Consider the following 115,343-nt stretch of genomic DNA (forward strand, 5'->3'; position numbering starts at 1 on the left):
CAGCGTGTCCGACTGCGCCAGAAGTTCGATATCGAAGATCAACGGGCTCTTCGGCGGAATCGGGCCGCTTCCGGCCGCGCCATAGCCTAGCTGCCAGGGCACCAGGATGCGGCGCTTGCCGCCGACGTGCATTCCTTCAAAACCCGTGTCCCAGCCGGCAATGACGCGCCGTGCGCCGTAGGGGAAGGTGAAGGGCTGGTTGCGGTCTACCGAGGAGTCAAACTTGGTGCCGTCCGGCAGCCAGCCGGTGTAGTGCACGGTGTAGAACTTACGGGGTTCGGCCAGCGGACCATCGCCAATCTTGATGTCAATATAGGTCAACGCATACAGCGTCTGCGGAGCGCCGGAAATCGGAGGGGCTCCTGCCGGATTGAAGTCCGGTGCAACCGCGGGTGCGGCTGCGGGCTTGCGGGTTGCTACCGTCCCGGTCCGGTGCGTGGCCGCGGGCGTCGTCTTTCTGGGGGCAGGTTTCGGGGTGGTGGCGGCGGTGCCTTGCGCCAGGACGGCGGTGGCGGAAAGAGCAAGGCTCAGGGCAACAATCTTCACGTTGGTTAGAACTCCTTCAGGCATTTGCTCTTCCACTGTATCGAATTGCCTAGGTGGGTGTGCGCAGCAGCAGATAAGCCCCGGCAAAAGCGAACAGAATATCCGGCGACCAGGCGGCCAGCATCGGCGGCAGGGTATTCACGTTGCCCATTGCCTCAAACAGGCCGGCAATCACCCAGTAGGCAATCGCCAGTCCAATGGCCGCGGCAATGCCAGTCAGAGACCCCTTGCGTCCCATCGACAGCGCAAACGGAATGGCCAGCACGGCCATCACCAGCGTGACCAGCGGATACGCCAGCTTGTGATTCAACTGGACTCGCAGGCGCATGGTGTCAAAGCCGGACTGTTTCAGGTCGTTGATGTAACTGGCCAGGTCGCCAAAGGACATCTCCTGCGCGGCGACGACTTCTTTTTTGAAGTAGCCTGGCTGCTCGTGGATCTCCGGAAAGAGCGAGACGGTGAAGGGCTGGTAGGTTGCAACCGCTTCCTTGTCGAAGGTACGCTGCCATCCGTTCTCAAGAATCCACTGGCGCGCGCTCTGGTCCCAATGGGCGCTTGTGGCGAACACGCGGCGTTGCAGGGTGAACGATCCCGGCTGGAACTCGAAGACCGTCAGGTTGGCAAACGCATTCTGATCCGGATTGAAGAACTGGTAGTAGAAGATGCGTGTCGGTTCACCAGCTTTGCTGGCCTGCCCGCTGATCCACTTCCGGTCCGGACGTAGAAAGGTCTGCGCGGGGCGTCCCTTGATGACGGAACGCAGTGCCTCCTGCCGTTTATTGGCCGCCGGCAGGTAGAACTCGTCGAAGGCAAACAGGGAGACGGCCAGCACGCCCGCCAGCGCAATCACCGGCGCCGCAATGCGGTAGAGCGAGATGCCCGTCGCTTTCATCGCCGTAATCTCACTGGTGCGGTTCAGAGCGCCAAATGTCACCAGCACAGCGATCAAGGCGCATAGCGGCGCCAGGTTGTACAGCATGTAGGGAATCAGGTTGATCAGGTAGTCGCCCACGGTGACCAGCGGCGTCCGGTTGCGGATAATATCGCCGATCAGTTCAAAGAAGCTGAAGATGAGGGACAGTGAGATAAATGAGGCCAGCACCATGGCAAAGCTGGCCACAAACTGCCGCATCACATAATCGTCCAGCAGCAGCGGGAAGCCCCACAGTGTCTTGCGGGAGACGCGATCATTGATGCGGGTGGCGGACGAATCCTCCGGCTGCGCACAGCCTGTCTTGCCACGCTTCAACCTGGAGCTTATCCAGTGGCCAACGGTCGCCAGCTTGCCGAGGGAGATCGTCTCCACCGAAAGCCGCCATAGCAGCGTGATGCCGGCCAGAGCGAAGATGACGTTTGCGGCCCACACGCCAACCACCACCGGCAGCTTGCCCTGGCGGGCCACCGACTCGCCGATGGACGAGAACAGGTAATAAATGAAGACCAGCAGGATGGTAAGGACGAACCCGGTCGACTTGCCCCCGCGTCGAGATGACAGCCCCAGCGGAACACCCACCAGAACCAGTACAAAGCAGGCAAAGGGGTAGGAGAAGCGCTTCTGCAGTTCAATGCGGCGCAGTGTGATATCAGGCGCGTCTTTCCGCATCAGCTCGGGAATCCCCATGGCCAGCAGAGGCGTGTTGCGGCGCGTGATGTGCGTGTCATCCGGGCCGCCCGCGCTGATGGGCAGATCTGTCTCGCTGAAAGTGGAGATGTTGTACTGGTTCGGATCGTTTGCCGCGATCTGGTGCTGGCCGCCGTCATGCAGGCTCATGCGAAGCGTCTGGTTGCCGCCGTTGACCACAATCGCTTCATTGGCCGTGGTGATCAGAGGGGAAGCCGGATGCGCCAGGTCGGCCAGGAAGACATGCTTCCACTGTGCCGCACCCACACCGGGCACGACATCCTGCACGTAGAGAACGTAGTCCTTGAAGTCCTCGTAAAAGACACGCGGCTGCACCTCAAAGCTGACCTGCGACTGCTTGAGCTGGTTCTCCAACTGGATCAGCGCGGTTGCCGCCTTCGGCGCCAGGTACAGGGAGTTGCCAAGACCCAGCAGAAACGCTCCCACGGCGATGATGGAGACAATCCGCGTAAAGCTCAGCACGCCCATACCGCTGGCGCGCATCGCCGTCACCTCGGAGTCCGCCGCCAGCCGCGACAGCCCCAGGAGTACGCCCACAAGTACGGACATCGGCAATGTCAGCGTCAGCGTGTTGGGTACGGTGTAGAGGAAGATGCGGAAGACGTCCGTCAGCGGAGCAGAGCCACGCACGACCAGCTCCAGAATCTTGCCCAGGTCGCGCATGAACAGCACAAAGGTAAACAGTGCGCCGCCCAGCAGGGCGTGGGAGAGAAGCTCTCGCAGAATATAGCGGGTCAGAATGCGCACGGCATTAGTAGTGTACGAGGGAAGCGAGTGAGGAGCGAACGTCTGGATATGGAAAGTGAAAAGGCCCGCCGAAGCGGGCCTTTTCCGGATGCAAAAACAGCCGTTTAGCTGCCAGCAGGCTTCGGATCCGACGGATCCCACTGCGCGACCAGAACCTTCTTGGCCAGACCCAGCTTTTCCATCACCCAGATGCCGTAATAGTTGATGTCGAACTCGTACCAGGTCAGGCCGTGGCGGGCGCTTACCGGGTGAGCGTGGTGGTTGTTGTGCCAGCCTTCGCCGCCGGTCAGCAGGGCAACCCACCAGTTGTTGCGGGAATCATCGCGAGTCTCAAAGCGGCGCGCGCCCCACAGGTGGTTGGCGGAGTTGACCAGCCAGGTGGCGTGCAGGCCAACAACCGTGCGCAGCCCAATGCCCCAGGCAACCATGGACCAGCCGCCGATGGCGTAGCAGATGGCAGCGGCAACCGCGATGGTCAGGATGTGATACTTCGACATAAAGACCTGGAAGCGGTCCTTGGTCAGGTCAGGAGCGTAGCGGGCCAGCATCGCGGTGTGGGTGTGCAGCGTGCGACCGGAGATGATCCATCCGGCATGCGCCCACCAGGTGCCGTCGTGCGGCGTATGCGGGTCGCCTTCCTGGTCCGAAAGCTGGTGGTGAACGCGGTGCGTGGCCACCCAGAAGATTGGCCCGCCCTCAAGCGCCAGCGTGCCGCAGATGGTCAGTACATACTCCAGCCACTTGGGAACCTTGTAGCCACGGTGCGTCAGCAGCCGGTGGTAGCACATGCCGATGCCCACGTTGATGGCCAGGAAGTACAGAACCACAAACGCAGCGAGGTTCTTCCACGAGAAGCAGAACAGGGCTGCGATCGCTCCCAGGTGGAAGACTCCCATGAAGATTGAGGTGGTCCAATTGATCTTTCCACCCTGGGCTGTGCGACCCATCAGAACATCGCTGTTAGGCCGGTTCTTCAACGGGGTCGGTCGGACGACGAAGGTCTGCGTCGCGTTGGGAGCGTCGTGGGCCGTCGTTTCAGTTTCCGTGGTGCGTGGTGTCAGGGTCTTGGACAAATCTGTACCTCAGTTCCGGGTGCAACGTTGACTTAAAGACTAACAGCGTTATTAAGGCAAGTCCCGTGATTTCGGTCACTTCTTTACGCTGTCAAATGTGATTCGGGAAACCCCTCATTCTATTGACTTGCCCTGCGGGAAGGGGTAGCTTGCAATCTCCACGATCAGTTCCGTTGGACGGAGGATACACGATTTGGGCACCGTCTTTGCCCCGCATGCTGAGATTCTGGCCCGCTTTGCCGACCTGAAGCCCGCACTTACGCCCCAGGCCGCCACGGTGGAGGCCAACCGCTGCCTGAACTGTTTTGACGCGCCCTGCACGGCCGCCTGCCCTACCCATATTGATGTGCCCCGTTTCATCAAAAAGATCGCCTCCGGCAACGTGACCGGCTCCGCGAAAAGCATTCTGGAAGCCAATGTCCTCGCCGGAAGCTGCGCCCGCGTCTGCCCGGTGGAGGTGCTCTGTGAAGGCTCCTGCGTCATGCACCACCGCGATGAAAAACCCATCATGATCGGCCAGCTGCAGCGCTTCGCCATGGACAACTTCTACGATCGCGGCCTGAAGATTCCCCTGAGAAGCCGCCCGGAGCTGCCATTGAAGGTTGCCTGCGTCGGCGGCGGCCCAGCCAGCCTGGCCTGTGCGGCGGAGCTTCGCCAGCACGGCGTGCAGGTCACCATCTTCGACAAACGAGACCTGGCCGGCGGCCTGAACACCTATGGGGTTGCCGAGTACAAGCTGCGTGTCACCGACTCCCTTCGAGAGGTCGAAGCGATCCGCGATCTGGGCGTGCAGATCGAACAGCGGGAGGTCTGCGCCGACGATTTCGCAGCACTCGAGGCCGAGTTCGACGCCGTCTTCCTCGGAGTAGGACTTGGCGAGATGCATCGCCTTCGTATCCCCGGGGGGGAAACCGGTGTGATGGACGCCCTCGACCTGATTGCCCGCTACAAGACCGGCGAATTGCTCGCGGTCGGCAACTCGGTTGCGGTCATCGGCTGCGGGAATACCGCTATCGATGCCGCCGTCGCCGCCAAGCGCCTTGGAGCGGAGGAGGTCCACATCGTTTACCGCCGTGGGCAGGAGGAGATGTCCGCCTTTGGCTTTGAGTATGAGCACGCGCTGAAGGAAGGCGTGAAGTTCCTCTGGTGGCGTCAGCCCATCGAGCTCCAGGCTGGGATGCTGCTGTGTGCGACCACCTCGATCAACGAGGCTGGCGAACTGGTGCTGAGCGAGACCCGGGTCGAGCTTCCCGCAGAGGTTGTTGTTCCCGCCATCGGCCAGTCTCCGTTGAGCGAGTGGCTTTCTTTGGTGAAGGGACTTGAGTTCGCCAAAGGCCGGGTTTTAATTGACCGTGCGACCGGAGCCACGAGCCACAGCAAATACTTTGCCGGTGGCGACTGTGCCAACGGCGGCCGCGAGGTGGTGGATGCCGTCGCCGACGGCAAACGCGCCGCGCGCGGCATCGTCGCCACGCTGGGCATCACGGAGGTGGCTCATGGCTAGCCTGAAGACGAACTTCGCCGGCATCGAGTGTCTGAACCCCTTCTGGCTGGCTTCTGCTCCGCCCACCAACTGCGGCGAACAGATTATGCGCGCCTTTGACGCCGGCTGGGGCGGCGCCGTGTGGAAGACCATCGGCGACCCCATCACGAACGTCAGCTCGCGCTACAGCTCGATCGACTGGGCAGGGCAGCGCATGATGGGGCTCAACAACATCGAGCTCATCAGCGACCGCCCTATCGAGGTCAACCTGGCTGAGATCTCCGAGGTCAAACGCCGTTATCCGAAGCACGCTGTGATTGCCTCGCTCATGGTCGAGTCCAGGCGGGATGTCTGGCACGAAATGGTGAAGCGCGCCGAAGATGCCGGAGCCGATGGTCTGGAGCTGAACTTCGGCTGTCCGCACGGCATGAGTGAGCGCGGCATGGGCTCCGCCGTAGGCCAGGTGCCCGAATACGCGCAGATGATCACCGAATGGGTCAAAGAGGTGGCCCGCACCCCGGTACTGGTCAAGCTCACGCCGAATATCACGGACATCCGTACCGTCGCCCGTGCCGCCAAGGCTGGCGGAGCCGATGCTCTCTCGGCCATCAATACCATCAACTCCATCACGGGCATTGATCTCGACACCCTCACTCCTCGTCCGAACGTGGACGGCAAAAGCTCGCACGGCGGCTACTGCGGACCGGCGGTCAAACCCATCGCGCTGAACATGGTGCAGTCGGTGATGGCCGATTCCTCGGCCGCTCTGCCCATGAGCGCCATCGGTGGTATCGGCACCTGGCGCGATGCAGCGGAGTTCATCCTGGTTGGCGCGGGCACCGTGCAGGTCTGCACCGCGGTGATGCACTACGGCTACCGCATCGTCGAAGACATGGCGGACGGCCTCTCCCACTGGATGGACGAGAAAGGCTTTGCCTCGCTGGATGACTTCCGCGGGCTCTCTCTGCCGAAGGTCACCGAGTGGAAGCACCTGAACCTGAACTACAAGATCGTCGCCAATATTGATGAGTCTCTCTGCATCGGCTGCGACCTGTGCCATATTGCCTGCTGGGACGGAGCGCACCAGTGCATCCACACCGACCGCGTCTCTGGCCCCGTCGATGGACATGTCGAGGTTCACAGCAAGCCGATGGAGGCAGTACGGTCTTCGATCAACTCCATCGCCGTGACCCGCATCCCAAAGATGGACCCGCCGCCTGTGTCGCATGGGCCCTACAAAGCTCCGCTGGCCCGCATCCCGCGGGTTGACGAGACCGAGTGTGTCGGCTGTAACCTGTGCTCGCTGGTCTGCCCGGTGGACAACTGCATCACCATGAAACAGATTCCAACGGGGCAGACCGCTGAGACGTGGGAAGAGCGCACGGCGCGGCTGGGCGTTGTGGAGCAGTGCTGATTGGAGAAATGAAGTATTCCGCAAGGGTGGGTATGGAGCCGAAACATGTCGCAGCAGGCCAACAGCCTCTATAACGAAGACCTCGCTCCGATTCCGTTCGCGGAACGCTCCTGGGGCATCTATAACTACGCCTCCCTGTGGGTGGCCATGTCCGTCTGTATCCCCACCTATATGCTGGCTTCGGGACTCATCGCCAACGGCATGAGCTGGAAGCAGGCTCTGGGCACCATCTTTCTGGGCAACCTGATCGTTCTGGTTCCCATGATCCTGAACGCCCACGCGGGCGCAAAGTACGGCATCCCCTTCCCGGTCTATGTGCGCGCCAGTTTCGGCGTTCGCGGCGCCAATATTCCCGCGGTGCTGCGTGCCCTGGTGGCCTGCGGATGGTTCGGCATCCAGTGCTGGATCGGGGGGCAGGCTATCTACTCCATGCTGCGTGTGCTGGCTCCAGGGCTCGCCGCGTCGCAGTCCGCGGTCTGGGTCTGCTTCTTCGCCTTCTGGCTGGTCAACATGGCCGTGGTCTGGAAGGGCATTGAGATCATCCGCTGGCTGCAGGTGGTTTCCGCACCGTTCATGCTGATCGTCGGCCTGCTGCTTTTATTCTGGATGACCGGCAAGGCAGGCGGGCTTTCGGCTACGCTGGCCAACGCTTCCAGTTTCCACGAAGGTGCAACAAAGACCAGCTTCTGGAAGATCTTCGTCCCCTCGCTCACCGCCATCGTCGGCTTCTGGGCAACGGTGGCGCTCAATATTCCGGACTTCACCCGCTATGCCAAATCGCAGCAGGCGCAGATGATCGGGCAGGCCATCGGTCTTCCTCCGGCGATGACGCTCTATTCCTTTATCGGCATCGCGGTGACCTCGGCTTCGAGCATTGTTTTTGGTGTGGCCATCTGGGATCCTGTCGTCCTGCTCGGCCGCTTTCATCAGCCGGTGGTTGCGTGCATCGGGCTCGTCGCCCTGCTGCTGGCCACACTCAATACCAACGTGGCCGCCAACGTCGTTTCGCCGTCGAATGACTTCGCCAATCTGAATCCGCGACTCATCAGCTTCCGCACCGGAGGCCTGATCACCGGGGTGCTTGGCATCCTGTGCATGCCCTGGAAGCTGGCGGCAGACCCTGCCCGTTACATCAACGGCTGGCTGGTGGGCTACTCCGGTCTGCTCGGTCCCATTGCCGGCATCATGATCGCCGACTACTTCGTGGTCCGCGACCGCGAACTCGACCCCGACGGCCTGTACCTGCGCGGCGGCCCCTATGAGTACTCTGATGGCTTCAACATTCGTGCAGTCGTCGCTCTGGCGGCGGGTATCATCGTGGCTCTGATCGGTGTTGGTGTTCCGCGTCTGCGCTGGCTGTATGACTATGCCTGGTTCGTTGGCTTCTTCGTCTCCGGCGGGCTGTACTGCCTGCTGATGACCAGCATCACCACGGCGAAGGGAAGCACACCGCTCGTGGTGGAAACCTCTCTGCCGGGGGCTGGAGTGCTGGAAGGCGAAGGGGCTTAGACGGCAGGGAACAGGGAGTAGCGGGTCTCCGGAAGGGGCGGCTATTCCTTACCTTTACAAGATATTGTCTCCTGATCCCTGTTCCCTGCTTTTGAACAGCTATTTGACAGCACAATGTCTCTCTCCGTACCGTTCTCGCGGAGAAAATCCATGACGCGAACGAAATCCTTCCTCTGCGCCACGCTTCTGGCGGCGATGGTGCCTGCCTACGCTCAGGAGTACAAACCGAAGGTCCCTACCAATACGGACGAGTCGCAGGTAAAGCCCTACACGCTGCCCGACGTGCTGAAGACCTCGGACGGCAAACTGGTGAAAGATGCAAAGACCTGGTGGGCGAAGCGGCGGCCTGAAATTGTGTTTTTATTTGAGACGTATCAGTACGGCAAAGCCCCCGGCCGCCCCAGGGAGGAGAGCTTCGAGGTCTTCGACAAAGGCACGCCCGCGTTCGCTGGCAAGGCCATCCGCAGGCAGGTGATGATCCACCTTTCGAAGGATCCCGCCGCCCCGCAGATTCAACTGGTCGAGTACATCCCCGCAAAGGCGAAGGGCCCCTCGCCCATGCTGCTCAGCATCAGCTTTACTGCCGCCTCCAACATGATCGATGACCCCGGGATCAAGGCTGGCATGGTCTGGGACGCGAAGTCGAAGACCAGGGTACCTGCCTCGCAGGGTCGCAAGTTCGGCAAAATCGATGTTGAGGCTTTTCTCGATGCGGGAATTGGCATTTCCACCTTCTACTACGGCGATCTTGAGCCGGATTACCTTGGCGGCCTGCCGCAGGGCAACCGTGCCCGCTATCTGAAGCCCGGCCAGGCCGCTCCCGCAGTCGACGAGTGGGGCGCCATTGCCGACTGGGCCTGGGGCATGAGCCGCGTGATGGATTACTTTGAGACCGACAAGTCCATCGATACGAAGCAGGTTGCTGTCCACGGCGTCTCGCGCCTGGGCAAAACCACCATGTGGGCCGGAGCGCACGACCAGCGCTTTGCCGCCGTGATTGCAAGCTGCAGCGGAGAAGGCGGAGCAGCCCTGAGCCGCCGTAATTATGGCGAAACAGTGGCCGACCTCACCGATCCCACGCGCTATCCCTACCAGTTCGCCGCCAACTACGCGAAGTTCGGCGAAGATGTGACCAAGCTTCCGATGGATGCGCATATGCTCGTTGCGCTGGTCGCTCCCCGCCCGCTGCTGCTGCAAACCGGCTCTACCGATACCTGGTCTGACCCCAAGGGAGAGTTTGAGGCCGAGGTTGCCGCGGGCCCGGTCTACACCCTGCTCGGCAAGCAGCCGCTCGGCACCGGCGTATGGCCCGCCCCTGGAACGCCCATCTTCCATGACCTTGCCTACTACATGCACGACGGCGGCCATGGCATGGTTCCGGGCGACTGGAAGGTCTACGTAGACTTCCTGAAGCTGCACTTTAAGCCGGCGATGTAGCAGAGCGAACGGAACAGGCCCATCATCGCACCCACAAAGCAAAGGGCACGGCGATCGCCGTGCCCTTTGCTTCTGTTTCAAATCTCACTACCGCAGGAACATGCTCAACTCGTTCGACGCTGCCCGCAGGTGCGGCAGGTAGCGCTGCTGCAGATCTGGCAGCGGCATGCGCGGCGCATGGCTGGACAGGTTCAGCGTGGCCACCACCTTGCCCGAAGGCGCAAAGACCGGCACGGCGATCGAGCGCAGGCCGATCTCGTACTCCTGGTCGCAGATGGCAAAGCCGTTGCGCCGCACATTGCGGATGGCCAGACGCAGACGGTCCGGCGTGGTGATGGTGCGGTTGGTGTAAGGGTAGTAGGTGGTTCGCGCCAGGAACTGCTCCAGCTGTTCAGTAGGCAGCCAGGCCAGCAGAACGCGGCCCATTGAGGTGCAGAAGGCCGGCAGTCGCGAACCAATATGCAGGTCAACCGCCATCACGCGAGAAACCTGCGAGCGGGCGACGTAGACAATCTCGTCACCATCCAGCGTCGCCACGGAGAACGATTCGCGGAACTGCTGCGTCATGCGCTCCAGGATGGGCTGTGCCGACGACGACAGGGAACTGGACGAGGTGTAGGTGTGCGACAGGGTCAGCAGTCGCGGACGCAGCGAGTAACGCTGGCCGTCTTCTGCTCCGGCAAAGCCCAGCTTGGTCAGTGTGTACAGGCAGCGGCGCACCGCCGCACGCGACAGGCCGGTCTTGGCGGAAAGCTGCGAAATGGTCATCTGCGGGGTTTGCTGGGTGAATGCCTGGATGACGACCAGCCCGCGGGCCAGAGACGTCATAAAATTAGGGTCGCCGGCAAACACATCCAGAGCGGACGCCGGGGTCTGTTTGGCTGCAGGTAGAGATGCAGGCGCTTCAGCGGGAACGGCTGGGTCAGTCTGGTTCGTCATTGCAACATCCTTGTGCGATAGACGCACTACTGTGACGATAAACGAACGGCGTAGCGGAATCAAGGAGACGAGCCCCATGCTGGCTGATCTTTCGATAGGTGAATCGATCTATTACGAGGATGCCGGTCCGCGGAATGCGCCCGCAATCCTCTTCAGCCATTCGCTTGGACAGGGCACCTATCTCTGGAGCGGGCAGGTGGAATCCTTTGCCCGCGACTTCCGCGTGATCGTGTACGAGCAGCGCGGCTTTGGCCGTTCCGCCTCGCAGCAGCCGCCAAACACCCTGGAGGGTATGGGCAAAGATGTCCTCACGCTGATGGACTCCCTCGGCCTGGCGAAGGCCAGCTTCTGCGGCATCTCCATTGGTGGCATGGTCGGGCAGTGGCTGGGCACGCACGCCGCCCATCGCCTTGAAACGCTCGTGCTTTCCAATACCGCAGCGAAGATTGGTACGACAGAATTCTGGACCGAACGCGCACGGCAGGTGCGCGCCGCGGGGGTGGAGCAGTTTCTGCCCGGCAGCGCCGAGCGCTGGCTGACGGCAGATTTCCGCGCCGCCCATCCTGAGGTGGTACAGGGGCTTGAAAGCGCCGTTCGACGCAGCAGCATCGCCGGCTACGCTGCGGGCTGCGAGGTTCTGGCCAATACGGATCTGCGCGATACCGCTCTACAGATCAAGGTCCCCACCCTCTGCATCGCAGGAACGGAAGATCCCACCACAACTCCGGCCGACCTCCAATACCTCGCCCAGCAAATCCCCGGAGCGAAGTATGCCGAGCTGCCTTCCGGCCATCTGGCATGCATCAATACGCCGGAGAAGTGGAATGCGACAGCGGCTGGTTTTTTAGCTTCGGTCTAACGCAAGGTGGAGAAACTGGCTGAAGCCGTTATCGGTGTAATCTCCGAATGCTCCTCCGTCCACAAACCCATGGCTGCGATAGAGCGTGAGTGCCGCGTCAAAGCTTGGGCCTCTGCCAGTCTCAAGGCTCAGTCGGGTTACACCACGTGATCTTGCTTCCCCGACGATATGCCGCAGCATCGCACGACCAACGCCTTGCCCTAAAAAGTCTGGATGCACCCGCATGGATTTGATCTCCGCCAGCGTTGCATCCATCATGCGCAAGGCGCCCACGCCCGCAATACGTTCGCCCCGCCACGCCGTCCAAACCGTAATCTCCGGTTTCTGCAAACCGGAGAGATCCAGGGCGAAGACTGCTTCTGCTGGAGAGGACTCGCGCATGCCGGCCAGGTGAAGCGCCAGCAACGCCTGTGTCTGGACGTCTTCGAAATCGGCAAGCCGAAAGAGAACTGTTTCCGTCATCTCTAGAGAATAGCGAGGGAAGGGGCCGGGGAATGACCCGGCCCTTGTTCCTTAACGGACGATAGTGGCTTCCGATGCCGGTGTCCCGCAGATTGCATGCAGGTCCTGCGCCAGTTCACGGATGCGTTCCGGCTGGGCATCCCACGCGAACATAAATCGTGCGCCCCCGCCGATGAAGGTGTAGAACTTCCATCCGCGCTTGCGCAGCTCGTCAGCAATGGAATCCGGGATCTTCAAAAATACGGCGTTTGCCTGCACCGGGAACATCAGTTCAATCTCCGGCAGCCCGGCAATGTGCTCTGCGAAGCTTGTAGCTGCGGCATTGGCATGGGCTCCGTAGCGCAGCCAGGCTCCACTCTCCAGCATCTTTACCCACGGCGCGGCGAGGAAGCGCATCTTGGATGCCAGCTGGCCTGCCTGCTTGCAGCGGTAGTCAAAGTCCTCTGCCGCTTTGTGGTCGAAGAACAGGACAGCTTCTCCCACCGCCATGCCGTTCTTTGTGCCACCGAAGCACAGCACGTCCACGCCGGACTTCCAGGTCATCTCTGCCGGGGTACAGCCCAGGGAGGCACAGGCGTTGGCAAAGCGAGCGCCATCCATGTGCAGCTTCAGGCCCAGCTCGCGGCAGGTCTCCGCAATCGCTCGAATCTCGTCCAGTTGATAGATCAGGCCGGTTTCTGTCGGCTGCGTGATGGTCACCACGCGCGGCTTGGGATAGTGAATGTCCGTACGCTTCAGCGCAATGGCGCGAATCGCCGCCGGTGTCAGCTTGCCATCCAGTGTCGGGGCCACCAGCAGCTTGGAGCCATTGGAGAAGAACTCCGGAGCGCCGCATTCATCGGTCTCCACGTGCGCCGCGTCCGAGCAGATTACGCTGTGGAAGCTCTGGCACAGGGAAGAGAGCGCCAGGGAGTTGGCCGCGGTTCCGTTGAACGCGAAAAAGACCTCGCAGCCGGTTTCAAACAAGGCGCGAAAGGCATCGGCGGCACGGGTGGTCCAGGAATCACCACCATACGCGGGCTCATGTCCGTGATTGGCCTCTTCCATGGCGGCCCAGGCCTCTGGGCAAATTCCGGCATAGTTGTCACTGGCGAACTGCTGTGGCGATGTACTCATGAATCCGTTCAAACCTTCCTTACGGTATGCATCCAGAGCGTACGCCAATTTGCAGCTTGAATCCCGATGATTGCCGGACTGGCCGCATCTCCCTCGAAACGGGACGCCACCTTGCTCGGGGAGCAGGTTGGCGTTGAGCGTTCGCTCAACTCTTGATGTCTTTTACAGGATAGTGGATGCAGGCAGGCGGGGCAACCACCCGGGAAACGGCTCAGCTCTTCCGGGATAGCCGTTTGCGTGACGCATCGGCATGCAGGTCCGACAACGTGCCCGCAGGCACCGAGGTCGACTGCCGCACAATCAGGCGCGTCTCCACCTCTTTGGGTGGCGCGGAAGGATCCAGCAGCGCCGCTACCGCGCTGGCGGCAATGTCCCCGCCTGACATACGCACCGTGGTCAGCGGCGGCAGCATGTACTCGGTGATGCGAATGTCATCAAAGCCAATCAGAGAGATATCGCGTGGTATCGAAAGCCCCGCGTGCGCCAGGGCATGCATGGCACCGATGGCGGTCATATCGTTGGAACACATGATGGCTGTCGGCCGTTCCTTCAGCGCCAGCAGATGCGCCACGCCGCGCTCACCGCCTTCGGCCGTGTGATCGCCGTGGAAGATCGAGCCTGCAGGAATCTTCAGGCCAATCTCACGGGTGGCCGCGCGGAAAGCCTCGAGCCGCGTCACGGCAGAGTGCAGGCGCTGTGGCCCCGCGATGAATGCGATCCTGCGATGCCCCAGCACCGCCAGATGCTGCACCGCCTCCCGGATGCCTTTCTGGTAGTCCACGCGAATCGTGGAGATATCTTTTTTCTTCGGCGCCAGATCAATAAACACCATGGGGATGCCCTGCGACGAAAGCCGCTCCAGCAGAGGCTCTTCAATGCCGAAGGTCATGACGGCGACGCCTTCCACCTTGCGCTCCAGCATGCGCTGCACACATAGCTCCATGCGCTGCAGATCGTAGTTGGTGGAGCCGATCAGCGTCTCGTAGCCCACCTCCACCGCCTTGTCCTCGAAGCCCTGGATCAGCTCCGGGAAGAAAGGATTGGTGATGTCCGAGATGATGACGCCCAGCAGCTTGCTATGTCCTGAGACCAGCGCACGCGCCTGCGTGTTGGGCACGTATCCCAGCTTCTGGATCGCCTCCCACACTTTTTTCGCAAGCCCCGGATCGACCGAAGGGACCTTGTTGATGACGCGCGAAACGGTCGCCACCGAGACGCCTGCCGCCTGGGCGACCGTGCGGATGTCCAGGCGTTTCGAGGCTGTTCGCGATGTCGACCGTGCGCGTTTTTTCAACCTGTGTTGCCCTCTATCTCCTGCGATTTAGCCACGTGTCAGTGCCTGGCGTATGTCGCGAATCCGTGTCTCTGCATCAATGCGGACCAGCTCGATGTTCGCCATGGCCGCAAAATCTTCCATATGCTCCATGGTAAGCGCCTGGCTGAAGCCGGTATGGTGCGCTCCGCCAGCATAAATCCATGCGGTGGCGGAGACCTTCAGGCTTGGCCGCGGAACCCACAGGGCGCGCGCCACCGGCAGTTTCGGCAGATCGTGCTCGGCGGGAATGACATCCACATCGTTCACAATCATGCGGAAGCGGTCGCCCATGTCCACCACGCTGGCTACAATCGCCGGGCCGGCCGGTGTATTGAAGACCAGTCTCACCGGGTCTGCCTTGCCGCCAATGCCCAGCGGATGCACCTCGAGCGACGGCTTGCCGTCGGCAATCGACGGGCAGATCTCCAGCATGTGCGAGCCCAGCACCTTCGGAGTCCCGGAGAAATCGTAGGTGTAGTCCTCCATGAACGATGTGCCGCGCGGCATACCCTGTGCCATGACCTTCATGATGCGTACCAGGGCGGCTGTCTTCCAGTCGCCTTCGCCGCCAAAGCCGAAGCCGTCGGCCATCAGTCGCTGTGTCGCAATGCCGGGAAGCTGGCCCATGCCGTGCAGATCTTCAAAGGTGTCCGTGAAGGCTCCAAAGCCGCCTTCGGTCAGAAAGGCACGCAGGCCAAGTTCGATGCGCGCGGCCACCGTCAGGGAATCGGGGCGGTCGTGCTGACTGGCAATCGAATAGCTTTCCCGGTATTCGCTGACGAGGGTCGCTACTTCCTGATCGCTGAACTGCGCCATGCGGTCAGTCAGGTCGCCAATGCCATAGCCTGAGACGGTATAGCCGAAGACGCGCTGCGCCTCCACCTTGTCGCCTTCCGTCACTGCGACCTGGCGCATGTTGTCTCCAAAGCGCGCCACCTTCAGGTTCTGCGACTCGTGCCACCCCAGCGCGGCGCGGGTCCATGTGGCAATCTCGGAAACCGTCTCCGCATCTTCAAAGAAGCCGACAACGACCTTGCGCGGTAGCTTCAGGCGGGCAGTAATGTGACCGAACTCGCGGTCGCCATGCGCGGCCTGGTTCAGGTTCATGAAGTCCATGTCGATGGTCGACCACGGCAGCGCACGGTTGAACTGCGTGTGCAGTTGCAGAATTGGCTTGCGCAGCAGGCTCAGCCCGGCAATCCACATCTTGGCCGGGGAGAAGGTGTGCATCCACAGCACCAGGCCGACGCAGCTCTTGCTGGCATTGGCCTCCTGGCACAGGTCACGGATGGCCTCGGGAGAGGTGAGCGTCGGCTTCCACACCACCTTGGCTGGAATGGCGGAGTTGCCGTCCAGTGAGGCAGCAATCTTGCCGGAGTTCTCCGCCACCTGGGCCAGGGTTTCCGGGCCGTAAAGGTGTTGGCTGCCAGTGACGAACCAGATTTCCAAAGAAGCTGCTGATGCCATCGATGTATCCCTTTCGTTGCAATTTCACGGTAATCGTTTACCCAGGAGCTTGCAAGCCGCTCGAACAAAGCCATTTGCTTGTTTGCGATACTTGAGAAAACGTATACTCAAGCCCGATTCAGGAAAGGCGTCTCATGCTGCAGGAACTCAAAGAGAAAACCCTCGAAGCCAACCTTGACCTGGTAAAGCGCGGCCTCGTGCTCTATACCTTCGGCAACGCCAGCGGCATCGACCGCGCCAGCGGTCTGGTCGTTATCAAGCCCAGTGGCGTTGACTATGACGCTCTCAAGCCCGAGCACATGGTCGTAACGGACCTTGACGGCAAGATTGTCGAAGGCGGCCTGCGTCCCTCCAGCGACCTGAAGACGCATCTCGTGCTCTATAAAGCCTTCGCAGAGATCGGTGGTGTTGTCCACACGCACTCCGAGCACGCCACCGCCTGGGCGCAGGCTGGCCGTGAAATTCCCGCCTTCGGAACCACGCACGCCGACTACTTCCACGGCCCCGTTCCTTGCACCCGCCCGCTGACCGATGACGAGATCAACGGCGACTATGTACTGAACACCGGCCTTGCCATCACCGAGCACTTCCAGCACATCGAGCCTCTCGCCGTACCGGCTGTTCTGGTCGCGGGACACGCTCCCTTTGCCTGGGGACGCGATCCGCTTGATGCCGCGCACAATGCGGTGGTTCTGGAAGCGGTGGCCAAAATGGCGTTGATGACCGTACAGTTGAATCCGTCGGCCGGTGTCTCCCAGGCACTGCTGGACCGTCACTACTTCCGCAAACACGGCGCAAACGCGACCTACGGACAGAGGTAAGAAGAAACATGGCCATCGTTGCAGGTGCAGACTTCGGGACGCTGAGCGTCCGCGTCACCTTGTTGGATTCAGAGAAGGGAAGGCTCGGCACCGCGGTGGCTGAGTACCCATTGCACCGGCGCCGCGAGGACCCTGACTACGCGACCCAGTCGCACACGGACCAGATGGACGCTCTGGTCAAGGCCACGCGGCAGGTGCTGGAGCAGACCGGCATCGGCGGCGACGAGGTCGTTGCCTTCGCGCTCGATACCACCGGCTCCAGCGTTCTGATGGTCGACAACGCCCTGCAGCCCATCGGGCCCTACTACCTGTGGTGCGACCACCGCGCACATAAAGAAGCCCGTGAGATCACCGAACTGGCGCACGCTACCCATCTCGAAGCGATCGAGTGGTGCGGCGGCGTCTATTCGCACGAGTGGGGATGGGCCAAGCTGCTGCACTGGCTGCGCCACGCAACCGAAGAGGAGCGCCAGCGCTTCGGCACCGCTATTGAGAACTGTGACATGGTCGCGGCCACATTAACGGGAGTCACCGACATCGCGCATATCAAGCGCTCCGTCTGCGCCATGGGCCACAAGTGGATGTGGAACCCGAAGTGGGATGGCCTGCCGCCCGAGGAGTTCCTGGTCAAAGTCGATCCGTTGTTTACCGGCATTCGCGAGAAGATTGGCGGCGAGTACCTGACCTCCGACCACATCTACGGCAAGCTAAGCACGGAGTCGGCGGGCCGCATGGGCCTTGCCGCCGGTATCCCGATTCCCGTCGGCGCTTTCGACGCGCACTGGGATGCGCTGGGCGCGGGCTGCAAGCCAGGAGACGTGGTCAACGTCGTTGGCACCTCCACCTGCATCATCGCCATGGCGGAGAAGACGCAGTTGATTCCAGGTGTCTGCGGCGTGGTGCCCGGCAGCGTGCATCCGCAGCTCACCGGCATTGAAGCCGGACTTTCCGCCGTGGGAGACATCTTCGAAGCGATCGCCCGTCGTGCGGGTACCAGGGTGAAAGACCTCGCCGCCGGTCTCGAAAGCTATCACCCCGGCCAGACCGGGCTTCTGCGCTTCAGTTGGGACAACGGCGACCGTACTGTGCTCGTTAACCCGGAGCTGGGCGGCATGACACTCGGTTGGAACCTGATCCACACCGCGCAGGACGAGCTGCACGCCGCCATCGAAGGCACGGCCTTTCATACGCGCATCATTCTGGAGCGTATGGAGGAGTACGGTGCTCCGGTCGAACGCGTGATCAACGGCGGCGGCATTCCGCAGAACAACGCAACGCTGAACCAGATCTATGCCGACGTCCTCAACAAGCCGGTGCTGGTTCCGGACGGAGTGCCGACCAGCCTTGGCTCGGGCATCATCGCCCTGGTGGCTGCCGGAGTGTATCCGTCGGTTGAAGCAGCGCAGGCGGCGCTTTGCCTGCCGTTCAAGACGTACCTTCCGCAGCCAAAGGCCGTAGCCATCTATCAGCGTCTCTTTGCCCTCTATCGCAAGGTCTACTTCGCTTTTGGAACTCTCGATGCCGCTCCGGTTTCACTCGGCGAAGTGCTTCCGGAATTGCGTGCGATTGCACGCGAGAGCCTGGCTATGGATAGAATGGGCAACGCCTGAAGAGTGCACGGATTCCAACACTGCACAGAAGCAGGGCATGAGGTGACCGATGTTCAAGCAGTTTGCAGCGCTGATGATGAGTGGAATGACCGTGGCAGCTATGGGCCAGGTGATGAAGGCTGACTTCGGCAAGATGCCCGACGGCAAAGCCGTTGAGATCTACACCCTGAAAAGCCCACAGGTTGAGGCCAAGATCGTGACCTACGGCGCCAGGCTCATCAGCGTAAAGACTGCCGACAAGGCCGGCAAGGTTGCCGATGTGATGCTGGGCTTTGATACGCTGCCGGAATGGCTTGCAGGCGGCGATAAGACCTACGACGGCGCCATTGTCGGCCGCTACGGTAACCGCATCGGGCTTGGTAAGTTCCCCATTGACGGCCACACCTACCAGGTTCCAACGAACGATGGCCCAAACTCGTTGCACGGCGGCACCGTGGGCTTCGATAAAAAGATCTGGACTGCGAAGCAGGTTCCGAACGGTGTCGAAATGACTGTCGTCTCGCCCGATGGCGACATGGGTTTTCCCGGCACGCTCACGGCCCACGTTACGTACACGCTGAAGGCCAACGCGCTTCGCATTGACTACGCGATGACGACCGACAAGGCCACCGTCGTCAACCTGACCAACCACGCCTACTTCAATCTGACGGGTGGCACGGACAATATCCTCGGTCACCAGGTCCGCATCAACGCCGATCACTACACGCCAACCAACAAAACGCTGATCCCTACCGGCAACATGGATGCGGTGGAAGGGACACCGATGGACTTCCGTACCGCGCATACCGTCGGCGAACGCATTGACACGCCCTTTGAACCCTTGACCATCGCCGGTGGCTATGACCACAACTGGATTTTGAACGGTCCGAACGGCGTGATGAAGCTGGCCGCGGAGGTCGTTGAACCAAAGAGCGGCCGTACGCTGACCGTGACCACCACGGAACCCGGTGTGCAGTTCTACGCAGGCAACTTCCTGGATGGCTCACTCACCGGACGCGGCGGCGTGAAGTACAGCAAGCGCACGGGCTTCTGCCTGGAGACGCAGCATTATCCTGATTCGCCCAACAAGCCCGGCTTTCCGACGACGCTGTTGAAGCCGGGTGAGGTGCGCACCTCGACGACGATCTTTACCTTCGGCGTTTCTCACTGAGGGAAGAGTCCGAAGTCGGGCGGATGCTACACTCGCAGCAAACGCTTGCATTCGGGAGCAGACCTTTTATGGAGAGCCAGGTGCCGGCTCGCATTGCCGGTGCACCCACTCGCGCCCCCAGTGCCGGGGGTAGCCGCAACTTTCATCTGGATACCGTAAGAGCCATTGCCGCAGCGGTGGTCGTTTTCGACCACACTCGCGGTGCATTCTTCCGTCCGTACTCCGCATACAAGTCAGCCCCGCACGGCCTGCTGATCAACCTGGTCTATACCGACCACTACTTCGCACGTGCGGCGGTGATGCTGTTCTTCCTGCTCAGTGGCTACCTGGTGGGTATGTCGGCTCTGCGCGCTGAAAAGAAGGGTCGCTTTACCTGGCCCAACTACCTGCTCAGCCGCCTGTCGCGTCTCTGGGTAGTGCTCATCCCCGCGCTTCTGCTGACGGTCGTTCTGGATACGATCGGTATTCGCTATGGCATTCCCAATTCCATCGCCATGGGAGAGGCGGTAGCGCAGCGCTCTTTGCCAAACTTCCTCGGAACCCTTGTCTTCCTGCAGAAGATCTTCGTCGAGCCCTTCGGAAGCAATGGAGCCACCTGGAGCCTTGCCTTTGAGTTCTGGTACTACATCCTGTTCCCGCTGGCGGCCCTGGCCGTGCTGCAGGCAAGAAGGCGCTGGCTGCACGCAATCCTGTTCGTGTTGATCTGCGCTCTGTGCTGGGGAGAGATCCTCACCCGCTTCCCCATCTGGTGCGCGGGTGTGGTGGTCGGTGTGGTTGCGGATCGCTGGCCCATCGTCTCCAGGCCGCTTCGTCGCATCACCGTGGCCGCCTCGCTGCTTATGCTGGCCGCAGCGGTGCTGGCCTCCGCGGCGCATCGTATGGGAGCCCTCGCCAGCGACTACGCCATGATGGTGCCGTCCTTCACACTGATCTGGGCGCTTATCTCCATGCCGCCCGCACATGCGGGCGTCTATGCGAAGACATCCATCTTCTTCTCGGAGATGTCATACACGCTCTACCTGACGCACCAGCCGCTGGTCGCTGTACTCTCGGCCCTTCTGTTGCGGGACAAGTTGTGGCCAGCGGATGTTCCGCATCTGATCATGTTGCTTTGCGGACCCATCGCGCTGGCCTTTGTTTTTGCCTATCTGATGTACCTTCTGTTCGAATCCCGAACCGATACCGTCCGCAACTGGGCACGGCAGAAGCTCCATATCGGAAGCGCCGCAGGCGCCTGAATTACGGCTGGATGCCGGTCACTGTCCGGCATCCAGTGCAAGGTTCAGCCGTAATACATTCACACGTGGCTCGCCCAGCAGGCCGAATTGACGATCGGTAATATGATCCTCCACCAGCTTGCGGACGATCCACTCAGGCCTGCCGCGCTCCTTGGCAACTCGACCGACCTGCGCAAGTGCAGCCGCCGGAGAGAGATCGGGATCAAGCCCCGATCCTGATGCCGTCACCAGGTCTACCGGCACATTCGATACCTTCTCCGCCGCTACGCTGGCTCCCACCCGATCCACCAGGGCTTTACTGGTTGTCGCCAGGTTCGATCCGCTGGACGCCGAGGCATCATAGCCAGTTCCAGCCGCTGAAGGACGGCTGTGAAAGTAACGCGGCCCGGTGAAAGGCTGTCCAATCAGTTGCGATCCAACCGTGCTGCCATCCTTGGTGATGATCTGTCCATTCGCCTTGTCGCGGAACAGTAACTGCGCCACAGCCGTTATTCCCAGGGGATACACAATGCCCAGCAGAACGGCGGTCACCAGCGTGTAGAGCGATGCGGTAATCAAGTGCTTTTTCATGGTCAGTAACTCCTCTATGCCAGGTGCATAGCGACGATCAATACATCGATCAGCTTGATGCCGACGAACGGCACGATAATGCCGCCCAGTCCGTAGAGCAGCAGGTTGCGCTGCAGCAGGGCAGCGGCGGACATGGGCTTATAGCTCACACCGCGCAGCGCCAGGGGAATCAGCCCGATAATAATCAGCGCGTTGAAGATGATGGCCGACAGCACCGCTGACTCCGCGTTATGCAGATGCATGATGTTCAATGCATTCAGCACAGGGAAGAAGCCGGCAAACATCGCAGGAATAATCGCAAAGTACTTGGCCACATCGTTGGCGATGGAGAAGGTGGTCAGAGCTCCGCGCGTCATCAGCAACTGCTTGCCGATGGCCACAATCTCGATCAGCTTGGTCGGGTTGCTGTCCAGATCGACCATGTTGCCGGCTTCTTTTGCAGCCTGCGTGCCGCTGTTCATCGCAACGCCTACATCGGCCTGCGCCAGCGCCGGAGCGTCGTTGGTGCCGTCGCCCGTCATGGCCACCAGTTTGCCATCGGCCTGCTCGCGCTTGATCAGGTCCATTTTGTCCTTCGGCTTGGCTTCGGCCAGAAAGTCATCGACGCCAGCTTCCCGTGCAATGGCGGCTGCTGTCAGCGGGTTATCGCCGGTAATCATTACCGTGCGAATGCCCATGGCGCGCAACTGTTCGAAGCGCTCCTTCATGCCCCCCTTCACCACGTCCTTCAGGTGAATCACGCCCAGGGCGACACCGTTTTCGGCAACTACCAGGGGAGTGCCGCCACTGCGTGCAACCGTCTCTACTGCGCTGCGGACCTCCGTGGGCATCGGCGCGCCATGTTCTTCAAGGTAGCGGGCAATGGCGTCCACAGCACCCTTGCGAATGCTGCGGCCCTCCACCTCAATGCCGCTCATGCGCGTGGTTGCGGAGAAGGGAACGAACTCGGCATGCATCTGCCCAAGCTCGCGCCCGCGCAGGCCGTACTTCTCCTTCGCCAGTACGACGATCGAGCGGCCCTCCGGCGTCTCGTCGGCCAGCGAAGAAAGCTGCGCCGCATCGGCCAGTGTCTCGGCGGTCACACCAGGCGCGGCTACAAACTCCGCTGCCTGACGATTGCCAATGGTGATGGTGCCCGTCTTGTCCAGCAGCAGCGTGTTCACATCGCCCGCTGCTTCCACCGCGCGTCCGCTGGTGGCGAGCACATTGTGCTGAACCAGCCGGTCCATACCCGCAATGCCAATGGCCGAGAGCAAGCCGCCGATTGTTGTCGGAATCAGGCACACCAGCAGCGATACCAGCACGAACACAGTCTGTGGCGCGCCGGAGTACACCGCAAACGGTTGCAGTGTCACCACCGCAAGCAGGAAAGTAATCGTCAACCCCGCCAGCAGAATGTTCAGTGCAATTTCGTTTGGAGTCTTCTGGCGTTCCGCGCCTTCGACGAGTGCGATCATACGATCAAGGAAGGTCTCGCCAGGGTTCGAGGTAATCTGCACAGTGATCACGTCGCTGAGTACGCGCGTTCCGCCAGTAACAGCAGAGCGATCGCCACCTGCTTCGCGAATCACAGGAGCGGACTCGCCGGTGATGGCCGACTCATCCACTGATGCGATGCCATGCGTTACCTCGCCATCGCCGGGAATCATCTGTCCGGCGCTGACCTGCACCACATCACCGGCGCGAAGCTGCGAGCTGGGAACCTCTTCCAGTCCGTTCTTGCCCACGCGATAAGCGGTGGTCTCCGACTTGGCCTGGCGCAGCGCATCGGCCTGGGCTTTGCCCCGGCCCTCTGCCATGGCTTCTGCAAAGTTGGCGAACAGCACGGTGAACCACAGCCACAGCGTGATCTGCAGATCAAACTCAAAATGTCCATGCCGGGTGATGACATTGGAGATCAGCAGCACGGTCGTAACAACACTGCCTACCTCCACCACAAACATCACCGGGTTCTTCATCATTGTCTTCGGATCGAGCTTCACCAGCGCGTCTACCGCGGCGCGGCGAACAATCTTACGATCAAACAGGGAGCGGCGCTTCATAGAGTGCGACATAGACCGGTCTCCTTAGAAGGTCTGTCCAATACCGAGCAGCAGGTGCTCAAGAATCGGACCAAGAGAAAGTACGGGAAAGAAGGTCAGCGCGCCGACAATCACAATCACTGCCGTCAATAGCACGGTGAACAGCGGTGTCGTGACCGGGAAGGTGCCTGCCGAGGCTGGAACAATCTTTTTGCCCGCAAGGTTGCCGGCAATCGCCAGCATGGGGATGATCATCATGAACCGCCCGAAGAACATCGCAATGCCAAGTGTGTAGTTGTACCAGTGCGTGTTGGCGTTCAGCCCTGCAAACGCTGAGCCGTTATTGCCGGTCGCAGAGGTATAGGCATACAGAATCTCCGACAACCCATGCGGCCCGTGGTTGGCCAGGCTGCTCAGCCCTAGATGAGGCATCAGTACAGAGATCGCGGCAAAGCCAAGAATCACCAGCGGGAAGATGAGGATGTACAGCATGGAGAGCTGCACGTCGTAGGCCTCAATCTTCTTGCCCAGGTACTCCGGCGTGCGGCCTACCATCAGGCCTGCGATGAATACCGCGACGATGACGAAGACCAGCATGCCGTACATGCCCGCTCCCACACCGCCAAAGACCACCTCGCCCAGCAGGATATTGACCATCGGGACCATGCCGCCCAACGGGGTAAAGCTGTCATGCATACCGTTCACCGCGCCGCAGCTTGCGTCGGTGGTCACCGTGGCAAACAACGCGGTATTTGCAATGCCAAAGCGAACCTCTTTGCCTTCCATGTTGCCGCCGCTCTGCAGGGTTGAGACATGCTGGTCCACGCCATGCAGCATCGGGTTGCCATGTGCCTCTGCCCAGTAGCAGGTCAACACACCGGCAAAGCAAAGCAGCGCCATCGCGGCAAACACAGCCCATCCATGCTTCGGCGATCCAACCATCTGCCCTAGCGTTGCCGTCAGCGCGGCCGGAATCAGGAAGATCGCAAGCATCTCGAGGAAGTTTGTCAGCGGTGTGGGGTTCTCAAACGGGTGCGCGCTGTTGGCATTGAAGAAGCCGCCGCCGTTGGTGCCCAGCATCTTGATGGCTTCCTGCGATGCGACAGGGCCCTGCGCAATCGTCTGCGTGGTCACCGTCGTCTGTTTGCCATCGACACCGGTCGAGGTTTGCGGTTCCACCAGCTTCGCAGTGTCATACGGCTTCAGGTTCTGCACTACACCCTGAGACACCAGCACGAGAGCGAAGATAACCGACAGCGGCAGCAGTACCCACAGTGTGCCGCGCGTCAGGTCGACCCAGAAGTTGCCCAACGTCTTCATTTCGCGGCGCGCAATGCCGCGAATAAAGGCAATCGCCAGCGCCAGGCCAACCGCTGCCGACCAGAAGTTGTGCGTCGCCAGACCGAGCATCTGCGTCAGATAGCTCATCGTGGTCTCCGGCACATACGACTGCCAGTTGGTGTTGGTCGTGAAGGAGATTGCGGTGTTCAGTGCAAGGTCAGAAGCAACGCCCGGCAGATGCTGCGGGTTGAAGGGAAGCAGATGCTGCAGCCGCTGGACCAGGTACGTCAGCACCAGCGTCGCCGCACTGAAGATCAGCATGGCCGTGGCATACATGCCCCAGCTCATCTCCTGCTCGGCATCCACGCCGGTCAGCCGGTAGAACAGGCGTTCGCACGGGCCAAGCACGACATCCAGGGGAGTCCGCTGCCGTTGAAACACACGTGTGATATACGCGCCAAGCGGCTTGGTCAGCAGCAGGACAGCGGCAAAGAAAAGAACAATTTGAAGCCAGCCATTAAGAGACATCAGAACTTCTCCGGGCGAAGCAGTGCGTAAACGAGATACACCATCAGCAGCAGCGAGATGATGAGAAGAATGCCGTTGGCGATCATTGGTTTTTCCCTTTCAGACGCGCACAGCCATGCACATACAACAGGCTGAGCGGGAACAGAAGGATGAGCGTGATGCCTGCGATCAGGTCCGCCATTGTGTCCCTCCTTGCAGGGCCCTTTACCACTGGCCCTGTTTGTTGCCCCACCAGAACACAAGCCCCAGCGTCGCCGTCGGCTGCTGTTTGACCAGCACACCCGCGGTATCCGTGGTGAAGAAGTTCTGGTTGGAGTAATCTCTGCGATATTCAGCGCGGGCCAGCATGCCCGGCGCCAGCTTCTTGTCGGCGACGAAGGTAAACTCCTTCAGCGCCTGCGTCTTACCGCTGAACATTGCACCGCGGTCGTCAAAGTATTCAAACCGGCTGCCAATGCTCCAGTCCTTCGGCAAGGTGTAGTGGACGTAAGCCGCACCAATGGCGATGTGCTTCATGGTGCTCTGTTGCTGCTCTCGGCTGATTACGTAATCGGCCTCACCCACCAATGTCAGCCGCGGCGTCACGTTCCACGTCGCATAGGTGTCGAAGATGTGGTTGCGTCCATTCGGCGCGGGTGTAATGTTGGCCCTCGGAAGCCCCGGTTGCGTCGGAGAGGTCGGAGCTCCTGGGTTGTCGGTTGGCAGCACATCCCGCTGCTCCTGGCCGAAGTAATAGTTCACATTCCAGGAGACAGTCGATGCAGGCTTGAAGTTGAAGAGGAAGGCCTGCGATTTGAAGCCGTTGAAGTCCTCTGTCTGCTGTACCCCATTCACCAGCCAGTAGGTGAAGTTCACCTTCGGCGTCAGGTTGTAATTCGCCCGTACGCCCATGTGATAGTAGGGCAGGAAATTGAAGGTATAGGAGCGCGAATACGCGATCTGGTCCTTGGTGTAGTTACCTTCCACCCCAAGCGCGCTGGAGAACTTGCCGAAGTCAATCTGCAACCCGCTGCCGATCGGCGCCAGATAGCTGCCGTACGCCTGGAACAGGTTGCGCCATACCTGGGCACGCTGCTCATTCGCATACGAACCCTGCAGGGTCTCGGTCGCCTGGCCAAACTGCAGGTCGACGCGGCCACCAAAGCGGCTCTGGATGGAGGGCAGACGTTCTACGACCAGTGACGCCTGGTTGATGCTGAAGCTGTTGCTGGTGACGTCATACACGCGCAACAGGTTGGCGCGGCCAATCGGCTGGTTGAAGTTGTAGCCATAGTAGCCGTCGAACCCAATGCCGACGGTCGTTCCCTGCAGCAGGTCTTCCTGCTTCGACGGAATAGGGGCCACGGCCGCATCAACCGGGGAAGCTTTTTCAGCCGCAAGTGTGATGGCCGCCGCGGGGAGGGCAGTGGCATCCGCCTTTTCCAGTACGTCCAGGCGCGCAGAAATCCGCGCCAGTTCCTGCCGCAATGCGGATATCTCAGCCTTACGCTGCTCGGCGTCGGGAACAGCCTGGGCCGCCATTGGGACGGCTGTGAGAAGTGCGAGGACGGCGGTGCTGATGGCGGCTTTCATACTGCTCCATGGATGATTGAATTCCCGGAGCCCGTAGGAAAGTCATAGAAAAAGCGTTAAAAAGTCGTAAGATCCTCGTGACCATCGGGACTAAAACGATAGCCGACCCAAGGCTCGCTCTGAATATATTTCGACGTGTCTGTTTCGATTTTTTTCCTAAGTTGGGCAACTAGCACCCGCAGATACTCCGGCTGATTGGCGCCAGCCACCCCCCAGATCGATCGCAGGAGGGTTTTATGGGTCAACACCTTCAGCGGGCTCTTCGCAAACAGCAGAAGAAGGTCAAACTCCTTGGGCGACAGGTGCAGATGTTCTCCCCGCACCGTCACAATTCGGCTGTCCTGATCAATATGAAAGTGGCCTACTTCCAGCACCGCGTGCGAAGCCGTCTCCGCGCGTTGCGTCCGGCGCAGGTGTGCCCGCACGCGCGCCAACAGCTCCGGCGTGCGGAAGGGCTTGGTCACGTAATCGTCCGCGCCTTCATCCAGCGCCTGGACCTTGGCTTCGTCGTTGTCGCGCACGCTCAGCACAATGATCGGGAGCTCATGCGAAGCACGCACCTTGCGCGTGAGTTCAATGCCGTCCATCCCGGGCATCGACAGGTCGGTAATCAGCAGGTCCGGCACCGACTGGGCAATTGCCTCCAGCGCAGACCTTCCGCCTCCGGCTGTATTCACGGCATATCCGCTGGCCTGCAGCGTGGTGCGCAACATGCGAAGAATCTGCGGATCGTCATCCACAACCAGGATATTGGCGCTCATCGAGACTCCTGCGTGATGATGTGAAGGTCCACATGCGGAGCCTCCGACATGAACTTCTGGATGGCAAGGTAGTAGAGGTACTTCTTCAGCCCATGCAGGGCCGATCGTCCAAAAAGCGCCTGCGTGATGCGTTGTTCCTTCACAAACGCCGCCGTGGCTGAGGCAACACTGCTGCCCGACAGATGAACCACGGTAGCTCCCAGGTTATTGGCAAATTGGATGTGCGACTCCAGAATCTTCGCACGTTCCGGTGTTTTATCACGCTCATTGTCCACATGCAGAACGTACAGCTCGCCATCCAGGGCCTGCGCCAGGCGCGCACCGCGCCCAATCAGGTCGCGCGCTTCAGGGTTCGCGCTGATGCAGACGGCGATGCGCTCAGCCACGGTCCAGTGCGGCCCCAGTTGTTTGCGTTTCACATAGTCATCCAGCGTGCGGTCCACCGCGCGGGTCACGCGTTGCAGCGCCATCTCTCGCAGGGCAATCAGGTTGCCCTTGCGGAAGAAGTTCGAAAGCGCCCGCTCCACCCGCTCCTGCGGATAGATATCGCCGCGTCTCATGCGTGTCACCAGCGCCTCCGGCGTCAGATCGCTGATGACAATCTCATCGGCCTGGTCCAGCACCCAGTCCGGCACCTGTTCCTGCACCTTGATGCCGGTCAGCGCCTGCACACGCATGCTCAGGCTTTCGACATGCTGGATGTTGATCGTCGATAGCACGTCGATCTTGTTCTCCAGCAGCAGCAGAACATCTTCATACCGCTTGCCGGTCCGGCTGCCTTCAATGTTGGTATGCGCCAGTTCGTCCACCAGCACCACCTGCGGCATCCGGGACAGAATGGCATCCACATCCATTTCCGTGAAGAGTGTGCCCTTGTACTCGATCTCTTTGCGGGGAATCTGCTCAAGTTTGGCGGCCATCTCGGCGGTGCCGGCGCGGCCATGGGTTTCCACAATGCCGATGACCACATCTTCTCCGCGGCTGCGGCGGCGTACGCCCTCGCTCAGCATGGCGAAGGTCTTGCCGACACCGGGCGCATAGCCAAGGAAAACCTTGAAGCGGCCACGTGCTTTTTCCGTCTCGCTGCTGCTCAACCAATCTTCCGGAGACTTGCGATAGTCAGGCACGGCTTAGAATGCTCCTCATGAACTCGCGCAGGATTGTCGCCGTCACGCGTTGGACGTTTTCCATTGTCGCACTGACGGCCATCATCGCCGTCTACCGGGAATGGCTCCACGTCAACCCAACAACGGTAGCGCTCACGCTGCTGTTATACATCCTCGCGCTTGCTTCGGTGTGGAGCCTGCGGCTGGCCATCGTCACCTCGGTGCTTGCCACCGTTGGCTACAACTTCTATTTCCTGCCGCCGGTGGACACGCTCACCATCGCCGATCCACAGAATTGGCTGGCACTGTTTTCCTTCCTGGCAACCGCGCTGATCGGCAGCCGTCTCTCCCGCAAGGCGCGGGATGAAGCCGAAGAGGCCCGTTCACGGCAACGCGAACTGGAAACCCTTTTCTCGCTTAGCCGCGAACTGCTGGCCAGTGAAAACGTAGCCGCTCTCATGGATGGCGCTCCCGTCGCTGTTGTCGCCGCCACCCGGGCGCGTTCAGCCGTGCTCTATTTGCTTGAGGAAGACCTCCTGTTTCAGGCCGGGACCGAGTCGCTCTCCGACCATCAACGCATCGACCTTCGCCAGCAGGCAAAGGACGGCAACGGCGTCAGCCGCATCGGCGACGAGGCGCGCGTCGTGCTGAAGGTCGGCGTCAAACCACGCGGCGTCCTTATGCTGCGCGGAGCAACTCTCTCGGACGGAGCCCTGGAGGCCATCGGCAGCATGATCTCCGTCTCGCTCGACCGCGCCCGGGCTCTCGAAAACGTCGCGCACAGTGAAGCCATCAAGGAAAGCGAACGGCTTCGCAGCCTGATGATCGATTCCATCACGCACGAGCTTCGCACGCCGCTCACCTCCATCAAGGGCGCGGCCAGCGCCCTCTTGGACGGTGATGTCCAGAGGGAGGAAGACCGCCGCGAGCTGCTGACCATCATCGACCAGGAAAGCGACCGCATCAACCGCCTGGTCTCCCAGGCCGTTGAAATGGCGCAGCTGGATGCCCGCCAGGTCCACATGACCTTCAGTGTGGTCGATATTGAGGAGGTCATCGCCGGCGCAAGAAAAGACTGCAGCTGGGTGGAGGAACGTCATCCGGTCGATGTTCGCATTCAGCAGAAGGCCCCTTTGTATGCAGATTTCGAGTTTCTGAAGAAGGTGCTCAGCAACCTGCTTGAAAACGCCGCCAAATACTCCGGCGAAGGTTCGCCCATTGTGCTGACCACCGAGCTTCAGGGGAACCGTCTGGCGGTCAGTGTCGCGGATAAAGGCATCGGTATTGATCCCCACGAGCAGAGCCTGATCTTCGACCGCTTTTATCGCGCGCCTGTTCACAATCAGCGCATATCCGGAACGGGTATGGGACTTTCTATCAGCCGCTCGATCCTTGAAGCGCACGGGGGAACCCTCTCCGTTGTCAGCCGTCCTGGCGAAGGTTCGGTTTTCACCTTTACGTTGCCCCTGGCTGCTCAGGAAAGGATTGCTTGAAATACACCCGAAAGAGGGGCATGAAATTCCGTGGGATTGCACTAGACTGGCGAAAGCAACTGCTCGCCAATCCAGAACATCCATCAGATATCTTGACTTTTCCTATGAACGGAATTCGCCGGTTACTGCTCACTGCATCATTTTGCGGACTTTTGCCCATGGCATCGTTCGCGCAATCCCTCACGAGCGTAACGCCTCTATTGCTTGCGGATCGCTTTGAACCAGCTCTGCCAGACAGTCCGGGCTACCTGCGTTCCACCGCACCGGAGCTTGTCCATGAAAGCTCCTCGCTTGCCACGGGGGACGCACCCTTTGACGCCGGTGAGCAGGGTCCAAACCTGGCCCCGGGCGAAGCGAGAAAGTATGCTCGCACGATTCAGCCCAATCAGCAGGCGCAGACCCTCACGGCGAAAGACAAGATGGTCTTCTCCGTGGCCAACCTGGTGCGGCCTACGGCTCCGGCAGGCTGGCTGTTCTCCGCCGGCTGGACCCACCTCACCGATGGCACTCCGCACTACGGTACTGATAGCGCAGGCTTTGGAGAACGTCTGGGAGCCGCGGCTCTCAAACAGTCCTCACAGTCTGTCCTGATCTTCGGGGTTTTCGCCAGCGTTTTCCATGAGGATCCGCGCTACTACGTCATGGGGAATAATCAGCCTTTCAAGAAACGCTTGATCTACGCGGCCTCGCGCGTTCTTCTTACCAAGACTGACACCGGTAGCGAGAGTGTCAACTGGGCGCAGATCTCCGGTATAGCCGGCTCCACGGCCCTGACCCAGCTCTACTACCCTGACAGGGATACAGGCTGGGAACGGACGGTGAGGAGCTTTGGCACCTCGTTTCTGACAGGCGCTGCGTCCAATGAAGCGCGGGAATTTTTCGCGGACGCCATCCGCATGATCCGTCGCAAAAAGTAACCGTATTTCCGAGGCAGGTTGACCTGCCTACGCATCGAAACTCTGTATGCCGAACGACGCATCCGAGCCTCGCCGCGAGCTCACCATTCTCGGGCTGCTTTCACCGTATAAAAAGCAGCTCTGGTTTGGCCTGCTCGCGATTACCGGCGAAAGCATCGCAGGATTGCTGGAACCGTGGCCGCTGAAGATCGTTCTCGACAATATCTTCAGGGGCAAGGACATGAGCGGCTGGCTCAACCGCTTCGTCCAACTCACCACGGACGGCTCAACGCATGGCATGATCGTCTTTGCCTGCATTGCCGTCCTGGTCATCGCCGTCATGGATGCGGTCTGCAGTTACGCGGAAAAATACCTGACCACCAGTGTGGGGCAGTGGGTTACACACGACCTGCGCCGCATGCTCTACACGCAGGTGCAGCGGCTCTCGCTCTCATATCACGACCACCAGCCTACCGGCGATCTCATCAGCCGCGTCACCAGCGACATTGACGCCATTCAGAACTTCATCGTCTCCGGCCTGCTCGGCGTCCTCGTCAACCTGGTCACGCTTCTCGGCATGATCGGTGTGATGTTCTACATCAACTGGAAGTTCACGCTCATCGCCCTGGCCGTTGTACCGGTGCTGTTTACCATCGTCTATACCTACACGCGTAAGGTGAAGCAGGCCTCCCGCGAGGTCCGCAAGAAAGAGGGCCGCCTCATCTCCATCGTGGCGGAGGTGGTCAACTCCGTCCGCGTCGTCAAAGCTTTTGCGCGCGAGGACTACGAGGTCAAGCGCTTCGAAGGCGAAAGTCTTGAGACCGTGCAGGCCGCCCTTACTGCCCGCACGCTCAAGGCGCGGCTTGTTCCTATGGTCAACATCATCACCGCCATTGGAACCTGTGCCGTGCTGTGGTTTGGCGCGCAGATGGTGCTCACCGGCCAACTCAGCGCCGGCTCCATGGTCGTCTTCATCTTCTACCTGGGCAAGATGTACAAGCCCATGCAGGAGATCTCCAAGACCATGGACGCCTACTCCAAGGCTGAGGTCGGTTACGACCGCATCCAGGAGATTCTGACCAGTCACGAGGAGATTCTCGACATCCCCGGCGCCCGCAAAGCTCCGCCCTTCCGCGGAGAAATCGATATCGAAGGCGTCGACTTCTCCTACAACGACGAGAAGAAGATCCTCTGTGGTGTGAACATGCACGTCGATGCCGGAACCATGGTCGCGCTCGTCGGCCCCACCGGCTCAGGCAAAACCACCATCGTCAACCTCATCGCGCGTTTTTATGAGCCCGTACATGGCGTGGTAAAGATTGACGGCACCGACATCCGCGAGTTTACTCAGAAATCCCTGCGCAGCCAGATCAGCTTCGTTCTGCAGGACACCGTTCTCTTCAGCGGCACGCTCTGGGACAACATCGCTTACGGCCGCCCCGATGCCACCGAGCACGAGATTGCAGAGGCAGCCGAAGCAGCCAACGCCATGGAGTTTATCCAGAAGCTGCCGAACAAGTTCAACACCATCGTCGGCGAACGAGGCATGACCCTCAGCGGGGGCCAGCGCCAGCGCATCGCCATCGCGCGTGCCATTATCCGTCGCTCGCCCATCCTTATCCTCGACGAGCCAACCTCCGGTCTTGACTCCGCTTCGGAGCAACTGGTCTTTGACGCGCTCGATCGCCTGATGGAGGGCAAGACCTCCATCGTCATCGCGCACCGGCTCGCTACAATTCGCAAGGCAAGTTGCATCTATGTCGTCGATGACGGCAGCATCGTCGAATCCGGCTCGCAGGAAGACCTGATGTCGCGCGAACACGGCGTCTTCCGCAGGCTGCACGACATCCAGTTCACGGAAGAACCTTTGATTCAGGAAAGCGCAGACCTTATCTGAGCCGTTTACAGCGCCTGCAGCTCCTTGATGCGGCTCTCGACAATCTCCACGTAGGCATCCACCTGGTCGGCAGGGAAGTGTCCTGCCCGGAAGGCATCCACCAGTTGCTTATGGCTCAACCGGCCCAGCAGGCGTCCCATCCAGCGGGCATCTTCACGCGGAATATTGTTGCCAATCCAGTCCAGGTTGATCCGCATGGCGTACTTCTTCGGATTCACCGCACCTATCGCGAAGTTCGGTTGCTGGGGTGTGCCGAAGTCGACATCCGTTGTCCCCACGCGCGTGATGAACTTCGATCCGCGGAAGCTGTCAAGGTTGCCCTTCGATCGTGCCTTGCTCCAACTGATGCCGTTGGTGCCAAAGGTCGCGCCCACATCGTTTACCAGGAAGATCTGGCGTCCAGTTTTCTTGTCGCTGTACACCGAGTTGTTTTCGTCTTTCAGGTCCCAGTTATTCATTACGGCCATCATCACGCGCAGCCCGTTGAACTCCCGCGTGTCTTTGAATGGATTCTCGCCCCATTGCCAGATGGCGATTTTTTCCTGGCCGCCCGGCTTGCGGGAGAAGCGTGCCTCGCGGAAATGGCCTTTCTTCGCGTCATCGTCGCCGCGGTCCAGCTTTACCCCGGGAATACTGGTGTACTGCACCACGTAATCATTGTTGGCGTAGTAGCCCACCGCCCACAGCAGGCGAGAGGCCACCACCTCCGGACGCACCTCCTCGCCCAGCTTCACCCGCCACTTTTTTCCTTTGGCATCCCGCACGTTGAACTTAGGGTTCGTGCCGTCTCGCTCCTCGTCCAGAAAGGTAAACGGCTCGGCCGGCGCACCTGTCTTGCCGCCTTGCCCGGCGTACAGATCCAACGCTTCCACGGCTCCGGGATCGTGCCACAGCACCGGGTTGTGAACCGCGGAGGCAGCCAGCGGCGCGTTCTTCGACGCCTTGGAAGCCGACGCAGGAACGGCGGCAGAACTCTGCGATCTGGCCGCTACAGGATAGGCTTCCGCCGGCGTCGGGGCAGCCTTCTGCTGTGCGGCCACAGCCACGCTTAAAACAGACACACTCAGGCCATAGGCAAGATAAGAAAGGCGAGGCATCCGCGATCTCCATACACCAGTTTGATTTCTAAAGATTAGAAGCAGAATCCAGAGCTCCCGTTGGTATCGTATGCATAGAAAACATCCAACGCATTCGCAAAAGCATCTGTTTTCTGTGAGTTCATCCGTGAAGCTTCTTGTCCAGCCCGACGACGGTATCAAACCCTTGCTTGCCGCCATCAGCAAGGCGAAGCAGAACATCCGCATTCTTATCTTCCGTTTTGACCGCTTTGAGATCTACAAGGCCCTGGTGGCCGCCGTCGAGCGCGGCGTCACCGTGCAGGCGCTCATCGCCTACACCAACCGCGGAGAAGAGAAGAACCTGCGCAAGCTGGAAATGCAGCTTCTCGAACGCGGCATCACCGTCAGCCGCACCGCCAATGACCTTGTCCGCTACCACGGCAAGATGATGATCATCGACGAGAAGGAACTCTACGTCCTGGCCTACAACTACACCCACATGGACATCGACCTCAGTCGGTCGTTCGGGGTTGCCGTCAAGACACCTTCCGTGGTCAAGGATGCCGTTGCGTTGTTTGACGCCGACTCCCACCGCGTCCCTTTCAAACCCAGGCCCAAGACCGGCCTGGTCATCAGCCCCCTCAATGCCCGCGAGCAACTCATCGACTTCATCCGCAAGGCCAAAAAACGGCTTTACATGTACGAGATGAAAATTAGCGACGTCGAGTTCATTCGCCTGCTGCAGAAAAAAATCTCCGAAGGTGTCGAGGTTCGCGTGCTCTCCCGCGCCTCTTCCAAAAGCGATATCCTGCCGGTGCGCAAGGTCGCCACCCGTCTGCATGCGCGCGTCATCCTGCGTGACTCCGAATCTGCCTTCCTGGGCAGCCAAAGCCTGCGCAAGCTGGAACTGGAAGCCCGCCGCGAGGTTGGCATCATCTTCAAGGACGCAAAGACCATCCATCACATGGAAGAGGTCTTCGAGCGCGACTGGAAGAAGTCTGAACCCATCATCCCCACCAATGCCGTGGAAGCTGCCTTCGATGTCCCGGCGAAGAAGGTCGCCAAGGAGCTGGCCAGGAAGATAGCCATGCGACCCATGCTGGAAAAGGTGCTCGACCGCGTCATCGACATCCGGGACGACGCTCCCTTTGAGCCGGATGAGGTCGTCCAGACCGTTCGTGATGCCGTCCGGCAGGAGGTGCAGGAGGCCGTCGCGGAGGCCCTCCGTAACCTCGCGCTCGACTGCATCGGCGGCCCGCCGTCTCTTCCAGCGCCCGAAAAAGACTAACCCCCCTCGCTTCCCAGCCCGGCGCCGGAACCAGCTATCCTTGAAGCAGCATGCAGGCGTCCCTCTTCGGCCAGGATCTCGACGAGCTCACCTCCGCACTTCGCGGAGAAAGCCGCCGTGCGCGACAGCTCTGGCGAGCGCTCTATCGCGACCGCGTCGCCAATCTGGACATCCTCTCGAACCGCCTCCGCGCCTTCGTTCCCCAGGACGCCTCCATCGGCCACCCCATCCTCGCCCAGACCGCCACCTCCGTTGACGGCACGGAGCGCTACCTTGTGCGCCTTGCCGACGGAGAAACGATCGAAACAGTCTGGATGCCCGAAGGAGAGGCGGAAGACTTCAACGGTCGCGACCTGCGCAACCGCGGACGCCTGGCCGACACCGGCTACAAGCGGGCTACCATCTGCATCTCCAGCCAGGTAGGCTGCGCCGTGAACTGCCAGTTCTGCCTCACCGCAAAGCTGGGCGTAAAGCGCAACCTCACCGCGGGCGAGATCGCCGGGCAGGTCGCTGTCGTGCTCAACCGCCATCACATCCGCGTCGGCGTCGACCGCATCAACCTTGTCCTGATGGGCATGGGCGAGCCTTTCCTGAACTACGACCACGTCATGAAAGCGATCCGCCTCATCGTGGAAGGCATCGGCATACCCGCCTCGCGCATTACCATCTCCACCAGCGGCATCGAGCCCTCCATTCGCCGCTTTGCAGCGGAGACGATCCGTCCGAATCTCGCCCTCAGCCTCAACGCTCCGAACGACGAGATCCGCGAGCAGGTGATGCCCATCAACCGCAAGTGGAAGATCGCCGATCTGCTGGAAGCGGTCAAAACCATCCCACTCAACAAGCGAGGTTGGATCAACGTGGAGTATGTTCTTCTCGGCGGCATCAACGACCAGCCCGAACACGCCCAGCAGGTATTGGAGCTGCTCAAAGACATCCAGGCCAAGGTCAATCTCATCGTCTGGAACCCCGGGCCCGGGATCGCCTACACGCAGCCAGACCCCGCAGATGTCGCCCGCTTCCACCGCATCCTCATCGACAACGGTATGCCCACCTTTACCCGCCGCCCTCGCGGTCGCGACATCTATGCCGCCTGCGGGCAGCTCAAGCGCACCCTTGAGCAGCCTGAACTGGTGCAGGTCGCAGTGTAAAGAATTGTCGGTCTCCGCAACTTCTCTCCAATAGATAGCTCTGACTCCTGTGTGCGGTGAAAGATGTGCCGCAATTTTTGCCAGGAGAGTAGTCCCCATGAAGATGTCTGAGATTCGCTGGATCGCACTTGCCGCTGTGATGGCTGTTTCCACGGTGGGTATGGCAGCCGCCGCACCTGACCAGCAGTAGGACCAGCAACAGGCCGCCGAACAGGAGCCCGGTACTCCCGCTTCGGTTGACCGTATGATGTCCATGTACACCGACAAGCTGAGCCTCTCCGCCGACCAGCAGGCTCAGTTGAAGCCCATCATCGCGGACCGCCAGCAGAAGTTGCGCGACCTGCGGAACGACAGCGGTCGTGGCTTCCAGAAGATGCGCAAAATGCGGCAGATCCGCGATGACAGCGATAAGAAGATTAATGCCATCCTCAACGACAGCCAGAAGAAGCAGTACGCCCAACTGGAAGAAGAGCAAATGGAAAAGATGAAGCAGCGCCGGCAGAACCAGGGCAATAACCAGTAAGCTCACCCGCAACTTGCCCTGTCGTGCGTCTTGTTTAGAGCGCACGGCAGGGCTTTTGCTCTTAACCCATCCGGTTCCTCCCCGCCTGTGGAAGCCCGTTTCAGCGTCCAAAGAAACGTAGGCTTAAACCAGCATTTAAAAGCGAGGACTCCCCCGTCATGAAACTCCGTCTGCTCGCCGCCGCTCTCTTTGTGGCTACTGTCGTCTCTAGCGCTTCCGCTCATGCCCAGGCTGTGTATGCGCAATACACCGGCACCCGCCTGGGAGCCAGTGGCAGCGATACCTGGGTTACCGGACCCACCTTCGGCGCCTACACAGAAAACGGTTCCGCTCTGCCCATTCACTGGGGGCTGGATGGCCGCGTCGGCCTGCTCTCCAAGGACAGAACCACCTTCAACCAGTTTCTGGTCGGCCCGCGCGTTGCCCTGGTCACGCATGTGCTGCCGGTCAAGATCTACGGGGAAGCGCTCGTCGGTGTGAATCACTATTCGCTCAATAACTACAGCAACAACGACTTCAGCTATGAGTTCCTCGGCGGCGCGGAGTTCACATTCTTCCCGCACCTGGACTGGCGCATGATCGAAGTGAGCACGACCAAGATGGAAGTGCAGAACGGTCAGACGCTACACCCGTTCGGCATCTCCACCGGCCTGGTACTCCGCTTCTAATCATCGGGTTCCCATTCATCCGCAGCTTCATCGCGGATGAGTGGGCTCTCCCTTTCCCAGGAAATACCGCCTTTTTCGCTCTCCATCGATATAAGACCGCCCAAGTCCGATAAAATAATCAACGGACCCATGAGCACAGAGAGCAAATACACCCGCAATAACCCGTATTCTTCGCGCGTCCTTGTCAATCAGCGCATGACGCTCGCCGACTCTGAAAAAGAGACCCGGCATTACGAGCTGGAGCTTGAGCCCGGCATGACCTACCTTCCCGGGGATGCCATCGGCATCCTGCCGGAGAACCGCCCGCATGCCGTCCACGAGGTCATTGAAGCCCTCGGCTTTACCGGCGAAGAGCGCGTTCTGGATCACTACAAGGTTGAGATCTCCCTGCATGAAGCCATCCGCACCCGCCTCGGCATCGGCAAGCTGTCCCGCGGTTCCGTCACCGCTCTGGCCAAGATGTCAGACGGCCACCCGAAGTCGGAAGAACTGAAGAAGTACACCCTTCCCGAAAACCGTTCGCTGGCCGAGGAGTACGTCTGGGGCCGCGAGTTTATCGACCTGATCACGGAGTTCCCCGGCATCATCAAGAACCCGCAGGATTTGTTCACCGTGCTGCAGCGCCTTACGCCGCGCATGTACTCCATCGCCTCCAGCCAGGAAGCGCATCCGAACGGCGTGCACACCATCGTCCGGGTCATCCGCTATGACACGCACGGCCGTGAGCGTCAGGGTCTGTGCAGCGGCCACCTTGCCGAGCGCGCTCCGGAAGGTCAGAAGATGCCGGTCTTCCTGCACGAGAACAAGAACTTTCGCCTGCCGGAAGACACCAACGCACCGGTCATCATGGTCGGCCCGGGAACCGGCATCGCTCCGTTCCGTGCCTTCCTGCAGCACCGCCAGGCACGTGGCGAAAAGGGCAAGAACTGGCTCTTCTTCGGCGAGCAGCGCAAGTCCTCGGACTTCCTCTACCAGTCCGAGCTTGAAGCGTGGCACAAGGATGGCCTGCTCACCGAGTTTGACACCGCCTTCTCGCGTGACCAGAAGGCCAAGGTCTACGTGCAGGACCGCATGAAGGAGAAAGCCGCCGAGCTCTACAAGTGGTTGGAAGAAGGTGCTTACTTCTACGTATGCGGCGACGCCAGCCGCATGGCCAAGGACGTTGAGACGGCTCTTCTGGACGCGATCGCCATGGGCAAGAACGGCACACTCGAAGACGCCAACGCCTACCTGGCCGAGATGAAAAAGGCCAAGCGTTACCAGCGCGACGTCTACTAAACCTCAGTACAGATGTGTTAGAAAAGCCCGCCATTGGCGGGCTTTTCTAATGGGTGGGTGAAGGCGTCTTATGCTTACCGCGCCGCATACTCCGTGAAAACGTAGTCACGATTCTTTGCCACCGTATGGCAGGCCGCTCCACACTTCGCGTCGTTCCCCTGCGGTGGCTTGTCCTCAAGGGTTCCGGGTCGGAAGGCATTGGTGGAGGGGTCGTACTCAAACTGGGCATATCCCCATCCATTGCTGTCAGTGAACCGTTTGCTGTCCTTCACCATGAAGTCGACATCATGCAATGCCCCTGTCACTGTCGGCTGGCCTGGGGCCGCATCATTCTTCCTGGTGCTCCAATGAATCTTCGCCATTTTGGCTCCATCGGGGAAAGGCTTGCCATTCTCGGGAATGCCCATTTGATACGCCTGGATGATCTCAGGATTTCCGAGAATCGCTGCCATCACATCTCCGTGTTGGCTGAGTCCAATCACCTGCCAGCCTTCATATCCTTTGAAGTCAGCAAAGGCGAGGCCGTTTGTCACTTTCACGGTGTACTTATCCTGCGTAGCGGAAATCGCAATTCCCGATACGACCGCGAACGATATCGCAGTGCTCACACTGATTAAAATGCGTCTTGATTTCATGTCACACCTCTCATCTGGGTTGGATGAATCGCAGGTGCTGAGAACGTCGATCCAGCACACTGCTGAACGAAGGGATTCGTTCAGGGTTCTTAAGATTGGCCCGGTGCAAGGTTCGAGAGTTTCCGTGTCAACTCTATGAGGATTCGATCGAGAGCCGCCCGTTCCCAGGCTTCTCGCGATGGCTGGCTTTGTATCACCTGGATCGATGCAAGCGCAAGAAGTGAGACACGAAACAGGAAGGGCTCAATCCTGGATAGCCCTGACATCCGGCCGTTTCATATCTGTGTGCCAGATGCAGGCTTTCATTATCAAAGCCTTAGCGGCTATCGCATAAGAAGCAAGAGGAAACAGCAGAAATAATGACTCTTTTCGCATGTTTCGGTCATCTGTAACACAAGTCTTATGTTCAGTGTTCGATGGCTCGTGGCCGTGTTTTTCTGTAACTTGTATGGCGTTGCATATGCTCAAACGAGCGTATCCGCTCCTCTACCCCAGCCCGGGATTGTGGCAGGTGTAATTACTGATGCCGATGGAGCGGCTATTTCCGATGCAAAGGTAACAATCGTCGGCAATGATCGCGCCGTGGTTCTCGTTTCAGGTGTCTCCAATGGCACGGGCGGCTTTTCGTTAAGCGATGTTCCATCCGCTGTCCCTGTCACCGTCAGCGTTACACGCGAAGGATTTGCCCCGTGGAGCTCAAGCTCTCTTTCCCTCACGCCAGGACAATATCTGCAGCTTCCTTCCATTACGCTTGCAGTGGAAACATTTGCCCAGACCGTAGATGCAGTTTTTCCGGAACAGCTCGCCGCCCAGCAGGTAAAGGAAGAAGAGAAGCAGCGTGTGTTCGGAGTCATTCCTAACTTTTATGTTGCGTATGACCACAACGCAGTTCCTCTAACTACCGCTCTGAAGTTCCACCTTGCGATGAAGGCCTCGACCGATGTCGTCACCATTGCAGGCGCAGGTTTCGTTGCAGGCATTTACCAGGCTTCCGACAGGCTTGATTTTCCCCAGGGCGCCAAGGGATATGGGCAGCGGCTTGGTGTGGTCTATGCCGATGGAATAACGGATATCTTCATCGGCGGCGCGATTCTTCCGTCGCTGCTGCATCAGGACCCGCGCTATTTCTATCAAGGCACGGGAACAACAAAATCCCGCCTTCTGCATGCGCTCTCCGCCCCGTTTATCTGCAAGGGCGATAACGGAAAGTGGCAGTTCAATTACTCGACCATCGGAGGAGATCTCGCCTCCGGAGCCATCTCGAACGCCTATTATCCCTCCTCGAATCGCGGTCCTTCGCTTGTCATCAACACAGCTTTGACCGCGGCAGCAGGACGTGCTCTCAACGCTGTGGCGCAGGAGTTCATTCTGAAGAAGATCACCTCGGGGACGCCTAAGAACTAAGCAACATGCGTTGCGATTCAAAAAAGAGCCTGTCTTGGACAGGCTCTTTTTTTGCAAAACATGACCCTTTGGGTCTGTGGTTGTCATCGTCCCGCCCCGCTCAGTCACGCAGGTACGGCTCAACGGGATCCCGCTTCCGCCGGAAAGGTGGAGCGCCGAGGATGGACTGTTGCTGCTCCATCTCCCGGCGCGCGCCGCAGAACAATCGGTTGTGGTGGAGTTCCCGGCCAGCTAAATACGATCGTCGTCCGCGCGCCAGCTCTTCACTGCTTCCTTGATCTGCTTGGAGGTCAGGTTTTCGCGGACGGCACGGACCGCCAGCTCCGGCAGCTCTGTGTTCGAAGCGAAGCGCAGCCCAATGTACTGCCGCATCGTCAGCGATTCCAGCTCGGTCAGCTGCGTCGGTGAACACAGTGCGGCAAGCCGTACCTTCTCCTCCAGCCGGATCACACGGTCCTGCACCTTCAGCGAATAGACCCGCATCTTGGAGATGGTCAGCAGTAGGATGACAGACAGAATCGCCAGGTGGATATTGGCATCCGTCCGATGTCCAAAAGCATGAACAATCAAGGCAATCGAAAAAATCAGGGTGATAGGACAAAGCACGAGGTGAAACATAGGGTCCCACTTCGTGTGGTTTTTGAAGCTTTGTGGCGCAGCCATGAGAGGCCATCCTTTTGCAGGCAGAATTTTTCGGAAGCGTCCCCAGTCTACTGACACGGTCCCAATTACTGACAACGGCTCACCCGCGACTTTATTCTGAAGATCATGGAAAAATCTGCGAAGAAGCGTATCGGCATCCACCTCTCCACCACCGGCGGCGTCTACACCGCCGTCACCCGCGCCGTGGAGTGCGGTGCAAACGCCTTCCAGATCTTCTCCGCCAGTCCGCGCACCTGGAAGGCCAGCCCGGTCAAACCGGCCGATGCTGCAAAGCTCAACGAACTCCGCGCGAAGCATGATGTCGGCCCCGTCGCTATCCACGCCAGTTATCTGATCAACATGTGTTCGCAGACTGACACGGTTCGCGCCAACTCCATTGCTGCCTTTCGTGGCGAAGTCGAACGCGCCCTCGCCCTCTCCGCCGAGTACCTCGTCCTCCATCCCGGCAGCTGGAAAGGCCTCACCCGTGACCAGGGTCTGAAGCTCGCAGCCGAGTCCATTGAGCAGGCGATCGAAGGTCTGCCCTGGCAGGGTGCGAACTTCCGCATCCTGATTGAAAACACCGCCGGTGCCGAGTTCTCTCTCGGTGGCTCTCTGGAACAGGTCGCCGAACTGGTGGAGACTCTCAAGCCCTGCGCCCCCGTCGGCGTCTGTCTCGATACCTGCCACACGCACGTCGCCGGCTACGACATCGTCTCGGAAGAGGGCTATGCCGAGACGATGCAGCAGGTGGAATCCACCATCGGCTTTGACGCCGTAAAGGTGTGGCACTGCAACGACGCCAAGGCCGCTCGCGGTTCAAAACTCGACCGCCACGAGCATATCGGCGAGGGAACCATCGGCGCTCCGGCCTTCCGCCGCCTCCTGCACGACTCCCGCTTTGCCCGCTGCGCCTTCCTGGCCGAAACCCCGGTGGACGAGCCCGAAGACATCCTTCGCAATGTCTCCGCCCTGTGGTCGCTGGCCGCCGGATAAAAATAATCGGCGAAACCGCCTCCGCGGCGCGACTTCGCTCGTCTAGATCGGGTAGAAGCAACAGGGGGAAAAGCAATGAAGCTTCGCACAATCACACTTACCGGCGCGCTCACACTGGCGGGCGTCGCCATGGCACAGCAGCCTGGTATGCAACCAGGTCCTCAGGGAGCCGGAATGCGCGCACCGCACGGTCCCATGGGCCCTGGTGGCCGCGGAGCTGGCATTCGTCCTGCCGAAATCGTTACCAACGCACCTTACAGCGCCACCTTTACAGATACCCGTATCGAAAAGCTGCAGGATGGCTCCGTGCTGAAGCACACCACGGTTCGCACCGTAGCCCGCGACACCCAGGGCCGCCTGCGCGAGGAGATCACCTTCGAACCGCGCCGCGGAGCGAAGAAAGATGCCGCAACGCGCACCGAGACCGTGGTTTTTGACCCCGTTGCACAGACCGTCACCCGCTGGAACAACGAAACCAAGGTCGCTCACGTCATGCAGATCTCCCAGGGCGGCCATCGCGGCCCCGGGTTTGGTCAGGGCTTCGGCCCGAAAGAAGGCAACGGAGGCCCAGAAGCCGGTCCGCGTCCTGCCCGCTTTGAGCGCCCCGGCCGCGAGCACGAGGGCGTCAGCTTCGCCTCCACCGACCTCGGCTTCAAAACCATGGATGGCCTCTCCCTCAGCGGTCGCAAGGTCACCCGCACCTTCGCTCCCGGCGTCATGGGCAATGACAAGGAAATCGTCGTCTCCCGCGAGAGCTGGTACTCCTCTGATCTGAAGGTCATGATTTCCGAGACCGACTCGAACCCCTTTGCCGGCAGCCACACACTGGTCACCAGCAACCTTACCCGCAACGAGCCCGCCGCCACCCTGTTCAAGGCGCCGGAAGGCTATACCGTCGAACAGGCGCAGCGTCCACGCTTCGCTCCTGGTCAGGGCGGCCGTAACTTCGGCCCCGGCCCCGGCGGTCCCAACGGCCAGCAGGGTCCGCAAGGCCAGCCTGCTCCGGGCCCTCAAGGCGACAACGAAATGGCTCCTCCGGCTCCTCCCACCGCTCCGGTCGGCGAGTAAATCGGACGTAGGCTGCAATACCCGGGCGCGGATGCCATCAGCATCCGCGCTCTTTTCTTTTCTAATTTTGTCCCGGGTGCCCCACCCTCACAGCGCTAGGGTGGGTTAGAAACCACAACCTGCAAGGGGAGTTCCCGCTCTTTCTTTACAATCGAAAGAGTATGTCTACGGAAGAAAAGCAGCAGCAGCGTTATAACCCCGCCGAGATCGAACCCCGCTGGCAGCAGCGCTGGGACGCGGACGCCACCCTCTATGCAGCCGAGCCCGCAAGCAGCGGCAAACCCAAGTACTACCTGGTCGAGATGCTGCCGTACCCCTCCGGCAAGCTGCACATGGGCCACGTCCGCAACTACTCCATCGGAGACGCCCTCGCGCGCTTCATGTGGATGCGCGGCTACAACGTGCTGCATCCCATGGGGTGGGACAGCTTCGGTCTGCCCGCCGAGAACGCCGCGCTCAAAAACAACCGTGAGCCCCGCGAGTGGACACTCTCCAACATCGCCGAAATGCGCAAGCAGATGCAGCGCATGGGCCTCTCCTACGACTGGAAGCGGGAAGTCACCACCTGCCTGCCCGACTACTACAAATGGAACCAGTGGTTCTTCCTCCGCATGCTGGAGAAAGATCTCGCCTATAAGAAGTCCAGCAAGCTGAACTGGTGCCCGCAATGCGCCACGGTTCTTGCCAATGAGCAGGTGATCGATGGCCGCTGCTGGCGTCACGACGACCAGATCGTCGAGCTGCGCGAGATGGACCAGTGGTTCTTCCGCATCACGCGCTACGCAGATCAGCTTCTCGAAGGACTGGACTCCATGCCCGGCTGGCCCGAAAAGGTGCGCACCATGCAGCGCAATTGGATCGGCAAGAGCGAAGGCACGCTGGTGGACTTCAGCGTGGAAGGTCACGACTGCCCGATCACTGTCTTCACCACCCGTGTGGATACCATCTTCGGCGCGACCAGCGTCCAGGTAGCTCCCGAGCACGCCGCCGCCAAGGCCTTCGCCGCCGAAGACGCTGAGCTTGCAAAGAAGATCGAGGAACTCGTCGCCCAGCAGACCGCCGCGCGCGAGACCGGCGACATCGGCAACATTGAAAAGCACGGCTACGACACCGGACGCTTCGCCATCAACCCATTCAACGGCGAGCGCGTCCCCATTTGGATCGCCAACTATATCCTGGCCGACTACGGCACTGGCGCCATCATGAGCGTCCCGGCCCACGACGAGCGCGACTTCGAGTTCGCCTCGAAGTACGGCCTGCCCATCAAGCGGGTATTGGCTCCGAATGTCGACATGGCCGAGCAGTCCGAACTCCCATATACCGCCGAAGACGACGCCGTGCTCATCGACTCCGGTGAGTTCACCGGAGAAGCCGCGCTGGAAGCCCAGGGCAAAATGGCGAAGCACGCTGAGGCTAACAGCTTCGGCAAGGCCACTGTCACCTGGCGTCTGAAGGACTGGGGCGTCAGCCGTCAGCGTTACTGGGGCACGCCCATCCCGGTTGTCTACTGCGAAAAGGACGGCATCGTCGCCGTGCCCGACGACCAGCTCCCGGTCATGTTGCCCGCCAACATTGAGATCACCCAGCAGGGCGGCTCGCCGCTCGGCAAGGTGGCTGACTTCGTCAACACCACCTGCCCCAAATGCGGAGGCCCTGCGCGCCGCGAGACGGACACCATGGACACCTTCGTCGACTCGTCCTGGTACTTCTATCGCTACACCGACGCACAGAACGCTGAGAAGCCCTTCGACCCCGCTACTGCCAACCACTGGTTCCCCATCGACCAGTACATCGGCGGCGTCGAGCACGCCATTCTGCACCTCATCTATTCGCGTTACTGGACCAAGGTTATGCGTGACCTCGGCCTGATCGACAACGACGAGCCCGCCACGCGCCTCTTCACGCAGGGCATGGTCATCAAGAACGGCGCGAAGATGTCGAAGTCGAAGGGCAACGTCGTCTCGCCTGACGAGATGATCGAAAAGTACGGTGCGGACGCCACCCGCATGTACGCCCTCTTCGCCGCACCGCCCGAGCGTGATCTGGAATGGCAGGAGGAAGGTGTCGCCGGTATCAGCCGCTTCCTCTCGCGCGTCTATCGCCTCACCACCAAGTACGCGCCCGGCATCGCGTCCATCAAGGACACGGCGGCCAACCAGTCGCTCACGCCCGCCGGCATGAAGCTGCTGCGCAAGCTGCACCAGACGATTGCGAAGATCACGGAGAACTTCTCCGGTCGCTGGACCTTCAACACCTGCATCGCCGCCATCATGGAGCTGGTCAACGTGATCGTCGACTCCGAAGCGGCCATGGACGACGGCGAGGTCTCCTCGGCCACGCAGAAGGAGATCTTCACCTCGCTCGTTCTTCTGCTCGCTCCCTTCGCTCCGTTCCTCTCGGCGGAGCTGTGGGAGACCCTCGGTCACTCCGGCATCGTCTTCCGGCACAACTGGCCGGTTGCCGACGCGGAGCTCGCAAAGGAAGACGAGCTTGAGATTCCTGTGCAGGTCAACGGCAAGCTCGGCAACGTCATCAAGGTGCCCGCAGGTTCCAGCGAGGAAGACATCAAGGAAGTCGCCCTCGCCGATGAGAAGGTCATCGCCCGCATCGCAGGGAAGACGGTCGCCAAGATCATCTACGTGCCCAACAAGCTCGTAAACATCGTGGTGAAGTAGAAGCCATCCTTAGAAACAGAAAAGGGGGGAGCCATCGGCTTCCCCCTTTCGCATCGCTTTGTCATCCCGACCGAAGGCGCGCAGCGCCGTAGTGGAGGGACCTGTATTTGTTTTTCCTGCTTTAAACCAGCGTGCCCCCAAGCCACTGCGGCACATTCCCCGCCTGCACACGCACCGACAGAAAGAACTGGCCGAACGACGCATACACGGCGCTCACCTTGTCGAACCGCATCTCGTAGATCAGCTTCTTGAAGATGACCGGGTCTTCCGCAAACAGGTCCACGCCCCACTCCCAGTCATCCAGGCCGATGGAGCCGGTGATGATCTGCCGGACGTGGTCGGCATAGCGGCGGCCAATCATGCCGTGTTCATGCATCATCGCGCGGCGGTCACCCATGGTCTCGGTGTACCAGTTCACCTGCTCGCCACGCTTGCGGTCCATGGGGTAAAAGCACAGGTACTTCGCCGGAGGAATCGCCGGGAACAGCCGCGACGCCAGGGAAGCAAAGGTACGCGCCGTGGCCTCGGTCACGCCGGCGTTCCACTCGGGGGTGCCGGGCTCCAGGCCCTTCTCCACCAGCTGCACATAGATCTTCTCGGACGATTCATACAGCCCAAGCTCAACCACGGACAGGTATGAAGTCGTCTGCTGCAGATACGGAAAAATGCCTGTCTGCGCCAGCTCAAGCTCCACGCGATTCAGGTCTTCCAGCGAGTCACGGAAGTGAATCAGCGTTAAATCACCTTTATGCCCAATCTGCGAGAACAGCGCCGACTGGTTCGGATGCACCTTCGGATCGCCATTGCTGTTCCCAGCCTCCCAGCGTGCAAGCAGGGCGCTGAACTCTGATGCGATGGCTGTGCGCTCTTCCGCGCTCAGCTTCTTCCAGGCGGTCCAGTCAAAGCGGAAAATCTGGTGAAGAACGCTGGAACCTTCCAGCGTCAGGGGAACCTGTGGCAGTTCGGGCAAAGGACATACCTCCGTACACTCCTGATTATCGCAGCAGCCGCGGCCGTTAGCCGATATCCGGCCTCGTGCTTGCGGAAGGCCTACACTGGTACAAGAAAGGCGGAGCATTGTCGACATACCAGAGCCAGTCCACGCAGACGATTCGCGGCACGCAGAGCTTTGTAAGCACCACAAACTGGGTCTGGAAGCACCCGGGAGTCGTGGCGCTTGAAGTCCTCTGGCGATGGCTCTGGGGCATTCCCGCCCTCTGGATCACGGCCCGCACCGCAAAGCGCATCCTCAACGTACATCCCGTTGACTGGACGGCGTTGCAGCATATCTCGCTGCTGGAACCCATGCATGCGGCTGAGATTCTTGCGGCCATCATCAATGTTTTTGCCACGCCGGTCACACAGGCGCTCACCTGGCTGGCCCCTCTGCTCATGCTCACCTGGGTGGCCGCGCACACCATCGGTCGCACCATCGTTCTGCATCGCATTGACCGCAGCCTGCAGCCCCGCCCCGCCACCTTCCTTCTTCTTACCCTGTTGCGGCTTCTGGCACTCGCGCTGGCCTTTGCGCTGTGGTGGTACCTGCTTCTCTGGGCGTCGACGACTACCATCGCCGACCACGTAGCTCAGGGCAGGGAACCCAATGTCGTTGGCTACTGCGCCTGGGTCATCATCTTCACCATGGGCGTCTTCATGCTGTGGGGCATTGTCAGCTGGGTCTTCTCCATGGCTCCGCTCATGGCCGTCGCCCGGCAGCTTACAGCCATTCAGGCCATCCGTGCCTCCCTCAGGCTTGGCGCATTGAAGCAAAAGCTGGTCGAAATCAACCTGGTCATGGGCATCGTCAAGCTCGCGCTCATTGTCCTCACCATGGTCTTCTCCGCTTCGCCGCTGCCATTCCAGTCGGTCGCCACGCCGGAGTTCCTGCGTGCCTGGTGGGCCGCCGCAGGTATCTTCTATCTGCTGTCGTCAGACTTCTTCCACGTCGCTCGCGCGGTGGCGTATCTGCAGCTTTACCGTCGTTCCGCTGGCGAGTAGCCACAACGCTCTCCGCCCCGTTTGCATCCAACTGCGGCAGGCAAGGAGGGGAAGTATGTCATTTGCGCTTTACATGGTTGGATACGCCATTCTCATCGCAGGAGTCGGGTATGCCGCGCACCTGGCGCACGTCTCACAGCACTGGATCTTCGCCATTGTTCTGGTGATGGTCGGAGCCGGTCTGCTTGGCGCCGTGAAAAACACCCGGCACAAAGACCCTGCTTAGCCGGAACCGGTTTCCCGCGCCCTGCATTGCCAAACCGGCTAAACGTACAGTCCGTCCGGGTAAAATAGACCCGTGGACTCCCTAATCGCCGCCGACGCCGCATCTACCTCGACCATCGCGATTCTCGACTTCGGGTCGCAATACACCCAGCTCATCGCGCGCCGCATCCGCGAATTCAACGTCTTCTCCGTGGTGCTGCCCTGCACCACGCCGCTGGCGGACGTGCTCGCCCTGAATCCCAGGGGAATCATCCTGTCCGGCGGTCCCTGCTCGGTCTACGACGCTGACGCCCCGGCTGCCGATCCCAGGGTGCTCGCCACCGGCCTGCCCATCCTCGGCATCTGCTACGGCCTGCAGTTCATCACCCACCATCTCGGTGGCCAGGTCCACCCGGCAGACAAGCGCGAGTACGGTCATGCCAAGGTGCAGATCGCTACGCACAATCGTCTCTTCTCCGGTCTGCCGGCGGAAATCAACGTCTGGATGTCGCACGGTGACTCCGCCGTCCGCCTGCCCGAGGGCTTTACCCAGACCGCGCAAACCTCCAGCGCGCTGGCCGGCATCGCCAACGAAGAGAAGCAGATCTGGGCCGTGCAGTTCCATCCCGAGGTGCATCACTCCGAAAAGGGAAGCGAGCTGCTGCGCAACTTTGCCATCAACATCTGCGGAGCCAAGCCCGACTGGACCCCGGAACACTTCATCCAGACGACCATTGAGCGCGTCCGCCAGCAGGTTGGCCCCACCGGCCACGCCATCTGCGGTCTCTCCGGCGGAGTCGACTCCTCCGTCGCCGCCGTACTCGTGCACAAAGCCATCGGCGACCGCCTGACCTGCATCTTCGTCAACAACGGCGTTCTGCGGAAGGACGAGTTCGAGAAGGTACAGGCCACCATGCGCGAAAAGCTTGGCCTGAATGTCGTCGCTGTGGATGCAGGCAAGCGTTTCCTCTCGCGCCTCTCCGGCATCACCGACCCCGAAGCCAAGCGCAAGATCATCGGCAATGAGTTCATCGCGGTCTTCGACGATGAGGCCGAAAAGATCCTCAGCGGACTGGAATCGAAGGGCAAGGCTGAGCACGACGCCGAGGGCAACGAGGTCGCCTGGCTCGTCCAGGGAACGCTCTATCCGGACGTGATCGAGTCCTCCTCTGTGAAGGGCCCCTCGCAGACCATCAAGAGCCACCACAACGTCGGCGGTCTGCCGGAGAACATGAAGCTCAAGCTGATTGAGCCGCTGCGCGACCTTTTCAAGGACGAGGTTCGCCGCATCGGCCGCGATCTGCAGATGCCGGAAGAGATCCTCGAGCGCCAGCCTTTCCCCGGCCCCGGCCTCGCCGTCCGCATTGTCGGCGAAATTACCCCGGACCGCGTAGCTATCCTGCAGGAGGCCGACGCCATTGTCGTCGAAGAGATCAAGACCGCCGGTCTCTACCGCCAGCTCTGGCAGAGCTTCGCCGTCCTTCTGCCGGTCAAGAGCGTCGGCGTGATGGGCGATCAGCGCACCTACGCCTACACCTGCGCCATCCGCGCCGTAACCAGTGAAGACGGCATGACCGCCGACTGGGCTCCGCTGCCGTACGAGGTGCTGAAGACCATCTCAAGCCGCATCGTCAACGAGGTCCGCGGCATCAATCGCGTCGTCTACGACATCACCTCGAAGCCACCGGGCACCATCGAGTGGGAGTAGGGACATCGATCGAAGCGAGACCCGCTTTTCTTGCCCTTGTCATCCTGGAAGGGTGAGCTTCTCGCCTTTGTCTTGCCATCAGGGCATGGCTTCAGCCATACCCGAAAATTAAGAGAAATCAGAACGCCGGTCATTGAGGCCGGCGTTCTGATTTCTACGCTTTGCTATCCCCGCATCTTCGTAAAGCTCACCTCAAGTACGACCGTCTTCGCCGTTGGATCAACCGTCTGCTTGAAGGCGCTGCTGTATCCCTCAAACGGCGGAGACGCGATATGCGTTTTCAGGAATGCAGTCACTGCACCCGCATCGAAGACGTCCCCGGGCTTCATGCTCCAGTCCTTGTCCCACACGCTCTGCTGTCCCGCGTTCAGGCCGGTCACCTTCGCGACCTCCAGGTGGTAGACCTCGCCCGGCACAACCTCCACCTTCATGTTGGCCGTATGCGTTGCCTCATCCAGCGCGGGAACTGCATTCACCGTCACGTCGAGATAGCCATGTTGGCGGTAGACATTCTGGATCGCATTCATCGCGGTGTTCAGGGATTTCTGCGAGACCGGCGCCCCGGTCTGCAGCTTCGCTCCGGCTAGAAACTGTTCCTGCGTCATCCAGGGCGACCCCGCCCAGCTCACCGAGCCCAGCTTGTAGACCTCGCCTTCCATCACCGTCGTCGTCAAAGCCACCTGCACTGGCCCCGTTCCGGTGAAGCTCCGCTCGACCGGCGACATCTTCGCCGCCATATAGCCCGCATCGCGATAGACCGTCAGCAGCGTGTCCGCGATATCGCGTCCGCCCACCGTCGTACTGTACGGCCGTCCAGCAAGCGCGGAGGTCAGCTTCTGTACGGACGGTTGCATCGCGGCCGACGCGCCCTGTACTGTTACCGCTCCAAAAAAGATCGCAGGCTGCGCAACCCGGTATGCAGCCACGCGGTAGGGAACACCTGGGCTTGGCTCAAGTACCTGCTCGTCCACCTTCGCCCCGGCCATGCCTTTCTCCTGCAGCATGGCTTCAAGTGCGGCCTGAACGGAGCTCTGCAGTGTCCCAGCCTCGGGAACCGTCTCTCCGGTCAGCGGAACCCGGCGGCTGATCTCGGCCTTTAGTTCTTCCGGGGTCCACCAGACGAAGTTCGCGTACGAAATGTGCAGCAGCTTGCCAGGATCGACCGGCTTCACCTTGAAAATGACGTTGACCGCCTTCATGGGGCCGTCCAGCGTAGCCTGCAAATCCTCAAAGGCGCCGGAGTCCACCAGCTTCTGTGCGGCTGCCTGCAGGCTCTCGTTGCCAACTGCCTGCCCCGGCTTCAGGCCGGAAGCGGCTTCCAGTTCGGCTTGTGTGTAGGGAGTCTGGCCGTCGAAAACGATCTGCTTGACGGTGTACTGCGCATTGGCTGAGACAGTAAAGGCGAACAGAAGGGCAGGGATGCAAAGGAGAGAGCGCATGGAATACGGCGATGCTACCGTGATCCCCATGCCCCGGCAAGGGGATTTCCCGGCATGCAACAAAGACTGAAATCCCTGCTAAAGAGCATCCACTTCCTGCCGATAGGTGTAGCAGGTACGACACAGATCCCGGCCAGTTCGAACAGGTTACGAAAGATCCTGCTCACCTTCCGGTATCAAACACGTACATTCTGTGGGAGAATACTGCAAAGCTCATGCGCACATCCCAACACTTCGTACGGACGCTTCTGCTGACGGCGCTTGCCCTCGGCATGAATCTGCTTTCGTACGCGGATGTTGCTCATGGCCGAGCGGCGCACCATCGTTCGCGCATCAGCTACTCCCACGTACCTCCGCATGGATCGCACCGGCCCACCGGCCGCGGCGGACGTACGCTGCGTGTCGCCGCCACGGACAATCAATCCTCTGATTCCGCAGAGGTTGCGCTCGCTCCCAAGCTGAAGCCGATTCATCCGGCGGTTCCATCGCCGACAGTTGCACTTCTGCAGCAAAGCCTGCTGCCGCAGCCGGAGAACCTTTCCGCGCCGCTGGCCCAGGCGCATGTACTTGCCCAGGGTTCCGCTCCGCGTGCACCCGGCGGCTCCCGCGCTCCTCCCATCGCTTAAATCTCCACCGCAAAGCCCCTCGTTTGCGCTGCGTCGTCGTGTCTACGTACGTCTGCCGCCGCAAGCGCGCCACGTTTCCCTTTGCCTTTTGTCAGGAGATTCAAACGATGCAGCGCCTTTTAGATGGCTACGCCCGTTTTCGCACCGAAGTTTTCCCGCACCATTCTTCGCTCTTCGCCCAGTTGGCCCGCGGACAGAAGCCTGAAGTCTGCTTTATCACCTGCTCGGACTCCCGCGTTATGCCGGAGATGATCTTTCAGTGCGAGCCCGGTCAGATCTTCCCCATTCGCACCGCTGGCAACCTGGTTCCGCCTCCGGGTGAGTCACACAGCGGCGTCACCGCCACCGTCGAGTACGCCGTCAAAGGCCTCAAGGTCACCGACATCGTCGTCTGCGGTCATTCCGGCTGCGGCGCCATGAAGGAGTTCCTGGAGCGCAAGCACGTCGACGAGCTGCCTGCCGTTCACGCCTGGCTGCGTCACGCCGGCCCTTCGTCGAAGTGGCTGCGCGGTCTCTTCGAACAGGCTGGCGACATCTCCCCGGAAAAGCAGCTTGAGCTGCTGACCCAGGCCAACATCCTTGCACAGCTCAACCACCTGGCCCAGCACTCGGCCGTTGCCGAAGGCCTCGCCTCCGGCACGCTCCGTCTGCACGGCTGGATCTATGACATCGCCACCGGAGAGATCCTCTCGCTCGATACCGACTCTGGAGCCTTTCTTCCCCTGTCGGTAGAACCCGAACCCGCACTTCATATCGCATAGCCGTTAGACAAGGAAACTCACTATGAAAAATACAGTTAAGCAGCCGGCAAACGGCGCACTGGTGAAGGACCTTTCGGCCTCGTTAGTTGTCTTCCTGGTTGCCCTGCCTTTGTGCATGGGCATCGCTCTGGCATCTGGCGTTCCACCGGCCCGGGGTATTGTCACCGGCATCGTAGGCGGAGTCATCGTTGGTCTGTTGTCCGGATCGCCGCTGCAGGTCAGCGGCCCAGCGGCAGGCCTGGCAGTTATCGTCTTCGAACTTATCCAGGAGCACGGCCTCTCCGCGCTCGGTCCTATCCTTATCCTCGCCGGCGCCATGCAGCTCATCGCCGGCCTGCTGAAGATGGGCCGCTGGTTCCGCGCCATCTCGCCGGAGGTTATCCACGGCATGCTGGCCGGCATCGGTATCCTCATCGTCATCCAGCAGTTCCACGTCGTGCTCGATCGTGCGCCCAAGTCCAACGGAGTGGCCAATATCCTTGCCATGGGAGAAGCCGTCTTCGGTGGCCTGTTCCCGCTCAACGGCAGCAAGGAAGAAGCCGCGGCCCTCGTCGGCCTGGTCACCCTTGCCGTCATGATGTTGTGGGAGCGCTTCCGTCCTGCAAAGCTGCGCCTGCTTCCTGGCGCCCTGCTCGGCATCTCCGCCGGCACCGCCGTCGCGCAGATCTGGCATCTCGGTGTGAACCGCGTCAATGTCCCCGCGAACCTCAGCGACATGGTCAGCCTCACCGGTCCCGCCTCCATGGGGGCTATCAACTGGTTCGGCTTTCTGGGCACCGCCGCCGCACTGGCCTTTATCGCATCAGCGGAAACTCTTCTCTCCGCCGCCGCGGTGGACCAGATGCAGACCCGTGTTCAGGCCAACTACGACAAGGAACTGGCAGCGCAGGGCGTCGGCAACATCCTCTGCGGTTTCCTCGGAGCGTTGCCCATGACCGGCGTCATCGTTCGCAGTTCGGCCAATGTGCAGGCTGGCGCGGAGACACGCAAGTCCACCATCCTTCATGGCATGTGGCTCCTGCTCTTCGTCCTGGCTCTGCCGTTCGTCCTGCGCATGATTCCCACCGCCAGCCTTGCCGCTGTGCTGGTGCTCACCGGCATCAAACTGGTCAAGCCCAGGGACATCCTGCACCTGCGCCGTTTTGGCTGGGCGCCGGTTGCCATCTATCTTGTATCGATGGGTACGATTGTGGCGACCAATCTTCTCACCGGCGTTCTGGTCGGCATCGGTCTCTCCCTGCTGCGTGTCCTGTGGAAGGTCGCGCACCTTGAGACCAGTGTCGAGGAGAAGGATGGCCGCACGGAGGTACACTTCTCTGGAGTCGGTACCTTCCTCGCCATTCCCAAGATCGCCGCTGCTCTTGACGCCGTGCCCACTGACAAACCCGTCATGGTGCACACCCACTCCCTGCGCTACGTCGACCATGCCTGCATCGAAATCATTGAGAGCTGGGTCGAGCGCCGCAAGGGGCAGGGAGGCATCGTCCACATCGAGGTCGACCTGCTGCTCCGCCGTTACAACACGCCGGTCAGTCGCAGCATCGCCTAGGTTTGCTCTTTTGCTGTGCGCGGGTTCTGCCAGAGGACCGGCGCCATCCAAAGCAAAGAGCAGGGCCCGCCAGTTGGCGGGCCCTTTTTATTGTTTCTTGAAGCGTGGGGTTTAGCCCAGCTCCTCCATGCTGTTGACGCCGAACTTCTTGTACCACGGAGTCGCCGCGGCCAGCGCCTTGTTGACGTTCTCAATGTTCTCCACGCCGGTCGTGTTCAGCCAGTCCTCAAAAGCCTTGGGGCCCTGTTTGGCGTAGATGGCGATGCCGTCATACCAGGTCGCACGGCCGCACAGAACACCGTTGAACTTGGTGCCCGACTCGCCCGAAAGCTCCAGCGTCTCAATGAACACCGGGTTGGTGACGCCTGCCGACAGGTAGATGAACGGCTTGTGAGACATCGACTCCGCATCGCGGAAGTGCTGCAGAGCCTCGGCACGTGTGTAGGCCTTCTCGCCCTTGAAGGCGCGCGTGCCTTCCACAAACGCCATCTCGATCGGCACCTCGACCTTCAGCACGTCCACGCCATAGCGCTCCTTGCCGAATTCAGCCATCGAGCCGGAGACAACCTCGGGCTTCTTGCGAGCGTACGCCAACGTCTTTTCGCCGGTGCCGTCTTCGTTGTAGCCCACCGTCTCCAGGAAGAAGGGAATGTCGTGGTAACGGCATTCGTCGCCAATACGCTCCACCCAGGCATGCTTCAGGTCGTTGACCGGGGTGGCTTCAAAGGGGCTGTAATACAGCAGGATCTTGATGCAGTCGGCGCCGGCCTCTTTCAGGCGGCGGACGCTCCATACATCCAGCAGGTCGGGCAGGCGGCCCGGCGTGTTGGCGTCGTAGCCAGTCTTTTCATAGGCCAGCAGAAGACCGGCGTTATTGCGCGCCTTGGCGGCGGGAAGTCCGAACTCAGGGTCCAGCAGAATGGCCGAGGCATGCTTGGTCAGCACCGAGCTGACCAGGAGCTTGAACTCTTCCAGATCATGCGCCGTAGCCGTGCCACCGCGCTCCTTGGCAATGGACTTCTGCAGCGATCCACGCTGGTCCATGGCTGCGGCGGCAATCACGCCACGCTTGTCCGATACTGCCTTCAGTCCTGCAAGTTTGCCGGGTGTGGGCTTGGTCATAAGGTCTCCTGCTTGTCTGTTCCTCGTGATCAATTGGTTTGATTCCAACGGGATGCTTCAAGGTTCGCGGCGACGACGTTAAATCAACCACGACCCGCCTGTCGAATCGGTGCTTACCACTGTACAACACGCGTTCGATAATCGCGGAAAAATTCGATTATCGAACAGATTGCTTTTGCAGTATAAATAAATCCCGGATTCCAGCCTCCGCATAGTCCAGCATCGTTCCCAATTGCTGCCGCGTATACGGATGTCGTTCCGCCGTCGCCTGTGTCTCCACCAGGCCGCCGCTCTCCGTCATCACCACGTTCATATCCACTTCCGCCTGTGAGTCTTCCTCGTAGCAAAGATCCAGAAGCACATTTCCCTCTACGATGCCGACACTGGTTGCGGCGACCATCTCGCGCATCGGATTCTTCGGTAATGTACCTGCTTCCACCAGCTTGTTCAGGGCCAGAGACAGCGCGGCGCAGGCGCCGGTAATCGCCGCCGTACGCGTTCCGCCATCGGCCTGCAGCACATCGCAATCCAGAATCACCGTGCGCTCGCCCAGTGCCTGCATATCCACTACCGAACGCAAAGAGCGGCCGATCAGTCGCTGAATCTCGTGCGTGCGGCCGCCAATCTTGCCGCGCTCCGCTTCACGCGGCGTACGCGTCAGCGTCGCCCGCGGCAGCATGCCATACTCGGCGGTCACCCATCCGCGGCCAGAGTTCCGCAGCCACCCGGGAACGCCGTTCTCAATCGTCGCATTGCACAGCACGCGGGTATGGCCGGCTTCAATCAGCACGGATCCTTCCGCTGTTGCAACAAAACCCGGGGTCAGAGTGGTAAGACGAAGCTGATCGGCCATGCGATCGCCAGGACGAAGAAACGGAGTTGCCATGGAGCGATTGTAATAAGGTCACAATCCATCCCATTTCGGAACACCTGTTCAAACGACCGTTCCGAAACGGGAAATAGCAGAAAAGCCGCGTCTTTACCGCGAAAGCCCTACCGCCAGCCCTTTTATGTTCCCGTTTCGGGAAACCCCGTTGTCCCAGTTTGGAAGACGTTCGAGCGGATTTGCATTTTGTTTCAAAGACTTACCAGTTTGGCACTCGACGTGATATCCAGACTGGCATACAAACGTTACTATCCCTTGTTTGATGGGTTCTAAAAATGCTGGCGTCTTTGCTGAGTTGTTCCGCCTTCTGTCTCTCTGCTAACGGAGGTATGGCGTGGTAAAAGCCAATCCCTCCCGCTCTCCGGCCGATTTTGGTTGGAATTCTTCCTCGCGGCCCGGGGCGCTTTCTTCGTCGTCTGCCATGCGCGTGCTCATCGTCGATGACGATGTCTCCGTGCGGCAGGCCTGCGCCGAAATCAGCGAACGTGTCGGCTTCCAGACGGCAAGCGCGTCGACCATTGCGCAGGCCGAAGTGTTGCTCGCTGAGAAATCCGTCGACATCATGCTGCTTGATCTGCGCGTTCCCGGAGGCAGCAGCCTGGGGCTTCTGGAACACACACGCGCCATGTATCCGGAGCTGGTTGTCATCGTGATGACGGCTTTCGCCACCGTCTCCTCAGCGGTGGAGGCCATGCGCAACGGGGCCTCCGACTACCTGACCAAGCCCTTCGCCCTGGAAGAGCTGACGCAGGTGCTGCAGCGTGCGCGCAACCGGCGCAGCTTTGCGCTGGAGAGCCGCCGCCTGAAAGAGGATCTGCGTCAGCCGCGCAAGCTTGATAGCCCGCTCGTCGGAAACACGCCGGCCATGCAGAATCTGCTGCGCATGATCTCCAAGGTCGCCCAGTCCGCGCATCCCGTGCTGATCCTTGGTGAGAGCGGCACCGGCAAGGAGCTGGTTGCGCGCGCCATCCACAACAGCGGCCCGAATGCCAGCCGTCCTTTCCTGCCTATCGACTGTGGCGCCCTGGTGCCCACGCTGATCGAAAGCGAGCTCTTCGGCCATGTCCGCGGTGCCTTTACAGGGGCCAGCCGTCCCAAGGAGGGGCTGCTGGCCGCGGCCGACCATGGCACCGTCTTTCTGGATGAGATCGGTGAGCTTCCCCTCGACCTGCAGGCCCGCCTTCTCCGTGCCTTGCAGGAGAAGGAGATCCGCCCGGTCGGCTCCACCCACTCCGTGCCGATCCGCGCCCGCATCGTAGCCGCCACGAACCGCGATCTGGCTGCCATGGTGGAGCAGGGAAGCTTCCGCAAGGACCTCTACTTCCGGCTCAATGTCGTCAACCTGAGGGTCCCGCCCCTGCGTCAGCGCAGTGACGATATCCCCCTTCTGGCGGCTTACTTTCTGGAACGTCTGCGCCGCGAGAGCGCCATCGAGTATGTCTTCTCCGATGAAGCTCTGCGCATCATGCACGAGTACGACTGGCCCGGGAACGTGCGTGAACTGGAACATGCCATTGAGCGCGCCTGCGCTCTCTCCTCGGGGCCTGTCATCACCATGGCGGAGTTGCCCACACAACTGCAGGAGTTCCGCGCGCAGAGCACCCGCGGAGGCTCCATCATCGCCGCCATGGCTTCCTCTTACCCGGAGGAGATGAACGGGGCGCAGCCATCGGCCGGCATCGTCTCCATCGCCGAGATGGAAAAGCAGGCCATCCTGAACACCATCCACCAGCTCAACGGCGACAAGCTGATGGCCGCGCGTTTGCTCGGCATCGGTAAGACGACCCTGTACCGCAAGCTGAAGGAATACGGAATCGATCAACCTTGAGGGAGGTTGTTATGGACGCGACAATTCTGCTGGTCAGTGCCTCGGCAAGGGCCGAAGACTGTGCCACCTTTCTTTCCCGGCGCATCAATACCGCCATTGAAGTGGTGACCAACCGGCGTTCGGCCCTCGCCACCCTGAGGAGGCATGAGTTCCAGGTCGTAATGGTCGATGCCGAGCTGGCAACGCAATATCCTGATGGCGCTGACCTTTTCTGGCAGCATGCAGGCCTTGCCCTGCCCATTCTTTTCCGTATGCCGGCGGAGGACTGTTCTCAGCTTCTGCGGGAGGTTCGTTCCGGGCTTGCCCGCCGCGAGCGGGAGCAGCAGCTTGCCCGGCGCCTGGTTTCAGCCTCGCTGGAGGCCGATCTCAAGTCGTCGGTCACCGGCATCCTGCTCGAATCCGAGCTGGCCTTGCGTGAGCCGGGCATCTCGCCGGTGCTCGAACGACGCCTTCGCCATCTGGCGGAGCTCGCCAGCACGCTGCGCGACCGGCTGCGGCCAGAGGGCGCCGTCTAGAGCCTGTTATGCTGGGCTTTCCAATCGTAAAAGGAGAGTCATCCCGCATGTCTGAAGTACCCGCAGTCAAGATCACCGTCAAGCCCAACGGCCCCCTCCGCGTCGAAGGCCCCATCACCCTGACCGACGCCGATGGCCAGCAGTGGGACCTGACCGGCAAGCCCGCCATCTCGCTCTGCCGCTGCGGCGCCAGCGAGAAGCGCCCATTCTGTGACGGAGCCCACAACCGCATCGGCTTCCAGTGCGCCGCCAGTCCGGCCGGTAACCTCACCTAAACACGGCCCCGACGCATGACGCTACGCGCGATTGCTCTTAGTGGCCTGCTTCTCGTTGCCTCCTCGGCCGCCACTGTTCCCGCATGGGCACAGCAGGCCGAGGAGGCAAAGCCTCATGCCCGCAGCTATGTACGGTCAGAGGCGATGATTCCCGTACGGGACGGCGTCAAGCTGCACGTCGTCATTCTTCGTCCTGAAGGCTCGGAGAAATCCGGAGAAGCTCTCCCCATCCTGATCACGCGCACACCTTACGGCGCAGGCGGCAACTCCGACACGGTCAACGCCTCCAAGCCCGAACTCGCCGCCAGCGGCTATATCTTCGTGCAGGCGGACATCCGCGGCCGTTACGGCTCCGAGGGCCAGTTCGTGATGAACCGCCCCCTGGTGCATGTACCCGGCAACCGGACTGATCCGAAGCTGATCGACGAAAGTTCTGACACCTACGACACTGTTGCCTGGCTGCTCAACAACCTGCCCAACAACAACGGCCGCGTCGGGGTCTTCGGTGTCTCCTACCCCGGCTTCCTCTCCATGATGGCGGGTATTGACCATCATCCGGCGGTGAAGGCCATCTCGCCCCAGGCGCCGATGACCAACATCTGGATCGGTGACGACTTCTTCCACAACGGAGCCTTCCGCCAGACTTACGGCTTCGACTACGTCCAGCAGTTGGAGCGCGCCAAGGACGACCAGCGCGTCTCCATGAGCGAGGACACCTTCGACTACTTCCTGAAGAACCGCAACTTCGAGGGAGCGGCAAAGACCGCGAAGATGGAGTCGCTGCCCACCGCGAAGGCCTTTCTTTCGCAACCCAGCTACACCAGGTTCTGGAAGGACATGGCCGTCGAGCCCCATCTCACACGGATTGAAGTCCCCACCCTCGAGGTCGGCGGCTGGTGGGACCAGGAAGACATGTGGGGCACGCAGGCGGAGTATGCCGCGCTCCGCACGCATGACACCAAGCAGGACCCGCAGCACGCCGTCTTTCTCGTCCTCGGCCCCTGGAACCATGGCGGCTGGGCAGGCCCGGGACGTAAGCTCGGCGCGGTCGACTTCGGTGCAAACACCGGCGAGCAGTATCGCCAGACCATCGAAGCCCCCTTCTTCGAGTTCTATTTGAAAGACAAGCCCGGCTTCGACCTGCGTGACACCGCCAGCTTCCGCACCGGCGAAGACACGTGGCACCACTACGACGTGTGGCCTCCGAAGACTGGCTTCAAGGCCGCAAAGCTCTACCTCGCTCCGCAGAAGGGGCTCAGCTTCACAGCTCCAAAAGGCGATGACAAGAGCTCGGTCGTCAGCTACGTTGCAGACCCCGCCGATCCTGTCCCATACCGTGCCCGTCCCATCCAGTCCACCTACGGCAACGGATCGAAGTGGCGTCCCTGGCTCGTCGAAGACCAGCGCTTTGTCACCAGCCGTAAAGACACCGCCGTCTTCCAGACCGCCGCCCTCGACAAGGACACCACCATCACCGGGGACATCGTTGCCGACCTCTTCGCCGCCACCACCGGCAGCGATGCTGACTGGATTGTGAAGCTGATCGACGTCTACCCGGACGACGCTCCCGCGCCCATGGCCGGCTACCAGTTGATGATCGTCGATGAGATCTTCCGTGGCCGCTACAACAACAGTTTTGAAAAGCCCCAGGCCATCACGCCCAGCCAGGTCACCGAGTACAAGTGGAGCCTGCACGGTGCCGACCACACCTTCAGGAAGGGGCACCGTATCCTGGTGCAGGTGCAGTCCTCCTGGTTTCCGCTCTACGACCGCAACCCGCAGACCTTCGTCGAAAACATCATGACCGCCCCTGCCGATGCCTACAAGGCGCAAACGCAGAGCATCTACTTCTCAACGGCCCATCCCTCGCACCTTGAGGTGCTGGTGCCCGCCGAGTAAGGAGCCCGCTTGTCCATCAAGACCATCTCCTCGCGCGAGGTCTACCGCAATCCATGGACCCGCGTCCGCGAAGACATCATTGAGCGTCCCGGCGGCGTCCGCGGCGTCTACGGCGTCATCGAGAAAGACCCCGCCTGCATCATCATCCCGCTCGAACGCACCCCCGAAGGTGACTTCCTCTACCTGGTTGAGCAGTTCCGCTACACCGTCGGTGCGCGCTTCAAGGAGTTCCCCCAGGGCGGCTGGGAGACGGCAGAGATCATCCCCGAGGAGTTAGCTCGAGGCGAGCTGCAGGAAGAGACCGGCCTCATCGCCGGCAAGCTCACCCTCCTCAACGAAATGTGGATCGCCTACGGCGTCATGCACCAGCGCCACTACCTTTACCTTGCCGAAGACCTGACCCACGGAGACACAGATCCTGACACGGAAGAACACGACCTCGAACTCTTCCGTGTCTCCGTCGCCGACTTCGAACAGATGATCCTCCGCAGCGAAATCCAGGACAACTGCACCCTCGCCGCCTGGGGAGCCTACAAAGTCTGGCGGGAACACAATTTGCATTCATAAAACCAACCCGGGTGCCCCACCCTCGCAACGCCAGGGTGGGTGGTGAGTCACTAGTCCGGAACCAATAGAAAGTAATCACGATCATGCCTTCCATCCAACACCTCGAATGCTCCCGCTGCGGTCACACGGTCAGCGCCGATACACCCCGGAACGTCTGCCCCAAGTGCGCAGGCAGCTTCTACGTCCGCTACGACCTCTCAGCCGCCAAAGGCCTCGCCGCCCGCGACCGCGTCACGCAGGATTACCCCCGTTCCACCGGCATGTGGCGCTACCGCGACGTGCTCCCTTCCGTTGAGCCCGTCACCCTGGGCGAAGGCTGGACGCCCATGCTTCCATCGCGCCGCTACAAACACGTCTGGACCAAGGAAGAAGGCGCGAACCCCACCGGCACCTTCAAGGCCCGCGGCATGGCCGCAGCGATCTCCATGGCAAAGCACTACGGCATCACCAAGGTCGCTGCGCCCTCCGCAGGCAATGCCGGCGGAGCTATGGCAGCCTATGCCGCAGCCGCCGGCATTGAAGCCCATATCTTCATGCCGAAGGATGTTCCCCTCGCCAACCAGGTGGAGTGCAAGGTCCACGGCGCACACCTCACCCTCGTCAACGGCCTCATCTCCGACTGCGGCAAGATCGTCGCCGAGCGCAAGGACGCCGAGGGCTGGTTCGACATGTCCACCCTGAAGGAGCCCTACCGCGTCGAAGGCAAGAAGACCATGGGCTATGAACTGGTCGAGCAGCTCGGCTGGTGCTATCCCAAAGCCGTCTTCTACCCCACCGGCGGAGGCGTCGGCCTCATCGGCATGTGGAAGGCCTTTGAAGAGATGGAAGAGCTCGGCTGGGTCACTGGCGAGCGCCCGAAGATGATCGCCGTACAGGCCGCCGGCTGCGCCCCTATCCAGAAGGCCTACGACGAAGGCAAAGACGTCAGCGAGATGTTCCAGAACGCCGCCACCGATGCCGCCGGCCTCCGCGTCCCCAAGCCCTACGGCGACTACCTCATCCTCGACATCGTCCGCAAAAGTGGCGGCACGGTCATCTCCTGCACCGACGACGAAATCTTCGCCGCGCTCAAAGACTGGGGCACCCACGAAGGCCTCCTCCTCTCACCCGAAGGAGCATCCTCCATGGCTGCCTACGACAAGCTCATCGCCAACGGCTTCCTCAAACCCGAAGACGAAGTCGTTCTCTTCAACACCGGCTCCGGCAACAAGTACACTGACGTTCTCAGCCGCCACTTTGGCCTGGTGTAGCTTTTGCCTTTTGCTTTGTCATCCAGAGCAAAGCGAAAGCCCTGCCTCTCTTCGCAGCATGTAACCCTAACCGAACCCGCTCTCGCAACCCCAGGGTGGGTTCGGTACCATAGCCCCACAGGAACCCACGGATGCCCCACCAATACTCTCGCCGCACCTTTCTCTCGCTGACGCTCTCCGCCTCCCTCGCGCACGCCGGAGCGCAGCTTCCCATCCTGCGTGGCAAGCGGGTATCCATCCTCGACCACGGCGCGAAGGCCGATGGCGCCACCCTCAACACCCGCGCCATCCAGGCCACCATCGATAGCCTCGCCTCCACCGGCGGCGGCACCGTCGTCATACCGGCGGGCACCTTCATCAGCGGAGCTATCTTCCTCAAGCGCGGAGTCCATCTCCACCTTGAGAAGGGAGCCGTCCTTCAGGCCTCCACCGATGTCGCCGCGAACTTCCCCGCGCAGCGCACCCGCATTGAAGGCCACTTCGAAGAGAAGTTCACCCCCGCCCTCATCAACGCCAAAAACTGCGACGGTCTGCGAATCACCGGCGAAGGCACCCTCGACGGCGCGGGCCGCCCCATCTGGGACCAGTTCTGGAAGATGCGCAACGCCGCGCCTGACCCGCACAACTTTCCCAACATCGGCCTGCCGCGCGCCCGCCTCGCCATCCTGGAGGAGTCGCGCAACATCACCGTCGAAGGCGTCACCTTCAAGGACTCGCAGTTCTGGAACCTCCATCTCTACAAGTGCGATGGTGTCACCGTTAAGAACGCCCGCTTCCAGGTGCCCGACGACTACAAGCAGGCGCCCAGCACCGACGGCATCGACCTCGACAGCTGCCGCAACGTCACCGTCGACGGCTGCTTCTTCTCCGTCACCGACGACTGCATCGCCGCCAAGGGCTCCAAAGGCCCCAACGCCGACAAGGACACCGCCAGCCCGCCCGTGGAGCACATCCGCGTCCGCAACTGCACCTTCAAACGCGGCAACGGTATCGTCACCCTCGGCAGCGAAGCCACGCTTGTGCGCGACGTCCAAGTGGAGAACTGCAACGTCATCGGCGAGGTCAAAATCGCCGTCCTCAAGCTGCGCCCCGACACCCCGCAGCACTACGAAGACATCCACTTCCGCAACATCACCCTCAACGGCTCCCGCGCCCCCATGGTGCAGATCCAGCCCTGGTCGCAGTACTTTGACCTGAAGGGCAACACCCCGCCCAAATCCATCGTGCGCAACGTCACCATCACCGGAGTCAAAGGCCGCTTCGGTACCTTCGGCACCATCAAACCCAACCCAGGCCAGACGGAGATCGCGGACATCGTCTTCAAAGACATCAACGTCACCCTGCAGGACCCCAAGCTGAACACCGAGGGCGTCAAAGGTCTGAAGTTCGAAAACGTGATCATCAACGGGAAGAACATCACCTCAGCGGAATCGCTGGCATAACCCATCACCCGGGTCCCCATGTCCCGTTTCCGGGGCATGGGTGCTCGTGCGGAACTTTCCAGCAGCAGCGCTCGTAGCAACTCTCGCACCCGCCAGCCGTAGAGAGCCCATGCCTGCTTTGTTACGAGCAACTCTGTTTCTATCGCTGCTGCCAGCCGGTATGCACGCAGCTCACGCGCAGGAAAACCCATCCGAGCCGCTGAAGAAGATGGCCGCCACCGCCGACCCTGACTTCGAGGTCGCCACCATCAAGCCCTCCGACCCCGCCGACCACAACCAGGGCTTCCGGCTGAAGGGCCGTCGGCTGCAGATAGAAGCCAATAACATGACCGGCATTATCTGCTTCGCCTACTCCATCCAGAAGAGCCAGGTCATCAACGCCCCCAAATGGTTCGACGAACAGCGCTGGGACATCGAAGGCGTCCCCGACGTGGAAGGTGCACCCAGCTGGCGTCAGTACCGCGGCATGCTGAAGAAGCTGCTCTCCAGCCGCTTCGGTATCCAGATGCACCAGGACAAACGCGAGCTCTCCGTCTACACCCTCACCCTTGCGAAGGACGGACCGAAGTTCAAGAAGAGCACCAGCGACCCCGACGCGCCCAGTGACCAGTCCGGCCACGGCATCGGCTCACAGCAGTATATGAAATTCACCAACGCCAGCATGACGGACTTCGCCCAGACCATGCAGCTGATGGTCGACAAACCTGTAGTCGACCAGACCAGCCTCTCAGGCCGCTTTGACTTTGAGCTGTTGTGGACGCCGGACATGCTCCGCCCCACGGAACCGAACCCGGCTCCGGCTCTCTTTACCGCGGTGCAGGAACAACTGGGGCTGAAACTGCAGGCGACTCGCACGCAGACCGATGTGCTGGTCATTGACACCGCAACCCCACCAACACAGAACTAAAGCGGGTGCCCCATATCTGGCAGCCTCATCGCCAGATGTGGGACGAACCACCATCTCTATGTATCTGTCGGCGTATCCGCCCACAACCCGCTCTTTGAGCGCCCACAAAGCCAGTTGAAAGCCTTGTGCCGCTCCTGTGCGATGGAGGTCATTACGGCGAACTCATCCGAAGTAAGTTCACCATAGCTCTTTCCTAAAGCAGGGAAGTCTCCATTGATTGGCTGCCCAATATCGCCTTTATCCGCAGCTTTCGATGCCGTCATTGCGATGATCTGCGCAATCGTGAGACCACTGTACTGACCGTCAAGCTTTCCTTCTTCCTGAAGACGCCGAGTCCGCGCCCGCCAGTGCCATAATTCAGCAAGATTTCTCTGCTTCTCGATCTCGTCTTTGGGGCGGAGTTGCGCACGATTGACGGCCTCTTGAATCGAGGCTGCTTTGAACTCCTGTACAAGATCGCTGCCGGTCTCCTGATCATAGGGCGGTAACGATGGAATCATCTGCAGCGCCCACAGCAGGCATGCAATCGATTCGGCCAGCCAGCTTGCGTCAATCCGTGCCTGATCGTTCTCTGATGAAAGGCCGCCCTGCAGAAACGCTCTCTCGCCTGCTTCCACATCACGCCACAGGTCTGAGCTTTTGAGCTGTTCGACAATGGGCTGCGTGAATTCGCCGATATCTTTCTTGAACTGCTCGCTCTCTTCAGCACTCCATTGCGCCATCATCTCCTGCAGAACATCCATCGGAGGAACGACGAGACCTGCGGCATAAATGGCCTTCAGAATAATGGCACGCTTCATCACCGCGCCTGCGTTTGGAGTTCCTTGTGAGAAGTAGGGCACATGAGCGTCATTTGACTGCGAAAGAATGTCACGAAGTAGAACTGCTGCACAGAAAACAGTTGCAGCGATGAGATAACCCCCAAGTGACAAATCCGCGAATTTTGGGAAGGCCTTTCTTATGGTGAAATCCCATGGATACTGAATCAAGGCAACCCCAATGCCGAGAGAAAGCGCCAGCATTGCGCGAGGAGAATGGCTGGTTCGGCGGAGAAAAAACCTTCCCAGCAAAACAAGAAGCCCGGTTAGTCCGCCAATAATGAGACCGAACAGGACGCTCTCAAGGAACAGGCCAGCGAAGGCGGCATTCAAATGGCTCATTTGCTCCTGATCAACATCGTGGAGCAAATAGACAGAGATCGCAGCAATCAGTAGAGCTGTGCCCGAAAGTCCTGAGATGAGCAAGAATATGGAGCGTCGCATGGGTGAAGAGGAAGTATAGCCGACACAAAAATGACACGGTGTTGAAGACACTGGGTGCCCCATATCTGGCAGCCTCATCGCCAGATGTGGGAATTTCCATAGAACATCCTGCAAACCCACATCTCAGAATCGAGATATAGGGCACACCGGTTCATGGTGAGCCGGTGTTTTACGCCGTCAACGGCTGCGTCTCCCCAGCACCCGCACCCACAACCTCCTGGTCCTTGTACTGCAGCTGATACAGCTTCCAGTACAAGCCACGCTGCGCGAGCAATTGCTGATGCGTGCCCTGCTCATGCAGGTGCCCCTTATGCATCACCAGGATGGTGTCCGCCTTCTGGATCGTCGACAACCGGTGCGCAATCATCACCGACGTCCGCCCCGTAATCATGCGGTCGACGGCTGAACGTACTAGCAGCTCGGTCTCGGTATCCACCGAACTCGTCGCTTCATCCAGAATCAAAATGCCAGGCTTGTGCGCCAGCGCGCGTGCAAACGAAATCAACTGCTTCTGCCCGGTGGAGAAGGTTGCGCCGCGTTCCGTCACCGGCTCCTGCAACCCGCCAGGAAGCTGGCGGATGAAGCCGCCGAGGTTCACATCCTCCACCGCCGCCTGCAGCTGCTCGTCGGTAATCCAGTCGCTGCCCAGGCGGATGTTCTGCGCGATGGTGCCGGTGAACAGGAACGGGTCCTGCAGCACCACGCCAAAGCGGCGGCGCAGCCGGTTCAAATCCTGCAGACGCACGTCGACACCGTCCACCAGCACCTCACCGCGCTGCACGTCGTAGAAGCGCATCATCAGGCTGGTAATGGTCGTCTTGCCCGCCCCGGTGTGGCCAACGATGGCTGCGGTCTCGTCGGTGGCAATCACAAACGAAACGCCCTTCAGAATCCACTCAATCTGAGTGTCCGCGGCAAGCTCTTCCTCGCTGGCGGAGGAGACAAAGACCTGCTGTGCCTCAGTCAGTTTCTGGTAGGTGAACCACACATTGCGGAACTCCACCGTACCCGTCTGGTCGCCGGCAATCGGCTGCGCAGGGGACTCAATCTGGGGAGCTGTGTCCAGCAGCTTGAAGATGCGCTCGCTGGCCGCCATGGCCGACTGCAGGATGTTGTACTTCTCGCTCAGGTCCTGGATCGGCCGGAAGAATCGCTGCGCATACTGCATAAAGGCGATCAGCACGCCGATGGTGACCGTGCCCGACAGAACACTGGCGCCGCCGCGCCAGATGACCAGGGCTATGGCCGTGGCGGACAGCAGTTCGACCGCCGGGTAGTACAGCGCATAGGCGAAGATCGCGTCCGTCCATGCGTCCTTGTTTTCCTTGTTGACGTTGGAGAAGTCGCGGAAGGCGCGCCGCTCGCGGTTGAACATCTGCACCACGCTCATGCCGGAGACATACTCCTGCGTGAACGAGTTGATATGCGCTGTTGCCGCTCTCTGCCTGCGGTAGCTGGACCGCACGTGATCGCGGAACAGCTTCGTACAGTAAAAAATCGCCGGAATCACCGACAGGGTGATCAGCGCCAGCAGCGGACTCATCTGCACCATCATCATGACGATGAACAGCAGCACGAAGATGTCTTCAAAAATGGCCAGCACGCCGGAGGTGAACATCTCATTCAGCGCGTCCACGTCGCTGGTCGCACGCGTTACCAGCCGGCCCACCGGGTTGTGGTCGTAGAAGCTGACATCCATCTTCTGCAGGTGGCGGAATATCTGGCTGCGCATGTCGAACATGATGCGCTGGCCGGTCCACTGCATCAGATAGGTCTGCAGGAACTCAAGTCCATAGGTCAGCAGCAGGGCAACCAGGTAGATGCCCGCAAGCTGGGTAATACCGAGAATCGGGTCCGTGCTCAGGTAGCGGACAATCCACGCCGCTTTGTGGCCTGGCTCGTGGGCCATGTAGTTGTCCACGCCCACCTTCACCAGGTAGGGTCCGGCAACGTCCGCGCCTGCCTTCAGCAGGATCGCAAGGGCGGAGATCAACGCATGCCCCGTGTACGGCCTCAGATAGGTCAGCAGCCTCCGCATCAGGCGTGAGTCAAACGCTTTGCCCGCCGGGTCGTCGTCGTGCACCGGCTTCTTTTTCTTCTTGTCCTGATCGTTGTCGGCCATTTGGATAAATTGTAGATGCGCTGCGCACCGCTCCCGATGCGTACTTTGCGCGCATCACGCCTTCTATTCCAGCCAGGACAATTGTCATCTCGACCGCAGCGGAGCGGAGTGGAGAGACCTGCATTTCCAAGAGGACAAGGATTAAATGAAAGAATAGAGATGTGACCTCAACCGGTGTCTACATCTCGGTCCCGTTTTGCCGCGCCAAGTGCAGCTACTGCAACTTCGCCTCCGATGCCTTCGGCCCCGCGCGTATGGACGCCTACGTCGACCGCCTGTGCCAGGAGATCGCCGCCGCGCCCGAAAGGGCGGAGAGGATGGGCGTTGCCAATAAGTGGCACGTGGATTCCATCTATTTCGGCGGAGGTACTCCGAGTCTGTTGTCAGAAGCGCACTTTAAGCGCATTTTTGACGCCTTTAAGCGCACCTTTTCGCTCCAAAACGATGCGGAATTCACCCTGGAATGCGCTCCCGGACAGCTTTCGGACGAGACCCTGGCCGAGCTGCAGCGCCACGGTCTGAACCGCGTCAGCCTGGGCGTACAGTCCTTCATCGACCAGGAATCCCGCGCCGTCGGCCGCTTCCACACACGGGAAGTCTGTTTGGAGGAGATTGCCCGGTTACGCTCCGCGGGGATCGAAGAGATCAATGTCGACCTGATCGCCGGGCTTCCGCACCAGACGTTAGAAAGCTTTCAGGAATCGCTGCAAGTAGCTGTTGGAACAGGAGTTCCGCATACCAGCGTCTACATGCTGGAGGTGGATGAGGAGTCGCGCCTGGGCAAGGAGTTGATAGCCGGCGGCGTCCGCTACCACGCCCACCACGTGCCGGACGACGGTCTTGTGGCCGACATGTACCTGCAAGCCTGCGAGTTCTTCGGTCAGAACGGCATCCCACAGTACGAGATCTCCAACCTCGCCCGTCCCGGCCACGAATCGCGCCACAACCTCAAGTACTGGAAGCGCTTACCGTATTTAGGCCTGGGACTCGACGCCCACTCCATGCTCGGGAACTGGCGCTTCCAGAATACCGATAACCTGACGGAGTACCTGGAGGGTAAGCCGGGGCCGGAACCGGAAGAGGTTTCGGCGGACGAAGCGTTTGAAGAGCGAATCTTCCTGGGATTGCGGCTGAATGAGGGGATTGAACTGGCAGTGCTTGGTGGCCACACCTCCCACCCGGTTATTAAGGCTCTTGAGGAGTTATCCAAGGATGGGCTGATCCGGATCGCCGATGGCCGGGCCGCGTTGACGGCGAAGGGGCGTCTGCTGTCGAACGACGTCTTCACGGAACTGCTGACCGCGACGGCCTGAGACAATACCTCTCATGGAGATCATCGAGCTTCGCAGCGACACCCTGACCAAGCCCACAGCCGCCATGCGCCAGGCCATGGCCACCGCCGAGGTTGGCGACGATGTCTACGGGGAAGACCCCACCATCAACAAGCTGGAAGCGCGCGCGGCGCAGGTCTTCGGCAAGGAAGCCGCCATCTTTGTCCCTACCGGTTCCATGGGGAACCTGACCGGCATCATGGTGCATGCCAGGCCGGGGCAGGAGGTTATCTGCGAGTCGCGAGCGCACATTCTCGACTGGGAGATGGGTTCGATGTGCTCGGTCGCGGGCACCATTCCGCGCACGGTCTACGGCGACCGCGGCATCCTGACCTGGGCGCAGATCCGCGAGAAAATCACCCTCGATACAGCCGCCTACTATCGCGCCCGCACTGGTCTGATCGAGCTCGAGAACTCGCACAATATGGCGGGCGGAACGGTGACTCCTCTCGATGTGTATGAAGAAATTTGGGCAGGAGCGAAGGAGAACGGCGTTCCCACGCATCTGGACGGAGCCCGTGTCTTCAACGCGGCCACGGCGCTGGGTGTGTCGGTCTCTCGCCTGACCAGCGGCTTTGACACGGTGATGTTCTGCCTGTCGAAGGGGCTGTGCGCTCCGGTGGGTTCCATGCTGGTGGGCAGCAAGGCTTCCATTGAGCGCGCGCGGGTGATCCGTAAGACGCTGGGCGGAGGCATGCGCCAGGCCGGTGTTCTGGCGGCAGCGGGTTTGATCGCACTGGAAGAGATGTCCAAGCGTCTGGCCGAGGACCATGCCAATGCCCGCCTGCTGGCGGAGGCCATTGCGGCTTCTCCGGCTGCGGAGATCGATCTTGCGGGCGTGCAGACCAACATCGTGATCTTCCGGTTGAAAAACCAGGGCGATGCGGCAGGGCTGGTGAACCGTTTGGGCGCGAAGGGCATTCGCATGAGTGCGATTGGGCCCCATGCCGTGCGCCTGGTAACGCATAACGATGTGACGCGCGCGCAGTGCGAGACGGCGGCGAAGGTGATTGTGGAGGAGTTGGGCGCGTAAGGTCGCGGTGTTGGAACAGCTCCCGGCTAATTGGGCGTGGGCCGTTCGATGCGGTCGATAACAAAAGTGTCGATTGCTGTTTTGACCGGTTCGAACCTGAGCCCGAGCTGCTCCTTCAGTGCGGTAAACATGGTGGGGGCAGCATCTGGATCGGGGCTGGGTGCGTTGCCGTAAGAGTAGGTCAGCTTGAAGTCGTAGCGTCCCTGCAGACCGGTCTGGTCGACCAGTGGGCGATCAAGGAAGAGTTGCTTGTAGACGACAAAGTCTGCCATGGAACTACTCCGGAAGTTTTCCGTGCGCTCCCAGCCATGTCCTTGGCTCCATTCAAGTGGCTGCGCGTCAGCATCCGCTGCAGGCATCAGCTTTGGCTGATCCTTGACTACCTGCAGAGCGTAGGCGGACATCTCGCGTTTTTCCCGGTGAAATTGCAGTCCGAAACGTTCTTTCAGGAGCTGGCGCAGTAACTGCTGCTGTTGAGGAAGAGTTGCGTCCTCGGTCAATGTGCTTATACCGCTGATGTCATAGTGGTCTTCTGAAGCCCATTCCGGGGCGTTCACAATCTGGCGTGCGTTCAAAGAATATGCAAAAGCGATCAGCTTCTGTATCGGCTGGTCCTCGAGATCGAAGCGGTTTTTGGAGAAGCTGAAATTATTGTGTTGCACCGTGGCTGGGTGAAGCTTCACCACGGAAACCTCAATGGACGCCTCGGTGATCCCGGTTGGCTGATTCTGGAGCGCGGTGTGCGTATCCTGCTGCGCATGCACGGAGGCAGACGCAAATGCGAGTAAGAGAAGAGGCAGGCGACGGTTGAGTCGATCATGACGCATCTTGAATCTCCGGAAAGGCGCGTTTTTTGATCTTTCATACGGCCAAAGCTGTGCTGCAGTTCCCTGGGCGATTAGGCTTCCGGCTCATCTACATCGGCCACGAATTTGGCGGGCAGGGTGACTGTTACCCTAACGCCGCTTCCGTCAGGCAGGGCGGGGCTTTGGAGTGTGATGCTACCGCCATGCTTGCTCAGGATGCCGCGGCTGACCCACAGGCCAAGGCCGGTGCCTTTCTCCCCCTTGGTGGAGACAAAGGGCTGGAAGAGTTTCTCCTGGATCTGCGGGCTGACCGCCGGGCCGCTGTTGAGCAGCGTGATCTGTGCGCCGTCTTTCAGAGCAGTAAGCGTGAGGTGCAGGAAGCCTCCGCGGCCTGCGGCTTCATAGGCGTTCGTGATCAGGTTGGTGAAGACCTGCCGCAGCTCGGCGGGGTAGCCTTCCACGGTTACATCGGTGGGGAAGTCCTGTTTGAGGGTAACCTGGGCGCGGTGGATGTTGTGAGCCATCAGTGCCAGCAGGTCGTTGAGTGTCTCTCGCAGCTCGATAGGCACAGGGGTGCGCGATTCGCGGTAGAGCGAGAGCATGGCGCGGCTGATCTGCGTGACGCGTGACAGCTCCTGGTCCGCCAGCTCCAGCAGGTGGGCGCGCTCTTCATCTCCGTATGAACCGGTGCGCAGCAGGTAAACAATGTTTGCCACCGAGTCCAGCGGGTTGTGGATTTCATGCGCGATGGTGGCGGCCAGCCGTCCTGCTACCGCCAGACGTTCATTGGAGATCAGGGCGCGCTGGGTCTGTTTCTCGTGGGTTACATCGCGGAAGACCATGACCACGCCGACCAGCTTTCCGTCTACGTCACGGATGGGAGCGCCGGAGTCGTCAATGTTGATTTCACCGCCATCCCGGCGCAGCAGAATGGTATGGTTGGCCAGGCCAACGACGCGATCCAGCCGCTTGACCTTGGCGACCGGGTTTTCCACCGGCAGGCGAGACTCCTCGTTGACGATGTCGAAGACCTGTTCGATAGGGCGGCCAAAGGCTTCATCGATCGTCCATCCCGTCAGGTCGGAGGCGATGGGGTTCAACATGGTCACGCGTCCGTCCGCGTCTGTGACAATGACGCCGTCGCCGATGGAGACCAGTGTTGTCCGCAGCCTCTGCTCGGAATCAAACAGTTGGTCCGCGCGTTCCTGTACGGCCAGCAGGGAGGCCTGGAAGCTGACGGAGACACGGTGCAACTGGCGGCGCGTGTACAGCGCAATCGCAAGACCGACGATGAGGGCCAGACCCAGGAGATAGATCCGCGTAATGCGGAGCTGGTTGTGCCAGGCGGTCACCTTCTGCTCCCGTTCCCGCTCTTCGGCGACCAGGATCTGGCCGATGCGGCGGCGAATGTCGTCCATCGCCAATTTGCCGCGCATGTTGCTCTCGGCGCCGCGATCAGCTTTGCCGGCCCGCAACAACTGGATTTCGTTATCTGCAAAGCCCTGCTTCCACTGCAGGTAAGCCACACGCAGGCCGCGGATGCGTTCCAGAAATTCCGTATTACCTTCCGTCGCTGCGTGGCTTTCATAGCGCATCAGGTTGTTAAGGACGGGTTCCTGGTGATTCCGATAGGGGGCAAGAAAGCGCTCATCGCCGGTGATCTGAAATCCGCGGAGGCCGGTCTCCTGGTCGAGAATGAGCTTCTGGGTCTGTCCGATGAGCTTGAGATCTTCATCGACCTCCTGCACCTGTTCTACCGCGAGGTTGGCCAGATGAATCTGCCAATAAAGAACCGCGCTGACGGCCAGCAATGCCGCAATCGGTAGCAGGAAGGTGATAAGTAAAAGCTTGCGGAACTCTTGGAGCTTCACGGTTGCTGACCATCCTCAAGCGAATGACGATCCGGGAACGGGGTCTGAAAAAGGAGTTTCAGGTTTGCCAGCAGAGCCGGCGCTCCTTCACCTTTTGTCATGTACAGCGAAACATCCGAGGTTGCCTCAGGAGGCAGACCAACATAGGCAGAGAGTAACAAAATCGGCAGGTTGGGGCGCATGGCGCGCATCCGGCGAGCGACCTCGTCGCCATCCATGCCCGGCATGGAGTAATCGAGCACCACCGCTTCAACGGGATGAGCGGCCAGCATCTCCAGGCCGGAGGGACCATCCTGCGCGCAGAGCACGCGATATCCGGCACGTTCGAGCAACATGCGTCGGATGCGAAGCCCTACGGCTTCGTCGTCAACGCACAGAATTAAAGAAGGGTTCTGCATGCTTGGCCCTGTGTGCAAACTACACTATCCGCGCATGGAAGGTGCGTTAATCCGTTCGGAATCAACAGATCGCATTCCCGGATTCACATTCTTTTTGCATTCCCGGCAGCGGAGTGCGATAGCCTAAGGCCGAACACAGGAGAGAGGAACTCTGTGAGCCAGACGATTTTCCTGCTGGAAGACGATCTCGATATCCAGCGGCTGGTACAGTACCACCTTGAAGCGTCGGGCTTTGTCGTCCGCACCTTCACCGCGGCCACCAATGTGGCCACCGACGCAGAGCGGCAGCCCCCGGCCCTCTTCCTGCTGGACATTATGGTGCCCGGCGGCGACGGCCTTGATCTTTGCCGCCGTCTGCGTTCCAACCCCGTTCTTTCGACGATTCCCATCATCTTTCTGACGGCGCGCGCCAGCGAAAACGATCGCGTGCTTGGCCTGGAACTGGGTGCGGATGACTACATCACCAAGCCCTTTGGCACGCGCGAGCTGCTGGCCCGTGTAAAGGCCGTGCTGCGCCGCTTTGAGCGTCCTACCGCGCCCAGCATCGTGGCCTTTGACAACATTGAGATTGACCAGGCGGCCATGCAGTTGAAGGTCGGCGGGCATCTGCAGACCACCACGGCTACGGAGTTCCGCCTGCTGGATTACCTGGCACGGCACCCGGGACGTGTGTTTACACGTGATCAGCTTCTGGATGCTGTCTGGGGCGATGCGCGCTTCGTCACGCCGCGCTCGGTGGACGTGTATGTCCGCCGTATCCGCGAAAAGATTGAGGCTGACCCGGAGAACCCGCGTTACCTTAAGACCATGCGCGGCGCGGGCTATCGTTTCGAGATGCCGAAGACCGCCTAGAGGAAGACCCATTGAAGCAGACGCTCACCGGGATTGTTGTGCTGTTGTGCATTGTTACGGCACTGGCAGCGTTCGGCGCCGGATGGGCCCTGTCGGGTTCGCCCGTGTGGCTGCGCTTTGCCACGCTGGCCGCCATTATGCTGGGCATCGCCTTTGTTGCCATAGCGTTGATCAACGGCGCTCTGCGGCGCGATGCTTCCGGTTTGCGGCAGGCTATCCTCGCCGTGACTCCGGAGCAGCAGGAGACCCGTCAGCAACTGGGCGACTTTGAAGACCTTTGGCCTGCCTTTGACGTGGCACGGCAGAAGATTCGCGCCCAGATTGCGGCTGTTGAAGAAGAACGCGCCAAGCTGGCCGCAGTGCTGGACTCCATGCAGGACCTGGTGGTGGCGGTGGACTCAGCCGGGCGGATTCAGTGGGCCAATGAGCCGATGCGGCGCGAGCTGGAAGGCGCTGTCCGCCATGGGCAGGCCATCGTGCATACCATCCGCGATCCTGAGGTTCTACTGTGCCTGCAGGTTGCTCTCGATGACGGTCTGCAGACACAGCGGCGTTCTACCTCGCTGAAGCCGGGACGTATCTTTGAAGTGAACGCAGGTCCCATCCCCGGCGGCGGCGCTGTGGCTGTACTGCATGACCTGACGCGTATCGAGCAGGTGGAGCGCACGCAGCGCGAGTTTATCGCCAATGTAAGCCACGAACTGCGGACGCCGCTGACCTCCATCTCCGGCTACGTGGAGACGCTGCTGGACTTCGAGCGCAACCTGTCGCCGCAATCGCGGGAGTTCCTGGAGACGATCCTGAAGAATGCCACCCGTATGACGCGGCTGACCGAAGATCTGCTGGTGCTGGCGCGTGTGGAGAGCGGCGAGAACCCGATCCATCCCTCCGCGGTACTGGCCGACAAGCTGGTGCGGGATGCAGTGGCCTCCGTTCGCGGCATTGCGCGCGATGCCGGAGCGAAGCTGGACATGGGCACGCTGGATACGGTGAAAGTATTGGCCGATGGCGATGCCATCACGCAGGTGCTTTCAAACCTGATCGAGAATGCGACCAAGTACGGTCGCCCCACGACGGGAGAGCCGGCGCGTATTGAGGTCTCGGTTGAGATCAAAGGCGCGTATGCCCAGTTCCGGGTACGGGATTACGGCGCGGGTATCGCTTCCGAACACCATGAGCGTATCTTTGAGCGGTTTTACCGCGTGGACAAGGCACGTTCGCGTGAGACGGGCGGTACCGGCCTGGGGCTGGCCATTGCGCGCCATATCGTCGTGCAGCACGGCGGCAAAATCTGGGTGGAGAGCCGCATGGGGCAGGGAAGCACCTTCGCGTTCACTTTGCCAGTGGTGCAGGGATGATAGGGTGAAACTCGTGCGCCCTGTCGTGCCCATCCTGCTCTCGTTTGCCTTGCTGGCCGGTTGCAAATCGCCGCAAAAGCCCGGTGTTGCCGCTGACCCCGGCGTGATGACCATCAACGGCGCCGGCGCCAGCTTTCCGAACCCTATTTATTCAAAGTGGTTTGCCGAGTATGGCCGCGTGCACCCGGAGGTGCGCGTCAACTACCAGCCCATTGGGTCCGGCGGCGGCATCCGCCAGGTCTCGCAGGGCATCGTCGACTTCGGCGCCTCCGATGGACCCATGTCGGACGCGCAGTTGAAGCAGTCGCAGCAGAAGCTGCTGCATATTCCTACCGTGCTGGGTGCGGTGGTGCCGGTCTACAACCTGCCTGGAATCCAGGCGGAGATTCGGTTTGCACCGGAGGTCATCGCCGGAATCTACCTGGGCGATATCACCTTCTGGGATGATCCTCGGCTCGCCGCCGAGAACCCGGGTGTGAAGTTTCCGCACGAGGAAATTCTGCCGGTCTACCGCTCGGATGGATCAGGCACGACCTTCATCTTTACCGACTACCTGTCCAAGGTAAGCCCCATCTGGGCGCAGAGTGTGGGGAAGTCGACCTCCGTGAAGTGGCCGGCGGGCATTGGGCAGAAGGGAAACGAAGGCGTTGCCGGCATGGTGCGCGAGGCTCCTTTTTCGTTTGGCTACGTGGAGTTGGTCTATGCCATGCAGAACAAGATGACCTTTGGCCTGGTTCGCAATGGGGCAGGGCAGTGGATCAAGGCGAGCCCGGCGGCGGTGACCGCGGCGGCGGAGGCTCAGGCTGCAACCATCCCAGACGACTTCCGTGTCTCGCTGGCGAATGCAGGGGGCACATCCAGCTATCCCATATGCTCCTTTACCTGGCTGCTGATCCCGGAGACCTCGGCGAACCCGGCCAAGGGGAAACAGCTTCATGACTTCCTGTTGTGGATGCTTTCCGACGGGGAACCGCAGGCGGCTGCGATGGGCTACGCTCCGTTGCCCGCACCCGTGGCCGAGCGTCTGAAAGCCACGATTGCGAGAGTGAAATAACGCCTGCAACTCCTTGCGGATCAATCTGTTCATTCCGCGTTCACACGCATTCCAGATACTCTAGAGAGGGACCAACGACAGGGTGACGACACGCGAATCAGGGATGGAGAGAACGCGAGCAACCTCTGAGGTGCGCCGCTTTCTGGAGCAGCGCGGCAGCGGCGCCGTGGCTGACCGCACCTTTGCGGCCCTGATGCTGGGCTGCGCCCTGAGCATCTTCGCCATTGTCGCGCTCATTCTTGGCATCCTGATCCTGCGTTCGCGACTCAGCCTGCACGAGTTTGGCTTCAAGTTCTTCCTGCAGTCGGACTGGGATCCCGTCCGTGGCAGCTTTGGCGCTGTTCCGTTTATCTGGGGAACGCTGGCCTCGGCCTTCCTGTCTCTGCTGATCGCCGTTCCGCTGGCGCTGGGTGTGGCCATCTTCATCAATGAGATGTGCCCGCGCGCCCTGCGTGCACCCATCGCCTTCCTGACGGAGCTTCTGGCGGCGATTCCTTCGGTGGTATATGGCCTGTGGGCCATCTTCGTGCTGGTGCCCATCATGCGGCGCAGCGTGGGGCCGTTCCTCAAAACCTTCTTCGGCTGGACGGGCCTGTTTCGCGGACCGAACTTCGGGATCGGGCTGCTGACCTCCAGCATCATCCTAGCCATCATGGTTCTTCCGGTTATCTCTTCCATCGCGCGGGACGTCATGAAAGCTGTGCCGAACACGCAGCGTGAGGGCGTGCTGGCGCTGGGCGCGACGCGTTGGGAGATGGTCCGCATCGGCGTTCTGCGCAACGCGCGCATCGGCATTGTGGGCGCGGTGATTCTCGGCCTGGGCCGTGCACTGGGCGAGACGATGGCCGTCACCATGGTGATCGGGAACCACGCCGCGATTCCGAAGAGCCTGTTTTCGCCGGCGTATACGCTGGCCTCAGTGATTGCGAACGAGTTTACGGAAGCGACCGGTGATCTGTACCTGAGCGCTCTGATTGAGATTGGCCTGGCGCTGTTCCTGGTCACCATCGTGGTGAATGCCATTGCACGCCTTCTGGTGTTCATGGTCACGCGCGGCAACACGGCGAGGGCGGTCTAACCATGCCTCATCGCCCCTCGCGCATCAACGTTGGCCGCCGGCAGATTGCCAACCACCTGTTTACCGGGCTGGCGGTGCTGAGCACCATCCTGGTGATCGCACCGCTGTTCGCCATCCTGGTGTACCTGCTGTTCCAGGGCGTGCGTTCGCTGAACGTGGCCTTCTTCACGCACCTTCCGCGGCCCGTGGGCGAGGCAGGCGGCGGCATGGCGAACTCCATTGCGGGTTCGGGCATCATTCTGTCGCTGGCCAGCCTCATCGGAATTCCGGTGGGCATTGGAGCAGGGATTTACCTGTACGAGTACGGCGGTGACCGGCCGCTGGCCAACATGATCCGCTTTACAGCCGATGTATTGAACGGCGTGCCGTCCATCGTGATGGGCATTGCGGCCTATTCGCTGATTGTTGTGCCGCAGAAGCACTTCTCGGCACTGGCCGCGGGCGTGGCGCTGGCCATCATGATGGTGCCGACGGTGACACGCACCACCGAAGAGATGCTGGCGACGGTGCCCAATGCAATTCGCGAGGCAGCGCTGGGGCTTGGTATTCCCAAATGGCGCACGGTGATGACGGTCAGCCTGAAGACGGCTTCCCCGGGCATTATCACCGGCTGCATGCTGGCCTTTGCGCGTATCGCCGGTGAGACGGCTCCGCTGCTGTTTACTGCCTTTGGCAACCAGTTCTGGCCCAGCAGCCTGAATGAGCCGATTGCCGCGCTGCCGCTGCAGATTTTTGTCTATGCCGTCTCCCCCTACGACGAGTGGCACCGGCTGGCATGGGCTGGCGCGCTGGTATTGATTGTGATGATCATGGTCTCAGTCACGCTGGTCCGTGTGGTGACCGGGCGTGGCATGCTCAAGGGAGGGCATTGAGTGGGCGTTGGTATTGAAGTCGAAGACCTGCATGCGTGGTATGGACAGAACCACACGCTGAAGGGCATCAACCTGAAGATCCCCGCCAACTCGGCGACGGCGCTGATCGGGCCGTCGGGCTGTGGCAAGTCGACGTTTGTGCGCTGCCTGAACCGCATGCATGAGACCAACCCCGTTGCCCGCGCGGAAGGCACTGTGCGCGTAGGTGGCGTGGACATCTACAACGATGCGTCGCCGGTGGAGATTCGCCGCCGCATCGGCATGGTGTTTCAACGCCCCAATCCATTTCCAACCATGTCGATCTACGACAACGTGGCCAGCGGCCTGAAGCTGAACGGCTTCCGCAACAAGCGCGTGCTGGATGAGGTGGTGGAGCGCAGCCTGCGCCAGGCAGCATTGTGGGACGAAGTGAAAGACCATCTCAAGTCCAAGAGTGGGGCCTCGCTCTCCGGCGGACAACAGCAGCGTCTTTGCATTGCGCGTGCCATCGCCGTGGATCCCGAAGTCCTGCTGATGGACGAGCCGGCTTCGGCGCTTGACCCGGTATCAACCTCGAAGATTGAAGACCTGATCTTCCAGCTCAAGGACGAGTACACCATCGTCATCGTGACGCACAACATGCAGCAGGCAGCACGTGTGGCGGAGAAGACAGGCTTCTTTTTGAGCGGGCATCTTGTCGAGTTCGATTCGACTCACAAAATCTTTACAAACCCGAGCGATAAACGGACCGAAGATTACATTACGGGCAGGTTCGGCTGATGCGCATACGGTTTCATCAAAGTCTCGACGAGTTGAAGGAAAAGCTGCTGGTGATGGCGGGTATGGCGGAACAGGCCATCCAGCGTTCCATTGAGGCGTATCGCACGCGTGATCTTGAGATCTGCGAACTGGTCTTCAAGTCCGAGCCGGCGATTAATCGCCTGGAGCGCGAGATCGACCAGGCGGCTCTGGATCTGCTGGCGATGGAACAGCCCATGGCCATCGACCTGCGCTTCATCATCTCGGTCATTCGCATCAATGCCGACCTGGAGCGCGTCGGCGATCAGGCTGTGAACATCGCCGTGCGCGTGCGCGAGATGGGCGCGTATTCGAACGTCGATCTGCCGGTAGATATTCCTCGCGCGGCATCGCTGGCCTCGGCCATGGTGCGCAAGGCGCTGCAAGCCTTCATTGAGGGCGATGCGGAGCTGGCGCGCAGCGTGCTGGCGATGGACGACGAAGTGGATGCGATGAACGATGCGGCCTTTACTGCCCTGAGCAACCTGATCAAGCGGCAGCCGGAGCTGACACCACAGGCGCTGAATGCCCTGATCATCTCGCGCAACCTGGAGCGCGTGGGCGACCATGCGACCAACGTTGCCGAGGACGTGATCTTCTGGGTGCATGGCGCGGATGTGCGCCATAAGGGCTCCTTCGCCAGCTAACATCGTCATCAGTGCTTGATTCTGCCCAACGCGACCGGCTTCTGCGGCGCATCCGCGTCTGGACGGTCGTGTTTATTGCCGGACTTGTCCTTAGCGGCGTGACGGCCTTTCCTCTCGTTGCGGAACTTCGCTGGCTTGACGGTGTCTTCATGGATCATGGGCTTCCATTTGCCGCATGGATCCATCGCGTCAGTCTTGCGCTGGCTGCAACCGATGCGCAGTATCCTTTCCTGGCGTATGGCACAGACTGGCTGGCCTTCGGGCACCTGGTTATCGCCGTGGCTTTCGTCGGAGCGTATATCGACCCGGTGCGTAACCAGTGGCTTTTTACCTGGGGACTGATCGCGTGTGCCGGTGTGCTGCCGCTGGCGCTGATTGCCGGTCCTCTGCGGCAGATCCCGCTGTATCACCGGCTGATCGACTGCAGCTTCGGTATTTTCGGTGCTATCCCCTTGATTCTATGTCCCAAGGCAGCGCGCCGTTTACAGGCCGGATAACCAACGGCCCTCCTGATAACTCTAAGGAAACAGCATGAGCAAGCTTGTACGACTTCTCTCCCTGGCCTCACTCTGTGCCGCCTCTGCGGTCCAGGCCGACCCCGCGCGCTTTGATCTGACCGGGCCGAAGGTGGATATCCGTGTGACCCGCGGTAACCGCACGCTGCCCATTGCGCAGGTGGCGAACCTGCAGCCGGGCGATCGCCTGTGGCTGCACCCTGACCTGCCGGAAACGCAGTCCGTTCACCTGCTCCTGATTGCGGCCTTCCTGCGCGGCACGACCAATCCGCCGCCGGATGAGTGGTTCATAAAGATTGAGAGCTGGAACAAGAAGGTGAAGGCCGAGGGCGTGTTTGTCACCGTGCCGAAAGATGCACAGCAGGCGCTGCTGTTCCTGGCCCCGGAGACGGGCGGCGACTACAGCACGTTGAAGTCGGCGGTAAAGGGAAGGCCGGGCACCTTTGTGCGCGCCTCGCAGGACCTGACCGAGCTTGGCTTTGAGCAGGCACGGATTGAGCGTTACCTGGGTGGAATGCGGCAGATTCCGCAGACCAATGACGCGAAGGTGCTCTCAGACCACTCGGAGAAGCTGGCACGCACGCTGGCGCTGAAGCCCAATGCCGATTGCTTCAAGCAGGCGGTGGATCAGCAGGTGGTATGCCTGACGCAGACGGGGAACCAGACCGTTCTCGATGACGGCCATGGAGCCAGCATTGTGACCGAAGTCGCCAACAACGGTGGCGCCGATCTGGCAGCGGCAGCGGCTTCTACAGCGCCCATGGGCGGCGGAGCCTACAGCGCCTATGTGGGCGCCGTGGTCGACCTGACCAAGCTGCTGACCAACCTGCACACGGCGCAGTACCAGTACATTCCGGCCGTGGCCTTTCCGGATGCGGAACACTTCAATCTGCGTTTGAATGCGGCGCCGTCGTTCCATAATCCAAAGTCGGTAATCGTGATTGCGCTGCCGGCCATCCAGGAGGCGAAGCTGCCTCCACTGCAGCCGGTCAATCCCAAGGAAGTGACCTGCATGTTGAAGCCGGAGGTGGTGCTGAATGTGCAGAACGCACCTCTGGTCTTTTCGACAGCGCTGGCGCATGACATGGTGCTGCATGTGAACTCGGCCGAAGGTAAGGACATTCCCCTGGTGGCCGATGCTTCTAAAGGTGGACTGGTGTTGACCTCCGCTGCAGAAGGACGCCACGCGATGGAAGCCGCTCCTGTGGCGGAGAAGAGCGCTCCTGACGCGACGGACGGGCTGACGGGAACGATTCGCGGACAGTGGGGTTTTGATCCCTTTGAAGGTCCCACGCTGAAGCTGCAGAACGAGCCCGGCAAGGGCTGGAAGCTGGTCTCAGAGGGCGCCGTGATTGTGGGCCGCGAGGATACCTTTACGCTGGCCTCAAGCGGCGTAGGATGCGTGGAGAAGGTGCAGGTTGCCAGCGGTCCGAAGAGGATCAACGCCGACTTCCATCCTGATGAGAAGCCGCGGCAGCTTGTTGCCAGGGCGCTACTGAAGGATGTGAACCCCGGTGATCTTCGCCTGGAAGTGGCACAGTTCGGCGAACAGCAGCCCGAGCAGGTGGAGACCAAGGCCTACACTGAGGCCGCGAAGCTTTCCGCTTTCAAGATTCATGCGGGCGACTCGACTGCCATCGTGGAAGGCACCTCGCTGGACCAGGTGCAGTCGGTGGAGATGAACGGTGTGATCTTCACCCCGAGCGGTGACCCCGGGCGCATTCTGAACCTGGGCCTGCAGAAGGATGCGAAGGCTCCTGAGTTGAAGGCAGGCACGACATCCACCGCGCATGCCCATCTGAAGGACGGTCGCACAGTCGATGTTCCGGCGACGGTTCTTGAGGCTCGTCCCACGGTCACGCTGGTCAACAAGCATGTCACCGCGCCGAACGGCGGCGCGCCATCGCTGCGGCTTTCCAACAAGGACGACCTGCCGCTGTCAGACAAGCTGACCTTCTTCCTGAAGGCCAACGGCAGCTTCCCGCGCAACCAGAAGATTGAGGTTGCAACGCTGGATGGCTCACTGAAGACGATGCTGAGCTTTGACGACGGCACACTGGTGCTGCAGGATGCTTCGACGGCTATTGCTAATTTTGATCCGTCGAAGTCGCTGGGAGCTTCGGCCTTCGGCAAGCTGCAGTTCCGTCCTGTAGGCGCCGACGGAGCGCAGGGCGACTGGCAGCCGCTGGCCACGCTGGTACGGACGCCGCAGTTGAAGGAGATACGCTGCCCGGTGGACGAAAGTAAGCCTTGCCACCTGGTAGGCAGCAACCTGTACCTGCTGAAGTCAGTTGCGGCGACCAGCAAGTTCGACAACGCGAAGGAAGTGCCTCCGGGCTTTGGCGACAGCCAGCTTGAGGTGCCGCGTCCGTATGGAACGGTGCTGTTTGTGAAGCTGCTGGATGATGCCGAGAGCGTGAACGCCGTGGCTCTGCCGGTTACGCCGGAGTTCTAGCACGCGGACAGTCTTGTCATCTCAAACAAAAAGACAGAGGGCATGGCGATGGCCATGCCCTCTGTCGTATCTGCATGATCGCTACCGCTTTTCGCGGTGAAGTAGAAGCTGCTCGAGTTCTTCCTTGAACTCTCGTACGTCGGTGAAGTCGCGGTAGACGCTGGCGAAGCGGATGTAGGCAACCGTGTCCAGTTCCTTCAGGCGTGCCATGATCAGTGCGCCCACCTCGGCGGTGCTGCGCTCGCGTTCGGGTGAGTCCACCACGTAGGCTTCCGTCTCATCGACAATGCGTTCCAGCTTGGCGGCGGGAACGGGACGCTTTTCGCAGGCGCGCAGAATGCCGGAGAGGACCTTCTGGCGATCGAACTTCTCGCGGCGGCCGTCTTTCTTGACGACCATGTAAGGAATTTCGTCGATGCGCTCGTAGGTGGTAAAGCGCTTATTGCAACGTTCACACTCGCGACGGCGACGAATCGAGTCGGCTTCTTTGCTTTCGCGGGAGTCAACGACTTTGTCTTGCGTAAATCCGCAGTAGGGGCACTTCATTGGAATAGCTCGATTCTATCAAGCGGAGGCTTCGGCCACATGCTCACTCTCCTCGGCCACCTTGCCGATGGAGACATGCTCGATGCGTGCGAAGACCAGACCAGGCAGGATGATGCTGAGCGAGGTGACGATCAGCAGCAGGGCGCCGCAGGCCGTGGCGGCCTCAATCGGTGCTTTGTAGATGGCCTGCATGGCCGCGGCGGTGGCGGCAATCTGCGTAAACCAGCCGATGATGGGAAGCTGCAGCAGGGATCCACCCAGCGATGCGGCCATCAGCAGCATGATGCTGGCAAAGCTCAGCGTGGCCAGTTCCGGCGTCTGCACAAAGGCATGCGCGGTCTGCAGATAGGCCCCGGCGATCATCGTCCACATCAGCAGCGAGATCAGTACGGTGACCACCAGTGAGCTGAGGCTGGGAATGGCCATCATGCCCTCGCGGAAGCCGAGGATTTTATGCGCGACAGCTTCGCCCAGGCCGTCGGAAAGCTTGCCAAGAATGGCGCGGGCCAGGGCCGCCAGTGCCGGACCGGCAAGCCGGATGGCAATGGCGAAGATGGCGATAGCCAGCGTTGCAGCCAGGGAGAAGGCTCCGACGCGGAGAAAGATGCCGCGGTTGGGCATGTCGCGGGGAAGGAAGAGCAGGGCGGTGGAGAAGACCATGGCCGCAGCGCCCAGGTCGAACATGCGTTCCAGCGTGTAGATGGCGATCTGCGGAGCGATCTGGGTGCGTGTGCGCTTGGCCACGATGTAGGGCCGCGACAGGTCCGCCAGGCGGCCGAAGATTGCAACGGCGGTAAAGCCAATAAACTGCGAGCCAGTGAGCGAGAGTGGGGAGACCTTGCGGATCTTTTTGAGAAGGATGCTCCAGCGCCAGGAGCGGCACAGGTAGGTGGCCCAGATCAGGCCGCAGCCGGCTGCGATGTGGCGATAGTCGATCAGACCGAGCTGGCGCACGAAGAGCGCGAAATCAAAGTGGATCTTCGAGCGGAAGACGAAGACCAGCACCGCAAGAATGGCGATGACCGCCAGTGCGAGAGGAGTTTTTTTGTCCTTCATTGAGCCTGCGCCGTGATGTTGTTCTGGGCTTCCAGCTTGCGCCGGTTGAACTCGCGGATGACTCTTGCCACGTAGGCACGTGTCTCACGATAGGGAGGTATGCCGTGGTAGCGGTCCACGGCGCCGGGGCCGGCGTTGTAGGCGGCCAGGGCCATCGCCATGTTGTCGTGGTAGCGGGTCAACAGGGTGTCCAGGTAGGCGGAACCGCCGTTGACGTTGTCGCTGGGGCGGAAGCTGTCCTGCACGCCCAGTTCGCGCGCGGTGCCGGGCATCAGCTGCATCAGCCCCTGCGCTCCGGCGCGGGAGACCGCCGTTGGCCGGTTGTTGCTTTCGGCGCGGACAACGGCGGCAAGCAGGTCGGCGTCCACACGGTGCGCCGCGCCTGCAGTCGTTAGAATCTGCCGCAGCTCGGCGGCGGTGGGTTGGATATTGTTGGTCACCGGTGTCTTCTCAGCAGGAATAGACGGTGCCGCGGGCTCGAAGAACTCAGCCTGGACAATGGCATTGGGCTCGACCTCGATATAGCTCTGCTCGCTGGTGAACAGGCGCACGCGGCCGGTCTCCGCGATCTCGCGGCGGACACAGTCCAGCGTGAAGCCATTACGCAGGGTGATGTGCTCGGCGGCAAAGGCCGTTGCGCTGAGCAGACAGAGACTTAGGGCGCGGAACAACACTGCCTTAAGCGTACCGGATTTCCATGCAAAACGCCGTTTTGTAAAGAGGTCAATCAACCGAGAAAAATCGTGTCTCCTCAAATTGGCAAATAATGAATGTCTGCACACCCTGCATCATGGTTTCGAGCCTACAAAGATACCTACGCTGTCGCCTTGGTCGAGCTGTTTCGAGGCCGAGTCAAATCTCGCCGTGACTCTGATATTTATATTCTTCAATGCATCAAAAACGATGCCGCCATAGGTGACCGCTGACGTTTCAGGAAGCAATATGGTGCCGTCGTGATTGTCAATAATAGGAACTACGGAAACGACTGTGAGCAATACACCTGGATCGGGAAGCGTTTTAATTTGCACAACTTCAGGGACTGTCCATCCCGCATCTTGCAATAGCTTTCGAAGATCATCCGCAAACGATAGCGATTCCGAATCCCCCATCAGGCAACGGATGTTTATCCTTTCCCGCCGGGCCTTTCCTCTGACCAAATCAAGAAACTTCTTTCGCTGTTCTTCGCTAATGTAGCGACCTCGAATTTTTTCTTTGAATTCGAGAAGATTCTTTTCAGCAGTAGCCGCTCGTATCTTGGCTTCTTCAACTTGAGATTCAGCTTGTGTTGCGGCAAGTTTTGCAGCAAGAATGTCTTTCTCGAAGCTGTCTGCTTCTTTGCGTGCAGTATTAGCGAGTGCGGAAGCGTTTTTGGCAGAATCATTTGCGCTAGATGCAGCACTAGACGCTTCTAGAGCAGAGCTTCTTGCAATTCCAGCCTCAAGCTCGGCTTCTCGGAGAAGGACGCTATTAAGTGTTTGGAGCAGCGCTTCGTATCGGGATACCCAATGCTCAAAAGCCAATTCTCCAGCAACGCCTAGAATAACCAATAACAACCCAAAGCTGGATAACAACTTGGTGCGACTAATCCAGTTTTCTGGAAACACTTTTGGCCAGTGTTCGGCCACCAACTCAGGCACTTCTATTGCACAACCGATTACTACAGCGAATGTGGACCAGAAAACAAAGGTTGAAAAGAGATCCCGCCAAGATTCCATATCCATGCGAGCGAGTTCATCTAACGAACGCACGAAATCGGGGGAAATAGACACAGTTATCGCAGAGTCTTTTAGGGATATCTATCTAAAACACAATTTAGGCTGTATACCCTCAGTCTAGCAACTGGTTTGGGCTAATACTAATGCGCAGAACCTGTTTTCAACTAGCCAGGGTCCGCAGCAGGAAGAAGACGGCTACCCCGGCAAAAAAGACCAGGGCCATACGGATGCCGGGCTCGCGGTTGACCTCCGGCACCAGGTCGGTGGCGGCAACGTAGATGGTGACACCGGCTGAGACCGGCAGGCCGATATGCACCCACGAGGGGAAGATGTTGATCAGCAGGACGCCGGCAAGCGTCGCCAGACCCAGCAGCAACGCGGAGTTCAGTGCGGTTTTGCGGGACTGTCCGCTGGCCAGCATGACGGAGGCGACCGTGAAGCCTTCCGGCAGCTTGTGCAGGAAGACCGCCAGGAAGACGATGTATCCGAGCCAGTGCGAGATGATGAAGCCGGAGGCGATGGCCACGCCGTCGAACAGCGTGTGTACGGCCAGTCCCATCAGCACGGAGTAGGACTTGTAGCGCGCAATGAACTCGTGGTGATGGGTCTCTTCGCCGAAGTGGAAGTGCGGCGTAATGGTGTGCTCAATCAGGTGAACACCGCAGTAGCCGACCAGCACAAGCAATGGAGCCCACTTGGGGGCCAGCACCAGGCTTTCCGGCAGCATCTCCAGGACAGCGGCGGCCAGCATGAAGCCGGAGCCGAGCGCGACAAAATAGCGCAGCGAACGCGTGGTGGGCGACCGGCGCACCAGCAGAAGGCCGCCGAGAAAGTCGGCGAGACCGGCAAGGGTTCCAAGGGCAATACTGAGGGCGAGAGGAGACATCAGGCGAGTACGTTCTGGGCCGTTTCCTTAAATTCTTTCCGCTCCATAGTCTCTCATTGGATGGAGAACGGTGCGGAAAGGGTTCAGTCTAAACGGCTTTTGGCAGGTCCTCGGTGGCTACGGCAAGGGTAACGCCAAGGGCGCAGAGCAGAACAATCTGCTCCAGCCGGGTGGAAAGTTCGTGCTTGCGGTCAAAGTCGGCGCGCTCGGGATTGGTGAGCGGCAGGTTGGTGAAGTCGCCCCCTACCAGTTCACGGTCATGCTCCATCAGCGGCATGACGTGGAAGCCAATGTACAGGGTCAGGCACAGCATCAGGGCGGTGAGCGCCACGATGGCATACATCTGCATCCGGTTGCGGCCGCTGCGCTGGTAGAGCAGGACAGTCGTCAGGATCAGGACGATGCCGCAACCCAGACCCACCCAGTGCAGGCGCGTCAGGCTCAAACCCACAATGATGCCGGGGATGTGCGTGCTGCCGTGCGTCAGTTCCAGGACCTGCGGCGAAAAGATGGCCGGGGCGGCGATGGCGCCAAAGAAGACGATGCCGCCCATCCAGGCGATAAGCGAGAGCAGACGCAGCGAGCGCAGAAACGCAACCATGCAAATAGTTTAGAGACTTTCGCGGCCAATCAGGCGCTGAATCCGCTTTTCCATGGGCGGATGCGTGCTGAACAGCCCCGCCAGGTCGCTGGCGCGCAGCCGGGGAGCGGAGATGAACAGGTGCGCCGTGGAGGGCGAGGCGTCCATCGGCAGACGGCGGGCGGAGGCATCAATCTTCTGCAGAGCGCGGGCCAGGGCATGCGGGTCCCCGGTCATCTGCGCGGCAGAGGCATCCGCGGCATACTCACGGGAACGCGAGACCGCCAGCTGGATAAGCATGGCGGCAATGGGCGCGAGAATCAGCATGAACAGCGCTCCGATGCCGCCGCCGTTGCGGTCACGGTCGTCGCGTCCGCCATAGCCCCCAAACATCATGGCGAAGCGGCCCATGTGGGCCAGCATGGTGATCGCTCCGGCCAGCGTGGCGGCGATGGAGCTGGTCAGGATGTCGCGGTTGCGGACGTGGCCCAACTCGTGTGCCAGAACGCCTTCCAGCTCCTCGTCGTCCAGAAGGTCCAGGATGCCGGCCGTCACGGCCACCGACGCATGTTTCGGGTTGCGACCGGTGGCAAAGGCGTTGGCCGACGGCGTGGGCAGCAGGTAGATCTTCGGCATCGGCAGCCCCTGCTTGTAGGTCAGTTGCTCCACCAGCGAGTAGACGCGCGGAAGCTGCTCGCGCGTGGTGGGCTGGGCGCGGTTCATGGCCAGCGCAATCTTGTCCGAATAGAAGTAGCTGACAAAGTTCATGACGGCGGCCAGCGCAAAGGCCAGCACCATTCCGTTCTGTCCGCCGAAGTACTCGCCGACAAACATCATCAACAGGGTCAGGGAGGTGAGCAGGGCGGCAGTCTTCAAAGTATTCATACGGATCAGTCTTTCCTTCTGGATATTAGACGTAACAGCCTTTGCCGGGATGCTGGAGTCATCGCGCGTTCATCCGGGAGTGATATAAAGGCGGGCTATGGATACCCAGAACCTGAATCGCCGCCGCTTTCTGCGGCAGAGCTTTGCCTTCAGTGCGGCTGCGCTGTGGGCCTCCCGCAATGGTCTAGCCGCCACGCCGAAGATCGACCACGATGCCGCCGAACTTCTGATGCTCGGCGATTGGGGATATCTGGACCCTGCCGCGCAGAAGGTCGTAGCCAAGGGAATGGCGGATTACACGCTGAAGGAAAAGCTGAAGCCGCAGGCTCTGCTGATGCTGGGCGACAACTGGTATGAAGCGCTGGAAGGCGGCGTGGACTCGGACCGCTGGCGCACTGGCTTTGAGGAGATGTATCCCAGGAGCGTTTTCGACTGCACCGCCTATGCGCTGCTGGGCAACCACGACTACCAGTACTTCCCGGAGAGCAAGGTCGACGCCGAGCTTGCCTATGCGAAGAAGGGCCATAGCCGCTGGACGATGCCCGCCAAGTGGTACAGCTTCGAGTTCCCGAAGAAGAATCCGCTGATCACCTTCATCGCCCTGGACAGCAACATGCCGCATCCTATTGCGCCGAACAAGGATGGCTCACGCAACCGCAACTTTACGCTGACCGAAGCCGAACGCGTGGAGCAGTTGTCATGGCTGGAAAATGAGCTGAAGAAGAAGCGCACCACGCCCTTCACCATCGTGATTGCGCATCACCCGGTCTACTCCGATGGACCGCATGGCGATCACGCGATGCTGATCCGCGACTGGGACCCGTTGTTCAAGCAGTACGGCGTCCATGCCTACTTCGCCGGACATGATCATGACCTGCAGCACCTGGAGTTCGAGGGGCATCCGACGACCCACTTCCTGTCAGGTGGCGGCGGAGCGGACCTGTACGACCTGAAGGTCAACCAGTCGGACCGTGGACCGTATGCGCAGAAGGTGCACGGCTTCAGCCGGTTGTCGGTCACGAAGAAGAAGCTGACGCTGCAACATCTGGATGGCGACGGACGCCTGCTGCACGCCATTGAGAAGACGCCCGAGGGCAAGATGACTGTGCTGGGATAGGCACATCAGGGAAACGCAAAAGGGCTGCCTGTGGGCAGCCCTTTTGCGTTGCATGGAGGATGCTTAAGAGCGGTTCAGAGCGCGTTTCAGCACGGTTTCGAGAGCCGCCTTCTGCTCCAGGTAGTCGGCCTCGGAGAGCTTACCTGTCGCACGGTCGGTTTCCAGGGCGAAAAGCTCGTCCTTAAGGGTCTGCAGCAACGGCGGAGCCGAAGGCGTAGCAGGCGCTGCCGCGACCGGCGTCTGGTTGGGCTTGCCGCTCAGGAAGAAGCCCGCGGCGATGGCCAGCAGCAGCGCGAGGCCGCTCAGAATCCACCACTTGTACTTGGTCAGCGGGTCGGGGGTGTCGATCGGCGTGCCCAGGCCGCCGCCGGGCTTGGTGTCGGTGGCAGCGGAACCGCCGCCCATGGCCGGCTGTTCGCCGCCGGCAGCGGGGCCTGCGGTGGGCTGGCCGTCCGCGCCGGTCTGGGCTGTGTCGCGCGGGAGCTGGCCGGTGCCGGAGACGGTGAAGCCCAGCTTTGCGCCCGGCGCGATGTCGCGGGCCACATAAGTCTGTGCGTTCAATTCTTCCACCTGGTTGTAGGGCGCGCCTGTGGCTTCAAACTCGAAAGACTTCGGCATCATCAGAGCGATGGTGCCGGTCTTCATCGTCGGACGCGGGCTCAGGGTAACGGAACCGTTGTACGGCACCTCGTAGGAGACCTGGAAGCGCGTCTCACCGGGACGGATGGGGAAGACGAAGGCGTAGTGCCCCTTCTCCTCCAGCGGCATGGGAGAGGACTGCACCGGCATTCCGCCAGGGCCAAGCGCGGCCGAGCCGGAGATGGTGGCGTCCGTGGGCAGCCAGAAGTCGAAAGGGCGGTCAGAGAACTGCGTCTTGGCCGGGCTCGACTCGTTCTTGACGAAGAAGTTCTCGACCACGCGCAGGCGCTTGCCGCTCTCATCGGTCTGCAGACGCATCACGTCGGCCTCCCACGTAATGCCGCTCACCTTGGGAGCGGCGTCGTAGACCTCCAGCTCCACGGACTCGGTTCCCGGAGGCGCCGGGCGGAAGTATGGGGTCTTGTCGTGGGTGGCGCGTACCAGGTGGATGCCGGGGTCCGGTACCTGCAGGGTGAAGTTGCCCTTGGCGTCAGTCTTGGTCTTGGTGGACTCCTGCATGCCCTGCTGCAGGCGGATCAGCGTGATCTCATCGCCGGCCGCGGGCTTGCCGGTGGTCTTGTTGATGACGGTGCCGGTAATGGTTCCCTGGGCGACGGCGAAGACAGGGACGGCGAGAAGCAGGGAGGCGCTGAGGCGCAGGAAATTAGTGGAAGTCACGTTCTAAGGATAAAACGGACTGGGCGGGATGCACGGTATTCGTACATTCCCGCCCCGGTTGTTTGCGGAAACAGCTATTTGAGCGTGTCGCGGACTTCCAGGTTGGCTTCAATGTCCTTCCGGCTAAGCCAAAGGTCGCGCCACTGCTTGTCGCGCATCAGCGGAAGCTGGTCCGTATGGTGCTTGCATCCGGGCTGCGAACAGTTGCCGTAGCTGACGAAGACCTTGGCGTGCGGTTTGCTGGTGAACTCCACGGCCATGACGATGGTGTCGCCATGCACCGGTGTTTTCACGCCGTCTTTCATGGGGCCGAAGGTTATCACGCGGAAGATGCCCAGGTTGCCATAGCCGCCGTTGCCGGGCAGGTCGACCCCGTCAATCGGAGCACCGCGCTCGGCCGCGGTGTTGCCGTCGGACTGGCCGTTGATCTGGAAGCGCATTACCTCGCCCCACGGGCGATCCACTGCGCCATAGGTCTTGGTGGTCTCGTCCACGGCCTCGTCCAGAAGCTGCGCGGCGTACTTCGGATCCTTCAGGCCGCGTGGCGTCGTCAGCGGCTCGTCCATTTTGTACGGCACCGCGAAGTTCTTCGAGCCGGCCGCGGTAGAGACGGTAAGAGCCGTATTGGTGAACTTCTGTGCCCAGACGTAGAAGAGCAGCGCGGCTTTGCTGTTGGCCTCGGCATTGCGGTCCCAGCTCTTCAGCAGTTCAGCGGCCTTCTTTGCCTTGTCTGTGCCGTACTGATTCACGGCCTCCAGCAGTTCCGGCAGCATGCGGTCGGCCAGCTCCATGTGGGTGGAGAGCTTCTTGCTCAACAGCATGTCGAAGCTGATCTTCTTGTCTTCGCTCAGCATGCGCAGGGCTCGATCGGAGCGGAAGTGCGGCCACGACGGAGCAACATAGGCGGGATAATCCGCCGGGTTGATCATCGTGGGCCAGGCTGCGTCCCACGGTGGCTCGTTGGAGTTCTGCACGTAGCCCGATGGCGGGTCAATCACCTTCGGCAGCTTCTCGTAGGGCAGAACTTCCGTCCATAGATACTTGGACTGGTCGCCAGGAACCGTACCGCTCCAGAAGGAGAAGTTGCCTTCGCTGCGCTTGGGCAGGTTCGAGGCGAAGAAGTACATGATGTGCCCGTCGCGGTCGGCATAGATGACGTTGTACATGGGCAGTTGCAGGCGCTTCAGCTGCGTCTCGTACTCGGCGAAGGTATGCGCCGTGTCCATGTGCCAGTACTGGTCCAGCATGTAAGGCTTGTCCAGGCCGGCGACGCGGATGGCGATGGGCGATCCGTTATCCGTACGGATGATGGGACCGTGCACCGTGGACTTGATGGTGAGTTCCTGATCCTTGAAGCTCCCGTCGGCCTGACGGATCTTGAAGGTGTGGGTCTCGGTCTTGAAGGGCAGCACCTTGCCGTCGTACAGGTAGCCATCGTCCTTGGGAACGATCTTGAACAGGTCGGTGCTGTCGTTGGTGTTCACCGTGTTGGTAATGGCGTTGTAGGGCGAGAAGCTGAAGCGCAGCACGGGCAGGCCGATCTGCGTTGCTCCGGAAAGGTCGATCCCCGGAGCTGTCAGGTGCACCTGGAAGTAGGTCTGCTGGCCGGCCCAGGCAAGGTGCGGATTCATCAACAGCATGGCTTTGCCGCTGGCCGAATGCGAGGGAGCGATGGCCCATCCGTTGGAACCATCTTCCATGTCCAGGTTCGGAGCGTCCGGGTTATAGGTGAACGGCGCCATGCGCGGATCAAGGGCGGCTTCCGTGGCGGCTGCTCCACCGCGTGGCTGTGCAAGCCGGGGGCTGGCCACGAAGGTGAAGTTGACGAACTTTTCTTCGTGCGTGATGACGTCGAGTGTCGTGACGGGCAATACGCGCTTTGCTTCTTCGCTCAGTTTGTCAGCATGGGCTGCGGCATACGCGTTGATGCCGGCGGCAAAGGCGTCCAGGTACTTGCGGAACTCCCGTGTCTGCGCTGCCAGCCATTCTTCGCCACGTTGTGGAATGGAGTTGGTCCAGACCCATGTGTCGTTGGCAATGTTGTTTTCGGCCGCATCCACCGGCGTGCCTTTGGCTCCCCAGTACTCGCTGGCACGGCCTCGTGAGTTGCCGTAGACGGTCAGCAGCAGGTTGCCGTGGGCAGCGGTCTGTGCCCATCCATAGGCATAGAACATATCCGGCGTGGACTTCGCATAGATGTGGGGAACGCCCCACTTGTCCCACAGAATCTCAGTCCCTTTTTGAGGGGTGTACTTCGGCGGGGCCGGCGCCTCATGGCCGGCGGCCAGCAGAGGTGAGGAGAGGAGCGAAGACACGACCAGCAAAGCAATGCGGCGCAGACTCACGGCAGGGGACTCCTGGTATTCGATTGTGTGGCTTAACAGGAATGTAACACCGTGACGCCCCTAAAGGGGCTGGCCGAAGGTGATCCAGAAGCGGTTGCAGTCGCGCAGGATGAACTCGCGCATGCCGTACTCCGTGTCGTGCGGTGCTTCTATAATCTCCACCTCACCGAGCAGTCGCTGGTAAAGCGCCTCCAGCCCCGGGGTAAAGATGTACAGGTCCACCTCTCGGCGGTGCGCATCGCTGGAGCGGCCGTTGATGTTCAGCATGAACTCTCCGTTGCCGTAACGGAGCCGCGCCCACAGCATCTGGCCGCAGTCGATATGTTCGCCGGTCAGCGTGAAACCCAGGGTGGAGATGTACCACTCCGCCGTGGCCTGCACATCCGGAACGTGGATCATGGGGACGATGGTTTGTGCCATACTGCCTCCGCGCGTGCAAACCATGCTAACGCTGGAGGCTATTGTGCCGAATTTTTTCCGCATCACTCCGTTTCTTTATGTCACGGACATGGACGAGGCAAAGCGTTTCTTCATCGACCTGCTGGGGTGTGAGTGCTGGGGCGAACATCTGCCCAGCTATGCCTACTTCTGGCGGGAGAAGATGGCCTTCCGCGTCCTGCGCGTGGACCCTGATGAAAAAGCGCAGGTTCTGCGGCCCGGCGAATGGAGCAGCTACGTCGATTGCGAAGACGTAGCTGCCGTCGTGGCGGAGCTTGCGCCCAGGCTGAGTGCATGGCCCAACATGCGGACGCACGGTCCGGTCGACCAGGCCTACGGACAAAGGGAATACATGATCACACTGCCGGATGGCCATGTACTGGTTTTTGGGCAGGAGATCAGAAAGCATTGAGCGCCTGCTAGCGGAAGCGCAGGTAGCCCCACATCTCCGGGATGTGCATGTTCACGGCGCCCTGCTGCGACCACACCCAGTTGTCTTCCTTCGGCTGGCCGGCCTTCCACTCCACACGGCTGAAGTTGACGCGCCACTCGGTGCCCGGCTTCGGGCGTTCCACGGGGAGCCGTGAGCCGAAGGCCGTCCAGGGAATGGCGATCTCGACGGTCCACCCCTTGTCGGTGTCGTCGCTCTTGTTCAGGGTGCCGTTCAGCGCAACGGCCGTCTTCAGGCCGGGGATATCCCAGGAGTTGTCGGCTTTTCCGCCCTCGCGGTAGGGCTTGTTCAGGTAGAGATCCCACGAGGTGTTCAATGCGTTGATCTCAAACTCAAAGTAGCCCGGCTGGCCGGTGGTCGGCTTCAGGAAGAGCTCGAAGTCGTTGTCATGGAAGATGACGGAGTCGTGCTCGGTAAGCTTTGCCTTGATATCGGGCTCGTCCAGCTCCGCGCCAAGGTAGAGATAGGTATCGTCCCACAGCATCTTCATGCGCGTGCGGAAGCGCGGCTTCGGTTTGGCATCGCCTTCGATATCGACAAAGTCCGTGGTCCAGGGTGCGGACTTCCATGCACGGTCATCCAGCTTGCCGTCGATGATCAGCGGTTTCGCGGCGCGTCTGCAGTCATAGTGTTGCGGGGCTTGTGCGGCGGCCAAGGGAAGCGCGAGAGCAAGGGAACCGGCGGAGAGGGTGCGTGCGCAAAACGAAGGGATGCCCATGAGATTGGAGTCATCATAGGGCATCCCTGTTGTGTGTGGCCTCGGTCAAACTACCTACTTCCATCGCAGCAGGTCAGGCGCGTTCCAGCGTATCCATCTCGGCCATGATGTTGGCCGCTTCGTTCTCCAGAAGGCCTCGCTGGGTGGCGTAGTCCTCCTCGGGATACTTGCCAGCCTTGTACTCGAAGTTCAGGTCGCGCAGGTTTTCGTAGATGGCGTCCTTCCGTTCGCGCAGGTAGTCCAGGCGCGACTTGGCGCGCTGCGAGAAGGAGTTCTCCGATGGCCAGAAGATATAGGCCAGTGAGGCGATGGTCAGAATGGCGGCAGCGACAAGACCCATTTAGTACTCCGTCTCCCGGCGGATGCGCTCGCGCACCGCGTCCTGTTTTGCCTGCTCCCCGGCGGGCAGCTCCACTACGATTCCTTCCGCGGTCGTGAGCGTGTTGTTGCGGCGGCGCACCCAGGCGCGGACGATCAGCGCCGTGCCAACGGTGGCCAGCAGGAAGACCACGACCGGCATGACCCAGGCCACGGTGTCGAAGCCGCCGCGGATGGGCGCGGCCAGTACGGTGGGGCCATACTTTGACGCGAACCAGTTGTAGATGGGCGTATCCCCGTCACCGCTGGCAAGCCGCGTGCGCAACTCGCCGATCATGCGGTCGGAGTCCGGACAGCCGACGTGGTTGCACTCCAGCAGAATCTGCCCGCAGCCGCAGACGCACATCATGCCGTGGCCGATCTTGTTGAAGCGTGTTCCAGTGTCGTCGGCGGCCATCAGAAGAATCATGCCGAAGAGGACAACGCCAAGCTGGAAATAGCGATGACTCAACCCACGTCTCAAAGACGAGACATGGGGTACCCGGATCTGTGACAGAATGCGCATTAGTCTCCGCTCCCTACTGCGATCGCTTCGCGAGCCGGTACGCGGGAGGTGGCCAGGGCCGGCTTGATGGCCGGAGCCAGGGCGACAAAGGTGCCGAAGATGATGATGGCCACGCCGATCCAGATCCAGGCGATCAGCGGGTTCAGGAAGACCTTGATGATGGGCCGGCCCGTCTCCGGGTTCTTGCCTTCATAGATCACATACAGGTCATGCTGCAGCGTCGACCGGTTGGCCACGATGGTGGAGTTGGTCTGGCTGGCGGCATAGAAACGGTGCTCCGGCGAGAGCTGGGTGACGTACTTGCCGCGCTTGAAGACATCCAGCAGTGCGTACTCCGTGTCGTAGTTCGCGTTCGAGTCCTGGGTGTAGGACTGGCAGCGCAGCTCGTACGGCCCAATGCCGATCTTGTCTCCAAAGCCCACTTCCTGCTCGGTGGATTGGTTGAAGGCTCCACCGGCAATGCCGATGATGATGACCACGACGCCGAAGTGGACGATGTAGCCGCCATAGCGGCGCGTGTTGCGCTGGATGAGCTGCAGCGACGCGCTGAACAGGTTCTTGCCGGTCTGCACGCGTACGACATTGGCTCCACGAAGGAACTCGGAAAGAATGGCCGTCGTGACGCCGGCGCCCAGCGAGAAGGCCATCAGCGAATAGAGCTGCGACTGGTCTTCCCAGGGGCGGATGTGCGCCAGCATCAGGCCGGCGGCGGTAGCCACCGTGGCGATGCCGGGCAGAATGAAGTTGCGGCGGATGGTGCGCAGGGTCGTGGAACGCCAGGCCAGCAGCGGTCCCACTCCCGTAAGGAATAGCAGGAACAGGCCGATGGGCAGGGCGACGCGGTTGTAGAACGGAGCTCCGACCGTGGCTTTGGAGCCCTGGACATACTCGCTCAGAACCGGAAACAGCGTGCCCCACAGAACGGTGAAGCAGGCGACCAGCAGGATGAGGTTATTGAACAGGAAGCTCGATTCACGGCTGACGATCGATTCCAGCTTGTTCTCGGTCTTCAGGTGATCTTTCTGGCGGAAGAAGACAAACAGGCAGACGCAGAAGACGACGATCAGGAAGCCATAGAACCAGCTTCCAATGCTGGACTGCGCGAAGGCGTGGACCGAGCTGACGATGCCCGAGCGGGTCAGAAGAGTGCCCAGCACGGTGAGCATGAAGGTGGAGAAGATAAGCCAGACGTTCCAGCTTTTCATCATGCCGCGCTTCTCCTGCATCATGACGGAGTGCAGAAAGGCGGTGCCGGTCAGCCAGGGCATCAGGCTGGCATTTTCCACGGGGTCCCAGCCCCAGTAGCCGCCCCAGCCCAGGACCGAGTATGCCCAGTGAGCGCCCAGGAAGATGCCGCAGGTCAGAAACAGCCAGGTGACCATGGTCCAGCGACGGGTAATGTGGATCCACTTTTCACCGGGATAGCGCATGATCAGCGCGCCCAGTGCGAAGGCGAATGGAACGGTGAAGCCCACATAGCCCAGGTACAGCATCGGCGGATGGATGACCATCTCCGGGTACTGCAGCAGGGGATTGAGGCCGAAACCGTCCTGCGGAATCACGCCGGGCTGGATGGAAAACGGGGGCGCGGCGAAGACCAGCAGAAGCAGGAAGAAAACCTGTACACCGGCCAGAATGGCGGAGGCATGGGCCGAAAGGCGGACATCGACCTTGTGGCGCAGGCGCAGCACGAAACCGTAACCGGCCAGCAGCCAGCTCCAAAGCAGCAGCGAACCCTCCTGGCCGGACCAGAGTGCGGAGAACTTGTAGGCCGGGTTCAGGTCGCGGTTGGTGTGGTGCAGGATGTAGGCGACGGAATAGTCGTTGGTAAAGGCTGCCCACACCAGGCAAAATGCAGCGCAGGAGACGGCGGCAAAGCTCATGATGCCGGCGCGGCGGGCGGTCTCAGAGAGGCGTTCCGGGGCGATGCGGCCTGAGCGGCCGGTTGCCATCTGCCACAGCGAAGCTGCGCCGATGAGCAGGGAATACATGGCGAGCACGAGAGCCAGCAGCAGGGAAAAGCTGCCGAAGGTGGGCATAGGATGCGGCATGAGGGGCTCCACCGCTCATTTTCTCAGGCTATAGGCATGGCGGGCAATGGACCTGCGCGGTTAGCGGACGACTTCTCTCAGGCGATGTCCCGGTTTTCCTGGGCGTCGGCTCCATGGATCAGCTGGTGGACGCTGGCCAGAAGGTTATCCGGTAGAAGGGGCTTCAGGCGGAAACTGATATTCAGTCCCGCATATTCCTCTTCCGCTTCCTCCATCCCGCTGATGACCAGAACCGGCAGTTCGGGGGAAAAAGTGCGGAGTTCCCGGACAAACTGGGCGCCTGTCATGCCGGGCATGATGTGGTCAGTGATGACCAGGTCAATGGGGGAAGGGAATTCGTTGGCCAGGAACTGCTCCAGAGCGCGCTGAGGATTCAGAACGGGAATGACAAAATAGCCGGCCCGCTTCAGGATCGTCTGGCGTGTGGCCGCCTGTACCGCATTATCGTCCAGCAATAGAACCGTAGGCTGCATAGGTTTGTTCGGCAGGAAAAGCTCAAGAATGACAGGTCTTTCAGAAATGGTTCCCGAATGGCATGGGCTCCCAAGCTACATGTTAGCCTGACCGGCGAGCGCTTCCAGTGGACGCGTGACGACAGCCGAACTCTCCTGATTAACGGGGTAGATGCGTTCCCCCCGCCCGAAGGTTGCCGCTGCCAGGGAAAGCAATCCGTAGGGTGTTCCCAAACGGGTAGAATGAGCGCGATGACGATGCGGCTCCAAATCGTCAGGACAGGACTGCGGACGTGAACCTGACCTTCATTGACTGGCTGATCATGCTGGTCTATTTCGTTTTCGTGCTGGGCATCGGCGTAACGCTGAAGCGCTACATGCGCACCAGTAACGATTTTTTCCTTGCCGGCCGGTCCATTCCGGCCTGGATCTGCGGCCTGGCCTTTATTTCCGCCAATTTAGGCGCACAGGAAGTCATCGGCATGGGCGCCTCCGGCGCCAAGTACGGCATCGCCACCAGCCACTTTTACTGGATTGGCGCCGTCCCGGCCATGGTTTTTGTCGGCATCTTTATGATGCCGTTTTATTACGGCTCCAAGGCCCGGTCGGTGCCGGAGTATCTGCGGATGCGCTTCGATGAGAAGACGCGCGCCGTCAACGCCTTCAGCTTTGCCATCATGACGGTCTTCAGCTCCGGCATTTCCATGTACGCCATGGCGTTGCTGATCCAGACGCTGGGCCTGTTCAAGGGCATCATTCCGGACCCGTATATCTTCCATGTCTCGGTGCTGCTGAGTGCGGTCATCGTCCTGGCGTACATCTTCCTGGGCGGGTTGACCTCGGCTATCTATAACGAGGTACTGCAGTTCTTCCTGATTGTGGCCGGCTTCGCGCCGCTGGTCTGGGTAGGGCTGAAGAACGTCGGCGGCTGGGCGGGGATCCAGAAAAACCTTCCCGGACCGATGACACACTCATGGCAGGGCATGACGCATGCCAACACCAATCCACTTGGCGTGGAGTGGTTCGGCCTGGTCATGGGCCTGGGCTTCGTGCTGAGCTTCGGCTACTGGTGCACGGACTTCCTGGTGGTACAGCGTGCCATGGCAGCCAACTCGGAAGAGAGCGCCCGCCGCGTGCCGCTGATCGCCTCCATTCCCAAGATGTTCTTCCCGTTCCTGGTCATCCTGCCGGGCCTGATCGCTGTCAGCGTTCCTGCGGTGCAGAACGCGGCGGCTACCCACATGGCGGGAACCAGCGCCTCGGGCTCAACCCTTGGCATTATTCCGCAGAAGGTGAACCCGGTCAGCGGAGCTCCCATGGTGGACGACGCGGGCAAGCCGGTCTACAACTACGACCTGGCGATTCCCGCGCTTCTGCTGCACTACTTTCCCTCGGGCATTCTCGGCCTGGGACTCACGGCGCTGCTGGCCAGCTTCATGTCCGGCATGGCGGGCAATGTGACGGCCTTCAATACCGTCTGGACCTATGACATCTACCAGAGCTACATCAAGAAAAACGGGACAGATGCCCATTACCTGATGATGGGGAGACTGGCGACGGTGGGCGGCATCATCCTGTCGATCGGCGCGGCTTATGCGGCCACCAGCTTTAACAACATCATGGACGCCCTGCAGCTGGTCTTCAGCTTCGTGAATGCTCCGCTGTTTGCCACCTTCCTGCTGGGCATGTTCTGGAAGCGCACTACCGGCCACGGAGCCTTCAGCGGCCTGATCCTGGGCACCGGTGCAGCCCTGCTGCACCATGGGCTTACTCTGCCGCAGGACGCTGTTCCCGGACTGCACGGAGCATGGATCACGCTGGTGCACACCTATCCCAGCGACATGGCGCAGAACTTCTGGACGGCTATCTTCGCCTTCTCAGTGAACCTGGTCGTGACCGTTGCCGTCAGCCTGGTGACCAAACCACGGCCGGAGACCGAACTGGTAGGCCTGGTTTACTCGCTGACACCCAAGCCGATTGAAGAGCATCTTTCCTGGTGGCAGAAACCCGGCACGCTGGCCATCGCCGTGCTGGCCATTCTGGTCATCCTCAACCTGGTGTTTGCATAAGGAGACGCGCTCATGGGACTTGATATTCGCTTTCCGCTTGGCTTGATGTTCCTGGTGACCGGCGGCCTGATGACCGTCTACGGCTTCTTCACGCGCGGTTCGGCCATCTACCAGAAGTCGCTGGGTGACAACCTGAACCTGCAGTGGGGGCTGGTCATGTTCGTCTTCGGCGCAGTGATGCTGTACTTCGGCAAGCGTCAGAGCTGGAAGAACGACCCGGTAAATCCGCGCCCGTGGGAGCGGCCTGGATATCCGCGGTAGAAGGTATTTGCAAATTAATCGTTGCAGGTCATAAGGATGCGCACGGGAGAATGATGTTTCCTCCGCCAGGGCTGCGCTTTCATAACTTGCAATGTTCAACTTTTAACAGCCTCTCTCCTTCCACAGCCCGCTTGCGATAATGAAGGCATGAAGCAACGCCAGATCGAGCAATATGAGATCGTCCGGAAGCTGGGAGCGGGCGGCTCCGGCGTCGTGTATCTCTCCACAGACACGCTGCTGCAGCGTCCGGTCGTTCTCAAGCTCATCAAGCGCGGCGCTCTGACTGCGGAGCAGATCCGATCGACGGTTTTGCGCGAGGCACGTCTGGCCTCCGCCATCGACCATCCCAACGTCTGCGCCATCTATGACACCGGCGAAATTGACGATGAAGCCTTCATCGTCATGCAGTACATCCCCGGCAAGAGCCTGGACAAGGTGATCTCCGAGGGCCCGGCCAGCCTGCAACTGATTCTTTCCGCCGGTATGCAGATGGCCGACGGTCTGGCCGCTGCGCACGCGCTCGGCATCTTCCATCGCGACCTGAAGCCCGCCAACGTCATGCTGACCGACGGTGGCCTGATCAAGATCCTGGACTTCGGCCTGGCGCGGCGGCTTTCTGCCGATGACATGCATTTTGATCCGGTCAAACCCGGCGATAAACGCGATGTGAATGCGCCGGCTGGTCCCACCTATACCGCGCGCGGCGGAACCGTCGCCTACATGGCGCCGGAGCAGTTCGTCACCGGCCAGTCCAGTGTGCAGAGCGATATCTTCGCCCTCGGACTCATCCTGTATGAGCTTGCCGCCGGACGCCATCCGTTCCATCGGCCGGATGCGCCGGAGTTCCAATCCATCCGGGCCATCCAGTTCTCTGATCCGCCGCCTCTCCGCGAGATTGCGCCATCGTTGCCGCAGGAGCTTGAGAGCGTGATTCTGCGCTGCCTGGAGAAGCAGCCCTCGGCGCGTTTTGCCTCCGCCGTGGAACTGCGCGAGAGCCTGAAGACCATCCTGACCACCATGCAGCTTGAGGCCGTCGTGGTGCCGGGCGGCAACCTGCTGGCGCGTGCCATTGAAACGCCGCAGGAAGAGGAGAAGAGGTCGACCGGCATCCTCTCCATGCTGGCGGAGCGTTTCCGTGACAGCGCGGAGAACCATCCGAAAGAGAACTCGATCGTGGTTCTGCCTTTTGTCAGCTTCGCCCCGGCAGGCGATGTCTCGCCGCTGTACGGCCATGCTTTGGCTGATGCGATCTCGGCCCGCCTGGCGCGTATCTCCGGCCTTGTGGTGCGGCCGACCAGCGCCCTGATGAACGTGCCTGTCCACCAGCTTGACCCGTTGGCCATTGGCCGCAAGCTGCTGGTGCAGTTTGTGCTGGCGGGTAACTTCCTCCGCTCGGACAAGGGCTTTGACATGAACTGGCAGCTGCTGGATGTCGCCGGGCAGAGCGTACTTGCCGGCGGCGCCATCAGTGTGGCCTCGTTTGACCTGGTGGCCGTGCAGACTGAGATCTCAAACGAGGTCTTTGCATCGCTGCAGGGATTCGGCGGATTGAAGCGTCAGCGCAACACCGCTGCTCCGGTTGCTCCCATGAGCGACGAGACCTCGGAGGACTACCTGCAGGGCCGCGCCATCCTCTCCACGTTCATGCAGAGCACCGGCTCGCGCGACGACCTGGACCGTGCCCTGGTGCTGCTGGAAGGCGTGGTCAAGCGCAATCCGAACTTTGCCGCAGGCTGGAGCGGACTGGGCATCGCGCAACTGCAGTACGCCCGCCACGGGCTCGGCGGACAGATACACCTGCTGGAGGCGCGCCGCGCCTTTGACAAGGCCCTGACGCTCGACCCCGGCTCTACCGAGGCGAACCTTTACCGTGTCTACATGCTGCTGTCGCGCGGTGAGAAGGAGAGCGTCCGTCACGGCATTGAAAACCTGCTGCAGACGGCTGGCAATGAGTGGAACGTCCACACGATTGCCGGCATTACGCTGCGGCTGGACGGCATGTACGAAGAGGCGCTGAGCCAGTTTTCGACCGCGCTGCGACTGAATCCCTCCGGCGCACCCAATGTCTACAACCACCGCGCCCGCGTCTACCAGTACCAGAACCAGTTGGAGCTGGCGGGGGATGAGATCCAGAAGGGGTTGACCCTGCAGCCGGACCACGCCCTTCTGCGCATCACGCAGGGCTACCAGCTCATGCGTCAGGGGGAGTTGCAGAAAGCAGTCGAGACCATGGAGTCGGTTGTCGCCGACGATCCATCCCTGCGTATCATTTCGCCCACCATCGCCATGTGCTACGTTCAGCTCGGCGACCGCGAGAAGGCGTCGACCTTCATTCTGGATGAGACGCTGTCGGCCGCCGAAGCGGATTCCGAGATGGCCTACCGCCTGGCTACCTACTTCGCCGTGGAAGGCGACGAGAGCGAAGCTCTGCACTGGCTGCGCCGCGCCATTTACCTGGGCAATGAGAACTACCCGTGGTTCTCCATCAACCCGGCCTGGAGCAAGCTGCGCGGTCATTCCGACTTTGAGCGGATTCTGGAAGACCTGAAGAAGAGCTTCCGCAAAAACCAGAAGAACTGGAAGCGGCTGCTGAGTAACGTACGGAATTAGCTGCGCCGCGGAATGACAAAGCAGGAAGGGCCGGGATCTCTCCCGGCCCTTCGCTTTTCCTTACAACTGATAACTGAGAACTAATTGTGCAGAGGCGTGGTCATCATCGGCACGCTCAGCGCGAAGTCGATAGTGGAGTCCTTGACCAGTGTGAGCTGGCGGTCCTGCTTGAGCCATACGGCGGTGGAGGCTGCTGCTCCAACACCTGCGCCGACCACGGCTCCTACGCCGCCGCCCAGCATTGCTCCGGCAGCGGTGGCGCCGCCTGTGGTCAGGGCCATGGCAGCCAGGGTGCCCTTGGCGTGGTCGCGGCGGACGATGTTGCCTTCGCTGCCAATACGGGTCGTGTCGAGCTGGTCCGTATCAATCACCTGCGCGTGCAGCACGAAGTGCGTGCCGTCGGGCAGATTGATCTGCTGCGGCTCCAGGTGAATCAGGGCTGCTCCTCGGATGCGCTTGCCGCCACGGACCTCGGTAACGCGGCCGACCATCTCGGCGCCGGCGGGAATGACAACGCGGCCATCGCGGGTGACGTCCTGTGCCAGGCGGGCGTGGAACGGCGCGCCGAGCGGCGTGTTGATGGTCGAAATTTCATCCTCAAGATGCACGCGGATCACCGTGCCCTGGGGCAGCTCTCCCTTGGGAGAAGGAACATAGGTGACCACGCCGCTGTCAGGGTCGGCGTCGGGGTGCGATTTCAGCTCCGCAATGCGGGTGGGCTCGGGCGTCGCAGCCGGTGGCGGAGGCACAGCCGCGGCGGGCACCACGGCAGCCGGTGCGGGGGCCGGCTGTTCCACACCCAAGGCCGGAGGCACGGAGGCCATCGGCTTGGCTGCGCTGGGCTTCTGTGGCGCGTCCTGCGTGTAGTCCTCCCTGGGAGGAACGGAGACCCCGTTCTGCTGTGCGAACACCGGCGCAATGGTCAACAGCAGGGCAGCGGCGGATACAGAGTGTTTGACAGACATAAAACCTCGCACGCGCAGGAAGCGCAATGGTATAGACCAAGCGTAGCCCGGCTTGTTGCGCCTGTGGTGACCCGGGAATCTGGCTTGCCAACACTGCTACGGCACGGTTAATCCTGGCATGGTCAGTCCACTGTGCGGTTTTCGGCTGCTAAAATTTTCAATAGAAACGAGAGATTTCCCCGTATGGCAGAGCTAGTCGAGATGATCGCCGGTGCAAGCGGCAGTGTGATTGCCGTTGATCGCCGTCCCAAACTCAACGACCGGCTCGCCCACCGTATCGTGCGCCACACCGGCGCGCCGTCTAAAGAAGATTTGAGGAGAGAGATGACCGAGATTGTTTCCATCCACGCACGCGAGATTCTGGATTCGCGCGGTAACCCTACTGTTGAAGCCGACGTTCTGCTCTCTGGCGGTGCCATGGGCCGCGCTGCTGTTCCTTCGGGCGCTTCCACCGGTGAGCACGAGGCTGTTGAGCTGCGTGACGGTGACAAGGAAGTCTACCTGGGCAAGGGCGTTCTGCAGGCTGTCGAGAACGTGGAGAGCATCCTGGCTCCCGAACTGGCGGGCATGGACGCCAGCAACCAGCGCCTGATCGACGCGACGATGATCGCCATCGACGGCACCGAGAACAAGAGCAAGCTGGGCGCCAACGCCATCCTGGCGGTTTCCATGGCAACGGCCCGCGCCGCCGCCGCACAACTGAAGCTGCCGCTGTATCGCTACCTCGGCGGCGTGAATGCCAGCATTCTGCCTACGCCGATGATGAACATTCTGAACGGCGGCGCGCACGCCGACAACAACGTGGACTTCCAGGAGTTCATGGTCATGCCGGTCGGCGCCGAGAGCTTCTCCGATGCTCTGCGCTGGGGCACCGAGGTCTTCCACACCCTGAAGGGCGTGCTGAAGAAGAAGGGCCTGAACACCGCCGTGGGCGACGAGGGCGGTTTCGCTCCCTCGCTGAAGTCGAACGTTGAAGCCATCGAGGTTATCCTCGAGGCCATCGAGCTGTCTGGCTACAAGGCCGGCGAGCAGATCGCCATTGCGCTCGACCCCGCTTCCTCCGAGTTCTACAACAAGGAGACCGGCAAGTACGTCTTCAAGAAGAGCGACAAGCGCGAGCTGTCGAGCGAAGAGATGGCAAGTTTCTGGGAGAGCTGGTGCCGCCAGTACCCCATCGTTTCCATCGAAGACGGCCTGGCCGAGGACGATTGGGCTGGCTGGAAGATCCTGACCGAGAAGGTCGGCAACTTCGTACAGCTGGTGGGCGACGACCTGTTCGTCACCAACACCAGCCGCCTGCAGCAGGGCATTGAGCAGGGCGTGGCCAACTCGATCCTGATCAAGGTGAACCAGATCGGAACGATCTCCGAGACGCTGGAGGCCATTGAGCTGGGCCGCCGTTACGGCTACACCTCGATCATCTCGCACCGTTCGGGCGAGACCGAGGACACCTTCATCGCCGACCTGGCGGTTGCCACCGGCGCCGGCCAGATCAAGACCGGATCGGCCAGCCGCACGGACCGTATCGCCAAGTACAACCAGCTTCTCCGCATTGAAGAAGAGCTGGGCCAGGGCGCGACCTTCCTCGGCATCGAATCGATCAACTGCGGCGAGTAAGCCGCAAGAACCATCAAGGGACCGTGGATGTTTGCCAGACTCTCCATTGCTGTTTTGTGCGGCGCTTGCAGCCTGAGCGCCGCCGCGCAAACATCCGCGGTGCCTCCGCCTCCTGTTGCACCCACCGCTGAGGTGCACATACGGCCCGCGCACCCGGCTACCGAAGCGCAGATCCGGGAATACTTCGCGCTGACCCACCTGGACCAGTCCATGAAGACCCTGATGACGCAGATGGTCAGCACCTACCGTGCGACCTCCGCGCCGTATTTCCCGGAGAGCTTCTGGGAAGACATGAACAGGACTCTTGGCAGCTTCGACTTCCTTGGCAAGCTGGTTCCGGTCTACCAGGAGTACATCTCGGAAGACGATCTGGGGACTGTGATCGCGTTCTACAAGACCACGGCCGGCCGGCATCTTCTGGAGGCTCAGCCCCTGATGATGGCGGAGACCCAGAAGCGCTTCCGTGAGATGGGGCAGCAGCTTGGCCTGGAAGTGGCGATGCGGCACAAGGACGAGATTGCCGCTGCCCAGAAAAAATACGAAGAAGAGATTGCCGCCAGGCAGAACAGCTCGAAGAAGTAGCCGCTACGAGATTCCCGCCGTATCCAGCTCTGCCACCTCTGCCCCGGAGCGTCCGGTCAGACGGTGCCACAGCTTTACCGGCCAGTGCGGGTCCATGCAGGGACGTTCAATCAGCACAAAGTAGGTGATGCACAGCAGCAGTACCGGTGGCGTCAGCACCAGTACCTGCGTGCTCAGGTTTGCGACGTAGTCGTCAAAGACCACCAGCCGGCGCGTCACCTTGAAGAGCACTGCGACCAGGACCAGGTGCATCAGGTAGATGCTGTAGCACATGCCGCCCAGCACGGCGACCCACTCCAGCCGCATGATCTTGCGGAAGACCATGCTCTTGAGCGCGGCCAGGCACAGGAAGGGAAGCAGCAACGGCAGTGCGATATGGGCATAGAGCGCGTCATGCGGAAGTTCATACATTGCCGCCAGCACCAGAACGGCAATGGCATCCCAGCGCAGCGACTCGCGAAGCCCGGCCAGGTCCAGCACGTAAATGTCAGCCAGCAGAAGCCCTGCCAGGAAGTACTGTACATAGTAGGCAATGCTGATGCGGCCGCGTGCGCTGAGCAGAACAGGCCCCTGCAGCAGGCCGATGCCCAGGATGGCCAGGGCCAGCAGGGTACGCCGCAGATGTTTTCCCGGGATACGGAAGACCTGCATGAACAGCGGCGCCAGCAGGTAGAACTGGATCTCCACCTCCAGGCTCCAGGTCACCATGTTGACCGGGCTGATGTCGGCATAGATCAGGTTGTGCAGGTAGAAGAGGCTGGCCAGCGCATGCCGCAGAAAGTCAGCCGTAATGCCGTGGCTGTACACGCCAAACAGTACGGTAAACAGGATGACGGACAGAATATAAGGCGGTTCAAGCCGTGTGACACGGCGCAGGTAGAACTTCCGCAGGGAAACCGGCTTCTCCCGCGCCAGAAGGTGCCGCGCAAAGGGCAGCGCCAGGATAAAGCCGCTGATGACAAAAAACAGCCGCACGCCACGGTCGAAGTTGCTGATGATCCAGGTCAATGCGCTGTAGCGCGACTGAATGGCCACCGGATGCCCGGCCCGCGCTACGGTCTCTCCGGCAATATGGAACAGGTAGACCGAGGCGATGGCGATAAAACGCAGGCCATCAATCTCCGGTATCCACTTTCCATCGCGGGTAATGCGGCGAAGCTGCGGTAATTTCATGGTGGGCGCGCATAGTTTATAACGGGAAGTATGGCCTCTCGCACCAATAAGCCGCTTGTCCTCACCATTCTGGATGGTTGGGGTATCCGTCAGGAAACCAAAGGCAACGCCATTGCGCTTGCCCGTAAGCCCAACTACGACCGCCTGCTGGCGGAATATCCGAATACAACTATCCGCGCCAGCGATCATTATGTGGGGTTGCCGGATGGACAGATGGGCAACTCCGAGGTGGGCCACCTGAACATCGGCGCCGGCCGCATTGTCCGCATGGACATCGTGCGCATTGACGAGGCCGTGACCAAGGGCGAGTTCTTCACCGATCCCACTCTGGTGAAGGCAATGCATGTGGCGGCCAATGGACGCGCGCTGCACCTGGTTGGCCTGCTGTCAGACGGCGGCGTGCACTCGCACCAGCGGCATTTGTATTCGCTGCTGAAGATGGCCGCGCAGCAGGGCGTGCAGAACGTCTACGTGCATGCCTTTATGGATGGCCGAGACACGATGCCCAGTTCCGGTGCGGGTTACCTGGAAGAGCTCTTCCAGAAGTTCCGCGAGTATGGCGTGGGCAAGCTGGCCTCCGTCAGCGGTCGTTATTTTGCCATGGACCGCGATCTGCGCTGGGAGCGCGAGGCCAAGGCCTTCAACGCCATGGTGAAGGGGCAGGCCGAGGGCGGAGCTTACGAAGATCCGGTTGCTCGTGTCCGCGAGGGCTATAACAACGGTGTGACGGACGAGTTTATTGAGCCCTTCGTCGTCACCGAGGGCGGCAAGCCGGTTGCGACGATCCAGGACGAAGATGCGGTCATCTGCTTCAACTACCGTGCCGACCGCGTCCGCCAGATCATCCGCGTTCTCGCTCGCAACTCGCACCTTACGGCGAACGGTGGCCTGGAGCTGCCGAAGGCCGCTGAACTGGACCTTGAGATTCCGCGTCCTACCGTGCCGAAGAACCTGCACATCGTCACCATGACGCAGTATGACAAGAACTTCTCGCTGCCCATGTACCTGCTGCCGGAGAGCATGGACAACCTGCTGGCCAACGTGATGGGCAACGCAGAACTGCGTAACCTGCGCGTTGCCGAGACCGAAAAGTACGCGCACGTCACCTACTTCTTCAACGGCGGCATTGAAAAGCCGTTCGCCGGAGAAGAGCGCGAGATGGTGCAGTCGAAGAAGGTCGCAACCTACGACCTGGCTCCGGAGATGTCCGCCGAGGGCATTGCGGATGTGGTCGAGAAGGCTGTCAACGACACCGCCTTCGACGTGATCGTCGTCAACTTCGCGAACGCCGACATGGTGGGTCACTCCGGCAAGATCGAACCGACGGTCAAGGGTGTCGAGGTCGTCGATCACTGCCTGGGACGCCTTTACAAGGCCATCAAGGCACGCGAGGGCGCGTGGATCATCACCGCCGACCACGGCAACGCCGAAATGCTGATTGACCCGGTCACCGGCGGCCCGCACACGGCGCACACCACCAACCCTGTGCCGTTCATCCTGGTCACCGACCAGGGCAGGAAGATCGGCGTCCGCGAAGGCGGATCCCTGCGCGACATCTCCCCGACCATCCTCGGTCTGTTGGGCATTCCGCAGCCGAAGGAGATGACCGGCGGCGACATGCGTGTGCTGCCCAAGGCCGAGTAGGTTCTGTTTGCGGGCCTACCGCTACTTTCGAGTGGAGGTAGGCCACGCCAGAACCACATAGATCTCTTCGGCAGTGCTTGCCGTTCTCGGGGCGCTGTTTTAGTCTCTGTTTGTCCCACTGAAAATCCTGACTCTCACAACAGTTGAGGTAGAGCCTTGCCCCGTCTCTCTTCCCGTCTCGCGGGAACTGTACGTCTGCTTCTGTGCCTTGGTTTGAGTGCCGTTTCTGTTGTCCCCGCGTTGTGCCAGGAACCAGCCCAGCCGCAGGCTGGTGCGTCTGCACGTGTCTACAATGAGTCGACTCAACGTGGAGCGGCCCTGCGTGTCCGCGTGCCGAAAGTGGACCGGGTACCCACGCTGGATGACGTTGCCGCGATGAAGGCCGATGACTGGATGCGCAAGCGTATGGTGCGGCTCAGCAACTTTGTGCAGAGCGCTCCCTTTGACGGCAAACCTGCCACGGAGATGACCTTCGTCTGGCTGGGCCGGACTGACAGCACCTTCTTTGCTGTTTTTATCTGTTACGACCACCGGCCGGATCAGCTCCGCAGCCACCTGGCCCGCCGCGAGAACATCACCACGGACGACGTTGTCGGCCTTTGGCTCGATCCCTTCCAGGACCGCCGCCGCGGGCTGCTCTTCCAGGTAAACCCTGAAGGCGTGCAGGCCGATGCCAACTGGACTGAGCCCGGAAGCACTGATTACAGCTACGACCTGGTCTGGAACAGCGATGCCCGCCGCACCTCGCAGGGCTGGGTCGCCATCATGGAGATCCCTTTCCGCAGCATCCGTTCGCGCGCCAAAGACCCGGAGTGGGGCGTGGTGGTGAACCGCAGCATGCCGCGCAACAGTGAGACCTCTTACTGGCCGCGCGTTACGCCCTCCATCAGCGGTCTGCTCACGCAGGAGGGCTCGATTCTGGGTATGGAAGGCGCGTCGTCGCGCAACATCCAGATCAACCCCTACATGATCGGTCACAAGATAAAGCAGCTCAACCAGAACGACCCGAATAACCCGTTCTTCAGCAACCGCAACTTCAGTGGGACCGCGGGCGGCGACATCAAGGCGGTCGTGAAGGATTCCATCGTGCTGGACGGAACTATCAACCCGGACTTCAGCCAGGTGGAGAGCGACCAGCCACAGTTCAGCATCAATCAGCGGTATGCACTGTTCTATCCGGAGTTGCGCCCGTTCTTCCTGGAGAACTCAAGCTACTTCGAATCGGTGGTCACGCAGCTGTACACGCGCACCATCGGCAACCCGGAGTTTGGAGCGCGCGCGACCGGTAAGATTCAGCACACCAACATCGGCTTTCTGGCCATCGATGACCGGGCTCCAGGCATCTACGTCGCGCCTACTGATCCGTTGAAAGGAAAGCGTGCCTTCACTGTCGCATCCCGCGTTGCTCAGGATCTTGGGCCATTCTCAAACATCGGCCTGATGTACGTGCAAAGGACGTTGGCTGGCGGAAGCAATCGTACCGGAGGAGTTGATTTCAACTGGCGTATGAACCGCCACTGGACGCTGCAGGGTGGCCAGGTCTTCAGCTCCACGCATCGCCGCGATGGCAGCTATGCTGCCGGCCCAGCGCGCAGGTTCGTCCTGACCCGCAGCGGCCGCAGCTTCTACCTGCAGGAGCAGTTCCGCGACTTCTCGCAGAACTTCCAGACCGACGCCGGCTATGTCTCCGTGCCCCGGGTACGCCAGAGCAACGTGCAGATGAACGTCCACTGGTATCCCACCGGAACCACCGCGAAAAAACTGCATGTACAGTCCTATGGTGTTGACACCAACCTGCGCATGGCCTGGGACCGTAAATGGCGGCGCGTCTTTCGCTACACCACGGACGACTTCTTCCTCGCATTCAGTCGCGGAACATCGATCTCTGCCGTCTTCGTCGGCAACTCTGACACGCTCCGGCCCGAGGACTATCCGGCTCTGCCCCGTGAATCCAATTTTGCGGAGAACAAGGGGGGTATCGCCTTTCACACGGCGCCTGTCCCGCAGCTCTCCATGAATGTGCAGGCCTACCATGGGGCGACGGTGAACTATAACCCGGTCAGCGGAGCTGCGCCGACACTGCTGACGGACGACACAGTGAACGCAGCCATCACGCTGCAGCCCATCTCCCGCCTGACGGTCGACAATACCTACCTGCTGGACCGTGCCGCCGAAGCCCGCACGCAGGAGCAGGTCTATGAGAGCCAGACGATGCGGACCAAGATCAACTACCAGTTCTCGCGTCCGCTCTCGCTCCGCGCCATTGTGCAGTACAGCTCGGTGATGCCCAACAACGACCTGAGCGCGCTGGCCCGCACCAAGGACATCAGCACGCAAGTGCTCTTTACCTGGCTGCCGCATCCGGGCACGGCCATCTACGCCGGATATAACAGCAACCTGCAGAACCTGAGCCATGAGCTGTGCACAAGGCTTGCCTCAGGCGAGTGCGATACCACGCAGCCGATCCTGCCCCGCGGCACGGACTACCTGAACGACGGTCGCGAGTTCTTCATCAAAGCTTCGTACCTGCTGCGGTTTTAGCTTCAGGCCGAGTAATACACCTGCACCTGCGGAAGAAAGACTCTCGTACCATTCAGGGTCACTCCGGGCAGACCATCGAGATGCACCTCCTGCAGGCGCGGCAGCTTTGCCAGGAAAGGCAATCCTGCATCGGTAATCTTCAGGCACTCATACAATTCCACCTGTTCCAGGCTCTTCATCTTTCCCAGGACCTCAAGACTATAGTCGGTGATCTGGGTAAGTCCCGCGTGGTAGAACCTGATCGACAGCTCTCCGAGAGCTTCCGTTGCCGCATCGCCTGTCTCGCGGCAGTACATGCAACTCAGACGTTCAAGCATGGCGCAGCGGCTAATGTGTTTGAAGCCATCATCGTTGAAGTCGATCGGCGTCAGTTCACGTAGCGCAGGGAACTCCGGCAGGGTGCTCAGCACGGCATCGTCAACATTGCGGCACCCGATGCCCATGGTCCGCAGGCGAGGCATCTTCGAGAACGCGAGAAAGCCGCGGTTGCCGAAGTGAGGACTGACACGACCCCACACGTTTTCAATTGTCTGGGATTTCGCCAGGGCCTCAAACCCATCATCGCTCGCTATCGATTCCTGGATCCTTACACGCTTCAGCTTTGGAAGCATTCCCATGTGACGCATCGCGATGTCGTCACTCAGCTTGCCATCGCAGCCAAGAAACTCAAGGTTCGACATCTGTCGCAGATGAACGAACCCATCTGTCGTGATCTGGCTAACATGCCAGAACAGGTCGAGTTCGGTGACTCCGTCGAGACCTGCAAACATCGCAAGACCGGCATTGGTAATCGGTCCATCCAGCAGCAACCGGAATCCCATGCCTGTCTTTGTTTTCATCTGTGGGAATTGATGCAGTAAGGGAATGGCCGCATCTGTCAGCAGCCTGCCTGTACTCAGCCGGCGAAGCTTCGCTTTCCCTTGCAGCGCTTCCACCACGCCGTCTCCTGTTGGAGATCCCATCAAGTCGACAATCTCAAGCTGGTCACAGAAACGAAGGTTGGATCCGCCCTGGTCAGTAATGCCTGACTGCCAGGTCATCTCAAACTCGCGCAACGCAGGAAGATGCCGAAGCACTTCCATTCCACGGTCCGTCAGCTTCCCGCCTGGATACTCACTCAGGTTCAGGCGCTGCAATTGAGGCATCTGCGCAAGCTGCAGCAGGCCGTCATCGCTAAGTTCGCGCGATCCGCCAAGATCAAGACTAGTGACGAAGTCCAGCTTGGCAATCTTCGCCAGCGCAGCATCGGTCATCATTCCGTTTGCTGTCAGGCGAGGGATACGCCGTTCCTTCATCACGCCGATCAACTGGTCCCAGTCAGACTCCGACATGCGGCGACGAGAGCCAATCCCGTTTTTCTTCGTATCCAGGACGTATGGCGCTCCCTGCGGAGGCCGCCCCTCTTCAAGAGCACGCAGCAATTTCTCCCAACTCCCAAATCCCGCGTCCTGCGCCAGCAGAAGCTGTGCCTCTGCAAGAGGGAAATAGTTCTCTGGCACCCTGCTGGATCGCTGGCGAAAGGCATAGTCGCGCCGCCAGATCTCCGCCTTTAGATCATTGAGATCAAAAACTCGCTTGTAGAAATGGTTCAGATTCTCCAGCGCCCCTATATCGCCTTTGTAGGCATCCACGAAGTGCTGCGCTGCCTGCTGGTAGGTTTCGATGGTGCGCGATACCGCTTCACGCTGGATTGCGGACTTGAGCTCCTTCCAGTTTTCGAACGCAAACTCGCACGCCAAGGCATGTTGCAGGTCGCGTAAGACTGGTTCTCCAGCGTGTTTGGGATAAGCCCGCTGAAAACGCTCGTGTGCGGCAGCGTCATTTTGCCGCAGAGCATTCAACCAGCGGCGTGCTTCCCGTTTCAAGTTGTCAAGGGTGGTCGTAGAAGTGAGCTGTCTTGGCATGATCCTTCCTTCCGATAGCGCCCAGGTCCGCTGAGCTCAGGGCCGGATGAAAGGGCCTTGCAGTCTACTGATCAGAAGGCTGGGTGGGAGTACTCTCCCTTGCCGCGGACAGGAGGCGCCCCAGAAGCGCTCTGAAAGCAAGGTGTCATGCGCTTATGGCGGCTGTCAAGATTGCCGCAGGCTACATCTGGCGGCGATTGTCGAGCGCACGGGTTAGGGTGATCTCGTCGGCGTACTCAATATCACTGCCGGCAGGCACGCCGGTGGCGATGCGGGTGACAGCGAGCTGCGGTGCGATGCGGTGAATCTCCTGCGCCAGGTAGTGGCTTGTAGCCTCTCCCTCGACGGTTGGAGAAAGTGCGAGTATTACTTCTTCTGTATCGGCTAAGCGATTGAAAAGATTGGTAGTTCTGATTTGTTCCGGGCCGATGCCGTTGACCGGCGAAAGCGTGCCGTGCAGTACGTGGAAGACGCCGTTCCAAGTCCGAGTCTTCTCAATGGCGCCAATATTGGTCGGCTCCTCCACCACGCAGATCAGGCGCTGGTTGCGCGTGGGGTTGGAGCAGATGGAGCAGGGATCGATGTCGGTGATGTTGTTGCACCGCGAGCAGAGGCGCAGGCTGGCCTTCAGTTGCAGGATCGCCTTTGAGAGCGCCTCGGCGTCCGTGGTGCTGGCGCGCAGGATATGGAAGGCGAGCCGCTGGGCGGACTTGGTGCCGATGCCGGGCAGCTTGCGCAGCTCCTCGATCAGCCGCGCCATGGGTTCTGCGAAGCGGGCCATCTAGGTCAGT

102 protein-coding genes and 1 riboswitch (2 of these 103 only partly in view) are annotated in these 115,343 nt (G+C 60.6%); of the genes, 55 read left to right on the plus strand and 47 right to left on the minus strand.

The genetic code is table 11. The annotated features are described in order from the left end of the window. The 3 genes from OHL13_RS03200 to OHL13_RS03210 all read right to left on the minus strand — a co-directional run. On the minus strand, positions 1-570 hold the 5' portion of the coding sequence (locus OHL13_RS03200; RefSeq protein WP_263408665.1) for an FKBP-type peptidyl-prolyl cis-trans isomerase. It extends 69 nt beyond the left edge of the window; only the first 570 of its 639 coding nucleotides appear in the window; the start codon lies at positions 568-570; its stop codon lies beyond the left edge, outside the window. Positions 571-595: 25 nt separating this feature from the next. After that, a complete protein-coding gene (gene lptG / locus OHL13_RS03205) occupies positions 596-2,935 on the minus strand; it encodes an LPS export ABC transporter permease LptG (protein WP_263408666.1) in 2,340 nt (779 codons plus the stop codon). 104 nt (positions 2,936-3,039) lie between these two features. Next, the gene (locus tag OHL13_RS03210) at positions 3,040-3,882 is read right to left on the minus strand and encodes an acyl-CoA desaturase (protein ID WP_263409116.1); all 843 of its coding nucleotides are present in this window, start codon (positions 3,880-3,882) and stop codon (positions 3,040-3,042) included. Between the two features lie 319 nt (positions 3,883-4,201). Between OHL13_RS03210 and OHL13_RS03215 the strand changes: the two genes are divergently transcribed. The 4 genes from OHL13_RS03215 to OHL13_RS03230 all read left to right on the plus strand — a co-directional run bounded on the left by OHL13_RS03215 (position 4,202) and on the right by OHL13_RS03230 (position 9,851). Beyond that, positions 4,202-5,512 carry an FAD-dependent oxidoreductase gene (locus tag OHL13_RS03215; protein ID WP_263408667.1) on the plus strand — a complete coding sequence of 437 codons (1,311 nt, stop codon included), beginning with the start codon at positions 4,202-4,204 and terminating at the stop codon, positions 5,510-5,512. Beyond that, positions 5,505-6,905, plus strand: a complete 1,401-nt coding sequence (preA, locus tag OHL13_RS03220) for an NAD-dependent dihydropyrimidine dehydrogenase subunit PreA (RefSeq protein WP_263408668.1) — start codon at positions 5,505-5,507, stop codon at positions 6,903-6,905. Before OHL13_RS03215 ends, preA begins: the two co-directional genes overlap by 8 nt. Before the next feature lie 45 nt (positions 6,906-6,950). Beyond that, positions 6,951-8,414, plus strand: a complete 1,464-nt coding sequence (locus OHL13_RS03225; protein ID WP_263408669.1) for an NCS1 family nucleobase:cation symporter-1 — start codon at positions 6,951-6,953, stop codon at positions 8,412-8,414. A 150-nt stretch (positions 8,415-8,564) separates the two neighbouring features. Next, complete coding sequence (locus tag OHL13_RS03230; RefSeq protein ID WP_263408670.1) at positions 8,565-9,851, plus strand: glucuronyl esterase domain-containing protein; 1,287 nt, start codon at positions 8,565-8,567, stop codon at positions 9,849-9,851. Positions 9,852-9,938: 87 nt separating this feature from the next. Here the strand turns inward: OHL13_RS03230 and OHL13_RS03235 are convergent, their stop codons facing one another. Beyond that, a complete protein-coding gene (locus tag OHL13_RS03235) occupies positions 9,939-10,790 on the minus strand; it encodes an IclR family transcriptional regulator domain-containing protein (RefSeq protein WP_263408671.1) in 852 nt (283 codons plus the stop codon). A gap of 76 nt (positions 10,791-10,866) precedes the next feature. Here OHL13_RS03235 and pcaD point away from each other — a divergent pair, with 76 nt between their 5' ends. Further along, complete coding sequence (pcaD, locus tag OHL13_RS03240) at positions 10,867-11,649, plus strand: 3-oxoadipate enol-lactonase (protein ID WP_263408672.1); 783 nt, start codon at positions 10,867-10,869, stop codon at positions 11,647-11,649. Here the strand turns inward: pcaD and OHL13_RS03245 are convergent. From OHL13_RS03245 to araA, 4 genes are all read right to left on the minus strand, one after another. Continuing rightward, positions 11,635-12,111 (minus strand): GNAT family N-acetyltransferase, encoded by a 477-nt coding sequence (locus tag OHL13_RS03245; RefSeq protein WP_263408673.1) that lies wholly within the window; start codon positions 12,109-12,111, stop codon positions 11,635-11,637. The two genes, pcaD and OHL13_RS03245, sit on opposite strands and share 15 nt — an antisense overlap. A gap of 51 nt (positions 12,112-12,162) precedes the next feature. Next, positions 12,163-13,227 carry a threonine aldolase family protein gene (locus OHL13_RS03250; RefSeq protein WP_263408674.1) on the minus strand — a complete coding sequence of 355 codons (1,065 nt, stop codon included), beginning with the start codon at positions 13,225-13,227 and terminating at the stop codon, positions 12,163-12,165. A 56-nt stretch (positions 13,228-13,283) separates the two neighbouring features. After that, positions 13,284-13,391: riboswitch (SAM-I-IV-variant riboswitch) on the minus strand. 47 nt (positions 13,392-13,438) lie between these two features. Continuing rightward, entirely contained in the window at positions 13,439-14,521 is a 1,083-nt protein-coding gene (locus OHL13_RS03255; RefSeq protein WP_263408675.1) for a LacI family DNA-binding transcriptional regulator, read from the minus strand. 27 nt (positions 14,522-14,548) lie between these two features. Continuing rightward, positions 14,549-16,009: an L-arabinose isomerase gene (gene araA, locus OHL13_RS03260; protein ID WP_263408676.1), complete on the minus strand. Its 1,461-nt coding sequence runs from the start codon at positions 16,007-16,009 to the stop codon at positions 14,549-14,551. 134 nt (positions 16,010-16,143) lie between these two features. On the opposite strand from araA, the gene OHL13_RS03265 reads away from it, so the two are divergent. The 4 genes from OHL13_RS03265 to OHL13_RS03280 all read left to right on the plus strand — a co-directional run bounded on the left by OHL13_RS03265 (position 16,144) and on the right by OHL13_RS03280 (position 20,828). Next, positions 16,144-16,830, plus strand: a complete 687-nt coding sequence (locus OHL13_RS03265; RefSeq protein ID WP_317889894.1) for an L-ribulose-5-phosphate 4-epimerase — start codon at positions 16,144-16,146, stop codon at positions 16,828-16,830. 8 nt (positions 16,831-16,838) lie between these two features. After that, the gene (locus OHL13_RS03270) at positions 16,839-18,440 is read left to right on the plus strand and encodes a ribulokinase (protein ID WP_263408677.1); all 1,602 of its coding nucleotides are present in this window, start codon (positions 16,839-16,841) and stop codon (positions 18,438-18,440) included. Between the two features lie 49 nt (positions 18,441-18,489). Further along, positions 18,490-19,590 (plus strand): aldose epimerase family protein, encoded by a 1,101-nt coding sequence (locus OHL13_RS03275; RefSeq protein WP_263408678.1) that lies wholly within the window; start codon positions 18,490-18,492, stop codon positions 19,588-19,590. A gap of 80 nt (positions 19,591-19,670) precedes the next feature. Then, positions 19,671-20,828, plus strand: coding sequence for an acyltransferase family protein (locus OHL13_RS03280; RefSeq protein ID WP_263408679.1), 1,158 nt, complete (start codon positions 19,671-19,673; stop codon positions 20,826-20,828). An 18-nt stretch (positions 20,829-20,846) separates the two neighbouring features. On the opposite strand, the gene kdpC is transcribed toward OHL13_RS03280, so the two are convergent. The 7 genes from kdpC to OHL13_RS03310 all read right to left on the minus strand — a co-directional run bounded on the left by kdpC (position 20,847) and on the right by OHL13_RS03310 (position 28,688). Continuing rightward, positions 20,847-21,398 (minus strand): potassium-transporting ATPase subunit KdpC, encoded by a 552-nt coding sequence (gene kdpC / locus OHL13_RS03285; protein ID WP_263408680.1) that lies wholly within the window; start codon positions 21,396-21,398, stop codon positions 20,847-20,849. Between the two features lie 14 nt (positions 21,399-21,412). Continuing rightward, positions 21,413-23,452, minus strand: coding sequence for a potassium-transporting ATPase subunit KdpB (kdpB, locus tag OHL13_RS03290; RefSeq protein WP_263408681.1), 2,040 nt, complete (start codon positions 23,450-23,452; stop codon positions 21,413-21,415). 12 nt (positions 23,453-23,464) lie between these two features. Beyond that, positions 23,465-25,228: a potassium-transporting ATPase subunit KdpA gene (gene kdpA / locus OHL13_RS03295; RefSeq protein ID WP_263408682.1), complete on the minus strand. Its 1,764-nt coding sequence runs from the start codon at positions 25,226-25,228 to the stop codon at positions 23,465-23,467. Next, a complete protein-coding gene (gene kdpF / locus OHL13_RS18670) occupies positions 25,228-25,314 on the minus strand; it encodes a K(+)-transporting ATPase subunit F (RefSeq protein WP_399255273.1) in 87 nt (28 codons plus the stop codon). Before kdpF ends, kdpA begins: the two co-directional genes overlap by 1 nt. A gap of 118 nt (positions 25,315-25,432) precedes the next feature. Continuing rightward, positions 25,433-26,800, minus strand: a complete 1,368-nt coding sequence (locus tag OHL13_RS03300; RefSeq protein WP_263408683.1) for a porin — start codon at positions 26,798-26,800, stop codon at positions 25,433-25,435. A gap of 56 nt (positions 26,801-26,856) precedes the next feature. Then, the gene (locus OHL13_RS03305; RefSeq protein WP_263408684.1) at positions 26,857-27,561 is read right to left on the minus strand and encodes a response regulator transcription factor; all 705 of its coding nucleotides are present in this window, start codon (positions 27,559-27,561) and stop codon (positions 26,857-26,859) included. Then, entirely contained in the window at positions 27,558-28,688 is a 1,131-nt protein-coding gene (locus OHL13_RS03310; protein WP_263408685.1) for a universal stress protein, read from the minus strand. The genes OHL13_RS03305 and OHL13_RS03310 overlap by 4 nt, the downstream gene beginning before the upstream one ends. A gap of 17 nt (positions 28,689-28,705) precedes the next feature. On the opposite strand from OHL13_RS03310, the gene OHL13_RS03315 reads away from it, so the two are divergent. The 3 genes from OHL13_RS03315 to OHL13_RS03325 all read left to right on the plus strand — a co-directional run bounded on the left by OHL13_RS03315 (position 28,706) and on the right by OHL13_RS03325 (position 32,953). After that, a complete protein-coding gene (locus tag OHL13_RS03315; RefSeq protein ID WP_263408686.1) occupies positions 28,706-30,160 on the plus strand; it encodes an ATP-binding protein in 1,455 nt (484 codons plus the stop codon). A gap of 158 nt (positions 30,161-30,318) precedes the next feature. Further along, entirely contained in the window at positions 30,319-31,077 is a 759-nt protein-coding gene (locus tag OHL13_RS03320; protein ID WP_263408687.1) for a hypothetical protein, read from the plus strand. A 46-nt stretch (positions 31,078-31,123) separates the two neighbouring features. Continuing rightward, complete coding sequence (locus OHL13_RS03325) at positions 31,124-32,953, plus strand: ABC transporter ATP-binding protein (RefSeq protein ID WP_263408688.1); 1,830 nt, start codon at positions 31,124-31,126, stop codon at positions 32,951-32,953. 5 nt (positions 32,954-32,958) lie between these two features. On the opposite strand, the gene OHL13_RS03330 is transcribed toward OHL13_RS03325, so the two are convergent. Further along, a complete protein-coding gene (locus OHL13_RS03330) occupies positions 32,959-34,050 on the minus strand; it encodes a hypothetical protein (RefSeq protein ID WP_263408689.1) in 1,092 nt (363 codons plus the stop codon). A gap of 127 nt (positions 34,051-34,177) precedes the next feature. On the opposite strand from OHL13_RS03330, the gene OHL13_RS03335 reads away from it, so the two are divergent. The 5 genes from OHL13_RS03335 to OHL13_RS03355 all read left to right on the plus strand — a co-directional run bounded on the left by OHL13_RS03335 (position 34,178) and on the right by OHL13_RS03355 (position 38,919). Then, positions 34,178-35,299: a phospholipase D-like domain-containing protein gene (locus OHL13_RS03335; RefSeq protein ID WP_263408690.1), complete on the plus strand. Its 1,122-nt coding sequence runs from the start codon at positions 34,178-34,180 to the stop codon at positions 35,297-35,299. Between the two features lie 50 nt (positions 35,300-35,349). Then, positions 35,350-36,450 carry a 23S rRNA (adenine(2503)-C(2))-methyltransferase RlmN gene (gene rlmN, locus OHL13_RS03340; protein WP_263408691.1) on the plus strand — a complete coding sequence of 367 codons (1,101 nt, stop codon included), beginning with the start codon at positions 35,350-35,352 and terminating at the stop codon, positions 36,448-36,450. 244 nt (positions 36,451-36,694) lie between these two features. Continuing rightward, on the plus strand, positions 36,695-36,973 hold the full coding sequence (locus OHL13_RS03345) for a hypothetical protein (RefSeq protein WP_263408692.1): 279 nt from the start codon (positions 36,695-36,697) through the stop codon (positions 36,971-36,973). Positions 36,974-37,131: 158 nt separating this feature from the next. Then, positions 37,132-37,641 (plus strand): hypothetical protein, encoded by a 510-nt coding sequence (locus OHL13_RS03350; protein WP_263408693.1) that lies wholly within the window; start codon positions 37,132-37,134, stop codon positions 37,639-37,641. A 129-nt stretch (positions 37,642-37,770) separates the two neighbouring features. Next, on the plus strand, positions 37,771-38,919 hold the full coding sequence (locus OHL13_RS03355; protein WP_263408694.1) for a diflavin oxidoreductase: 1,149 nt from the start codon (positions 37,771-37,773) through the stop codon (positions 38,917-38,919). 74 nt (positions 38,920-38,993) lie between these two features. Here the strand turns inward: OHL13_RS03355 and OHL13_RS03360 are convergent, their stop codons facing one another. Then, positions 38,994-39,458, minus strand: coding sequence for a cytochrome P460 family protein (locus tag OHL13_RS03360; RefSeq protein WP_263408695.1), 465 nt, complete (start codon positions 39,456-39,458; stop codon positions 38,994-38,996). A gap of 600 nt (positions 39,459-40,058) precedes the next feature. Here OHL13_RS03360 and OHL13_RS03365 point away from each other — a divergent pair. Further along, entirely contained in the window at positions 40,059-40,958 is a 900-nt protein-coding gene (locus OHL13_RS03365) for a carboxypeptidase-like regulatory domain-containing protein (protein WP_263408696.1), read from the plus strand. Positions 40,959-41,189: 231 nt separating this feature from the next. Here OHL13_RS03365 and OHL13_RS03370 read toward each other — a convergent pair whose 3' ends face one another. Then, positions 41,190-41,621 (minus strand): DUF6526 family protein, encoded by a 432-nt coding sequence (locus OHL13_RS03370; RefSeq protein ID WP_263408697.1) that lies wholly within the window; start codon positions 41,619-41,621, stop codon positions 41,190-41,192. A gap of 105 nt (positions 41,622-41,726) precedes the next feature. On the opposite strand from OHL13_RS03370, the gene OHL13_RS03375 reads away from it, so the two are divergent. From OHL13_RS03375 to leuS, 3 genes are all read left to right on the plus strand, one after another. After that, positions 41,727-42,596, plus strand: coding sequence for a deoxyribonuclease IV (locus OHL13_RS03375; protein WP_263408698.1), 870 nt, complete (start codon positions 41,727-41,729; stop codon positions 42,594-42,596). A gap of 75 nt (positions 42,597-42,671) precedes the next feature. Beyond that, positions 42,672-43,664 carry a hypothetical protein gene (locus tag OHL13_RS03380; RefSeq protein WP_263408699.1) on the plus strand — a complete coding sequence of 331 codons (993 nt, stop codon included), beginning with the start codon at positions 42,672-42,674 and terminating at the stop codon, positions 43,662-43,664. 161 nt (positions 43,665-43,825) lie between these two features. Then, positions 43,826-46,339 carry a leucine--tRNA ligase gene (leuS, locus tag OHL13_RS03385; RefSeq protein ID WP_263408700.1) on the plus strand — a complete coding sequence of 838 codons (2,514 nt, stop codon included), beginning with the start codon at positions 43,826-43,828 and terminating at the stop codon, positions 46,337-46,339. A gap of 121 nt (positions 46,340-46,460) precedes the next feature. On the opposite strand, the gene hemQ is transcribed toward leuS, so the two are convergent. After that, complete coding sequence (gene hemQ, locus OHL13_RS03390; RefSeq protein ID WP_263408701.1) at positions 46,461-47,309, minus strand: hydrogen peroxide-dependent heme synthase; 849 nt, start codon at positions 47,307-47,309, stop codon at positions 46,461-46,463. Between the two features lie 107 nt (positions 47,310-47,416). Here hemQ and OHL13_RS03395 point away from each other — a divergent pair, with 107 nt between their 5' ends. The 3 genes from OHL13_RS03395 (at position 47,417) to guaA (ending at position 50,249) form a co-directional block, all read left to right on the plus strand. Next, positions 47,417-48,337 (plus strand): hypothetical protein, encoded by a 921-nt coding sequence (locus OHL13_RS03395; protein ID WP_263408702.1) that lies wholly within the window; start codon positions 47,417-47,419, stop codon positions 48,335-48,337. A gap of 55 nt (positions 48,338-48,392) precedes the next feature. Further along, the gene (locus OHL13_RS03400; protein WP_263408703.1) at positions 48,393-48,563 is read left to right on the plus strand and encodes a hypothetical protein; all 171 of its coding nucleotides are present in this window, start codon (positions 48,393-48,395) and stop codon (positions 48,561-48,563) included. Between the two features lie 72 nt (positions 48,564-48,635). Beyond that, complete coding sequence (guaA, locus tag OHL13_RS03405; protein ID WP_263408704.1) at positions 48,636-50,249, plus strand: glutamine-hydrolyzing GMP synthase; 1,614 nt, start codon at positions 48,636-48,638, stop codon at positions 50,247-50,249. A 164-nt stretch (positions 50,250-50,413) separates the two neighbouring features. On the opposite strand, the gene OHL13_RS03410 is transcribed toward guaA, so the two are convergent. Next, the gene (locus OHL13_RS03410; RefSeq protein ID WP_263408705.1) at positions 50,414-51,688 is read right to left on the minus strand and encodes a POTRA domain-containing protein; all 1,275 of its coding nucleotides are present in this window, start codon (positions 51,686-51,688) and stop codon (positions 50,414-50,416) included. A gap of 215 nt (positions 51,689-51,903) precedes the next feature. On the opposite strand from OHL13_RS03410, the gene OHL13_RS03415 reads away from it, so the two are divergent. The 3 genes from OHL13_RS03415 to OHL13_RS03425 all read left to right on the plus strand — a co-directional run bounded on the left by OHL13_RS03415 (position 51,904) and on the right by OHL13_RS03425 (position 54,624). Beyond that, a complete protein-coding gene (locus OHL13_RS03415; protein WP_263408706.1) occupies positions 51,904-52,314 on the plus strand; it encodes a hypothetical protein in 411 nt (136 codons plus the stop codon). A gap of 107 nt (positions 52,315-52,421) precedes the next feature. Further along, complete coding sequence (locus tag OHL13_RS03420; protein ID WP_263408707.1) at positions 52,422-53,075, plus strand: carbonic anhydrase; 654 nt, start codon at positions 52,422-52,424, stop codon at positions 53,073-53,075. A 22-nt stretch (positions 53,076-53,097) separates the two neighbouring features. Continuing rightward, positions 53,098-54,624 carry a SulP family inorganic anion transporter gene (locus OHL13_RS03425; protein ID WP_263408708.1) on the plus strand — a complete coding sequence of 509 codons (1,527 nt, stop codon included), beginning with the start codon at positions 53,098-53,100 and terminating at the stop codon, positions 54,622-54,624. A 111-nt stretch (positions 54,625-54,735) separates the two neighbouring features. On the opposite strand, the gene OHL13_RS03430 is transcribed toward OHL13_RS03425, so the two are convergent. Both OHL13_RS03430 and rph read right to left on the minus strand, forming a co-directional pair. Beyond that, entirely contained in the window at positions 54,736-55,746 is a 1,011-nt protein-coding gene (locus tag OHL13_RS03430) for a tagatose 1,6-diphosphate aldolase (RefSeq protein ID WP_263408709.1), read from the minus strand. Positions 55,747-55,903: 157 nt separating this feature from the next. After that, the gene (gene rph, locus OHL13_RS03435) at positions 55,904-56,632 is read right to left on the minus strand and encodes a ribonuclease PH (RefSeq protein WP_317889895.1); all 729 of its coding nucleotides are present in this window, start codon (positions 56,630-56,632) and stop codon (positions 55,904-55,906) included. Between the two features lie 334 nt (positions 56,633-56,966). Between rph and OHL13_RS03440 the strand changes: the two genes are divergently transcribed. The 8 genes from OHL13_RS03440 to OHL13_RS03475 all read left to right on the plus strand — a co-directional run bounded on the left by OHL13_RS03440 (position 56,967) and on the right by OHL13_RS03475 (position 65,315). Continuing rightward, complete coding sequence (locus OHL13_RS03440) at positions 56,967-58,460, plus strand: sigma-54-dependent transcriptional regulator (protein WP_263408710.1); 1,494 nt, start codon at positions 56,967-56,969, stop codon at positions 58,458-58,460. Positions 58,461-58,471: 11 nt separating this feature from the next. Continuing rightward, complete coding sequence (locus tag OHL13_RS03445) at positions 58,472-58,975, plus strand: hypothetical protein (RefSeq protein WP_263408711.1); 504 nt, start codon at positions 58,472-58,474, stop codon at positions 58,973-58,975. 47 nt (positions 58,976-59,022) lie between these two features. Next, positions 59,023-59,250: a CDGSH iron-sulfur domain-containing protein gene (locus OHL13_RS03450; protein WP_263408712.1), complete on the plus strand. Its 228-nt coding sequence runs from the start codon at positions 59,023-59,025 to the stop codon at positions 59,248-59,250. A 15-nt stretch (positions 59,251-59,265) separates the two neighbouring features. Further along, complete coding sequence (locus tag OHL13_RS03455) at positions 59,266-61,149, plus strand: CocE/NonD family hydrolase (RefSeq protein ID WP_263408713.1); 1,884 nt, start codon at positions 59,266-59,268, stop codon at positions 61,147-61,149. 9 nt (positions 61,150-61,158) lie between these two features. Beyond that, a complete protein-coding gene (locus tag OHL13_RS03460; RefSeq protein ID WP_263408714.1) occupies positions 61,159-61,716 on the plus strand; it encodes an NUDIX domain-containing protein in 558 nt (185 codons plus the stop codon). A gap of 83 nt (positions 61,717-61,799) precedes the next feature. Beyond that, positions 61,800-62,966, plus strand: coding sequence for a threonine synthase (locus tag OHL13_RS03465; RefSeq protein ID WP_263408715.1), 1,167 nt, complete (start codon positions 61,800-61,802; stop codon positions 62,964-62,966). Between the two features lie 131 nt (positions 62,967-63,097). Next, on the plus strand, positions 63,098-64,408 hold the full coding sequence (locus tag OHL13_RS03470; RefSeq protein ID WP_263408716.1) for a glycoside hydrolase family 28 protein: 1,311 nt from the start codon (positions 63,098-63,100) through the stop codon (positions 64,406-64,408). Positions 64,409-64,568: 160 nt separating this feature from the next. Then, positions 64,569-65,315, plus strand: coding sequence for a TIGR03435 family protein (locus OHL13_RS03475; RefSeq protein ID WP_263408717.1), 747 nt, complete (start codon positions 64,569-64,571; stop codon positions 65,313-65,315). 56 nt (positions 65,316-65,371) lie between these two features. On the opposite strand, the gene OHL13_RS03480 is transcribed toward OHL13_RS03475, so the two are convergent. After that, entirely contained in the window at positions 65,372-66,475 is a 1,104-nt protein-coding gene (locus OHL13_RS03480; protein ID WP_263408718.1) for a DUF4272 domain-containing protein, read from the minus strand. 271 nt (positions 66,476-66,746) lie between these two features. Beyond that, positions 66,747-68,699: an ABC transporter ATP-binding protein gene (locus OHL13_RS03485; RefSeq protein ID WP_263408719.1), complete on the minus strand. Its 1,953-nt coding sequence runs from the start codon at positions 68,697-68,699 to the stop codon at positions 66,747-66,749. Between the two features lie 161 nt (positions 68,700-68,860). On the opposite strand from OHL13_RS03485, the gene hemW reads away from it, so the two are divergent. Then, positions 68,861-70,012 (plus strand): radical SAM family heme chaperone HemW, encoded by a 1,152-nt coding sequence (gene hemW / locus OHL13_RS03490; protein ID WP_263408720.1) that lies wholly within the window; start codon positions 68,861-68,863, stop codon positions 70,010-70,012. 13 nt (positions 70,013-70,025) lie between these two features. After that, positions 70,026-71,063, plus strand: coding sequence for a threonine aldolase family protein (locus OHL13_RS03495; protein WP_263408721.1), 1,038 nt, complete (start codon positions 70,026-70,028; stop codon positions 71,061-71,063). A 26-nt stretch (positions 71,064-71,089) separates the two neighbouring features. Here OHL13_RS03495 and OHL13_RS03500 read toward each other — a convergent pair whose 3' ends face one another. The 3 genes from OHL13_RS03500 to OHL13_RS03510 all read right to left on the minus strand — a co-directional run bounded on the left by OHL13_RS03500 (position 71,090) and on the right by OHL13_RS03510 (position 74,138). Beyond that, positions 71,090-71,827 (minus strand): TIGR03435 family protein, encoded by a 738-nt coding sequence (locus OHL13_RS03500; protein WP_263408722.1) that lies wholly within the window; start codon positions 71,825-71,827, stop codon positions 71,090-71,092. Positions 71,828-71,961: 134 nt separating this feature from the next. Then, positions 71,962-73,740, minus strand: coding sequence for an ATP-binding protein (locus tag OHL13_RS03505; RefSeq protein WP_263408723.1), 1,779 nt, complete (start codon positions 73,738-73,740; stop codon positions 71,962-71,964). Next, a complete protein-coding gene (locus OHL13_RS03510) occupies positions 73,737-74,138 on the minus strand; it encodes a response regulator (protein ID WP_263408724.1) in 402 nt (133 codons plus the stop codon). Before OHL13_RS03510 ends, OHL13_RS03505 begins: the two co-directional genes overlap by 4 nt. 153 nt (positions 74,139-74,291) lie before the next feature. Here OHL13_RS03510 and OHL13_RS03515 point away from each other — a divergent pair, with 153 nt between their 5' ends. From OHL13_RS03515 to OHL13_RS03555, 9 genes are all read left to right on the plus strand, one after another. Next, entirely contained in the window at positions 74,292-74,990 is a 699-nt protein-coding gene (locus tag OHL13_RS03515; protein WP_263408725.1) for a winged helix-turn-helix domain-containing protein, read from the plus strand. 11 nt (positions 74,991-75,001) lie between these two features. Further along, positions 75,002-76,348 carry a sensor histidine kinase gene (locus OHL13_RS03520; protein ID WP_263408726.1) on the plus strand — a complete coding sequence of 449 codons (1,347 nt, stop codon included), beginning with the start codon at positions 75,002-75,004 and terminating at the stop codon, positions 76,346-76,348. Positions 76,349-76,352: 4 nt separating this feature from the next. Continuing rightward, positions 76,353-77,402 (plus strand): phosphate ABC transporter substrate-binding protein PstS, encoded by a 1,050-nt coding sequence (gene pstS, locus OHL13_RS03525; RefSeq protein ID WP_263408727.1) that lies wholly within the window; start codon positions 76,353-76,355, stop codon positions 77,400-77,402. Between the two features lie 130 nt (positions 77,403-77,532). Next, complete coding sequence (gene pstC / locus OHL13_RS03530) at positions 77,533-78,480, plus strand: phosphate ABC transporter permease subunit PstC (RefSeq protein WP_263408728.1); 948 nt, start codon at positions 77,533-77,535, stop codon at positions 78,478-78,480. A 2-nt stretch (positions 78,481-78,482) separates the two neighbouring features. Beyond that, positions 78,483-79,352, plus strand: a complete 870-nt coding sequence (gene pstA / locus OHL13_RS03535) for a phosphate ABC transporter permease PstA (protein WP_263408729.1) — start codon at positions 78,483-78,485, stop codon at positions 79,350-79,352. Then, a complete protein-coding gene (gene pstB / locus OHL13_RS03540) occupies positions 79,353-80,111 on the plus strand; it encodes a phosphate ABC transporter ATP-binding protein PstB (RefSeq protein ID WP_263408730.1) in 759 nt (252 codons plus the stop codon). It begins immediately after the preceding gene. Further along, positions 80,111-80,776 carry a phosphate signaling complex protein PhoU gene (phoU, locus tag OHL13_RS03545; RefSeq protein ID WP_263408731.1) on the plus strand — a complete coding sequence of 222 codons (666 nt, stop codon included), beginning with the start codon at positions 80,111-80,113 and terminating at the stop codon, positions 80,774-80,776. The genes pstB and phoU overlap by 1 nt, the downstream gene beginning before the upstream one ends. Positions 80,777-80,787: 11 nt before the next feature. Next, positions 80,788-81,273: a hypothetical protein gene (locus OHL13_RS03550; protein ID WP_263408732.1), complete on the plus strand. Its 486-nt coding sequence runs from the start codon at positions 80,788-80,790 to the stop codon at positions 81,271-81,273. Between the two features lie 34 nt (positions 81,274-81,307). Further along, the gene (locus tag OHL13_RS03555; protein WP_263408733.1) at positions 81,308-83,746 is read left to right on the plus strand and encodes a hypothetical protein; all 2,439 of its coding nucleotides are present in this window, start codon (positions 81,308-81,310) and stop codon (positions 83,744-83,746) included. Positions 83,747-83,827: 81 nt separating this feature from the next. Here the strand turns inward: OHL13_RS03555 and nrdR are convergent, their stop codons facing one another. From nrdR to OHL13_RS03590, 7 genes are all read right to left on the minus strand, one after another. Next, positions 83,828-84,292: a transcriptional regulator NrdR gene (gene nrdR, locus OHL13_RS03560; protein ID WP_263408734.1), complete on the minus strand. Its 465-nt coding sequence runs from the start codon at positions 84,290-84,292 to the stop codon at positions 83,828-83,830. A gap of 18 nt (positions 84,293-84,310) precedes the next feature. Beyond that, on the minus strand, positions 84,311-85,348 hold the full coding sequence (locus OHL13_RS03565; protein WP_263408735.1) for a lysylphosphatidylglycerol synthase transmembrane domain-containing protein: 1,038 nt from the start codon (positions 85,346-85,348) through the stop codon (positions 84,311-84,313). After that, the gene (locus OHL13_RS03570) at positions 85,345-86,022 is read right to left on the minus strand and encodes a lytic transglycosylase domain-containing protein (RefSeq protein WP_263408736.1); all 678 of its coding nucleotides are present in this window, start codon (positions 86,020-86,022) and stop codon (positions 85,345-85,347) included. The genes OHL13_RS03565 and OHL13_RS03570 overlap by 4 nt, the downstream gene beginning before the upstream one ends. A gap of 114 nt (positions 86,023-86,136) precedes the next feature. Beyond that, on the minus strand, positions 86,137-87,117 hold the full coding sequence (locus OHL13_RS03575) for a hypothetical protein (RefSeq protein ID WP_263408737.1): 981 nt from the start codon (positions 87,115-87,117) through the stop codon (positions 86,137-86,139). Between the two features lie 106 nt (positions 87,118-87,223). Next, entirely contained in the window at positions 87,224-87,949 is a 726-nt protein-coding gene (locus OHL13_RS03580; RefSeq protein WP_263408738.1) for a ZIP family metal transporter, read from the minus strand. An 88-nt stretch (positions 87,950-88,037) separates the two neighbouring features. Continuing rightward, complete coding sequence (locus tag OHL13_RS03585) at positions 88,038-88,550, minus strand: DUF4149 domain-containing protein (protein WP_263408739.1); 513 nt, start codon at positions 88,548-88,550, stop codon at positions 88,038-88,040. A gap of 9 nt (positions 88,551-88,559) precedes the next feature. Beyond that, positions 88,560-89,414 carry a zinc metalloprotease HtpX gene (locus OHL13_RS03590; RefSeq protein ID WP_263408740.1) on the minus strand — a complete coding sequence of 285 codons (855 nt, stop codon included), beginning with the start codon at positions 89,412-89,414 and terminating at the stop codon, positions 88,560-88,562. Positions 89,415-89,511: 97 nt separating this feature from the next. Here OHL13_RS03590 and OHL13_RS03595 point away from each other — a divergent pair, with 97 nt between their 5' ends. Beyond that, positions 89,512-90,531, plus strand: a complete 1,020-nt coding sequence (locus OHL13_RS03595; RefSeq protein WP_263408741.1) for a metallophosphoesterase — start codon at positions 89,512-89,514, stop codon at positions 90,529-90,531. A 63-nt stretch (positions 90,532-90,594) separates the two neighbouring features. Here OHL13_RS03595 and OHL13_RS03600 read toward each other — a convergent pair whose 3' ends face one another. From OHL13_RS03600 to OHL13_RS03610, 3 genes are all read right to left on the minus strand, one after another. Then, the gene (locus OHL13_RS03600; RefSeq protein WP_263408742.1) at positions 90,595-91,848 is read right to left on the minus strand and encodes a carboxypeptidase-like regulatory domain-containing protein; all 1,254 of its coding nucleotides are present in this window, start codon (positions 91,846-91,848) and stop codon (positions 90,595-90,597) included. A 74-nt stretch (positions 91,849-91,922) separates the two neighbouring features. Beyond that, positions 91,923-94,193, minus strand: coding sequence for a penicillin acylase family protein (locus tag OHL13_RS03605; protein ID WP_263408743.1), 2,271 nt, complete (start codon positions 94,191-94,193; stop codon positions 91,923-91,925). Between the two features lie 60 nt (positions 94,194-94,253). After that, positions 94,254-94,613, minus strand: coding sequence for a VOC family protein (locus tag OHL13_RS03610; RefSeq protein ID WP_263408744.1), 360 nt, complete (start codon positions 94,611-94,613; stop codon positions 94,254-94,256). A 43-nt stretch (positions 94,614-94,656) separates the two neighbouring features. Here OHL13_RS03610 and OHL13_RS03615 point away from each other — a divergent pair, with 43 nt between their 5' ends. Next, a complete protein-coding gene (locus OHL13_RS03615; RefSeq protein WP_263408745.1) occupies positions 94,657-95,043 on the plus strand; it encodes a VOC family protein in 387 nt (128 codons plus the stop codon). A gap of 7 nt (positions 95,044-95,050) precedes the next feature. Here OHL13_RS03615 and OHL13_RS03620 read toward each other — a convergent pair whose 3' ends face one another. From OHL13_RS03620 to OHL13_RS03640, 5 genes are all read right to left on the minus strand, one after another. Next, positions 95,051-95,800: a carbohydrate-binding family 9-like protein gene (locus OHL13_RS03620; protein WP_263408746.1), complete on the minus strand. Its 750-nt coding sequence runs from the start codon at positions 95,798-95,800 to the stop codon at positions 95,051-95,053. A 73-nt stretch (positions 95,801-95,873) separates the two neighbouring features. Further along, positions 95,874-96,140, minus strand: a complete 267-nt coding sequence (locus tag OHL13_RS03625) for a hypothetical protein (protein WP_263408747.1) — start codon at positions 96,138-96,140, stop codon at positions 95,874-95,876. Beyond that, a complete protein-coding gene (locus tag OHL13_RS03630; RefSeq protein WP_263408748.1) occupies positions 96,141-96,683 on the minus strand; it encodes a cytochrome c-type biogenesis protein in 543 nt (180 codons plus the stop codon). It abuts the gene before it with no gap. Beyond that, entirely contained in the window at positions 96,683-98,734 is a 2,052-nt protein-coding gene (locus OHL13_RS03635) for a heme lyase CcmF/NrfE family subunit (protein ID WP_263408749.1), read from the minus strand. Before OHL13_RS03635 ends, OHL13_RS03630 begins: the two co-directional genes overlap by 1 nt. A gap of 77 nt (positions 98,735-98,811) precedes the next feature. After that, the gene (locus OHL13_RS03640; RefSeq protein ID WP_263408750.1) at positions 98,812-99,207 is read right to left on the minus strand and encodes a response regulator; all 396 of its coding nucleotides are present in this window, start codon (positions 99,205-99,207) and stop codon (positions 98,812-98,814) included. Positions 99,208-99,479: 272 nt separating this feature from the next. Between OHL13_RS03640 and OHL13_RS03645 the strand changes: the two genes are divergently transcribed. The 3 genes from OHL13_RS03645 (at position 99,480) to OHL13_RS03655 (ending at position 104,126) form a co-directional block, all read left to right on the plus strand. Further along, the gene (locus OHL13_RS03645) at positions 99,480-101,255 is read left to right on the plus strand and encodes a sodium:solute symporter family protein (protein ID WP_263408751.1); all 1,776 of its coding nucleotides are present in this window, start codon (positions 99,480-99,482) and stop codon (positions 101,253-101,255) included. 12 nt (positions 101,256-101,267) lie between these two features. After that, a complete protein-coding gene (locus OHL13_RS03650) occupies positions 101,268-101,516 on the plus strand; it encodes a hypothetical protein (RefSeq protein ID WP_263408752.1) in 249 nt (82 codons plus the stop codon). Positions 101,517-101,663: 147 nt separating this feature from the next. Continuing rightward, positions 101,664-104,126, plus strand: coding sequence for a serine/threonine-protein kinase (locus OHL13_RS03655; RefSeq protein WP_263408753.1), 2,463 nt, complete (start codon positions 101,664-101,666; stop codon positions 104,124-104,126). Between the two features lie 80 nt (positions 104,127-104,206). Here OHL13_RS03655 and OHL13_RS03660 read toward each other — a convergent pair whose 3' ends face one another. Further along, complete coding sequence (locus OHL13_RS03660; protein ID WP_263408754.1) at positions 104,207-105,091, minus strand: TrbI/VirB10 family protein; 885 nt, start codon at positions 105,089-105,091, stop codon at positions 104,207-104,209. A gap of 324 nt (positions 105,092-105,415) precedes the next feature. On the opposite strand from OHL13_RS03660, the gene eno reads away from it, so the two are divergent. Together eno and OHL13_RS03670 are read left to right on the plus strand one after the other, a co-directional pair. Continuing rightward, positions 105,416-106,708 (plus strand): phosphopyruvate hydratase, encoded by a 1,293-nt coding sequence (gene eno / locus OHL13_RS03665; RefSeq protein ID WP_263409119.1) that lies wholly within the window; start codon positions 105,416-105,418, stop codon positions 106,706-106,708. 27 nt (positions 106,709-106,735) lie between these two features. Next, complete coding sequence (locus OHL13_RS03670) at positions 106,736-107,290, plus strand: DUF2059 domain-containing protein (protein ID WP_263408755.1); 555 nt, start codon at positions 106,736-106,738, stop codon at positions 107,288-107,290. 3 nt (positions 107,291-107,293) lie between these two features. On the opposite strand, the gene OHL13_RS03675 is transcribed toward OHL13_RS03670, so the two are convergent. Next, entirely contained in the window at positions 107,294-108,463 is a 1,170-nt protein-coding gene (locus OHL13_RS03675) for an acyltransferase family protein (protein WP_263408756.1), read from the minus strand. Between the two features lie 30 nt (positions 108,464-108,493). On the opposite strand from OHL13_RS03675, the gene gpmI reads away from it, so the two are divergent. Together gpmI and OHL13_RS03685 are read left to right on the plus strand one after the other, a co-directional pair. Next, positions 108,494-110,107, plus strand: coding sequence for a 2,3-bisphosphoglycerate-independent phosphoglycerate mutase (gene gpmI / locus OHL13_RS03680; RefSeq protein WP_263408757.1), 1,614 nt, complete (start codon positions 108,494-108,496; stop codon positions 110,105-110,107). A gap of 156 nt (positions 110,108-110,263) precedes the next feature. After that, positions 110,264-112,648, plus strand: a complete 2,385-nt coding sequence (locus OHL13_RS03685; RefSeq protein WP_263408758.1) for a carbohydrate binding family 9 domain-containing protein — start codon at positions 110,264-110,266, stop codon at positions 112,646-112,648. A gap of 2 nt (positions 112,649-112,650) precedes the next feature. On the opposite strand, the gene OHL13_RS03690 is transcribed toward OHL13_RS03685, so the two are convergent. From OHL13_RS03690 to OHL13_RS03700, 3 genes are all read right to left on the minus strand, one after another. Beyond that, complete coding sequence (locus OHL13_RS03690; protein ID WP_263408759.1) at positions 112,651-114,387, minus strand: leucine-rich repeat domain-containing protein; 1,737 nt, start codon at positions 114,385-114,387, stop codon at positions 112,651-112,653. Positions 114,388-114,733: 346 nt separating this feature from the next. Beyond that, positions 114,734-115,333, minus strand: coding sequence for a recombination mediator RecR (gene recR / locus OHL13_RS03695; protein WP_263408760.1), 600 nt, complete (start codon positions 115,331-115,333; stop codon positions 114,734-114,736). Beyond that, on the minus strand, positions 115,334-115,343 hold the final stretch of the coding sequence (locus tag OHL13_RS03700; protein WP_263408761.1) for a YbaB/EbfC family nucleoid-associated protein. The gene runs 323 nt beyond the window's last position; only the last 10 of its 333 coding nucleotides appear in the window; its start codon lies beyond the right edge, outside the window — the gene reads right to left on this strand; its stop codon occupies positions 115,334-115,336. It lies immediately after the preceding gene.

The organism is Terriglobus tenax (assembly GCF_025685395.1).
Lineage (GTDB): Bacteria > Acidobacteriota > Terriglobia > Terriglobales > Acidobacteriaceae > Terriglobus > Terriglobus tenax.

What these genes read in the sequence shown, in the direction of transcription:
- OHL13_RS03635 (WP_263408749.1), bottom strand. Translation starts at nt 98,734, where the DNA reads ATGCCGCATCCTATGCCCACCTTCGGCAGCTTTTCCCTGCTGCTGGCT.
- OHL13_RS03640 (WP_263408750.1), bottom strand. Translation starts at nt 99,207, where the DNA reads ATGCAGCCTACGGTTCTATTGCTGGACGATAATGCGGTACAGGCGGCC.
- OHL13_RS03300 (WP_263408683.1), bottom strand. Translation starts at nt 26,800, where the DNA reads ATGAAAGCCGCCATCAGCACCGCCGTCCTCGCACTTCTCACAGCCGTC.
- OHL13_RS03265 (WP_317889894.1), top strand. Translation starts at nt 16,144, where the DNA reads ATGCTGCAGGAACTCAAAGAGAAAACCCTCGAAGCCAACCTTGACCTG.
- OHL13_RS03480 (WP_263408718.1), bottom strand. Translation starts at nt 66,475, where the DNA reads ATGAGCCATTTGAATGCCGCCTTCGCTGGCCTGTTCCTTGAGAGCGTC.
- OHL13_RS03330 (WP_263408689.1), bottom strand. Translation starts at nt 34,050, where the DNA reads ATGCCTCGCCTTTCTTATCTTGCCTATGGCCTGAGTGTGTCTGTTTTA.
- OHL13_RS03620 (WP_263408746.1), bottom strand. Translation starts at nt 95,800, where the DNA reads ATGGGCATCCCTTCGTTTTGCGCACGCACCCTCTCCGCCGGTTCCCTT.
- OHL13_RS03210 (WP_263409116.1), bottom strand. Translation starts at nt 3,882, where the DNA reads ATGGGTCGCACAGCCCAGGGTGGAAAGATCAATTGGACCACCTCAATC.
- OHL13_RS03465 (WP_263408715.1), top strand. Translation starts at nt 61,800, where the DNA reads ATGCCTTCCATCCAACACCTCGAATGCTCCCGCTGCGGTCACACGGTC.
- OHL13_RS03275 (WP_263408678.1), top strand. Translation starts at nt 18,490, where the DNA reads ATGTTCAAGCAGTTTGCAGCGCTGATGATGAGTGGAATGACCGTGGCA.
- rlmN (WP_263408691.1), top strand. Translation starts at nt 35,350, where the DNA reads ATGCAGGCGTCCCTCTTCGGCCAGGATCTCGACGAGCTCACCTCCGCA.
- OHL13_RS03630 (WP_263408748.1), bottom strand. Translation starts at nt 96,683, where the DNA reads ATGCGCATTCTGTCACAGATCCGGGTACCCCATGTCTCGTCTTTGAGA.
- araA (WP_263408676.1), bottom strand. Translation starts at nt 16,009, where the DNA reads ATGGCATCAGCAGCTTCTTTGGAAATCTGGTTCGTCACTGGCAGCCAA.
- OHL13_RS03370 (WP_263408697.1), bottom strand. Translation starts at nt 41,621, where the DNA reads ATGGCTGCGCCACAAAGCTTCAAAAACCACACGAAGTGGGACCCTATG.
- OHL13_RS03590 (WP_263408740.1), bottom strand. Translation starts at nt 89,414, where the DNA reads ATGAATACTTTGAAGACTGCCGCCCTGCTCACCTCCCTGACCCTGTTG.
- OHL13_RS03470 (WP_263408716.1), top strand. Translation starts at nt 63,098, where the DNA reads ATGCCCCACCAATACTCTCGCCGCACCTTTCTCTCGCTGACGCTCTCC.
- OHL13_RS03625 (WP_263408747.1), bottom strand. Translation starts at nt 96,140, where the DNA reads ATGGGTCTTGTCGCTGCCGCCATTCTGACCATCGCCTCACTGGCCTAT.
- OHL13_RS03585 (WP_263408739.1), bottom strand. Translation starts at nt 88,550, where the DNA reads ATGGTTGCGTTTCTGCGCTCGCTGCGTCTGCTCTCGCTTATCGCCTGG.
- phoU (WP_263408731.1), top strand. Translation starts at nt 80,111, where the DNA reads ATGCGCATACGGTTTCATCAAAGTCTCGACGAGTTGAAGGAAAAGCTG.
- OHL13_RS03345 (WP_263408692.1), top strand. Translation starts at nt 36,695, where the DNA reads ATGATGTCCATGTACACCGACAAGCTGAGCCTCTCCGCCGACCAGCAG.
- preA (WP_263408668.1), top strand. Translation starts at nt 5,505, where the DNA reads ATGGCTAGCCTGAAGACGAACTTCGCCGGCATCGAGTGTCTGAACCCC.
- OHL13_RS03675 (WP_263408756.1), bottom strand. Translation starts at nt 108,463, where the DNA reads ATGAAATTACCGCAGCTTCGCCGCATTACCCGCGATGGAAAGTGGATA.
- OHL13_RS03655 (WP_263408753.1), top strand. Translation starts at nt 101,664, where the DNA reads ATGAAGCAACGCCAGATCGAGCAATATGAGATCGTCCGGAAGCTGGGA.
- kdpF (WP_399255273.1), bottom strand. Translation starts at nt 25,314, where the DNA reads ATGATCGCCAACGGCATTCTTCTCATCATCTCGCTGCTGCTGATGGTG.
- OHL13_RS03230 (WP_263408670.1), top strand. Translation starts at nt 8,565, where the DNA reads ATGACGCGAACGAAATCCTTCCTCTGCGCCACGCTTCTGGCGGCGATG.
- OHL13_RS03250 (WP_263408674.1), bottom strand. Translation starts at nt 13,227, where the DNA reads ATGAGTACATCGCCACAGCAGTTCGCCAGTGACAACTATGCCGGAATT.
- OHL13_RS03420 (WP_263408707.1), top strand. Translation starts at nt 52,422, where the DNA reads ATGCAGCGCCTTTTAGATGGCTACGCCCGTTTTCGCACCGAAGTTTTC.
- eno (WP_263409119.1), top strand. Translation starts at nt 105,416, where the DNA reads ATGACCGAGATTGTTTCCATCCACGCACGCGAGATTCTGGATTCGCGC.
- OHL13_RS03670 (WP_263408755.1), top strand. Translation starts at nt 106,736, where the DNA reads ATGTTTGCCAGACTCTCCATTGCTGTTTTGTGCGGCGCTTGCAGCCTG.
- OHL13_RS03495 (WP_263408721.1), top strand. Translation starts at nt 70,026, where the DNA reads ATGGAGATCATCGAGCTTCGCAGCGACACCCTGACCAAGCCCACAGCC.
- OHL13_RS03610 (WP_263408744.1), bottom strand. Translation starts at nt 94,613, where the DNA reads ATGGCACAAACCATCGTCCCCATGATCCACGTTCCGGATGTGCAGGCC.
- gpmI (WP_263408757.1), top strand. Translation starts at nt 108,494, where the DNA reads ATGGCCTCTCGCACCAATAAGCCGCTTGTCCTCACCATTCTGGATGGT.
- OHL13_RS03485 (WP_263408719.1), bottom strand. Translation starts at nt 68,699, where the DNA reads ATGGCCGACAACGATCAGGACAAGAAGAAAAAGAAGCCGGTGCACGAC.
- OHL13_RS03450 (WP_263408712.1), top strand. Translation starts at nt 59,023, where the DNA reads ATGTCTGAAGTACCCGCAGTCAAGATCACCGTCAAGCCCAACGGCCCC.
- kdpC (WP_263408680.1), bottom strand. Translation starts at nt 21,398, where the DNA reads ATGAAAAAGCACTTGATTACCGCATCGCTCTACACGCTGGTGACCGCC.
- kdpA (WP_263408682.1), bottom strand. Translation starts at nt 25,228, where the DNA reads ATGTCTCTTAATGGCTGGCTTCAAATTGTTCTTTTCTTTGCCGCTGTC.
- recR (WP_263408760.1), bottom strand. Translation starts at nt 115,333, where the DNA reads ATGGCCCGCTTCGCAGAACCCATGGCGCGGCTGATCGAGGAGCTGCGC.
- OHL13_RS03415 (WP_263408706.1), top strand. Translation starts at nt 51,904, where the DNA reads ATGCGCACATCCCAACACTTCGTACGGACGCTTCTGCTGACGGCGCTT.
- OHL13_RS03595 (WP_263408741.1), top strand. Translation starts at nt 89,512, where the DNA reads ATGGATACCCAGAACCTGAATCGCCGCCGCTTTCTGCGGCAGAGCTTT.
- OHL13_RS03555 (WP_263408733.1), top strand. Translation starts at nt 81,308, where the DNA reads ATGAGCAAGCTTGTACGACTTCTCTCCCTGGCCTCACTCTGTGCCGCC.
- pcaD (WP_263408672.1), top strand. Translation starts at nt 10,867, where the DNA reads ATGCTGGCTGATCTTTCGATAGGTGAATCGATCTATTACGAGGATGCC.
- OHL13_RS03475 (WP_263408717.1), top strand. Translation starts at nt 64,569, where the DNA reads ATGCACGCAGCTCACGCGCAGGAAAACCCATCCGAGCCGCTGAAGAAG.
- OHL13_RS03430 (WP_263408709.1), bottom strand. Translation starts at nt 55,746, where the DNA reads ATGACCAAGCCCACACCCGGCAAACTTGCAGGACTGAAGGCAGTATCG.
- OHL13_RS03580 (WP_263408738.1), bottom strand. Translation starts at nt 87,949, where the DNA reads ATGTCTCCTCTCGCCCTCAGTATTGCCCTTGGAACCCTTGCCGGTCTC.
- OHL13_RS03455 (WP_263408713.1), top strand. Translation starts at nt 59,266, where the DNA reads ATGACGCTACGCGCGATTGCTCTTAGTGGCCTGCTTCTCGTTGCCTCC.
- OHL13_RS03375 (WP_263408698.1), top strand. Translation starts at nt 41,727, where the DNA reads ATGGAAAAATCTGCGAAGAAGCGTATCGGCATCCACCTCTCCACCACC.
- OHL13_RS03410 (WP_263408705.1), bottom strand. Translation starts at nt 51,688, where the DNA reads ATGCGCTCTCTCCTTTGCATCCCTGCCCTTCTGTTCGCCTTTACTGTC.
- OHL13_RS03320 (WP_263408687.1), top strand. Translation starts at nt 30,319, where the DNA reads ATGGCATCGTTCGCGCAATCCCTCACGAGCGTAACGCCTCTATTGCTT.
- leuS (WP_263408700.1), top strand. Translation starts at nt 43,826, where the DNA reads ATGTCTACGGAAGAAAAGCAGCAGCAGCGTTATAACCCCGCCGAGATC.
- nrdR (WP_263408734.1), bottom strand. Translation starts at nt 84,292, where the DNA reads ATGAAGTGCCCCTACTGCGGATTTACGCAAGACAAAGTCGTTGACTCC.
- OHL13_RS03350 (WP_263408693.1), top strand. Translation starts at nt 37,132, where the DNA reads ATGAAACTCCGTCTGCTCGCCGCCGCTCTCTTTGTGGCTACTGTCGTC.
- OHL13_RS03650 (WP_263408752.1), top strand. Translation starts at nt 101,268, where the DNA reads ATGGGACTTGATATTCGCTTTCCGCTTGGCTTGATGTTCCTGGTGACC.
- OHL13_RS03445 (WP_263408711.1), top strand. Translation starts at nt 58,472, where the DNA reads ATGGACGCGACAATTCTGCTGGTCAGTGCCTCGGCAAGGGCCGAAGAC.
- kdpB (WP_263408681.1), bottom strand. Translation starts at nt 23,452, where the DNA reads ATGTCGCACTCTATGAAGCGCCGCTCCCTGTTTGATCGTAAGATTGTT.
- OHL13_RS03325 (WP_263408688.1), top strand. Translation starts at nt 31,124, where the DNA reads ATGCCGAACGACGCATCCGAGCCTCGCCGCGAGCTCACCATTCTCGGG.
- OHL13_RS03565 (WP_263408735.1), bottom strand. Translation starts at nt 85,348, where the DNA reads ATGAAGGACAAAAAAACTCCTCTCGCACTGGCGGTCATCGCCATTCTT.
- OHL13_RS03355 (WP_263408694.1), top strand. Translation starts at nt 37,771, where the DNA reads ATGAGCACAGAGAGCAAATACACCCGCAATAACCCGTATTCTTCGCGC.
- OHL13_RS03660 (WP_263408754.1), bottom strand. Translation starts at nt 105,091, where the DNA reads ATGTCTGTCAAACACTCTGTATCCGCCGCTGCCCTGCTGTTGACCATT.
- OHL13_RS03400 (WP_263408703.1), top strand. Translation starts at nt 48,393, where the DNA reads ATGTCATTTGCGCTTTACATGGTTGGATACGCCATTCTCATCGCAGGA.
- OHL13_RS03380 (WP_263408699.1), top strand. Translation starts at nt 42,672, where the DNA reads ATGAAGCTTCGCACAATCACACTTACCGGCGCGCTCACACTGGCGGGC.
- rph (WP_317889895.1), bottom strand. Translation starts at nt 56,632, where the DNA reads ATGGCAACTCCGTTTCTTCGTCCTGGCGATCGCATGGCCGATCAGCTT.
- OHL13_RS03425 (WP_263408708.1), top strand. Translation starts at nt 53,098, where the DNA reads ATGAAAAATACAGTTAAGCAGCCGGCAAACGGCGCACTGGTGAAGGAC.
- OHL13_RS03305 (WP_263408684.1), bottom strand. Translation starts at nt 27,561, where the DNA reads ATGAGCGCCAATATCCTGGTTGTGGATGACGATCCGCAGATTCTTCGC.
- OHL13_RS03225 (WP_263408669.1), top strand. Translation starts at nt 6,951, where the DNA reads ATGTCGCAGCAGGCCAACAGCCTCTATAACGAAGACCTCGCTCCGATT.
- pstA (WP_263408729.1), top strand. Translation starts at nt 78,483, where the DNA reads ATGCCTCATCGCCCCTCGCGCATCAACGTTGGCCGCCGGCAGATTGCC.
- OHL13_RS03510 (WP_263408724.1), bottom strand. Translation starts at nt 74,138, where the DNA reads ATGCAGAACCCTTCTTTAATTCTGTGCGTTGACGACGAAGCCGTAGGG.
- OHL13_RS03245 (WP_263408673.1), bottom strand. Translation starts at nt 12,111, where the DNA reads ATGACGGAAACAGTTCTCTTTCGGCTTGCCGATTTCGAAGACGTCCAG.
- OHL13_RS03235 (WP_263408671.1), bottom strand. Translation starts at nt 10,790, where the DNA reads ATGACGAACCAGACTGACCCAGCCGTTCCCGCTGAAGCGCCTGCATCT.
- OHL13_RS03270 (WP_263408677.1), top strand. Translation starts at nt 16,839, where the DNA reads ATGGCCATCGTTGCAGGTGCAGACTTCGGGACGCTGAGCGTCCGCGTC.
- OHL13_RS03315 (WP_263408686.1), top strand. Translation starts at nt 28,706, where the DNA reads ATGAACTCGCGCAGGATTGTCGCCGTCACGCGTTGGACGTTTTCCATT.